Raw genomic sequence first — 115,343 nt, forward strand, 5'->3', positions numbered from 1 at the left:
ATCGGATAAAAGCTTCCGTGCCGCTTGGATGCAAGCTCCTTGGCACAGCGGAATGCTTCTTTGGGATTTTCCTCATGCAAAAGTTCCCCGTCGGTAGGTTTCTCTCCTGCATAAAAACGCCAGCGGAGTTTTCTGGTATCAATTCTCTTGGAATTTTCCCCTTTTTCAGCAGCTTCCAGGAATTCCTGCTTCCCCGCGCCTACTTCCGGCCCTTTATAAAGATACATTCTGGCAAGGACCGCCCAGGAATCGGCATCTCCTGCTTCAGCAGCTTTCTTGTATAATTCTTCTGCCTTTTTAAGCTGCGCAATGTAAATATTCCAAAGTTCCTTATCTTCTTTATTTCTATGTGCCTGTCCGGAAAGACGGGAAACAGAACGCATGACAGGCATCGCCTGCATGGTATAGTAGGAAATCAGGTCCTTCCTGCACTCTTCGCTCCCGGCTTCAGCGCCTTTTCTTAAATAATACAGACGCTTTTCCTGATCCCCGTCTACATAGGATGTCTCCGCCAGAACACGGTATGCTTCGAGGCATCCAAGCGATCCGGCTTCTTCCAGATACTCCACGGCGCGCTCTTTCCCTTTTTTGCTTCTTGCAGAGCGGAGTGATGATACTCCCGCATGGAGATAGACCTGTGCGGCCTCTGCTTTTCCTCTTTCAATGCCTCTCCGATATGCTTCCATGTACCAGTATACAGACTGCTTCATATCCCTGTAAACACCCATGCCTAAATCATACAGGTGCCCCAGGCGCATGCACGCCGTCGCTCTTCCATGATCAGCCGCCTGCCGGAAGAGGATAGCTGCCCTCTTTACATTAATTTCCGTACCAAATCCATGAAGGAAAGCAAGACCCGCTCTTTCCATGCATTCCCCGTCGCCACGCATGGCCCCCTGCAGATAATATGACAGTGCCTTCTTGTCATCACGAAGGCTCGTAACAGCAAATCTGTCATAGGCCCCTACACTGTAAAGCTGTCCTAATTTGGCGTAGGACTGGTACAGATTTCCCTCTGCAGCCGCCATGAACCAGTTGACAGCTATATCCCTGACCTCTTCGGAGCGCAGTGCATCCGGCATCATCAATTTGCCTGCCTTGTAAGCACCGCGCGGAAGCCCCAGCCGGTAAGCTTCTGCATAATAGCCAAAAGCCGCCTGGATATCCTTCCGTCCCGTATCCCCGTATTCACTGATCTTTCCCAGATAAATACAGCTTTCTGCATGGCCGCGGCCGGCCAGCAGTTGGAAAGCCTGCTCCGCCTTCCTATACTCTTTTTCATCAAAAAAGTGGACGCCCAGTTTGTAGAGAAGGCTCACTGCAGCGCGGTCTCCCTGAATGACTGCCTTTGTCAGATGCTCCAAAGCCTTGTCATATGATCGTATCTTAAGATACTGTTTTCCCAGTCGTAAATCTTCGGTGCTCTTCATTGCTTTCGCTCTCCTTGTGTTGGTTTACTTGCAAGCCAATACCTTGAAACGGCACCACTTTGCAGAATTCTGCTCTTTTTATTTATTGTACCACGGAAAAATTGCAATTAAACGAAGGTTAGTATTGCAGTCTTTTTCCAAAATGGCCTCAGGCAATAAAAAAAGCTATGATCGGATAATTCCAATCACAGCTTTTTGGTTTTCTATTACTTGGAGTTCTTTTCGATGAACTCTTTGAGCTGCGGATAACCTACCGTGCCGTATCCAATAATGCGGTCCTTCGGCTGTCCGTCATGGAAGTAAATCAGGGTCGGGATGGTTTCCACTTCATAACGTTTTGTGATTTCTTCATCGACATCGCAGTTGAGGCCGTAAATCGGCTGGCTGATTTCTTCAGAAAGCTTTTCAACCATCGGGCGCAGGCGGCGGCAGTATCCGCACCACGGTGCGCTGAAACCGAGAATGACATCGCCCTTTGCGATAACCTGATCAATGTTTTCTGTTCCTGTAATTGGCTGTATCATAATTTTCTCCTTCTTCCCGAAAGGGAACTTGCATTTGTATTGTGAGTTCATTATATCTTACATATTGATTTTTGTCAATGTTCAGATGTAATAATCTTCTTTGCAACAAAAAAGCGGATCATCACGATCCGCTATGGCTTTTGGTGGAGATGAGGGGAGTCGAACCCCTGTCCAAAAAGCCTGTCCCATAAATTTCTCCGAGTGCAGTTACTGTTTTAGAGTTTAAGCAAAGTATCGTACAGGAACAAACTACCTTTGCCGATTCCAGAATTAGTTTTCCGCAGAAGTCCCGGACTTCCTTCATTGGTATCCTATTGGTTGATGTCAGCCTGAGGTCATAGGAAAACGCCAGGGGACATTAGCAGATTAAGCTGCTAAAGCAAAATCACGTTTTGCGTTTAAGTTTTTTCACCGTTTAACGGGGTAGATGAAATCCCGACTCGCTGTTTATGAACCAGAATCTCCTGTCGAAACCGGTACATCCCCAAAAGTTAGGTACTTAGCTATTGTACGAGATAATTCTTCAATTGTCAAAGATTATATTTAATTTCTTCTATTATTTGATGATATCACGGTAAGCAGGTCTTCCGCCCATGCCTTCTGCGGATGCGGCCGCATCAAGCACTGCCAGGCGTACAGCTTCCTCCGCCAGATACCCTACTGTATCGATGGTTGTCTTTACTTCTCCGGACGCCATGGTAAAGAGTGTATCTCCGTCCATGGATGTATGGACAGGACGGATCGAGCGGGCCAGCCCGTCGTGAGCCATGGTAGAAACCATCCGGCATTCCGTCTTTGTCAGATCTGCATTCGTGATGATGCATCCAATGGAAGTATTTCCACCCATATTTCTTTCATATCCTTCAAGCATCAGCCTGTGCGAGGAAATAATGGTACGATCATCATCTGCCAGAGCTCCTGCCAGGATCTTATCCTGATCATAGATTTCTCCGCATGCATTGACTGCCATATAGGCGCCTACCGCGAGTCCGTCCGCAAGGATAATTTCAGCATATCCTGCTCCGCTTTTCATGGCATGTTCAAATCCGGTAAGTTTTCCGACAGATGCCCCCGTTCCTGCGCCATAGCAGCCGACGGGGAAATCCGTCCCGGCTGCGGATGCCGCCTTGATTCCCATTTCAAGATCCGGGAATGCATGCGGATCACCTATGGAAAGATCAAAAAGAACCGCTCCGCAGACAATCGGGACAGCCGAATCACCGACTGGAAATCCGATTCCCTGTTCTGCCAGGTATCTCATGACGCCTGAATCGGCTTCAAGGCCGAAGGCTGATCCGCCGGATAATACGACAGCATGAATTTTCTGCACGGTTTTTTCCGGACTCAAAAGATCTGTTTCCCTCGTTCCCGGAGCGCATCCCCTTACGTCAAGGCCGGCAGCGGCACCATCTTCAGGTGCCAGAAAAACGGTCACGCCTGTAAGGCCTTCCCTGTCTTCTGCTGTGCCGATTTTAAACCCCGGCACATGTGTTGTTCTGATATCCATCAAAGCTCATCCTTTCCAGCAATCTCAAGACAGCGCAGCATATCTTCAGGCACCGGTGCTTCAAAATGCATGGCTTCTCCCGTTACCGGATGATGAAGATCAAGGAAACGGGAATGGAGCGCCTGTCCCTCAATCGGGAACGCATCCTTCTTCCATCCATATAAGGGGTCATTCACAACCGGGTGTCCTATGTGCGCCATATGAACACGAATCTGATGCGTCCTGCCTGTCTCAAGGCGGCATTCAATCCAGGAATAATGAGGCATGAATTCAAGGACGCGGAAATGCGTCACTGCAGGTTTCCCGGTCTTTGGCCGCACGTCCCACTTCATGCGGTCCTTTGTGCTTCTTCCAAGAGGGAAACGGATGACGCCTGCATTTCCTTCCATTTGTCCATGGACGAGCGCCACGTAGATTCTCTGCGCTTCATGCGTAGCAATTTCCTCCTTGAGGACAGGAAATGCCCTGGCAGACTTGGCCACGACCATGACACCGGACGTATCCTTGTCCAGACGGTGAACGATGCCCGGACGAAGCGGATCCTCGCATGCTTCAAAAAGTTTCGGCCCGCAGTGGTACAAAAGTGCATTGACAAGCGTATGATCCGGATTGCCTGAACCGGGATGGATGACCATGCCGCGAGCCTTGTTGATGACCATCATGTCATCATCCTCATATAAAATGTCGATCGGAATATCCTGAGGGATGATTTCCAGTTCTTTCTTCTCTTCCCAGGTAAAGAAAATCTCATCTCCTGTACGGACATGGTAGTTCGGCCGGATCATCTTATCCGGAGAGAGAATGGCACCGCCTTCTTTGATCCATTTCTGCACTTCTGCGCGGGACAGGCCGGATCTGTCCTTCAAAAAGTTATCAAGCCTCAGTCCATTTTCACTTTCACTTACTGTATATACGTTTTTACCCATTAGTCTTTTCTCCAAAAATATAAAACGATCAAAGCCACGCCTACGCAAATGGCAATATCAGCCACATTGAATATCGGCCATATCCTGAAATCAAAAAAGTCAACGACTCCGCCAATCCTGACACGATCGATGGCATTCCCCAGGGCACCGCCTAAAAGGAGACCAACCCCTGCCGGAAAATAAACCGGTTTGGCAGGTATCCGGCTTCTAAATATGAAGAATGCCGCATAGAGTACAACAACAATGCCAAGGAAGAACCATTCCTGATGCGGAAATATGCCAAAGGCGGCTCCCGGATTGATGATGTATGTCAAATGGAAGACATTCCTGATGAGAGGAATGGTCTCTCCCAGTTCCATATTTCCTTGAACGATCAGTTTCACAATCTGATCCAAGACGGCCGTCAGGCCTGCAATAACCAATGTCAGCATAAAACCCTCCTGTTTTGTTTCATTATATCATATGCGGCCCTTCCATATTTTCACAGGCATAATAAAACAGCACCGGATATTTCCGATGCTGTCCCATTTTAAAATGAATCAATAGAATCAATAGTTGACGAATACTTCCACGTCTCTTCTGCCAAAGCTGTAGCATTCCTGGAATGTGTCCATGCAGAGGTCGATGCGGTTTCCTACGATGGCTCCGCCTGTATCAGCAGCGACTGCTTCCCCGTAATTAGGAATAAATACCTTGGAACCAAGAGGAATGACGCTTGGATCAACGGCAACGGTGCCATGTCCGGCTTTCGTTCCGGTTGCTGTTATGCCATAGCCGTCTCCGTCACTTGGATGATAAGCGCTGGCATGCATGGTTGTCACCCAGCCCACAGCACCTTCAGGATTTCCCGTTTTAGCCATGCCGGGTGTTCCCCTGCTGATGACATTTGAACGGATGATGTTCGTTTTGATTACTTTGCCGCCAGAAAGAATTTCTTCTACTTCGACTTCTCTCTTTCCCGGTGTTCCTTCCTGAACAACGACTGTTGCATCAGAAGAAAGGCCGCCGTCGTACCATTTTCTATATGTGACGGGCATCGTTTCCGTACGCTTTAACCTTTTCACTGTATATGGCACAACATGGATCTGCATGCCGCTCTTAACCTTCGTCATGCCGTCTTCCATCGGCATCATCTTCTTCCAGTTATAGCCTGCATCGTCCACTACGCCCTGGACCGTCTGCTGCGTCGTATAAACGACTTTGGATTTACCATCTTCGATGATGGTTACAGGAACCGCTCTTTCAACAACAACCATAGAACCGTTGCTGACTTCATCTGTACTGGTCCAGTACTTGTCATAAGAATTGAGAGAAACATCAAGATCGCTGAGCACTCTCTTGAAACTGGTAGCATTCGTCGTAATGACTTGTTTTCCTTTTTCATCGTAAACGGTAACGACCTTCGCTTCGTCAGTGTTTCCGAATCCGAAAGCTGCCAGAGCCATATCTGTCTGACTGAAAGCAGCAATCAAAAGGAGAGAACCTGCTATTGTTCTTTTTGCCTTAATGAGTGTTGAAGTTTTCATAAATCTATCTCCTATGGCGTTAATTCTATCATAGGTAGACTTTTTGTCAAATTACAGACAGTTGACAATATTATAAGTTGCGTTTTATATAGATTTTATCTAATTTTATTATGAAATTATCACCAGATAAAAATGTATCTATTTTCGCTAGTATTCTATATAAAATTTTATGTTTTATCAGTATTTACCGAGTATTTTAGCATCATTTAATTGTCAATTATGTCTATTGTAAAAAGACATTTGAGAAATATTAGAAAAACCCTTACTTAAAATCAGTAGATTTTATCGTATTTTCTTCCCTGTCAGCTGCAATTAGCACCACTAATTGTTAACCACTTCCTTCCGCCTCCTGATTTTCGAGATAGCCCTTTTTTGTCCCATTTTTTAACAAATCGCGATTTTTCTATGTCTATTTTTGGTGCCCAAGTGGGAAATTTTATCAAAAAATTCGATTTTGATATAGTCTCATTCCCAAAATGGAATGTTTTTAAAAATAAAAGTGGAAAATTTAAACTTTTCCACTCAGAAAGGACATGTCCACATCCCGTGGAAAACCCATAATTTCACATAAAAATGACCCTGACGATATCTATCAGGGTCACATTTATGAACTTATCTTAAATTCTGCATCAATCCTTGGAAGATCCGAAAACAGGAACGTAAGGTTCCATTTTCTGAGCCAGTGTCATTTCTGCTTCCTGGTCTCTCTCTTCTGCTATTTTCTGGAATTCAGCCTGTGCACCCACTTTGTTTTCCGGTGCCACTTCCTTGATCCACATACCATCAGACTGCATGATATGTGCCTTCTGGTTATCATTGAGTTCAAGCGTTACCATCTTCTTGAGTCTTTCGCAAAGTTCAGCATCCTTGACCGGAATCATAAGTTCTACGCGGTCATTCAGGTTTCTTGGCATCCAGTCGGCGCTGCCGATATAGAATTCTTCGCGGCCACCGTTTTCAAACCAGAATACACGGCTGTGCTCGAGGAATCTTCCGACAAGGCTCCTGACCGTAATGTTATCGCTGATGCCGGGGATGCCTGGTATCAGGACGCAGATGCCGCGGACAATGAGTTCGATCTTGACACCTGCTCTGGAAGCTTCATAAAGCTTGGCGATGATTTCCTTATCAAGAAGAGAATTCATCTTTGCAACGATTCGTGCATTTTCCCCCTGCAGGGCAAAGGATATTTCACGATCGATGAGTTCCACGCAGCGTTCCCTAAGATTAATCGGCGCTACGATAAAGGAATCCCAGATCGGCGGATCCGAGTAACCGGACAGCAGGTTGAAGAATGCGGATGCATCACTTCCGAAGTGATCATTGCAGGTGAAGATGCCAAGGTCCGTATACAGCTTGGCTGTCGATGCATTGTAGTTGCCCGTCGCTACATGGACATAGCGGCGGATGCCGTCTTTTTCGCGGCGGATGACAAGTGTACACTTGGAATGTGTCTTGAGGCCGACAAGGCCGTAAATAACGTGAGCCCCGGCTTTTTCAAGACGTCTCGCCATAAGGATGTTGTTGGCTTCATCAAAGCGGGCCTTGACTTCCATAAGAACTGTGACCTGCTTGCCATTCTGTGCTGCTTTTTCAAGCGCCTGAATAATTGGGCTTGATGAGCTGACGCGGTACAGTGTCTGCTTGATAGCCAGCACGTCCTTATCTGCGGCAGCTTCTGCTACGAAATTGACGACAGAATCATCAAAGGATTCATACGGCAGATGGACCATGAGGTCTTTCTGGCGGATCATGTCGAATATATTGGTCTTTCCTTCTTTTTCAAGCTGGATCATCGACCATGGATGATGCGGATGAGCTTCCGGATAACGGAGATGATCATACCCCTTGATACCGCAGAAGGAGAAGAATACTGTCATGTCCAGAGGACCGTCAATCTCATACATGTCTTCCTTCTCAAGATTCATTTCAGAAGTCATGAAGCGGCGCATAAAGCGGCTCGTCCCTTTTTCGAACTCGATTCTGACAGCTTCGCCCCTCTGTCTTTTCTTCAGCTGGCGTTCTACTTCGACAACGAGATCCTGTGCATCTTCTTCGTCTATATAAAGATCGGCATCTCGGGTAAGTCTGAAGGGTCTTGCTTCCAGAAGGTCATAGCCGATGAAGAATCGTGTCGCATAATAACGGATGACCTGTTCCAGGAAAATGAAATCATGTCTTCCCGGGATGTCCTTGTTATCCGGAAGGCGGATAATGCGCGGCAGCACGGAAGGAACAGGAACGATGGCAGTCTTGATATCAATATCATTCTCTTCATCCTGCGTCATGTCCCTTTCATTTCTTTCCAGCAGCAAGGCAAGGTTCAGACTCTTGGAGGCGAGGAACGGGAATGGATGGGAAGAGTCGACAGCCATAGGTGTCACTACCGGGAATATCTCGCGTTCGAAATATTCTTCCAGCCATCTTTTCTGTTCAGGAGAAGCTTCATCTGGATGAATGAAGTACAGCCCTTCACTTTCAAGTTCCTGCAGAAGGACTTTCAAATATCTGTACTGGCGGGCAACGAGCTTCTGGCATACGTCAGAAATTCCTTCCAGCTGTTCTTCCGGCGTCATGTTGGCAATATCTCTTTTTTTGACGCCATTTTCCTTCTGGTGCCTCAATCCGGCTACACGGATCATGAAAAATTCATCCAGGTTCGAACTGGTAATCGCAAGAAATTTTAATTTTTCTAGAAGAGGGTTATTCGCATCGACTGCTTCCTGCAGCACTCTTCTGTTGAATTGCAGCCACGACAGCTCCCGGTTCAGATAATACCGGTGGTCTCTAACATCTACGTCCATAGCTACCTCCGTTCAAATTTGGCTTCCATGCCAAACACGTTTTCGAAAAGTTCTTTTTCTTTATCAAATATCCATGTTTCCAGAGCTGTGTCCTCATCGCTCTCATATTCAATAAGAAGCGAATCACCTGTAATCCTTGCCGTGACATCCCTGAGCTTCTGCTTTCTGGACATGTCCATGGCACGGACCAGACGGAAAATGGAAATAAGCTTCATGGCTGTCATCTTGGAATCATCCGGAAGCACGCGGAAGGGTTCATCCTCATCCGTCGGCTCGCCTTTATGGTCGTAATAGACAATGCATGCCACAATATCCTTTTCCTTGTCGGAGATGCCGAATATATCTGTTCCGCGGATAATATTCCATGCCGAGGAAGAGGATCCGAGCAGATTGACATACTTGCCGATCTGGTAAAGGATGATGGCCATCCTCAGCAGAAATTCATCTCTTTCATTGAGGCCGTTGTACCTGTCAAAGGCTCTGATGATTACATAGCTGTAAAGTTCCATCGCCTTGGCATGAGCCGGTTCATAGTAATACGATTCTGCAATCGATCTGGTGAGTTCAAGATTCTGCGCTCTCATATATAGAAGCGCCGGATCCTTCACCTTCTGCGCGCCGTAGAACATGCAGCAGGCCTGAAGGAATGTCATGCCCATCATGACCGCATTTGTAGCGGGAATATTATCTAATATTTCCTTATATATATGGACTGTCGGACTGATGACAGCCGCGGTGGATTCACTGATGTGGTTCTTCTGCATCAGCATGGAAGTGGAGAGCCTTCCCGACTCTTCATAATATTTGTAGAAGGTTTCCGGTTTCACTTCCGCAATGCTCTGGCTGTCCAGCTCAAGATTCAGCTGCTTCCCTACGATCCTTGCTTCACGGCCTGAGAAAATAACTGTATCAATCTGATGATTTCTGACAAACATCCAGAGCGGTTCCATGATTGCATGGATGTATTCCCCGAGTGCTTCAGGGAAATACCTGGAATCCCTCTGATTCGTCTTGAATGTTTCCAGAAGGCGGAGAGTACCGATATGGACATTGTGCTGGAAGCAAAGCGCTCCATGTTCCCATACAGTAAGGCCTACGCAGCCCGAAGTAATATCCACGAACAGGAAATTCCTTCCCAGGCGCCCCTCCTGTTCCTTGTTGAATCTTCTCAATAAGTACTGCAGTGCGAAATGCTTGAAATATATTTCCTGCGGCATGTCGACAACCTGCACATTAAAACCCGTATTGACCCGGATCAGGTCAAGAATGGATCTTGCATTATCCGCCTCGCGGATGACTGCAGTCGCATAAACTGCATACACCTTCACCTGGTAATCCGATAAAAGCTGTTTCAAACCATTCAGCATACGGCATAATTTGCGTATTGAATCAAAAGAAAGTTTCTTATGATTGAAAACTTCCTCACCGAAACTGGTGTCCTTGCGGACTGATTCAATGATGCGCATTTCATCCATGCTGGCATATTCCACAATTTTCATCGATACATTTGATGATCCAATGTGGATGATCCCGTAAACCAGCGTCTTTCGATCTGCCATAGAGATCCCCCGTTCCTTCAAATTAACTGACGTCAGCAGTACACATACAGCCTACACCATGCATGTAAAACATACGTAAAAATATACATATTTTCCAGGATATAAAGCATTCTTATCCTCTTCTGCCCTCCAGCAGATTCTTCATGATAAAATGCTTTTTCTGCTTCTTATACTATAAACAAATAGCCCGGATGCTTTTTAAGAAGGCAGGCGCAAAACATTTTGTTCATCTGCTCCTCCGCATCGGTTTATACTGCATTAAATCATTTATAATATATTATTTATTATTATATCCATTCTATAGTCAACTGTCGATGAGTGCACTGCCTTATTTTTCTACGATTTTGCGTCTTATCAGTAGCGGGCCTATTGTATTTATCAAGAAAGTATAAAATCCCCCTCCCCCTTCATGATAAATGGTCTTACCATGCCTCTCGTGATCCTTTTGTAAAAATCTTGTATATGGCAAGGCACATTCTTTGATTCAAGGCATATCTGTTGTAAAATAAATAAGAATGCAAGAAGTACGCGGCATGTATTCAGCCGCTTCGCTATAAAAGGAGATTTTATGGACCGTATAGCTATTATTGATCTGGGTTCCAACTCTATCCGCTTCATCGTCATGCAGATTGGAGAGCAGGGATCCTATAAACTCATTTATCAGGAAAAGAAATCCATCCGCCTTGCGGAAGGCATGACACAGGAGACGCGTCTCCTGACGGAAGAAGCACAGGAGCGTGCGCTGAAATGCCTGACTGTATATGCGCATATTATTGAAGTCCAGAAGGTAAAGAAGGTTCTGGCTGTCGCCACTGCTGCAGTAAGGAATGCTGTAAACGGTGCTTCCTTCCTGAAGCGTGTCCACATGACTACAGGCATTTCCATGACGATCATCAGCGGGCGCGCAGAAGCCGCCCTCGGTTTTTCCGGTGTCATCCACACGATCGACCGCAAGGATTTCCTCCTCTTCGATCTGGGCGGAGCCAGCGTGGAAATTTCTCTTGTCAAAAATAAAAAGCGCCTTCACTCCGTCAGCATTCCCTACGGTGCTGTTACATTAACGGAAATGTTCCAGTCCTCCGGGACGGTCTCCCAGTCAAAGCTTACTGAAATGAAAAAATTCATTCAGGCCAAGCTCGATAAAATCACCTGGTTCCCTGACACGCCGCTTCCAGTCATAGGAGTCGGAGGAACTGTCAGAAACCTTGCGAAAGTCCACCAGAGAAGCACAGGGTATCCGCTTCCAAAACTGCATAATTACAACCTGCCTTCCGAAGATCTTTTTGAAATGGTAAAGGATATTACCTCCAAGACCTTCGAAGAGCGCCAGCGCATCAGCGGTCTTTCTTCCGAGCGCGCTGATATCATCATTGCAGGCGCCCTGACTGTTCAGGAAATCATCAGGAAAGCCAAGTCGTCTTATCTTACGATCTCCGGCTGCGGCCTTCGTGAAGGGCTCTTCTTCCATTACTATGATCCGATTTATGACAAGGACGGGGATAAGCGCCAGCATATGCTGATCAATTCTGTCAAGAATTATCTCCATACGGTTACCGGGGAGTACGCATTCCATTCCCGTTATGTCACTGCCCTTGCCCTTTCCATGTTCGATCAGTGGAAGCATGTCCACGGACTCAGCTCCCGTATGCGTACACTCCTGATGGCTGCAGGCTTCCTTCATGATGCGGGTTCCATGATCAACTATTACAACCATGCACGCCACAGCGCATACATTGCGGCCAATGCACACATTTTCGGCTGGTCCCAGAAGGAACAGGTCATGTGCTCTCTCCTCTGTGCTTTCCACCATGGATTCTCAGGGAAATACACAAAAAATAATGAGGCTTCGAAGATCCTTTCTGAAGAGGAAATGCTCGACGTCAGAAAGGCAGCCCTCTTCCTGGCACTTGCCGAGGGACTCGATGAAAGTCAGGAACAGTGCATTACCCAGGTCATCTGCACATCTGCTAAGGATGCCATGGATCTCCGTATTTACACAAGCAGGAATAACTTCGACGTACCGGCCCATGCAACAGGCCATCTTCTCCGCGAATTTGAAAAGGTCTTCCGCGTGCCCCTCCGTGTCCAGTGGTTCCCTGGAAGCAGGAATGCCAATAAGCTTGTCCAGACTGCGAGAAAACTGTAATTTTTACATTCCGGATGAATTATGGTATACTTAGCAAATATAGAAATTTATTTATTTGAGGTGAACAATGAGCCAGAGAGATGATTTAGACAAGCTCAACCAGCTTGGAAATAAAAACACGAAGTATTCCTATGACTATGACCCGAGCCTTCTCGAGAAGATAGAGAACAAGCATCAGGACAACGATTATTTCATCAAATTCAACTGTCCTGAATTTACGAGCCTCTGCCCGAAGACAGGCCAGCCGGATTTCGCTACGATTTACATTTCCTATATTCCTGATAAATACATGGTGGAAAGCAAATCACTGAAGCTCTATCTTTTCAGCTACAGAAACCATGGCGACTTCCATGAAGACTGTGTCAATCAGATCATGATCGACCTGATCCGCCTGCTTCGCCCGCGTTATATCGAGGTATGGGGCAAGTTCCTGCCAAGAGGCGGCCTCTCCATCGATCCATTCTGCAACTATGGCATTCTCGGAACGGAATGGAAGGACTTCGCACGTTACCGCCTGCTGCACCATGATCTGAATCCGGAACGCATCGACAACCGTTAAAAAGGCAAAAAAGGGCATCCCGATGGGATGCCTTTTTAGTGTTTATAACCTTTTTTATGCGCCGAGTTTCAGCCTTGCATATATCACGCCGGCAGTAATGAGGACGATGAGGATCATCATAAGATAGTCTGTTCCTTTGGGCGCCACACTTTCCATGAAGGTTCTGTTCGATCCGCCGAATCCGCGAAGTTCCAGCGAAAGCGCCATGGTCTCGCTTCTTCCGAGGGAGCGGAGCATCAAAGGACGGATAATGGACATGTATCTTTTAATCTGCTTGAAGAAATTTCCTTTGACAGAAATCCCGCGGCATGCCTGCGCTTCTGCAACGGCCCTGTTTTCATCCACAAAGTCAGGAATGAAACGAAGTCCGGCCGTAAACATGAACGCATATTCATAAGGCACCTTCATCTGCTGCACCATGGCCGCCGTCAGATCCTGCAGGCGGACAGTGCCAAGAAGGTAAATGAAGATAATCGTCATGCCCAGCATCCGCAAGGCAGCTACGACAGATTCCACATTGGAACCGCCCCCGATTTTCTCGATGAGTCCAAGAAATGCGGCAAATACCGTAAGCATAACGAGAGCTTTGATGCTTCTGAAGAGTTCTCCTGAGACAAGAAGAATCAGGATTTCAAAAAGGCAGAGAAGAAGAAGGCTTTCAGGCTTCTGGAGAACGATCGCCCAGACGGCTGTTCCCAGTGTCAGTATTATTTTCGTCAGCGGAACAAGATTTCTCATAAAGCTCCCTCTCCTTTCAAAGCGATAAATGTCCTGCAGAAGCTGTCCATATCACGGCAGTAAGGTGCACCTGGCAGTTTCCTTCCCAAAAGGACGGATGCCGGGTAAAGAAGCCCCCAGTCTTCCGGACGGTTCTTTGCGGAGAATAGTTCTTCCGGCCTGCCGTCAAAGGCAACTTTATGGGATGCGATAACGATGACTCTCGTGCAGTCGCGGGCTACGATATCCATATCATGCGTGACAAGGATGATTGTAATTCCCCTCTGCTGCAGGCTCTCCATTAGACGCATCAGCATTTTCTTTTCATGCCCGTCCTGCCCGCTTGTCGGTTCATCGAGGATCAGATACTCAGTATCCATGGCCAGGGCAGATGCGATGGCGACACGCTGCTGATCGCCGCGGGAAAGGGTCCTCGGATATGCTTCCGCAAGAGCTGTCGTGTCCGTTTCCATCATGGCTTTTTCAACCATGCGGTTGAGCTCCTCGCCCCGTTTCCCCTGATGATACGGTCCCAATGCAATTTCCTCGCGGACAGTCGGCATGAACATCTGCCTGTCCGGCTGCTGGAATACATAACCGATGAATCGGCTTCTTTCTGATGCCTCTTCCTTTGTTATATCTTTTCCTTCGTAAAGCACTCGTCCTTCCGTCGGTTTTTCAAGCCCGGTCAGAAGGCGGGTGATTGTCGTCTTGCCGCTTCCGTTCCTGCCCGTGATGGCAATGAATTCGCCTTTCCCGAATTTCAGGGATGTGTCTGAAAGAACGACCGGCATATTCTTCGCATATCTGAATGTTACATGATCAAATTCAAGCATTGTCCCGGCCTCCTTCAAACGAATGGATGATAGATTCCTTGGCTGCCTCTACATTCAGAAAAGGATTCTTGAATGTGAAGCCATGTTCTTCAAGTTCGAGCTGCGCTCTGTACATATCCGGAATCGCCTCTTCATAGACATGGCTCTTTCTCATGAAGCGCATGACTTTTTCCGGATCCCCGGAGCTGATGATTTCGCCCTGATCCATCAGAACGAACTCTGTTGCGTAAGGAAGAGCCGCTTCGAGATGATGCTCAGCGACAATAACGGTCAAGCCTTCTTTCTGGTTCAGTTCTCCGACCATTTCATAGAACTCGCGGATTCCTTCCGGATCCAAGGCCGATGTCGGTTCGTCGAATACAAGAACCTGCGGTTCTTCTGCAAGGACAGCTGCTGCCACGAGTCTCTGGCACTGTCCGCCAGAAAGTGTGGCTACCTTTCTGTCTTCAAGTCCTGTCAGATGGACTTTTGCCAGGGCCTCTTCTGAACGGCGGCGGATTTCCTCAGGCGGGAAGCCATGGTTTTCCAGCGTAAATGCCATTTCCTCCCCGACAGTCAAAGTAACGATCTGCGCTTTGTAATCGGCAAGAATGACGCCGATGGAAGAAGCAAGGTCGGCAATCGTGTGCTGTGTGACGGCCTTGCCGTCTGTATAAACCATTCCCTGCATCGTTCCGCCGTAGTAATGAGGAATGGCGCCTGCCATGGACATGAGAAGTGTCGTCTTCCCTGCTCCGTTAGGTCCTGTAACTACAATGAAATCTCCCTTCTGTACTGTCATGGATACATCCTTCAGTGCCGGCTCTTTTGAGAAAGGATATGTGTAAGTCAGATGCTCTACACTGATGACGCCTTCATTTTCCTGCTTCAGGATTATTTTGCTGTGATCGCTGTCTTCTACATCCGATTCCGCCATATAGTGCATCGTCTTGAAAAGGCGGAGCGCCGGGAAGTAAAGGAATGGTGTAATGATTCCGTTGCCTACGCCGACCAGAAGCACCATCGGAAGCATACCGTATACATATACGCTCATAGGAAGCCCCATGACAAGTGTCAGAATCGATACGAAGACGAAGCCCGAAACCAGTGTCGTCACAAAGCCTGCAAGTGCCGGGCGGAGTGAAAACTTTCCAATGCGGATCGGAGGCACGGAGTGGGCAAAGAATCCTGCCACATAAGCGCCAAAGAATTCAGAAGCAAAATCTCCGTACGGAAAAGCGGATTTACTGGTAAATACCTCCATCAGAGCTGCCACCATACAAATCCCCAGACATTTTTTGTAATCCGGTTTCGTCAGAAGAATCGCAACGACATAGGTCGCAATCATCCAGTTTGGCGTAAAGCCGGCTACAGATGGGGAAACCAAGTGCAGCAGCATACCGATTGCCAGCATCAGCGTAGAGATCGTCAGCCAGCGGAAACGTCCCCCTCTCGCCTTGGTAAAGACAAGCTTGGATACATCCTTCATCGCTTCCATAATATTTTCTCCCTCCGCTGTAATCAATAAAAAAACCTTTCTTCCAATTGCCGAAACGGCAAAGGGACGAAAGGAAATAATTCCGCGGTACCACCCTTGTTGGCCAAAAGGCCCAACTCAGTGCATATGCATCTTCTGTAACGGAGAAATCCGGCGGCGCCTACCCCAATCATGGCTCAGACCGCACCTCACAGGCCCATTCGTATGACTTCGCGTACCGGACTTGCACTCGACGCCGGCTCCCTGAAACGATTCCATCATAGTACTCTTCCTGATCACAGGTTCTTTCTATTAAACGAATTATAGCATTCACAATTCGCACTGTCAAAGAAATTTTCCAAACACTTTGGGACAGAAATCAGCAATTCGACTCTTTCCATTAAAAGGAGCCCTGCTGCCGCAGGACTCCTTTCCCATTATTTGATTTCGTGAATTTTTGACGGATCGAATCTGTCGTGCGCTTTAGGCTCTCTTGCAGGGTACCCATAGGCAAAAATAGCAAACGGCCGGACTGAATCGGGAAGATTCAGGATTTCACTCACTGCATCCATCCTGTCTTTGAACGGAGAGACGCCAAGCCATACGCCGCCCAAGCCAACATCTCCCGCTGCCAGCCACATATTCCCCATAGCAAGGCTCACATCGTAATCGGAAACCTGCGGCCATTCGCACTCATTCCGGACAGCAGCTGCAATCGCTATAGGTGCCCTTGCGGCAGGCCCTGCATAAGGGCTGATCTTGGAGAGTTTTTCCAGGATATCCCGGTTCGTGATGACGTAGAATTCCCATGGCTGCTGATTGCCTGCCGACGGCGCCTGCATGGCAGCTTTCAGGAGATACTCTGTTTTCTCTGCCTCAACCGGCTGATCCAGATAACGCCTGATACTGGTCCTTTTAAAAATCTGATCCATTTTTTACCCCTTCCATAAAAATTTATTCAAAACACAGATTTTGTAATTTCTAATCTTATATAAGTATAGCAAACTATGATTTTTACGACAAATACTTCGTTTTATTCATTATGTCTTGCGCTTTCCTCAACTTCTAAACCAATGATTAATTGGAGCAAAAATTTCAATAAAAATAATATCATGCAGTATAAAAATTACCAATTTTACTTTTATATTTTCTTGTGTTCTAATTAAGTTAGAAGAGGGGAAATACGGCATAGTCCGCAGTGTGAGTCAAATCATTTTCATTATATTTTGTAAGAGTAGGTGATTGATATGGAATTCAAAAAAATCCTTATTCCGGTTGATGGTTCCGATCCATCCATGAACGCATTCCATTGTGCACTGGATCTGGCAAAAGCACACAAGACAGAAATGATTCTGCTCTATGTCATCGATGCCAATGAAATGTTCTATGCAACCAATCAGGTCATGCTGTCTGGCGAATTCTTCGAAACCATGAAGGGTGTAGGCACCAAACTGATTGAAAAACTGGTGAGCGAGATTCCTGAAGATGTTCCCCACAAATCCATCTGTGTCGTAGGCATTCCTGGTGAAACAGCATCGGATATTGCCAAGTCAGAAGAAGTGGACCTCATCGTCATGGGCAACAGCGGCAAGGGCGCATTCAATGCTTTCGTCACAGGCAGTGTCAGCCAGTACGTCATCCACCACGTAGAATGCCCGGTTCTGATTGTCAAGTAATCAGAGTTTACAAAAGAATCCGCATGTTTCTTCCTGAGAAGTGAATTATCGTGCATGCGGTCTGTCTTTTCCCTGATTTGAATTCATAAGGAGAATGATCAAAATGGAATTCAAAAAAATTCTCGTTCCGGTCGATGGCTCGGAAGCCGCCGGAAACGCTCTGCACTATGCTGTAAACATGGCAAGAAATCATGGTTCTTCCATTACCCTGATCAGCGTTGTTGATGCCAATGATCTTCTGAGAGAAACCAATGACGTCATGCTGACCGATGAATTCATGGAAACCCTCAAAGTCGAAGGCAAGGAAATCGTTGCCCAGGCTGCCAAGGACATTCCGGAAGAGATTCCCCATGATGAAGTCACTGTCCTGGGCACACCAGGCTATCTCATTGCCAAACACGCTGAAGAAGAAGGCGTAGACCTCATTGTTATGGGCAACAGCGGCAAAGGTGCATTTTCTTCCTTTGTTACCGGCAGTGTCAGCCAGTATGTCATTCACCACGTAAAATGCCCTGTACTGATTGTTAAATAAATAATGAGCCCGGATATCCATCTTCCGGGCTCATTTTGCATTTCGAAGGATATAAAATTAATTCATTTTACTTTTCCAGCCGATTGTGCTGTAATAAAGACAGGAAAGCTGGTATTTCTATTCATTTTCATTATCCGGAGGGTGTGTGATCATTATGGAAATCAAGACAATTCTAATCCCGGTCGATGGCTCTGAACCTGCCGAGAATGCATTCCGTTACGGCGTAGGGCTGGCAGAAGAGAATGGAGCCACTATCGTTCTTCTCCACGTTCTGGATGCCAATGAAACATACTATGCAACAAACCGTGTGATGCTGGCTGGCGGTATGCTCGACGAAAGAAAGGAAACAGCACAGAGAGTCATGGATCAGATGAAATCTCAGGTTCCGGAAGGAATCACCTGCAAAACAGTCATTGCAGCCGGCGTCCCAGGTGAAACAGCGTGCCGCACTGCAAAAGAAGAAAATGCTGATTTGATTGTAGTAGGCAACAGCGGCAAGGGCGCCATTTCCTCCTTCGTTATGGGAAGCGTCAGCCGTTACATCATTCATCATGTACACTGCCCTGTCCTTGTCGTCAAATAAACAGAATTTCCAAAGACCGCTTTTGCGGTCTTTTTTTTTATTCCTCTCCCCCCTATTTTCTTCTGTACTTCATTGAAATACCTATGCACCACTATAAAAATAAACAATTTTACTTTTTGATATCTATATGTTGTAATTAAGATAAGAGCGGTGTTTCCAAAATCCTTTTGGATTTATTAATTTAATCAAGACAAGAAGGTGTCCCCCATGGAAACAAAAAAAATTCTAGTTCCAGTCGACGGATCAGAACCTGCAAACCGTGCTTTCCACATTGCACTCGATCTGGCTGCCAAAGACAAAGCAGAAGTCACGCTTATTGATGTCGTCGATGCCAATGACATGCTCTATGCAACAAGCAAGGTCATGATCTCCCCTGAGTTCTATACGACCATCAAGAGAAAAGGGAAAGAACTCATTACAAAACTGGAAAAGGAAATTCCTGAATCCATCCCCCACTCCACTGAAATTCATGTCGGCCTTCCGGGCCAGATGATTGCCAGTGTCGCAAAAGAAGGGCATTTTGATCTGATCATCATGGGCAACAGCGGCAAGGGAGCTCTTGATGCTTTCGTCACAGGAAGCGTCAGCCAGTATGTCATTCATCATGCCAACTGCCCGGTCATGATTGTTAAATAAGGAAGCGAGATAGAATCCATGGAAATGAAGAAAATCCTTGTCCCGATCGACGGGTCCGAACCATCCAAAAATGCATTCAAGCTGGCTCTTGCGCTGGCTTCAAAAATGGACAGCGAAGTCATCCTTCTCAATGTTGCTGATGTCAATGAAATGACATATCCGGTCGAACAATTTGATATCCTGACCGATTCTTATTTCGGCAAGAAGGATATGCCTGCCGGCGAGTACAAAGATTACCGTGCAGACGTATTCAAGGCAGCCAACGAAAAAGGCAATGAATTGACAAGGGAACTCGTTGAACAGATCCCGGAGGGCATTACCTATACCGTTACAACGAAGATCGGCACCCCGGGCCCAACCATTGTCAGAGCTGTCAAGGAACTGGAAGCAGACATAGTCGTCATGGGAAACAGCGGCAAAGGCGCCCTTTCCTCCTTCGTCACCGGCAGCGTCAGCCAGTACGTCATGCATCATGTAGAATGCCCGGTAACAATTGTTAAATAATCACCCAGTAAAAAAGACTGCGAACACGAATGTATTCACAGTCTTTTTATTGCATATCAGTCTTTTGCCTGATGGACGACGACCTGCGGGAACGGGATATCGATTCCTGCATCATCAAGTTTCTTCTTGATGGCTATATACAGTTCATTCTGCGCCGTGAAGTAATCTTCACTCAGAACCGTTGCACGGATGTAGATATTAATGGAAGAATCCCCGAGTCCATTGACATAAATGGCGATATCATCCTTGTTCATGACATACTTATTCTCATGGAACACTTCTTTCAGAAGCTCAATACAGTGAGCAAGGTCCGTACCATAGCCTACACCGATATTGAACTGCAGGTTTCTCGTATTGAACGAAGAATAGTTCATGATGACACTATTTGTGAGTGAGGAATTCGGTATGACGATCATCTGATTTCCCATTGTGGAAATCTCCGTGTACATAATCCGGATATCAACAACCGTTCCCTGATTCGTTCCTACTGCAATATAATCTCCCACGCTGAACGGGCGGAAAATCAAAATGAAAATGCCCGAAGCAACGTTTCCGATGTTGTCTTTAAGACCGAGGCCGATAGCAAGTCCGATACCGCCAAATGCAGCTGCGAGCGTTCCTGCTGCCACGCCGGCTGTGCTCAGTGCGATAATGGTAACGATGGCCAGGCAGAAGAAAAATGCAATCTCACTGACGAAAGTTCTGGCCGATGGATCTACCTTCCCTTTTTCAAGAATCTTGATGATTCCCTGACGGATATACCGGCAGATCACATACCCGACAATAAATATGATAATTGCTTCAAGAAGATCGATTCCCCTGTTGAAAGCAAAATTTTCTAATCCGTTTATTACTTTGGCCGTGATTCCGACTTCGTCAGTAACCACTTTTGTAACTACGTTTGGTTCCACAGTCTCTTCCTTTCTTAATACTTATATCAAATCATTCCCGAATTGCAATAATAAGTTGAACACCCGGCGAACCTTTATGCAGTAAGTGCTGCAAGCATTTCTTCCCTAAAGCACTCCTCGGGTGTCTTATAGCCGAGTATTTTTCTTGGCAGGGTGTTGGCCCAGCACTCTACTCTGGAAATGTGTTCCACTGGGTAATCCTGGATTTTCTTCCCTTTGGGAAGAAATCGACGGAATAAGCCGTTGTGATTCTCATTCGTACCTTTGTCGCTGGAGCAGTACGGATGCGCATAATAGATCCGTGTGTGACTTAGTTTCTCTAGCTCCGACAGGCTAGAAAACTCACTGCCATTGTCTGTCGTAATGCTGAGGAACACTCGGCTGAAACAGCCGCGGAACATTCCATCCTTCAATTTTCTGAAGGCTGCTATTACAGAGGCACTTTCCTTGTTGGGCAGTTTTCTGATGAGGGAACAGCGTGTCTTGCGCTCAACCAGAGTCAGCAGTACTTCGTCCTTTGAGCGAGATCCCAGTACAAGGTCACACTCCCAATGCCCGAAATCCTGACGCTCATCCACAGAAGGATCGCGCTCATCTATACTGCGGCCGAACTTCTTCTTACGCTCACGAACCCGCTTCCTGGCGTTTTTTCGCTTGACGCGCAAGGGCAGGTCAATACTCTTGATTTTTCCTAGGAGCCCCAGCGTGACATAGTTGTACAGGGTTTTCGTACAGACCATCTCGCCACGTTGAAATTCTCCCGTAACCAGTGCCCTGCCAAAGCAGGCATCGAGCGACCAGTGATGTTCCTGAAGTCTCTTCTGCACATAGTCGAGGAATGCTCCCTTTGCTATGGCGTCGCATTTGCGACCACAGTTTTCGCGATGCGCCTCATAGGTGCTTTGCCCGTCTGCTGCGCGATAGCGTTCCACCTTGCCGTTATAGCAAAGAACCTTGCCACGCTTCACCTCGTTGCGTACCGTATTGACACAGCACCCAATCTCACGGGCTATGCTCCGATACGATTGCTTGTCGCGGAGACGCGTTTGGATAATGACTCGTTCCTCAAAAGTTAAATGAGCCCCTTTTTTGCGTAACGTATCCGTGGTAAAATGATTTTGATCCATAGCGATTCTCCTTTGTGGTTGTGTTTTTTGTGCAACTACATTTTACCACAAGGGTTCGCTATGGATTTTTAAGTGTTCAACTTAATTATACAATCCGCCTTCCTCTTTATTCTAACATATGAGAAAGGAGCAGGCAGGGAATTCATGAAATTTTATAAATCCATAGAAAAAGAGCCGCAGATTTTGCGGCTCTTTCGTGTCCTTTAATCGCGGATGAATTTCTCTCCGGCTTTGATAATATTCTCGATGACCATGGCTGTCGTTACGCTTCCTACGCCTCCTGGAACCGGAGTGATGCATCCGGCTTTCTCAGAGACATTGTCGTAATCGACATCGCCAACGGTCTTTCCGTTTACACGGTTGATGCCCACATCAATGACGACGGCGCCTTCTTTGACCATATCTGCTGTCACGTATCCAGGTCTTCCAACAGCAGCGACAAGAACATCAGCCTCGCGTGTCAAACTTGTCAGATCCTTTGTATGAGAGTGGCAGATCGTTACTGTTGCATTCTCCTTCAGGAGCATAATGGAAACCGGTTTCCCGATGACATTGCTGCGCCCTATGACGACGACGCGCTTTCCATTCATTTCAATCTTATAATGCTTCAGGATTGCCATGACGGCGCGCGGTGTATTTCCGAAGAGTCCGTCTTTCCCGGCAAAAAGTCTTCCTGCATTCATGTCCGTCAGCCCGTCTACATCCTTATCCGGATCAATGAGTGCAATCATCTTTTCAGGATCGATCTGCTCCGGAAGCGGCATCATCATAAGAATGCCTGTTATTTCATCATCATTGCTGAGATCGGTGATTAATTTCCCAAGCTCATCTTCGCTGACATCTTCTGCTTCCTTGAATATGCCTGAATTGATGCCATAACTTTTAGCAGCTTTCTGCATGAAGGATGCATACATGGCAGAGGGCTTGCTGTCTCCCGCCAGAATGATGGCAAGCTTTGGTTCATACCTCTTCGCCTTCAGTTTTGCCAGGCGTTCTGCCAGTTCCTTTTCAAGAGCTGCTGCTACTTCTTTTCCATCTAAAATCATTGCTGCCATATCAGAAGAGCCCCGTAATATTTCCTTCGTCATCCACATCGATACGTTCAGCAGCCGGACGGCGCGGAAGTCCCGGCATCGTCATGATCTTGCCAGTCAGAGCGACGACAAAGCCTGCGCCGGCAGATACTTTGACTTCTCTGACATGGAGTGTAAATCCTGAAGGTGCTCCCAGCTTGGACGGATCATCACTGAAGGATACCGGTGTCTTTGCAATGCAGACAGGCATCTTTCCGTATCCCATTTCTTCAATGTGCGCCAGTTCTTTTGCAGCGGCACCGTCAAATGCCACGCCGTCAGCGCCATAAATTTCTTTTGCAATGGTTTCAATCTTTTCCTTAAGGGAAAGGTCCAGATCATAAAGCGGCTTGTAATTGGATCCCTGATCAATGGCTGCCAGTACTTTTTCACCCAGATCAAGTCCGCCTTCACCGCCGTCAGCAAAGACAGTGGATTCAGCAACAGGTACGCCGGCTTCCTTGCATGCTTCGAAAGCGACTTTCTTTTCTTCTTCTGTATCGGATGGGAACATGTTCAAAGCAACTACGATCGGCAGGCCATACTTCTTCAGGTTGTGCATATGGCGAAGCAGATTCGGAAGGCCTCTCTTTACAGCTTCCGGATCGGATTCTGTCAGTTCGTTCTTTGCCTTTCCGCCGTTCATCTTTAGTGCGCGGATGGTAGCGACGAGGACTGCAGCATCTGGTTTGAGACCTGCGAAACGGCACTTGATGTCCAGGAATTTTTCTGCGCCAAGGTCAGCACCGAATCCTGCTTCCGTAACGACGTAATCAGCAAGATGCAGAGCTGTTCTTGTTGCCAGGACAGAGTTGCATCCGTGAGCGATATTGGCAAACGGGCCGCCGTGAATGAAGGCCGGGACATGTTCGAGTGTCTGTACCAGGTTTGGCTTCAGTGCATCCTTCATCAGTGCGGTCATAGCGCCCTGTGCATGAATGTCGCCTGCAGTAACCGGTTTATTGTCATAGGTATAGCCGACAATGATTCTTGCAAATCTTTCTTTCATGTCATGGATCGAATCTGCCAGGCAGAGGATAGCCATAACTTCGGAAGCGACGGTAATATCGAAGCCGCCTTCTCTTGGCACTCCGTTTGCATGGCCGCCGAGACCTACAACGATATGACGGAGAACACGGTCATTCATATCCATGACGCGATTCCATACAACGCGTCTGGGATCAATGTTGAGTTCATTTCCCTGCTGGATGTGATTGTCGACCATAGCTGCCAGAAGGTTATGCGCAGCTGTGATTGCATGGAGGTCTCCGGTGAAATGAAGGTTGATGTCTTCCATCGGTACGACCTGGGAATAGCCGCCGCCGGCAGCACCGCCTTTTATGCCCATGCATGGTCCAAGGGATGGTTCACGCAGGCAGATCATCGTCTTTTTGCCCAGTTTGGACAGAGCCTGTCCGAGGCCGACGGTCGTCGTTGTCTTGCCTTCTCCGGCAGGTGTTGGTGAAATAGCTGTCACAAGAATCAGCTTTCCCTGTGGTTTTGACAGCACCTCATTCGTGAATTTCAAGGATACTTTGGCTTTGTACGGTCCGTAATTTTCCAGATTTTCAGGAGCAATACCGACTTTCTCACCAATTTCAACAATCGGTTTCATCTCCGCTTTCTGTGCGATTTCAATGTCACTCAGCATCTCTTTTTTCCCCTTTCCTGGCAACGGTGAAATAAAGGTAAATCTTTATTTATTATAGCATGCAAGACACTATGCCGCATAAAAACGTACAGGAAATATGGTCATTTTATGTTTTGGAAAACCGCCAGCAAAAAACTCTCCCCGAAGGAAGAGTCTTTTATTACTGCCGGAAATATACGTGGACGCTTGAGCCTCTCTTTACAGTTGCCCCTATTCCGGGATCCTGCTTGTAGGCATAGCCGCTTCCTTCAGGCTGGAAACCGAGTCCTGCGCGGGTCAGCCATTCTCCCGTGTCGCGGATCGTCCATCCTGTAAAGCTTGGAAGCCTGAATTCTTTCACATCCTCTGATGGAATTGCCGGCTTGTACGTTTCAATATCCTTTGCTTTCGGCTTTGCATGCGTTGCTTCATCTTCCAGTGTCGGTACTGAAAGGTAATGCATGATATGCGTCATGGCTTCCTTGAAAACAGGAGCTGCTACCTGGCCGCCATAGTATACGCCTTTTGGTGTATCCAGTACGACAAGGCATATAGCCCTTGGATCTTCCGTAGGGCCGAAGCCGCAGAAGGATGCGATGTACTGGTTTTTAAGATACCCGCCGTTGACTGCATCGATTTTCTGTGCCGTACCGGTTTTCCCTGCCATATGGTAGCCATCAACCTGCGCATTTGTGCCGCCGCCGGATGCGACTTCCTTTTCCATCATGTCCTTGACTTCATCAGCCACTTCCTTGGATACAGGATTTCCGCTGATTTCCGTCTGATTGACCTTGTAATCGCTTCCATCCGGATTCTTGATTTCCTTGATGATATGCGGCTTGACCATTTGTCCGCCGTTTGCCAGGGCGCTGTATGCCTGCACCATCTGGAGCGGTGTTACCGCAATGCCCTGCCCGATGGACATGGTCGCCACATCGATAGCACGCATTTCCTTCGGATTGAAGAGAACGCCCGATCCCTCGCCAGGAAGATCGATTCCGGTCGGTTTCCCAAAGCCGAATTTCTTTGCATATTCCGTCAGTATATCTCCGCCGGTCAGAAGCCCTATATGGGCAAAGCCGGTATTGATGGAGAATTTCAGGATATCAACGAGACGGACATCGCCATAGGATTCATCATCCCAGTTCCTGATGGCATGGCCGGATGCCCAGACTGCCCCGGGATCGTGCCAGACACGCTGCGTGTCATATGTTTTGGCTGCCAGAGCAGCCGCTGCAACGACAGGCTTGAATGTCGATCCTGGTTCGTAAATATCGACAACGGCACGGTTCTTGAATTCTGCTTCTGTCGCCTTGTCAAAGTGGTTCGGGTCATAGGAAGGCCTGTTTCCAAGCGCAAGGATAGCCCCTGTCTTAGGATCCATGACGATAATGATGCCGCCGGATGCTTTGGTGCTTGTCATAGCGCGGTCGAGCGCTCTTTCTGCATAGAACTGGATATTCTGATCGATTGTCAGATACACGGATCGTTCATTTTCAGCCTTGTACGGAGCAAGAGCCGACTCCAGAATCGGATTTCCCCGGGCATCGGTCAGAAGCATCTGCTTGCTCTTGCCTCCGCGGATCAGGTCATCCAGCGACATTTCAAGCCCGTCGAGCCCCTTGTCATCGAGACCTACAAAGCCCAGCACATTCGCTGCCATAGGGCCATTGGGATAGAATCTGCGGCTTTCATCGAAGAAGCCGAAGCCTTTCCACCCTTTTTCCTTGATCAGAGCCTGCACTTTATCGGAATCTTCCGGATCCATCAAACGCTCCAGCCATACGAAGCGTGTTTTCCTCGACATGGCCTTCGCCAGGTCTGATTCATTTTTCTTCAGAATCGGAGCGAGGTCTTTCGCTGCTTCTGCTGCGCTGACGTTCATTGTCCCGGGGTCTGCATACAAGGATTTGACCATGATGGAAAAAGCAAGTTCCTTGCCGTTCGTATCGTAGATCGTTCCTCTTGGTGAATAGAGTGTCTGCACGCCTTCGGTCTGGTTCATCGCCATTTCCTCATACTGGCTTCCGCGGGCAATCTGGATCCAACCAAGTCTTCCGGCAAGCAAAAATCCGACGATGCATAGGATGCCCGCCATCTTCCTGCTTCTGGATTTCATGATTTTTTCAGGACCTGATTTACTCATGCGATCTTCTCCTCATATAACGGACTGCTGCATCGTAGATGGCCGCAGGTTCATTTTCAAGGCTTCCGCTCTGCACGCGGATAAGAAGGTTCTTCATTCCTTCAGGCGTCTTCTCTCCTAAAAGGAGGGGAACACGCTTGTCATAATGAAGTTCCTTTGTTGAAACAGGGATTTCCAGCGCAAGCCGGGACATGTATTCTCCGATTTCCTGATGTCCCCTTGTATCGGCGTCCGGATTTCCGCATCCTATAATGTCTGCGATGGAAAGATCTGTCATCTGCAGCATGGCTTCCGATACATCGGCCGACGTCGGGAATGCTTTTTCTCTGGCAATCTGCCTTATCCACTTGTCGGGATGTGATTTCGGATCGTTGGCAATGGTATGGAATCTCATATGATTTTCTACCAGCCAGGTTACACGGTTGACAAAGGCTTTCGGACGTTTCCAGTGCTTCAGGAGCGCTCTGGTCATTTCAGCCCCTTTCTTATCATGGCCGTAATCAGTAAGCCGTCCCTTGTGAATGCCCCTGACACCAGGCATTCCTTTGCCTACGTCATGAAGAAGAGCCGCCCAGCGGTTGATGAGTAATGGTTTTGATGCATCAAGAACGGCCAGTGTGTGATACCAGCCGTCGAACTTATGAAATTCTTTCTGCTGCGGAAGTCCCACCAGGTGAGAGAGTTCCGGAAGAATGGCAATTTCCGTTTCTTTGCCGTATTCCGTTGCATGGCAGAAACATTCATTAAGCCCTGTACGCACAAGAAGGTCAAAGCCGCGCGCTGCATGCGGCGTCACAATCAGCCGGTCTATTTCACTTTCCACTCTCTCAAGCGAAAGTCCCTTCACCCGTTCAAAGGCGGAAGGCATGCCGTCAATCAGTGAACGATCCGCCATGAAATCCAGCTGTCCCAGAAAACGGCAGGCACGGAAAAGGCGGAGCGCATCCTCTGAAAAGCGCTTGGATGACTCACCGACCGTACGGAGCCTTTTCCGGTCCAGATCAGAAACGCCATCAAAGTAATCATAAATCACGCCGTCTGCATCGACAGCCATGGCATTGACAGTGAAGTCGCGGCGCATCAGGTCTTCCTTCAGATCGGATGCAAAATGCACTTCACTTGGACGATGTGCATCCTGCCCGTACGTTTCGCTCCGGAAAGTCGTCACTTCATAGCTCATGCCATCAATGACGATGATAACTGTTCCAAAGCGGCGTCCCTCTCCTCCAATGGCTTTCCATCCGCGGCTTTCTGCCACGCGGATCGTTTCATCCGGAAGAGCAGACGTTGTAATATCCCAGTCATGAGGCTCAAGCTTCATCATCAGATCCCTGACGCAGCCGCCCACGATAAATGCTTCAAATCCATCTTCATGAAATGCACGCAAAATACGCATTGCACCCTTGTCTATGAGTCCGATCCTTTCGTCAGAAGACAGATTTTCAAATCCTTTTTTATGAAAGTAAGAAGAAACCGCCCCCAAGAATCCCATGGTTCTCCCTCCTGTATGAATGTATATCTATTATTATATACTGAATTGGAATGGCGGGCAAAAACAGTTATGCGAAATATTTCGATTTTATAATTCAAATATTTGATAAAAATCCCGTTTGAGCAAAAAAAGACCCATATCCTGAAATGGACATGAGTCTTTTTATTATCGTATAAAATTACATTCAACGATTAGTTACATTCAACGATTAGTCTTTGTACTGAGCTGGAAGTTCAGTTGCTCTTGCTACGCCTGTCTTGATAGCAGCTTCTGCTACAGCCTTTGCGACGACATGAGGAACTCTCTTGTCGAATACGTCAACGACAACATGCTTCGGATCCAGTGTGCACTGTGTAGCCAGATCAGCCAGAGCATGAGCAGCAGCCAGTTTCATTTCTTCATTGATCTGGCGTGCGCGTACGTCGAGAGCGCCGCGGAACAGGCCCGGGAATACGGAAGAGTTGTTTACCTGGTTCGGCATATCGCTTCTGCCGGAGCCATAGATGTAAACGCCTTTTTCTTCAGCTTCTTCATACATGATTTCCGGAACCGGGTTTGCCATAGCGAAGACAATGCTCTTGTCTGCCATGGTCTTCAGAGCGTCATTGTTGAATACGCCAGGAGCGGAGCAGCCGATGAGTACGTCTGCGCCTTTGACAGCATCAGCAAATGTTCCCTGCTTGTTTTCCGGGTTTGTTTTCTTGATCAGTTCCATCTGGACTCTGTCGCGTTTTCCATTGTCAAAGAGAATGCCTTTGGAATTCAGGATGGTCATGTTTTCAGCCTTTACGCCGTCTTCCAGAAGCAGTTTTGCAATAGCTGTGCCTGCAGCGCCTGCGCCGTTGATAACGACTTTGATGTCTTCGATCTTCTTGTTAACGACTTTCAGAGCACCGAGCAGTGCTGCGAGAGCTGCAATAGCTGTGCCGTGCTGGTCATCATGGAATACCGGAATATTCATGATTTTCTTCAGTTCGTCTTCAATGTCATAGCATTTCGGGGAAGAGATATCTTCGAGGTTGATGCCTGCGAAGTTCTTTTCCAGAAGCTTTACTGTATGAATGAATTCATCTTTGTCTTTGGTGTCAAGAACGATCGGAATCGCATCAATGTTGCCAAATTTCTTGTACAGAGCAGATTTGCCTTCCATAACCGGCATGGAAGCAGCAGCTCCGATATCGCCAAGGCCCAGTACGCGGGTGCCGTCGGAAATAACTGCTACGACATTGCCTCTCCAGGTCATGGTCAGGGACAGATCTTCGTCGTCCTTAATAGCAAGGCACGGAGCGGAAACGCCCGGTGTATATACGATAGCCAGATCGTGGCCGTCGTTCAGTTCAGCATTCAGTTCAGTCTTGATCATCTGATGCTTTTCTTTTCTAAGCTCAATGGCTTCCTGTCTAAGTTTCTCGGTATCCATAAAAAACCTCCTGAATAATAAAATTAATCTTTTATAGCCGGCATATTCCTGCCGTTAAAGATTTCATACATTTCCTGCTTGAGCAGGCGGCGGATTCTCTTTACTTCCTTCTTGTCGAGTTCCTTTTCCGTCGTGTCAAACAAATAGTTGTCCAGCTTGAAATCATGAATCAGCATCTTTGTGTGGAAAATATTTTCCTGATAGACGTTGACGTCAATCATATCATAGCGGTGGCGGAGATCCGGCGACATATAATTCTGGATGGAATTAATTCTGTGGTCGATATAGATCTTCTTGCCATTGACATCCCTGGTGAATCCCCTGACACGATAGTCAGTGATTACGATGTCTGCATCAAATGACTTCAGCAAATAGTTGAGCGCCTTCAAAGGAGAGATTTTCCCGCAGGTCGATACATCGATGTCTGCGCGGAATGTGCAGATCCCATCCTGAGGATGCATTTCGGGATATGTGTGAACAGTGATATGGCTCTTGTCCAGATGCATGACCACATCCTGCTTTTCCACTTCTTCCTCTGCAATCAGCATCGTCACGCTGGCGCCCTGCGGATCATAATCCTGCTGGGCCGTATTCAGCACGATGGCACCGATCGTATCAGCAACCTTATTCAAAATCTGGGTCAGTCTTTCTGCACTGTACTGCTCATCAATATAAGCAATGTACTTTTTTCTTTCCTGTTCTGTACTGGCATAACAAATGTCGTACATATTGAAGCTGAGCGTCTTCGTCAAATTGTTGAAGCCGAACAGTTTAAGCTTACCTCTTTTCATGAAGTAAACTGACACCCCCATCCTTATTCTTACCCGGAATGGAACATTCCAATTATAACATAGAGTCAAATAGATTGAAAACGATTTATATCTTGTATACTTATTCTGTATAGATATCGATTAAGACTATAATTTTTTTAGCTCATTGAGCAGCGCCTGGATGGCTTTTCCGCGATGGCTGATCTTGTTTTTCTCCTCCATGGAGATTTCTGCCATCGTCTTGCCATACTGCGGCAGGTAGAACAGCGGATCATATCCAAAGCCGCCGTTTCCTTTGTAGAAATCACGGATGATGCCCTCGCAGGTACCTTCTGCTGTGATTTCCTTTCCATCCGGCCATACAAGTGCAATGACGCATACATAATGGCCCTTGCGGTCATCTCCGGTATACGGTTTCAGGTCTTCCACAAGTTTTCTGTTGTTGGCCTCATCATCGCCATGCTTTCCTGCATAACGGGCGGAATAAACACCCGGGCGGTCGCCTAAAACATCTGCAATGATGCCGGAGTCATCTGACAGCACGGGAAGATTTGTGACTTTGGCGTAATAATGCGCTTTCTGCAGTGCATTTTCTTTGAAAGTTTTTCCAGTCTCCTCCGGATCTGGTGCATCAGAGACATCAGCAACAGGAACAGCTTCCCAGCCTATTTCAGAGAATACTTTCTGAAATTCCCTGATTTTTCCTTTATTATGAGTTGCAAGAACCAGCTTCATTAATTTACCCTGCCTTTCATTTATGACCACTCGATTTATGCCTGACCATGTCCCATCATCAGGGCGACGGAATCTCTCTTAGCATTTCTCCAGGCTTCTTCTGCCTTTGCCAGCGATTCAGCTGTCTTGCAGCAGAGCGCATCTGCTTCGCGGATAACCATATCATCCGCCTTGGGAAGCGGCAGCCTGAGAATCCGTTCCGTTATTAAATGGTATGAATACCCTGCTTTCATCGTATTAAGGAAAAGCTGGCCGACCGGGCCGTCCAAGTACAGTTTCAAGTACCAGGAAGTGTACCTGCCTGAAGGGCGGAATGCCAAGATGCCAGGTGCAAGAACGCAGGATGTCCCTTCCGGAATGACGGCGGTCTTCACACTTCCATCCCTGACTGTAATGACAAGATCGCCGCTTCTGACAGCAATCCCTTCATCGCCTTCTTCTGCCGGCGCTGAGGAAATAAGGTCTTTCCTGATTCCTGAATCAGAAATGCCTTCTGCAGAAAGGCCGTCATAATATCCGGCGGAAAGTCTTCCAGGCATGAGACCTTCGAACACTTTTCCGATGGAATGATCGAGATCCAGAATATTTCCTGCAAGGATCGACTGAAGCGCAGGAGATCCATTGTATGCGTAGATATCGATATTCCAGTCGTCAGCTGCTGCAAAATCTTCAGAAGAAAGCTTAAGCGTATCATACCCATGGAAAGCGCCGGCTTCAAATCCGGATTCGCCAAATGATACGGCAGGCGACTTTTCTCCTGCAAACCGGAGGAATGCGTACTCCTTGCCGCCTAAATCTGTATCATAATAAGAAACGAGTTTTCCTTCAGCGGCCAGAGCCTTTCGTGCGTCTTCTGCTTCCTCACTGTTTTCAAGAAGAAGCGCATATGGAATCAAAACATCCATCGTGCCCTTCTCTGAAAGTCTTCTGGTGATCGAGGCAGCATGCGCAATGCTGCTTGTTTCCCAGTTGAATATGTAATTATATGCTTCCGTGTCAGCATCAAGTTCTTCCTCCATCATCATCCGCCCTCGAGGGAAGACCATATGGAGCTTTTCTTTCCATTCCGGCGAATTCATGGCAAGAGCTATTCTCTTCGTCGTCAGATCCTTGAAAAGATCATCCAAAACAGGAAGGTAGTTTTCTGCGCCGGAGAAAAGGATTGTCTGTCCTGCTTCTTCTGCCTTCTTTCCTGCTTCCTTGAGAAGAGCTCTGACTTCCTGACGCGCTGTGCCTGCTCCCGGTGCAAAGGCCATCGGATCCACGCGTAGCGCGAGTGTATACACTCTGGCATACGTATCGGCATCCCCTTCATAAAGGCCCAGGCGGTCAGCCGTCTTCTTCATATTTTCATACAGATCTTCAATGGAAATGCCATACTGGGCATTCGACGGATTGCTGAAAAGGAAATAGTCCAGATACCTTGCACGCATGACTTCCTGGAAGATATTTTCTTCCGGTACGCCATAGCGTCCAAATGTATTCGTTGCATCAATAATATCCTGTGGAGTCATATCCAATCTTCCTTTCGTTTTTGACTTCAATTGTTATCATTATACTTCACAGAGCCATTGATGCGCTACCTTGCGCAAATACGGCTGTCTTAACCGAAAAAAACGCACATGGAATTCCATGTGCGTTTTTGCCGTAATCCAACGATTAACGCTTGGAGAACTGGCTTGCTTTTCTTGCTTTCTTGAGACCGTATTTCTTACGTTCTTTCATTCTCGGGTCACGGGTCAGAAGACCTGCGCTCTTCAGCAGTTTTCTGTAGTCAGCGTCTACGTCGAGCAGTGCGCGGCTGATGCCATGACGGATAGCACCTGCCTGGCCTGTACGTCCGCCGCCTTTAACGTTAGCAATAACGTCATATGCGGAGGTTGTGCCTGTCAGTTCAAGTGGCTGTTTAATGATCAGTTCGAGAGTTGCAAGATCGAAATAATCTTTCAGTTCACGACCGTTGATTGTAATGTTTCCCTGTCCCGGTACCAGACGGACTCTGGCAACGGATGTTTTTCTGCGGCCAGTGCCGTAGTATGTAGCTTCTGCCATTTCTTATATTTCCTTCCCTTCTGGTTAACGGATATTGAGCTTCAGTTCTTCAGGTTTCTGAGCTGCGTGCGGATGTTCTGCACCAGCATAAACATGAAGCTTACGATACATCTGAGCGCCAAGTTTGTTCTTCGGAAGCATGCCGCGAATAGCATGTTCAACAACCCAAGCTGGTTTTTCACGAAGAGCGTCCCCGGCTTTCTGGTATCTATCTCCGCCGATGTAACCGGTGTAGTGGAAGTATACCTTCTTCAGTTCTTTCTTGCCTGTCAGAACGACTTTATCTGCGTTGATGACGATAACGTTGTCGCCTGTATCAACATGCGGTGTGTAAGTAGGTTTATTTTTGCCTGTGAGGACTTTAGCTACACTAGCTGCCAGACGGCCAAGTGTCAGTCCTTCTGCATCAACAATATACCATTTACGGGTGATGTTTCCCGCATTGGCCATAAATGTGCTTTTCATTATAAATGATTCCTCCTGAATACTAAACAGAACCGCAAGATATTGTCTTTCCTCCGGGGCTAGTGGTTTCCGGACAAATCTCACAAGAGGTATTATACCTTTTACGGAGAGTTCATGTCAAGTAAAAATAAAGACTTTTTTCTTCATTTCCTTTAGATTTCATAGGAAATTCTTTTTATATTTTACTATACATTATATATCAAGGAAATGAACAAATCTTGGATGATAGATATGTGCTGTTCCTCAAATGATTTCAATCCGCCAATTAAGGCTACATCTTAAGATAGACTCATCCTCAACGTGTATATTTATTACTAAATGGCATATGTTTTTGCTATTGACGTATAGGTTGGTGTGTTGTATTCTAATATTCGTAAAGTGCAACGGATGAGAACATTAAATCATGTTTCCGATAAAGGCTCATCCAACATTTAATTACGAAACACAGGAAAGAAGGTGTCACGCTGCCGGATGCGGATCGAAACTCCGTTTCCATGATTTGAGATGAAGTATGCCGCTTGTGCCGATAGCCGCAAGGCTTTCTGCGGTTCTGGGCAGAAGCGCCGGATTCATCAGGAGTGTATTCATTATTTTTTTATTTGGGGAGGTATTTCCTTTGATAACCTTTTTACTTGCGCTGGCCGCTTTAATCACAGGCTACTTTATCTACGGCCGCATCGTTGATCACTTCTTTGGTCCTGACGACCGTCAGACGCCTGCCACGATCCACAACGACGGCGTTGACTACATTCCGCTTCCTACATGGAAAGTTTTCCTGATCCAGCTGCTCAACATCGCTGGTCTGGGACCGATCTTCGGCGCTCTTGGCGGCGCTCTCTGGGGTCCATCCGTTTACTTATGGATTGTCCTCGGTACCATTTTCGCCGGCGGCGTACATGACTACCTCTCCGGCATGATGTCCATCCGTGAAGACGGACACAGTATTTCTGAAATCGTTGGCCACCAGATGGGCAGCACCATGCTGAACATCATGCGTGTCTTCTCTGTCATTCTTCTTATCCTCGTCGGCACCGTATTCATGACAGGCCCGGCAATGCTCCTAGCAAAACTGACCAGCTGGGAAGTTCTCCCATGGCTCATCGTCGTTCTTGCCTACTACTTCCTGGCTACCATGCTCCCGATCGATAAGATCATTGCACGTTTCTATCCGATTTTCGGTATCTGCCTCATCATCATGGCTGTCGGCATCGCAGGCGGCATGCTCTTCGGCGTAGGCGGACACACAATGCCTGAAATGGTTTTCGCTAACCTGTATCCGGGAGAAAACCAGCTCCCAATCTGGCCGTTAATGTTCATCACCGTTGCTTGCGGCGCTATTTCCGGCTTCCATTCCACCCAGTCCCCTCTCATGGCCCGCTGCCTGAAAGATGAACGTCTCGGACGTCCAGTATTCTACGGCGCCATGGTTGCAGAAGGTGTCATTTGCCTGATCTGGGCAGCTGCAGGCGTTACATTCTTCGACGGCACAAGCGGCCTTCAGGCAGCTCTGAAAGCCGGCGGCCCTGGCGGTGCAGTTTATGATATCTGCGTCGGCTACATGGGTACCGGCATCGGCGCAATCCTCGCTATGCTCGGCGTCGTTGCATGCCCGATCACCTCTGGTGATACTGCATTCCGCGCAGCTCGTCTGACCCTTGCTGACTGGTTCAAGATCGATCAGGTCGGCCTTGTAAAACGTCTTGCATTCGCAGTTCCGCTTCTCGGCATCGGTGCCGTTCTTTCTCAGATGAACTTCAACATTATCTGGCGTTACTTCTCCTGGACAAACCAGACACTCGCTATGATCGTTCTCTGGACCGGCGCAGTTTACCTCTATCGTCACTGTGAAGGCAAAGCATGGCTCATGGCATGCATTCCGGCAACATTCATGTCCGTTGTCACCTCCACTTACATCCTTCAGGCTAAGGAAGGCCTCGAACTGGCTACTTCCATCACTTACCCGGCAGGCATCGTATTCGGTGCAGTCTGCCTGGCACTCTACCTGAAAGCGACTGTTTTCAAGAAGAACTCTTCTTCCAATGAAGAGCTGGAAGCAGCTCCTGTTGAAAACAACTGATCCATAATAAAAACACTCCGCGAGGGAAGGCGCGGGGTGCTTTTTTATTGCTCTTTTATCTATTGCAAATTCATTAGTATCCCAAATCCTCATTGATCAGGATGACTTCCATTTCAATATTCCTCATCTTCTTATAGTAAATGGCAAGGACATTGCAGATTCTGTCAGGCGCACCGCAGTCATAGCAGCGGTCTCCTCCCTGAAGCGAGCATCCGCACTTGTATCCGTGGCGGAGAACATTTTTCGGCGCGGCCACGTTCCTTGCACGGTAAATGGCCTCTTCCAGAGTCGGCATGATTTTATTGACCCCCAGGACAAAGTACACTTTTTTATGCCCGAAGAGCGAGCCTGCCACTCTGTTTCCTGTGCCGTCCACGTTGACCATGACGCCAGTTTCCGATACACCGTTCACCGATGTCAGGAAAACGTCAGTCACCATGGCCTTTCTCGCCAAATCAAGAAAGGCTTCGTTGCTCTTTTCAAACCCGTCTCTTTCCCTGTTGATCTGGTGCACATCAAATACGGTGTTATGGCGGCTCAGTTTCTCATACATGCCATTGCCTGAAGTGTCAATGAATCCCCGAACCCCACCGTCTCTCCGTCAATCTTCCCGTCAAGATACTCTGCCGCTTCTCCTGCCGTTTCAAAGACGCTGCACTCGAAGCGGTTGCGCTTGAACGCTCTTCTCACTTTTTCAAGGTCCATAATGATTTCCCTTTTTACAATAAAAAAGGGAAGCCTGAACAAGGCTCCCCTGCAATTTATACTTCTTCAGAAGGCAGTACTGATTCAGGATGTCTTCTGTGATAATACTTCAGATAAAAGCGGACGAAATTCGCACCGATAAATTTAACAATGATAATGAGCACGATAACCACGCCCACGGGCAGTATAGAGATAGGAAGAAGTGCCGCCCCGGAAGCGATGGTGTTATTGATGACGGCGGAGCCTGCATACTGATACGCAGCAAAAATCGTTCTTTCGTCATCATTCATCATGCCTTCTTCAAAAAGGTTCTTTGTCATGAAAGCGCCGATATCGGAGCTGGTAAAACTGGATATGAAGGCAAGTCCGGCTACGCCAGGAATTCCCAAGAGGAAACGGAGGAATGGCTGGAAAAGCTTGCCGGCAGCCTTCAAGGCTCCTAAATGCTCGCATGTTTCAATCAATCCCTGCGCGAGCATGGTAACCGGCACCATTGTCAATGCAAAGGCAAAACCTTCCCTTGCACCAAATCCGCCTGTTCCCTGCATTGCAATCTTCGCACCATCGGCATGGCCAAACTGCCCCATCAGGTTCATCAGGTCGAATGCTTTCAGGAAATTATCCTGATGCGCTACAAGCCCTGAAAAGGAGATGGTCAGGAAAGCGAGGGACACCCATCCTTTCCATGTCACCTTGTATTCATTTTCCTTCTGCAGCGCTTCCTGTTTATTTTCTTTTGATTCACTCATTGGCTGTTCCTCCTCAGTATCCCATTAAAACAAGCACGAGACGCGTCAGGAACATGACAATAACAGCGTCAATGATCGGCGTTGCAAACATGACCGGATAATAAAGAGCGCGCACTTTGCATACTAAAACGATTCTGGCAAAATGCCCGATCAGCGTTCCCATCGTAATGCATGCCGGAAACAGGATTGTTGCTTCTACCGCGGTCAGATTTCCGCTCATATACATGCCGGCAGCCGTAGCACAGCCTGCAGCTTTTGCGAAGAACGCCGCCAGAAGGACGACGGAAGCTTCACCCGGAAGTCCAAAAATTCCCATGACCGGGGCCAGCAATTTTCCAATCAGCGGCATAATCCCTGACAGGTTCAAGAAGGTAATCAGCGTATACGCCATGACCATTGCCGGAGCAATCAGTTCAACGGTAATGTAAAACCCTTTCTTGGCTCCCCTCATAAAATATTCCGGAAGTGACAAATCCTCTTCTTTTTTTACTTCTGCTTTTGCTGCTGCCATACTGCTATTCTCCTTTAAACTTCATTCATTTTTAAAATAACGGCGCCAAGAAGCTTTGCTCTTTCAAACAGGCTGTCCTTAAGCGCATATTCATCTCTTGTATGATTGAACCGGCCCTTGACACCCATGGCGCAGACGGTCGGAACGCCGGCATACACAACGTAGCCCGAATCACTGCCGCCGCCTACAAGCTTTCCTTCTGATACCGGGATTCCATTTTCTTCTCCGGTCTTCTTTACAAATTCGAACAGCTTCCTGTTTTCTTCTGTCATTTTCATGGGAAGCATGCCCTCATGGTATAAAAGGAGTTCTGTCTTCATTCCTTCCATATAGGTATGATTCAAGACCTTGAAAAGTTCTTCCTTGACGAATGGTGAAATATCCGGATCCTGGAAACGGATATCTCCTTCTACTTCACAGTAGTCCGGAATCGCGTTTGATACGGTGCCGCCTTTAATGGTACCGACATTGAACGTAATTCCCTTATCCCAGTCCGTCATATTCTGGATATCATCAATCTTCTTTGCCATTTCCCAAATGGCACTTCTGCCCTGGCGCGGATTATTTCCTGCGTGAGCCGCAATGCCATGCACAGCGGCCTTGAATACGACGCCGCCTTTTCTGCCAATGACAAGTGAATTATCTTCGTACCCTGTCTCGCAATTAAAGCAGGCTGCGCATCCCCTGGCTTCACGCTGCAGCATAACAGTCGCTTTCGATCCGTTATGGGCGATTTCTTCATCAGAAACAAGAATCACCTTTAATGGACGTCCGGAAAATCCAGCACTGTGAAGAGCCTTCAATGCAGAAAGCATAACAGCAACGCCGCCTTTCATATCCAGTGCGCCGGGTCCGGTAACACGACTGCCTTCTACGGTAAACGGCCTTCTGGCTGCCTCGCCGACAGGAAATACGGTATCCATATGCCCCAAAAGGAGGACGGGCGCACGGGAATCTCCAGGAATTTCAGCAATCAGTGCTTTTCCTTCCTCATCCCATCTGGTACTTGCGCCTGCTTCTTCCAGTTCTTTGAATACCCTTTTGGCGACAAGGTCTACGCCTTCCCGATAAGAGGCAGGACTGTCCTGATTGACGAGATCCTGCCAGAGATCCATCATCTGGGCTTTATGGTCATCTATATAAGCAAAAACATCCTCTTTCATATGATTCCCCCGATTCTTTTCGGATTAGAGCTCAGACAAAAGAGCCATCAGCAGTTTTGTTCTTTCAAAGAGAGATTCTTCCTCTGCCCATTCTCTTTCGGTATGGTTGAACTGTCCTCTGACGCCCAGTGCGCAAAGAGTCGGGATGCCGCAGGCAGTCAGGTGAGCGGAATCGCTGCCGCCGCCGACAGCAATTGCCTTTGCTTTCGGGAATCCATATTTTTCCGCAATGGCTTCCGCTCTTTCAAACAGTTTCTCAGAACTCTCCAGTCTTTCCATCGGCGGGAATACGACGAGCTTCTTGCAGCAGGTCGTTGTCGATTCGACGTACTGCTTCTTGGCAATCTTCTGGAAAGCTTTCTCAATGCGTTCCATTCCGGCTGTTGTCTTGAAGCGGACGTCAACCTTTACCCAGGCATGTTCCGGTACAGCATTGGCTACGGTGCCTCCGGCAATAACGCCGCAGTTGACCGTCGTGCCTTCCTGCCAGTCTGTTTCAGCCTGGATATCAAGGATCTTATGAGCCAGTTCTTCTACAGCACTTCTTCCGTCTTCCGGATTATTGCCTGCATGGGCGCCTACGCCGTCCACTTCGAAGAGGTACTGGGCAACGCCCTTTCTCTCGATAACAACGCTGTTGTCCACACAACCTGTTTCCAGATTGAATCCCATGACAGCGCCCTTTGCTTCTTTTTCATAATCAGCAGATGCTGTGGAATTTCCATGAGCGACTTCTTCATCGCCTGCCAGGATAATCTTGATGCGGTAGCGGTTATAACCGGCTTCCAGAAGGAAACGTACTGCATAAAGAAGGATCGTTACGCCGCCCTTCATATCAAGAACGCCCGGGCCTGTTACCTTTCCGTCTTTAATGGTAAACGGTCTTGCTGCCGCTGTCCCATCACCGAATACCGTGTCCATATGACCTGTCAGGACAATGAACGGCTTACTTGCATCACCGTATTCAGCAACAAGCATATTGCCTGCCTTTTCGTATTCATGGAACCAGACTTTGAATCCGCATTTTTCCAGGAAATCTTTTACATCGCGGCCTACACCGTCGACGCCTGCCTTGTTTCCTGATCCGCAGTCTCTGTCTACCAGAAGCTTCCAGGTATCCACCATAGCTTCACGATTCTGATCTACCTTATCAAATAACTGAACAACATCTTCCATACTTCCCAGCCTCCTTGTGCTTATCCGCTTAGCGGCCTAAACTTTTATTCAAATTGATATGGCAGTTGCCTGGGTATGTAACCCGCAGCCACTATATCTATGATTATATGTCATCCTACTCTTTTTAAAAAGTGAAAATTGTAATAAGAGCCGACATTGTAAATAAATTTCATTTTATGATTTTTTCACATTCGCCCATGAAAAAAGCAGCCATAACGGCTGCGCTGATGTATTATTTCTTTGATCTTGGCTGACTCCGGGCTCTTGCAAGAAGCTGAGACCTGTTTTCCACATGAAAATGATGCATCAATTCCTCGACATGGTAGCGGACCGTGCGCGGACTGATGTCGAGCGTTTCTCCGATTTCCTTATACGTTTTCCCATCGCAAAGTTCGGAAAGAATCTGCTTCTGGCGGCGCGTCAGATCGACATCTGTCTTGAATCTTTCCATCGCAAGAAGCGTCCTGGCATATTCGTAATTGGCCCGGCCGGCAGTAATGGCAAATTTTTCATCTTTGCCGACAGCAAACCAGGGATTGGACGCATGAATATGCGTGATGAAAATATGCTCCCCGTCTCTTCTCATCAGCATGGTCACTCTCTGCACTTCACTGATGACCAGTTTGTACTCCTGAGGCACATAGACATGGCATTCGCAAAGAACAAGGCACGCGTTTTCCCCAATCATCTGCGTGTCATAACGGTCGCCGTCCGCCTTCATCATCGGAATTTCCTTACGAGCCTGCTTCCTGATGTAGTAATCCCGTGCTTCTGCCTCTGTGCGGTTGAATCCGGGCGCCATATATCCGATCCAGCTGAATCCCTGCGGATCTGCCAGATCAAGCAGCTCTTTTATGGTGGCTGACTTGTCATACCATTTATGAATAAAGTTTTTTGCAACGTCCGCGGACTTCTCCCGAAAGTCTTTATTATCCATTGGTTACTCCCCACAATCCAATATGTAACATAACGTACATTTTGCATTAATTTGCTTTATTTCTCTCTATTGTATCGAATTTGCACCAATAAGAACACTGTCATTTATGACAGTGAGGATAATTTTGACCCTTAATCTTTTTTATAAGCCATTATGCATTATAAAAAGCTCTGACCAGGATTTGACCGAATCAGAGCTTTTATACTTATTTCAGGCAAATGAGCCCTTTTTAATCTTTCGCGATTCTTTTTATGAATTCACTGACAGCCGCAAGCCCGTTTTTCAGGGTTTCCCTGTCTGCAGCGTAGCCGATTCTCATGGAATGCGGTTCTTCGAAGCAGTCGCCTGGTGTAACGAATGCGCCTGTTTCATGATACATATCACGGCAGAAGTCATAGGAGTCCATAGGAAGATCGTAGTAGACAAGAGAAGTCGTACCTGCCTTCGGACGTACGTAGGAAACATGCGGTTCACTCTTGACCCACGCATCAAGGACGGAAAGGTTTTCACGGATCAGAGTCCTGTTGCGTGAAAGGATCTCATCTTTGTGGCTGAGAGCCAGAGCGGCAATCGTTTCATCAATCATGCCGCAGCTGATCAGATCATAGTCCCTGTGGCTCCTGCATGCAGCAAGAACAGATGGATCCTTTGTAGCAATCCAGCCAAGGCGTACACCGGCAAGGGAGAATACTTTGGACATGGAGCTGACGGAAATGCCTTTTTCATAAAGATCCGCAGCAGAAGGAGACCAAACATCTTCCTGTGTGAGGTGGCGGTAAACTTCATCGACCATCAGGTGAGCGCCGCATTCCCTGGCGATTTCCACGATTTCCTTAAGAAGGGCTTCATCCATCAATGCACCGGTCGGGTTGTTAGGGTTATTGAGACAGATCATCTTGGTTCCCTTGACGGCAAGACGTCTGAGTTCATCAAGGTCAGGCAGGTAGTTCTTATCTTTTTCCAGATGCATGACTTTGACATCTGCGCCAAGCGATACAGGAATGGAATACAGCTGCTGGTAGGTCGGCATGACGGAAATGACGCGGTCGCCCGGTTCCACGATTGAATAGAACAGATGGTGGTTTGCCCCGGCTGCGCCATGGCAGGTCACGATTTCATCTGTATTCACGGTCTTGTAAAGAGAAGCGATTCCTTTCAAAAGTTCCGGCTTGCTGTAGATATCCCCGTATGTCAGTCTTCTGGCACAGATATCATCCAGGAATTCCCTCTTGTCTGTATGAGTCAGTTCAAAAAGTTCATCCAGTGAAATGGAATCCACGCAGGTTTCCGCTATATTATATTTCGCACCGACTTCATACTCATTCATCCATTCTTCCACGGCAAATGGAGCAATTTTCATAACAATCCATCCTTTCATCAATGACCATCACTCAGAAAAAAAGGTGCTCCAAAATCTTCCTTGTAACGCCGAAGCGCCGTACCTACGGAAAATCTCGAAACACCTTTTTACGCCCCCATCCGGTGACAGGGACAGTGTGGATATACATTTATGGAATTAAGTTACCATATCCTGCATTTCTTTGCAAGTTCTTACATCATAAATCCTATTTCAGACGCTGCGGACCGGTTTTTGCTTCTCTTTTTGAAAGCCATTCGCTCCACTTCATACGGTATCCCGTCTTGTGGTTCTGCTGTACATACTCATAGAAAGCTTTGATCATTCTGGCTTTCTCTTTGTAGTATGGATTCTTCCACTGGTTTGTGCCGTTGCCTTCGTAATTGACGATATTTCCGCCAATGGCATGCTGTCGTTCAAGAATTGTTTCCATCGGAAGCTGCGGGTTCCGCATCATGTCATACATGGCCATGAAGGCAGTCGTCCTTCCCTTTCCTGCTTCGCAGTGGAAATGAAGCCAGCTGTCTTTGGGCAGGCGTCTGTAGAGCGCAATCATCTGATCAATCGTATCCGGATCGGGCCAGATATGATCCGTGGCTGGAATGCGGACATAGCGGATGCCTAATTCGCGCGTCAGTTCTTTTTCCGTCGAAGCCTCAGAAACGGTCAGCGGCTGAAGGCGGTCTTCGCGCACTCTTGCCCCTGGCGGGCTGATCAGGATTGTCTTCCCCGGAAGGAAAGCAAATGTCCGGTTTTCTTCTGCCAGAATCTGATCGAGGCTCTTCCCGACATTACCCCAGTTCCTCTTGCCATACCGGCTCACAGCCTCGCCATTGGCAAAGCCATGCGTTTCCTGCTTGAGATCTATATCATAGATCGGACCGTTCGTATGCTTCCTGATTTCCTTGATCAATCCGCGGAATCCATCGGCGGAAGGCTGAGCGCTTCCTGAAATATGAAGAGCTTCAAGTCCCTGATACATCTTTTCCCCGGCATGTTTCTTGACAAAAGGATCAGAAGTGCTGCGGAAATTCACTGGAAATTTCTCTCCTACCGGCGCATCGAGCCTCCAGACTTTTGCTTCATAGGGAGTTCTAGCTGCATTGGCGTAACGGATATTGGGATTCAGAATGACCTGTGGTGCTGCCAGAACCATTTCCTGCTCAGCCGTCACGACTTCATGCGGTGCTCCTGCCAGATCAGCGGCATCTGCTGCGCCCCATCCCATAGAAAGGCAAAGGGAAACTGCGGCTCCCAAGTAAAGTAAACGTTTTGCTGCCCGGTTCATATACATCCCCCATTCCAAATTCCTGACTCTTACCAATCAATGCGATATTCTTACTACCAGTATACACTTTCGCCGCGAGGAAATCAGCAGGATTCATTGATGAAGGCCACAGCAGATTCCCGTATTAAACGCTTCAGCCTGAAGTGTTACAATAAAGACAGCCCGACGGAGCCTTTATTCTTATGGCTCCCATGAAAGTTATTTCTGTCATTTTTTGTTCAGGAGGGATGCATCATGAAAAGCGGTATTTACACAGTCAGCCACGGCGCTCACATTTATTATGAAAGAGAAGGAAAAGGCCGCCCCATTGTTCTGATTCACGGCTGGGGATGCTCAGGCCGTTTCTACAAGAAAAATGTAGAAGGATTAAAAGACAGGTATGAAGTCATTACCATGGATATGAGGGGACATGGCCGGTCTTCCAAGATGCTTGACGGATACTCCATCGACCGCATGGCAAAGGACATCCATGAAGTCATTGAATACCTGGGACTGAAGGATGTCCTGCTCATGGGCTGGTCCATGGGCGGCCCGACCATGCTCTCCTACTGGAAGCAGTTCGGAAAAGACCGCGGCCATCTGGCTGGTCTTGGACTTATTGATATGACGCCATTCCCGTTCAGCCCGGGTGAATGGAATTCACACAGCCTCAGAAATTACAATACGGAAGGTTTCAACCAGTTTGCAAAATCTATCCAGACCGACCATGCTGCTTTTATCAAAGCATTCTCTCAGAATATTTTCCAGGGAGGAAAAATTCCGGAAGGATTTGACTGGATGAAGGATGAAATGATGAAACTTCCGGTTCCGATAGGAATTGCACTCTACTGTGATTACTGCTACAGCGATTACACTGACGTCCTTGGTACGATCACCGTTCCAACCATCGTTCTTTCCTCTAACAGCGGTATTTTCCCGCGGAGCATAGAACAGGGGACCTGGATTGCTTCCCAGGTTCCGCATGGGGAATTCGTTCCTTTCGAAAAAGGCGGACACCTCCTCTTCTGGATTGAATCCGAAAAATTCAACAAGGCAGTTTCCTCCTTCTTTGATAAAATCTAAACTTTCATAAGAAAAAGGATGCGAGATAATCATTCGTCTCACATCCTTTTTTGAATGCTTAAATGGCTGTTTACAACTCTTCCTTTTCCGGCCTTAAGAACAAAAGGATCAAAAGAACCGGCAGCCCCCATACGTAAGCAAAGGAATAACGGAAGGCATATCCCGCAGGCGTTGCGGCAAGAAGCGTCGCGGTATTCAGTAAAAGCGGAAGTGCTGCAAGGATGCACCAGCTCCTGCGATCCGCATAGAATGCAGCCGACAGAAGAATCGTCAGCCAGAAGGCAAAGCCGGCTCCCAGAAACTGGCTTCCTGCATACTGGAAATTGGCAAGGAATGATTTTAATCGGGAAGGCATGGGAAAATTTCCTACGGCCATCCTGTCATTGTCCGCCGGAAGCATATGTTTCGTATTCTCATCGGTCAGAGCCCAGCCAAATCTGGACTGCACATCATAAGCGCCTGGAATCAAGGACCAAAGGCCATAGGTCTGTGTCATCCAGCCCTCCAAATATAAGCGCGGATTTTTCAATCCCGTATCTGCCCATGCAAGGAGGAATTCTTTCTTATGGTCATTCAGCCAGCCGCGTCTGAAATCATCATTCCACTTGACGTAATCAACCGTATATGGCTGGTAATCATTTTTCCAGTTTTCTTCAGGAAGGAGATGGTCCATCAGAAGAACCGTGCTCTCACTCCGGCTGCCGTCAAGCGCAAGCACTCTTCCCATCTGCTGCAGAGGGATTCCCATGCTTTCCTGAAAAAGAGGCTCCTCATTCATTTCATGAAGAATCATGCGGCCGGGGACAATTGAAATGACCAGGCAGCAAAGAATGACGGCCAGAATCTTTTTCCATGACGGGTTATGGTACATGAGAAAGGCCGCCATAAGAACAGCGGCAGCGGCGCCATTGCTTCGAAGAAGCATCAGACCAAGCGCGGCGGCTGTCAGAAGAATATACCTGCCTCTCTCCCATTTCTCTTTTCTTTTCGTGATAAAAAGCCACATCCATACTAAAAGGGCGGCAGAAAAAAGCCCGTCCCTGACAGCTGCGATAGCATAATTTCCAGACATCGGAAAGAGAAGAAAGTATAGGTAAAGAATGTACCCTGCATTTTCATCCACGTGCTCCTTCACCCAGAAGGAAAATCTTGTAAGCACGGCTGAGATGACAGCAAGCTGCAGACAGGAAAGGATAAAGATGGATACTTCCCGCGTGCCGAATAGCTTCCTTGCTGCTTCCGCTCCATACCCGTAAATGAGGGAATAGAGCCACGGAAACTGGACGCCCGCATATTTCGGATTATCCATCATGAATACCGTATCATTCATCCCGGGTGCCGGGTAGAATGCGAGAAGGAAAATCAAATCATAAAGAAACATGGTGCCAGCAAGAACAGGGAACCATTTCCGCCCCAGGCTTTTATGCGGCAGTATCCTTACGCAAAGGAGAAGCTGCACGAGACTCTGCATCAATGCAAAGCCAATGAAAGCAAAGAGAACGAGGAACGGGATATCTGACAGCGCCAGCACCGGATCAAGAGCAGAGCGCAGCAGTTCCTGATCATCCATCCGGAAAATCTTAATCGTATACCAGATGGCAATCCCTAGCGGAATCCCGCCAAAGAGGCTGGCCCTTCCCAGTCTTCCATGAATTGTCAGATAAGGCATGGCCGCCTCCTTTCAAATAATCTGTTATACCTTCAGGTTAAAATGTAATCCGCCGTTTCTCTGATACAGGTCTTAATCTTTCCAGTGCGTATACCCATCACCGCTTCTGTCCCTCGGCTCGGGAAATACTGCTTTCTCATCATGAATGGTATTTCGCATTGGTTCCATCGGAATGGTTTCCGTGTCTGCCCTCCAGTGCATCCTGCTGTAGCGGCCTTCAGGAAGGAACGGCAGCAAGAGGAAAAGCGGCATGCAAAGCGGGAAGAAATATACATAACGGAAAACAAAGGCGGCCGGCGCAGCAATCATCAGCGTCCCCCAGAGAAGACAGGACGGAAGAAGCACAAGGAATCTCGTGTACTGTCGTCTTCTGAAAAGAAGAAGTCCTATGCAAAGAGTAATCCACAGGCAGGTGCCCGCTCCAAGATAGCGGCTGTGATCCCACAAGTACGTGCCCAGGTTTTCCTGCGTCTTCGGATCAAAGAATTTCAGGATGGTTGCTGTATGATAGGCATTATTATGCTGCGGCGCAAGGCCGTTCTTCAGATCATTTTCCGAAAAGGCCCATCCGAATCTCGACTGCGTCATTTCGTCAGGTGCGGGGAATGCCCAGTATCCGTATGTGGCAAAAAGCCATGCTTCTACATATGTTTCTTTATTTCTCTCTCCTAATGATTTCCAAGCTTTCCAGAATTCATCCGGGTGGTTATTGAAGTAATAAAAATCGAAATTACTGTTCCATTTGATCAGATCTGCCGTAAACGGATCGTACCAGGTCTTGATCTGTTCAGGCATCATCATACGGATCGTGTAGTTTTCCTCCGCTTTTGTCAAAGGCGCCCCCACTGCCACGGTCCTTGAATACTGCTGAAGCGGAATCCCCACTCTTTCCTGAAAGAGCTGCGGAAGATCCAGCGTCTCTTTAATGACTATATCCGGCGTAATGGAAATAACAATCATGACAAGAGATGTAAGAAGGACTTTCATTCGGACATGCTTGATCAGGATGATAATACTCAGCATCATGGGAATAAAGACGAAAATGCCATTATTCCGGAGCATCATCATCCCAATGCCGGCAAGCGCATAAAGATATTTGTTCGATTCCCACGCATTTTCCTTGTATCCGGATACAAAAGATGTCATAAGCGGAACCCAGAGGAGAATCACTGCGGAAAAAGGGACATCCTTCACGTTGGAAAACGACATATTGACAATCATAGGAAGGAATCCGTAATAAAGTGCCAGTCCCCAGGAAAGCCACATGCGGCCGGTCTTTCTGTATACCCAGGAAAGGGTATAAGAAATAGCGCAGGCAAAAAGGAACATCTGCACAACGGATATGAACGCAAGTCCGTAAGACGCACTTCCCGTCAGTTCTTTGGAAAGCTCCGTCGGCCCGTAAACGGCCATGCAGTAAATAAATGTATGCTGCCCGGCCGCCCAAATGCCTGCTCTCATGATATCCGTCGTATCATTCATTCCTGTTCCCGGATAAAACACGAGAAAGAAGGGCATCCATGCCAGAAAAAGAAATGCTGCAATCAGCGCAAAAGGCGCATCGAGAGGACTGCCTCCAGGTCCTTCCTTTTCCGGAATCGGAGGAATTTTCTCAAGCAGCCAGAGAAGCAGCGTAAGTACGATGAAAGTGGCAGCGCCTGCCGCCAAAACCATAGGTATATCTTCAACATGAAGCAGCCTTGCCCTGTTCCACGGATTGGAAAAAGGGTGCCAGCCGATTCTGTATGTGTAAAACTCACAAAAGCCCATGAGCAGCGCAATAAATCCAGTCAGTGCCGTCAGCCATGGTCTTCCCTGATGAGTCATGTCATCACCTCTTGCCTTTAAATGTAACCTATATTATACAAAATTTTATAAGGAGTGTCGAAAACAAAGGCGATCATCCATAAACGCTTTATGAAATCAGTCCATTCCTATGGTATAATAAATAAATAGAGAAATTTCGGTATTTGGAAATCGGATTTCTGAAAGGAGTATATGATGAATAGAGAAGAAAGAGTAAGAGCCGCTCTGGCTTCCAAAGATGTAGACCGTGTTCCGGTCGCTACCTGGATGCATCTTTCCCAGTTTGATCAGGACCCGATCTCTCTGGCAGAAGCAGAAGTTGAGCTGACAGAAAAATATGATTTCGATTACATCAAAATGATGCCTTTTGGATTGTACAGCACACAGGACTTTGGCAATCAGCTGACGATCTACTGTGATCCTTATGAAGAACCAATCGTTAAAAGATTCGCCATCCAGAGCCCTGCTGACTATGATGCATTAAGAGCGATTCCTGCCATTCAGGGTACATATGGCAAGCAGATTGAATTTGCAAGGGAACTGATCCGCCGCCGTACACCGGGCACCCCCTGCATCCAGACAATCTTCAGCCCATTCTCTACCTTGAAGAAAATGGCGGGCGACCGTCTGCTGAAAGATATGATTTCCTATCCTGAAGCCGTTCATCATGCACTGGCTGCCATCACTGCAACCACACTGGATTTTGTCAGCTACAATATCGATGCCGGTGTCGATGGCTTCTTCTTTGCCACACAGAATGCCGTCCGCACGATGATGTCACCTGACCAGTTCCAGGAATTCGGCGCATTCTATGACCTGCAGGTCATCAAATCCTATGCGAAGAAAACCTGGTTCAATGCTGTTCATATCCATGGCGAAGACATTTACTTCAATGAAGTCGCCTCATATCCGGTCAATGCCATCAACTGGCATGACCGCCACACCTGGCCGACACTGAAAGAAGCCAGAAATCTGACTGACAAATGCCTCATGGCAGGCATTAAATCTGCTCCTTACTTCGTAGACGGAGTTCTCCAGTATGACGATATCGTCCTCGATGGAACCCCGGAAGAAATCACTGCGCATGTCAAGGATGCCATCGAACAGGTGGATGGCAAAGGCCTGATCTTAGGGCCAGGCTGCGTCGTCAATCCGAAAGCTTCCGAAGAAAACCTCCGCGCTCTCCGCAAAGCAACTGAACTTTAATAAAAAAATAAATGAAGGGGCTGTGACAAAATGTGTAACCATTTCGCCACAGCCCCTTTTTCTATTAGAAAATTTCGGCTTATAGGACATTTCGTGTTGGTTTTAATGCCGATGAAACCCGTATTTATCGGGCTCCATCGGCATTTTAAGATTTTCAGTGATTCTTAAAGGGTGGACAAAACGTGTTGGTAAAAAGTCTCAGACACCTTGTAAATACGGGCTAAAATGGTATTTTATCTTTCCCAGGAAATGAATTATTTTCTAGGAGGTTATTTTATGAAAGAAGTTAGATGTCGTTATTGTGGTTTTACCTGCTACAAATATGGAAAAACACGGGCAGGAACACAACGCTGGAAGTGCCGAGAATGTGGGAATGTATTTACTCTTCCTATTAATCGTGATGCGAAGGATTTCAGTATGTTTCTTGATTGGTTATTCAGCAAGGATACACAGAAGGATATGACAGGTGAAGGGCGTAATTTCCGAAGAAAAACAGCAAAATTTTGGGATATCTGGGCCATGCCGCCGAAGATTGAAGAGCCGAGGGAAACTGTATATGTTGATGGCATTTATCTTGCCAGAAAAGCCTGCATTCTGATCTGTTGTGATGAGCATCATGTATTAGGATGGTATTTATGTAGATATGAACGTGCTTTTGCCTGGGAAGCCCTAATGAGTCGTATTGCTGAACCACGTATAGTCGTTTCTGACGGTGGTCCGGGTTTCCAAAAGGCATTAAAAAAAGTCTGGCCAAATGCCAGACTGCAGCGCTGCATATTTCATGTATTTTGCCAGATACGACGTTACACAACGACTCGTCCAAGAACCCTTGCCGGTGCCCAGCTGTATATGCTTGCCAGGGATTTGTTGGAGATAAAAACTCTTAAAAAAGCAGAAAAATGGGTAAGCCGATTTGAATCTTGGACAATGAAGCATAAGGAATTTCTAAAAGAAATGACAATGGACGATAGAGGCGTAATGCGACACACCCACGAACGCCTTATAAAGGCAAAAACATCGCTCATTAGTCTGATAAAATCCGGGAATCTTTTCACCTATCTGAAAGAGGCTGATGAATTCCCAAGTCCTTATCCGGCGACAAATAATCTCATAGAGGGCGGTGTAAATGCACAGCTTCGAGCGATGCTCAGAAACCATCGTGGATTATCCGTTGAAAGACGAATAAAAGCGGTTTTCTGGTGGTGTTACATGCACTCACCGAAACCGCTTTCACTCTCAGAAATACTCAAGGTTATGCCGACCGATAAAAGCATTTCTACTATCTATAATAGCATAAGCTCACAACAAAGACTGGCAGATTCAATCCCAGCTTGGGGTGATGCCATAATGTGGGACGAATTACATAATTCTGGATTTAATCCCAGCCATGGCTGGGATTAATTACCAACACGTTTTGTCCTATAACCCAAAATTTCATTATAGGATTATCCAGCATCGATGTGTATTGATTTTATATGAACACCTAAAAACCTCGCTTCGCTCGAAGAGATGAACCTCCTCAGGCGACTCCGTCGCCAGCTCCCCCTACGGGGCGAGCTCAAACACCCTTAAACCGAACTTCGTTCGAGAAAAGGGAAAATAGCGTTTTATCGGATTTTGTCACATCCCCTTTTTCCATGGTCAAATTGCACAGAAAAAAGAGGAGATTTCTCCCCTCTCTTTTTATTTTTCTATTATGCTTCTACAGCAGCGGCCGGTTCGAGTTTCCCTTCCAGATCATGGTCGGTCATAGCGCATACGCAGGAATCAGACCATACGTTTTCTGCGGTTTCAATCATGTCAATGATTGTATAGATTGGAAGAATGATACCCATGAGTCCTATTGGTGCACCGATACCGCTCATAAGAGACAGTGTCAGGAAATAGCATCCCATCGGAACGCCCGCATTGCCGATGGCTGCAATGACAGCAACGACGAGCCATGTCAGCATAGTCGGCATATCCAGCGAATATCCTGCATTCTGCATAACGAACAGGGAAGTAACGAGAATGAAAGCTGCACAGCCGTTCATGTTGATAGTCGTGCAGATTGGAAGGACAAAGCGGGAAACAGCCGGATCTGCTTTCAGATTCGTTTCAGCAGAAGCCAGTGTGACAGGCAGTGTGCCGGCCGAACTCTTTGTGAAAAGAGCAACAGCTATCGCCGGTGACATTTTACGGAATACAGAAATTGGATTCAGTCCGCGAAGCAGAAGGAATACCGGCAGTACAAGGAAGAACTGGATGCAGTTGCTTCCAATAATAACCAACGTGTATTTTCCAAGAGCTCCGACAATGACGCCTGCTTCAATCTGTGCAGAAAGCTGAGCGGCAAATGCCAGAATGCCGACCGGAAGAATATACAGCAGTGCTTTGATCAGTGTGAAGAGCAGTTCCTGGAAACCGAGGATTCCCTTCAGCAGCGTTTCCCTGTTTTCTGTCTTTGGCATGAAAGCAAGTCCAAGACCAAAGGAAGCGGCAATCAGCATAACAGCAAGGACATTCCCGGAAAGGAACGGCTGAATCATATTATTCGGAATAACTCCCAGAATATGATCATAGTAGGAAAGCTGTTCCAGATTCTGCGGGACACTGGCTGCACCTGCACCAACTACATCAGCAGGAAGATTTCCCGGTGCAATCCAGAGGAACATGGCAAGTCCGATGCCGGCTGCACAGAATGTAGTGAGGAGCGTATAAGTAACAGCATGAGCAAAAATACGTCCCGTATTCTTATTGCCGCCCAATGCAGCAAGTGTAGTAATCACTGCCAGTGCAATCGTCGGTACGGCGATAAACTGGAACAGTCTGGTAAATACTGTTGCAATAAATGTGAAAAGTTCATTCAGCGGTTTGATGCCAAGCCATCCAAGTGCGGCACCAACGACAAGCGCCAAGATCCATAACATAAACTGCCGTCCCTGACGTTGCGTCTTGTTGGCTTTCAAGACCTTATCCGCTATGTCCTGAACTCCTTCTTTCTTCTCCATAGTAAGACCTCCTGAAAAAATTTCTCGGGCAGGGCTTTTTGCAATAAAAAAGCCCTCACCCCAACCATGGGACGAGAGACTCGTGATTCACACCCAATTTCGCATATGTGTCACCACACATGCCTCGATAAGTCCTTTTTCCTAAGGACTCAAGCCCTGTATCGGGAGCTCCCGGAAAAGCTTACTCTGTTTCGGCTCTTCACGCTCAAAAATGCACTTCCGTATTCCTTCCATATCCGCTTTCACCGTCCGGACTCTCTATGATGGATTCAGAAAACGTACTCTCTTTCTTCCCTGCGTTTGATTGCATCTACTATAGCATTCCATCTATGACCTGTCAACACAGGCCGTATTTTTTACCTGTGCTGACAATTTAAAATACAAATCTGAAGATTTAAAAGGCTCAGGCAAAGCGCTTCCTCCACACACCCTGATGCCAGCGCCAGAAGAAGACAAGTCCTCTCGTGCATTCATCCGCTGCCATAGCAATCCAGATTCCTGCCAGGCCCCATCCCCAATGGACGCCCAGGAGCCAGGATCCGAATGTAGCTACAGACCACATGAAAATAATACCTATGGTTACAGGCGCCCTGACATCACCAGCCGCATTAAGTGCCATAACCATGCTCATATTGACTGCACGGCCGATTTCCAGGAATATTTCAATGAAAAGAATTGTTTTCCCCAGAGCATGGACTGCCGGATCGTCCGTGAAAATAGAAAGAACCGCATCCGCATTGAGGTATAGCAGCGTCGATATTGTCCCGGAGAGAAGCATGGCTACTGAAATTGTAAATTTGACACGTTTATCAACTTCATCATTATCCCCTGCCCCTTTGAAATAGCCGACCAGAATCTGCGTCGCCATCGCAAGCGACTGGGAATACACATAACTGACCATCGCTATGATATAGCAGTAAACTTTTGTCGTAATAACAACGACGCCAAAAAGATTGACAAACTTCATAATCATAGCCTGAGAAAACTGATAAGAAAACGTTTCTCCAGCTGACGGTACGCCCAGATAAAGAATCTTGTGGAATGTTTTCCATGGGAACGGTCTTAAATAAGACATCGAAAATCTGGCAGGCGTGTACTTGTGGAATAAGTAAAGGATCAAAAAGAAACCGATAAATTTAGAAATATTTGTCGATATGCAGACACCGGCCACGCCCAGGGACGGAATCGGTCCCCAGCCATGGATCAGAAGCATATTGCCGCCGATATTGAATACATTCATGACCAGGGAGCAGAGCATCGTCAGTTTAAGCTGGGAAAATCCCCTGAGAAAGGAAATAAAAGCCATGTACATGCTCTGGATGAAAATAAATATGCCAATCCATCGTAAATAAAGAGAAGCATCCGCACGTATTTCATCCGGCATTCCTAAAACATTCAAAAAGAAATCATCAAAGATGAAAAGCGCGGCACTGATCACAAGCCCCAGTACCAGATTGACAGTCAATGAAACCGTACATACTTCACTGACCTTGGAAAGATTCCCGGCGCCCCTGTAATGTGCAATTAAAATCGTCGCAGCCTGCGAAAGGACTGCGAGTGTCAGTATAACTAAATTAAATATGACATTATCATTGCCTACGGCTGCCACGGAATCCTGAGAATAATGACTCAGCATGAACTGATCCACGTTGGGCACCATCATTTGAAGCGTTGTTTCTACAAAAATAGGAACCGACATGGAAAATACCGTCCAGCGGCTCTTATACATTTCACTACCTGGCATCATACTGCCCCTTTCTTTAGTGTTCAGATGCTAATCTTAGCACGATGTCACAAAGGGCGCAAGAAAATGCATTGTCTTCTTATGTATTTGAAATAAAAAGTATATACACAAGCATTCTTATGCTCACCTGAAATAGCTGTATATACTGAATTTTATGAGAATTCCTGATTAGGGCTTGCATTTTTCTCATAAATGAGGCATAATAAACATCAGATACACGGGCGATTAGCTCAGCTGGGAGAGCGTCTGCCTTACAAGCAGAATGTCGGCAGTTCGATCCTGTCATCGCCCACCAAGATAAGAAGACATCACGTGATTGATCTCCGTGATGCCTTTTTCTTTTGCTTTTTTGTGGGCGGACGCAGGCTTACCAGCTATCCCACTTGTCATTTAACCTCACTGCATCGAGGTTCACTCCTTTTTGCGCGTCGCTTTGCTCCTTCAAAAAGGGTTCACTTTCGAACCGTTTCGATCCTGTTATCGCCCACCAAATCGAAAGACACCATGTGACGGAAACTCCATGGTGCCTTTTTCTTGCTCTAATTGGTGGGTGAAATGCATACTGACTGATTGCTTTTCCTAGGTATTAAACTTCTGCAGCGAATCTTGTTTCAATGCATCAATATTATATTCCGGTTATCTCATACAATGAGATTTCTGCTAATGTAAATTTTTCATTATCTTTTAATCATAAGATTGAAAAAAGGTGTTGCAAAATTTAAGTCCGTTTGTTATTATATTGAAGTACCTTTCGTACGGATTCCTGAATAGCTCAGCCGGTAGAGCGCGTGACTGTTAATCACGATGTCGCAGGTTCGAACCCTGCTTCAGGAGCCAATGGCCTGTTCGTCAAGTGGTTAAGACACCGCCCTTTCACGGCGGGTTCGCGAGTTCGAATCTCGCACAGGTCACCATGGGCGATTAGCTCAGCTGGGAGAGCGTCTGCCTTACAAGCAGAATGTCGGCAGTTCGATCCTGTCATCGCCCACCAGAAGAAGATATCACGTGATTTATCTCCGTGGTATCTTTTTTATTGCCTTTTTACAGGGCGCCAGGCATTCTTAGGCTTATAGGACATTTCGTGTTGTTTTTATAGTCGATGAGCCCCGCGTTTATCGGGCTCCATCGGCATTTTAAGATTTTCAGTAATTCTTAAAGGGTGGACAAAACGTGTTGGTAAAAAGCCTCAAACCCCTGATAAATACAGGCTAAAATGGGATTTTATCTTTTCAGTGTGACTAATCTTCTGGAAAGATTATCGTTATGAAAAATAGATGCCCTTATTGTGTCTTTATCTGCTGCTGATGCGGAAAAGTGCGCATTTGAACACAAACCTGGAAGTGCTGAGAATATGGGCGCTTTTACGCTTCCAGCTAATTGTGATGAGATGGATTACAGTGCAGCTCGGGCGTATTTCAGTATGCACCGTATTCTGCCCTTAATACAAGCATAATATAAATTTTTACCAACACGTTTTGTCCTATAACCCCATTCTTACCGATTGCTTCACTTAATATTTAACCTCACTGCATCGAAGCTCACACGTTTTTGCGTGTCGCTTTGCTCCTTCAAAACCGGTTCGTTTTCGAACCATTTCGATCCTGTTATCGCCCACCGGAAGAAGACATCACGAGACTTAGACTCCGTGGTGTCTTTTTTGTTGCCTTGTCGGGCTCTAAGCATTCTTACCTACTATCTCACTTTGTATTTAACCCCCTGCATCGAGGTTCACACGTTTTTGTGCGTCGCTTTACTCTTCCCAAATAAGTTTATTCCTTAAGCAGTTTGATTCTATAATTATCAAGTAACGAAAATAGGGGATGTGACAAAATTCATCCCAACAAAAAGGGCTCTGCCCCGGATCATTTGGTCCGGGGCAGAGCCTTTCGTGTTATAATTTTTTACAATGAAAAATAACAACACTAGCAATCATTTTACCGCAGAACAAGGCATTTTGCCAATGTTTCCCTCTGAGATTCTCAATGTCGATGATCCTGTTTTAATGTATGACAGATTTATGGAGGAAATCGATCTTAAAAAGTACCTTCGTTACATACCGACGCGTGGCGCTGGCAGACCCAGGTATAATCCCGTCAACATGCTGAAAACGATCATCTATGGTTTCGCAGAAGAAGGATATTGCTCTTTTAGAAAACTTGAAGATAATTGCAGGGTTAATATCAGATATATGTACCTGATGAATTATGAAGCCCCATCCTATCGGACATTCTGTCATTTCGTGAAGGGCTTTCTTAAGTATTCTCTCAAGGATATCTTTTATTCAATTACGAAAGAACTCTGCGGCAAACTCAACGTGGATTTGCAGCATATATATATTGACGGTTCCAAGTTTGAAGCGAACGCAAATAAATACAGCTGGGTATGGAAGAAATCCGCTGAAAAATCCCGCTACAAGCTTTTTGCCAAGATTACCAGCCTTTTTGAGTTACTCAATGATGATCTTAAGTATGACCATATGAGTGTAAACATCAATACAGAATACGCTCCGGACTATCTGCGTCTGGTATTGGATAAATTAAAAGAAATCTGGCAGATTGATGAGACGGCCTTTGTTCATGGAAGCGGGCATCGCAAGTCCGATCATCAACGCAAGTATGAGCAGCTTAAGGCATATACATCAAAACTTGAAGAATATGTTGAGAAGATACAGATATGCGGTACTTCCAGAAACAGTTATTCGAAGACCGATACGGATGCAACATTCATGCGAATCAAGTCGGACTACATGGGAAATGATCAGCTTCTGCCTGCATACAATGTCCAAATAGGTGTTGCCGATGAATTTATTGCCGTAATTGATGTTAACCAGTATCGTTCAGATATGGATTGCTTCGTACCGCTGATGGAGGAATTCCACGAAGTCTATGGGGCTTATCCTAAGTATCCTGTGGCAGATGCAGGATATGGATCTTTCAACAATTACATCTATTGCGAGCAGCACGGTATGGAAAAGTATATGAAATTCCCCATGTACAAGAAAGAAACGAAAGACAAGAAATACCATACCAATCCGTTTCGGCCAATAAACTTTAGAGTTGATGAGAATGGAACCATCCGTTGTCCAAATGACAGGGCTTTCAAATTTATCTATAGACATCTGGTCAGAGGGAACTTATACGGCAGGCAGGAGGAAGTATTTGAATGCGAAGACTGCCAAGGATGCCCGCTGGCAGAGCAATGTAAAAAGACCCCGAAGAACAAAAGAATCTCATTGAGCAGAGAACGGAATAACATGTACCAGGAGGTTCAGGATAATCTGGAAAGCATCCATGGAGCCCTGCTAAGAATGAACCGGTCAATCCAGGCTGAAGGAACTTTTGGAATCATGAAACATGACAGATGGTACAAAAGAATCGTCAGAAAAGGGATAGATTCTGTAAAAGCCGAGTTATACCTGGTAGCACTTGGCTATAATTTAAGGAAATACATCACAAAAATAATGCGTATAAGGATTGCCGCCTAAGACAATATAATTAAAAGTCTTATGGGGGTAAGGGGGCTTACGCGCATTTTTACGTAAAAGGCTTACAGCAGAGCTAAAAATGATGAAATAAAGACGCAAAAAAGAGGCTGCAACAAAATGATTAACCATTTTGTCACAGCCCCTATTTTCGTTATTGTTTTCTTCTTTTATATTGATTACCAGCTAAAAGCAGAATACCTATCAATGTCAGAGCCGCCCCTGCTGTCAGCCCTGGAATATGGTATGTCATTTGAATGTGATTTTCTCCTTCCTCAAGAGGAATGTTCATCAAACATCCTGCAAAGATATCAGGAGTAATCTCTTTGCCATTTCTCATGACTGTCCATCCATTTTCATAAGGAACCGATAAGAAAAGTATATCTCCTTCTCTTCCTTCTACCGTACCACTGATTTCTCCATCTCGAATCATAAGATTTTTAGCAGCTCTTTGATTGATTTCGCGAGAGATTTCTTTCAATGCTGAAAGATCCGTTTCATAGAAAAGTGCTTGTTTCATCCGGATATCATCCGAAAGGTCTACATCAATCGCACGAGTCTGACTGCCCGTCGCAGGAATATAGAACATCCCTGAATCATATAAAATTTGACTGCTTTCTCCATTTATCGACACCTGTCTGTAAGGTCCATCCCATATAAGAAATGCATAAATAGGGTCCACCCCATTATTGATTTCATAGATCTCATGTCTATTTTCACATATTTCTGTAAATGATACGGGATGATAAATTGTTACAGCATGTCCAATTAGTTTGCTGTATAGTGCATTTGTATAAGTAAACGGATTATCAGATTCTCCGGGGATTATCTGATCATTCTCTCGATATATGAACGCCATAGGCAGAGCATATGGATTTTTGTATACTTTTTTCCCATTACTTATTCCAAATGGCAAATCTGACTCAAGTCCTTTTATTGGCTCTGTCAACAACAAATATTTTACTCCCAAGAGAGAATCTGCAGGAAGAATAGAAGTATAAAATCTGTTAGCCCTTTCAGTAAAATCATAATATCCTATATTAGACGATAATCTGAACTGAGATTTTTTTAACAATGAAGTATATTCTTGTATTCCCCAATAATTAAAATTCATACTTTCATTAAGATTAAATCCCTTATTTTTTTCTTGTTCATCTTTCGCGCGAATATCTCCCCTATTCATTACCTGATTGATACGGTAGATTCCTCCATCATATGCTTTGATTTCCTGAATCTGTGTTCTTTGCTGATCATCATAAGATTGATAAGTATAAAGACTCCCCGCTCCTCGCATAGATAAAAATATACATGCAGACATGCTCATTTCCCAAATGAGCATGCATGCTAATAACCCCATCATAAAATTTTTCTTTACATTTATCCTGTATGACCTGTCAATTTCATAGAGAATACAGGGGACGATCACTAGAAATGCAATATTGAACAAAAAGAAATTCTGGTATAATGCCGGCCGCAAACGTTCAATCAGTATCTGGGATACAGGGAACAGCAAACAAATAATAAGCTGCCGAATACCAAACCCCCATTTTTTCCAGTCGGAGAAATAACAGCCTGAAAGAAAAATGAGAATAAAAGATCCCAGATAGGAGTACCTTGGCATGAATCCCATCGGCTTTTTCATAAGTGAAAACATAAAAAATAATATTTTCCAATGAAACATCAGAAAAGAAAAAACAATCAGCAAAAAAGCAAATGCTTTATATTTCCATTTGATATCTTTTACGGCAAATAGTGCCAAAGCCCCGGAAACTGCCAAGCTCCCGCAGAAAAGAGACATATAATCTAAACTGGGTATTTCCTTAGGATGAATTCCCATGTAATAAGCGCCTAGAGATGCCAGTATATCTCCCTGAAAGCCCAGAGAAATTTGATTCCAGTCAAAAGAACCTCCAATCCCTTCGCGAAGCTGTAATATTGTAGGGAGGAAAAGAATAGAGCTGATCAAAATCCCCGTTACCATACCAAAGACATATCTTACTGTATCACTAAAAAATTCTTTCTTTGCTCCGCCCCTCTGGAAATGCAGCAACGTCTCTTCTGCCAGAAACCAGAAACCACTGAAGAGACAATTGATACCGCCAGTATACCAATTAAGCAGAATTGAAAGTGCAGTACTGACGGAAAGCATGCCAATAGACCCAAAATGCACAGCTCTATATACGCCGAGCATCATGAGCGGCAGCATGTATACGCCATCCAGCCACATAGCACTCCAGATTTGGTATAAATTGTAGTGCATCAGGCCATAGCCGATGGAAAGTCCCATAAGAGGGAGCATGGAGATCTTGTTATTGAATCGGTCCTGCAAGAACCATGTCATCGTCAATGATGCCATTCCCATTTTAAGGACAGCTGCCAAATTATATGAAACAGGCACTTGGTCTTTTGAAAAGAATAACTGCAGCAATTCTGTGGGCGATGCTAAATAATAAGAAAATATGCCAATGGCTGACCCACCGAGGCCTTTTGTCATGGTATAAGTTAAAGACTGATTCCCGGATAATACATCCTTAAAAAATGCCATGAGATCCATGTATTGAATAAACGCATCACTGGCTGCGAGCGTTTTATCTCCAAATGGTGCTTCTCTGAAAAAGGCAAAAACTCCCAAGCATATAAGAGTGGTTAGAGCAAAAGAAATCATACGAAATATCCATAAGGAATTTCTCTTTTCTCTCTTTATTACTTTCATCGTATTCTGATTTATCATGGTTAATCCTATTCCCCAACAGTTTCCTATAGAAATTGAGTATATGTTTATTATAATCTAAAATTCTTCTTACGTACTATTTTTTAGCTTTATTATTACTCATATTCCTACTTTGCTCACAAAAAAGAGGCAGGCTCGGCGCCTGCCTCTTTTTATTCACTATCAGTTTTTAGTCTTCCATAGGAAGTGTGGATCCGCCAATCGGTACGACGTAGACGCTGCAGTCTTTGCCCATGCGGTTCAGTGCTGCATCGACAGCTTCCTGCAGATCGTGGAATGGTGTCATATTGGCTTTTGTTACCATAGCATCATCCATGTCAGTCACCATGTAAATATCGCATTTCTTCTGTACCAGGGCAAGAGCCGCGGATTTGTGGCCGCCGAGTTCGAAGTGTTCGTGAATGGCTGCGATTCTTTCGTCCGGTGTATCATACTGCTGGATCCAGCGTCCGAATACGTCGCTGCCGTATCCTTCTTTGCAGGAAGCGGCGAGAACCATGATGCCGCCTTCGCGGACTGCGTGCTTGACGTTGTCGATGGATTTCTGGGCCTGATACAGGTTGATATCCTTCGGGTAGCCGCCGGTGGAAACGATGACGACATCAGCCGGCTTATCGATTTTGATCTTGTAGATGCTGTCGAGGAATTTGCATGCTTCGCGGTGTGCTGTAACATGATGGCCTGCAGCTGCAAAGGCGATTTTCTTATGATCATCAAGGGCTACGTTTACGATGAAATCAACTGGGCAGAAGTCATAGACTTCTTCGATATCATCACGGACCGGATTTCCCTCGAGATGCCCTGCATAGGAATCCGGGCTGATCATGTTCTTGTGGTTTGCCTGAATGGCAGCTCTGGAGGATACGCCTGGCATGATAGCTTTCATGCCACCGCTGTAGCCCGCAAAGTAATGGTATTCGACATTGCCAAGAAGGATGCGGCGGTCTGCATCAGCGACTGTCCTGAAGATATCGACCGGAGTTCCGTTCTTGCAGTATCCCATGTGTTCCACATCATCGGGATCACTGTCAATGCATTTGACGCGGTTGTACACATCTTCGCCAACAAGGCGTTTCATTTCTTCCTCGGTCTGCTTTCTGTGAGAGCCAAGTCCGAAAACAACAGTGACATCCTTGTCTTCGACGCCTGCTTTTTCCAGTTCGTCCAGGACGCATGGCACGACGACCCAGGACGGCATCGGGCGTGTTACGTCGCTTGTCACGATGACAATCTTTTCACCCGGATGAACAATTTCACGAAGCTTCGGAGAGTCAATCGGATTTTCCAATGCTCTTCTGACTTCAGCTTCCTCGGACTCTACACCCGGACATTCTCTTGGATTCAATTCGATGGGATGATGTTCATCACCCACATGAAATGGTACGTAATCCTTGAAGTATTTAATTTTAAATTCCATTTTTCGATCTCCCTTCGAGAGACTCATACACAAAAGCTTCTATATTTACATTATACTATATTTCGGCGAAAATTCCCTGGAAAAGGATTCCGTAAAATATAATAATTCCATTGTTTCATGATATAATGATGAAAATGTAGTTTATTTGCGAGAGCGGCCCAATTCAATCATTTCTTTTTTAGAGAAAGGAGGCTGCAGACCGATTTCCCATCTGCAATCCGGTCTGCCCCACTTATGAAGAAAAAACTTTGGATTCCCCTGCTGGTATCCGCTTTGACACTCATGTCTCTCACGGCCAATGCGGATTATGCAAAATGGACTGACCCCACACATTCCTTCAAAGCTGATCATACGATATACACCTCTGTCGTCAATACCGATGTTCTGTCCAAAAAGATGGCACTGGAAGGCCGTTCCTTCCAGGTCATTTTCAACCAGAAAGCTGCAGAAGTCAAAGGGCTGAAAATCATTACAGCGCCTCTTCAGGGAGCCATAGCGGTTCTCCCGGGAAACAGCACGGATGATGCATCTGCTGCAGCGCCTTCTGATGAAGTTTCCACTTCAGCTGTCCGCATCCCTCAGGCAGCCGTTGACGCCAAAGCGGCTCTCTATGCCGTTCCGACGGTCACCCGCTGTGAGAAGCTCGTCAGCGTGGTTCCTGCCCATACGGAATGGACGACCAAGGAAATCCACGAAACAGTCTGTGACAAGAATGGTTACAAGGATGTCGTTCATAAGATTCCTTTCCCGGAACAGATTCCGGAGAAACAATACGTGACGATGTACCTGACCGTCCGCTTCGATGTTTACAGCATGAAGACCGGCGCTCTTGTTTTCACCAGCGAAGATGCCCGTGACAGATTAGACGACAGCAATTTCAACGGACTTTTCACCCGGATCGTTGAACGTTTCTTCAAGAACCTGAAGAGCGAAATCAATTGACAGGAGTATATTTTAAAGACGGCACCGGCCGTCTTTTTTTTGTAAGCTTATCCGTATTTTCTCCTGAATCAGCATATATCTCTTAAAGCAGATGTATCATTTTTTCTTATTTGATGGCTTGACAAACGATCAAATGACGGTCTATAATCCAGTCATAAGAAACAAGCGATGATGAAGAAGGGATAATAAAACCTTTTCAGAGAGACGGTGGCTGGTGTGAACCGTTAAAGCATTATTATCTTTCCGCTTCGGAGGTGAAGACGATGAGTCTTCCGGGACATGCCCGTTACAGCTGACTAAAGATGGCCGTAAGGCAATTTGGGTGGTATCGCGGGTGCTCTCGTCCCTTAAGTGGATGAAGAGCGTTTTTTTATGGATACAACAGATTGGCAGCGGCTAAATTGGGTGGCACCGCGAGAAAAAGAGAAGCTCGTCCCATGGGACGTCTTCTCTTTTTGTGTTTTCAGGAGGATACAAATGAAACGTGTATTTAACTTTAACGCAGGCCCTTCCCCCATGCCGATCGAAGTGCTCGAAGAAATGAAAAATGATCTGACCGATTTCCGCGGAACCGGAATGGGCATCACGGAAATCAGCCACCGCTCCCCCGTTTTCCAGGATATGCTCGATGAAACGAAAGCATACCTTCGCCAGATGATGAAACTGGATGATGATTATGAAATCGTCTTCATGCAGGGCGGCGGCACGATGCAGTTCCTGATGACAGGCTGCAATTTCCTTCACACAAGAGGCGCCTATGCCGATACCGGCGTCTGGGCGCACAAGGCAAGAAACACGGCCGCTTTCTTCGGTGAAACGTACGATGCCAATACAGCCAAGGACAGAAATTACGCCTATATCCCGGACACCTACGATATCCGTCCCGATACGAATTACCTTTACATCTGCGCCAACAATACGATTTACGGCACGGAATACAAGGACTTCCCAAAGGTCGATGTTCCCCTCATCTGCGATATGTCCTCTGACATTCTTTCCAGAGAAATCGATTTCAACCAGTTCGACATGATTTGGGCCGGGATCCAGAAGAATTTGGGCGCAGCCGGAGCCGCATTTGCAGTAATCAGAAAAGGCCTTCTTGAAAAAGCAAGGACGGATATTCCTGAATACCTCCAGTACCAGACTTTCGTCAAGAATGATTCCACATACAACACGCCGCCTGTCTTCTGCATTTACACGCTGAACCGGATGCTTCACTGGATCTGGAATATGGGCGGGCTCAAAGCGATTGAAGAAAGAAATAAGGTAAAAGCCGGACTTATTTATGACACCATCGACCAGAGCGGCGGTTTCTACAAAGGCCACGCTGATGTGAAGGACAGAAGCATGATGAACGTTACCTTCAACCTCGCGACGCCAGAACTGGAAAAGGATTTCGTCGAGAAAGCCAAGAAGAATGACTTCATCGGCGTCAAAGGCCACCGTCTTGTAGGAGGCCTCCGCATCTCCCTCTACAACGCAGTCACGCCGGAAGCCGCAAAAGCGCTTGCCGATTTCATGAAAGAATACAAAAGAACCAACGGTTAATCATCATACCTGAAACCATTACCCCCAAGGAGGAATCATCATGTACAGAATTTTCATCACCGCCGACGTTGCCAAAGAAGCCAAGGAAATCCTTGAAAAGGAATTTATTGTAGATATCCAGCCGAATATGGAAGAAGATGAGCTCTGCAAAGTCATTGCTGACTATGATGCCATCATTACAAGAAGCCAGACACGCGTCACCAAGAAGGTCATTGATGCGGCTGTGAACCTGAAGGTTATCGGCAGAGCCGGTGTCGGTATCGACGGCATCGATATTCCCGAAGCTACCAAGAAAGGCATCACTGTCGTCAATACGCCTGAATCCAATACGATTGCAGCCTGCGAGCACACAATTGCTCTGATGCTCTCCATGACGCGCCACATTCCGCAGGCACACCAGTCCATCATGGAAGGCCGCTGGGACAGAAAGAGCTTCACAGGCATCCAGCTTCTGAACAAGACCGTCGGCATCATCGGCGTCGGCCGCGTAGGTTCCAATGTGGCTAAACGTCTGCAGGCTTTCAACATGAAGACCATCGGCTATGATCCTTATATCCCGCTGGAAAGAGGCCAGCAGCTCGGCGTGGAACTGACCGATCTGGATACACTTCTCCGTGAATCTGACTACATCACCCTCCACACACCGCTTACAGATGAGACACGCGGTATGATTGATAAAGAAGCCATTGCAAAGATGAAAGACGGCGTCCGCATCGTCAATGCATCCCGCGGTGCAGTCGTCGATATCGAAGCGCTCGCCGAGGCACTGAAGAATGGAAAAGTCGCCGGAGCCGGTATTGACGTATGGCCGCACGAACCGCTGAAGCCGGAAGAAAACCCGTTCCTCGGTCTGACCAATGTCGCTCTCACCCCTCACCTTGGCGCATCCACAAAAGAAGCGCAGGCAGGCGTTGCCACTGATGTTGCCATCGGTGTAGCGCAGGCTCTCCATGGTGAACCGGTTGCAACCGCTGTCAATGCTTCCCCGATTACAAAAGCAACACTCAATGTCATCCAGCCATACTTCGACCTCTGCGAAAGAATGGGCAACATCGGCATCGACCTGGCCGGCGGCAGGATTTCCGGCGTCAATGTCGAATATACCGGCGAACTGGCTGAAACAGAAACAGCACCTCTTACGACCGCTGTCTTAAAGGGTCTCCTTGCTCCGGTCCTCCAGCAGACGGTCAACTTCGTCAATGCAAGAGGCATTGCAGAAGAGCGCCACATGGAAGTCCGCGAAGTCAAAGCCAGAAAGGGCCATTACTTCACCAACACGATTTCCCTCACCATCGACACAGACAAAGGAACCCACAGAATCACCGGCTCCCTCTTTGACAGAAAAGAAGCCAAGATTGTTTCCCTCGATCATTTCAGAGTCGACTTCGAGCCAAAAGGCTGCATCATCATCGCTCCGCATGAAGACAAGCCGGGCATGATCGGTCAGGTAGCTGGCGTTCTCGGCGCTGCCGGCATCAACATCAACGGCATGCAGGTCGGAGCTTCCAATGACAAGGGCATCAACGTCATGGCAGTCGCTGTCGACAAGGATATCCCAACCGCTGTCCTCCCGTCCCTCATGAATATCGAAGGGATCAAGGACGTCAAAGTCATCCACTGCGAACATTAATCCAGAAATTAAGAAAAAGGAGCCATCATGGTACGAATTATTCTGATCCGCCACGGGGAAACCACATGGAATACGGAAGGCCGCTATCAGGGCCAGGAAGATACCCCGCTTTCCGAAAAAGGCATCCGTCAGGGCATGGCTTGCGCAGAAGGACTGAAGGACATCCACATCGACCGTGCTATTTCCAGTCCCCTCTCCCGTTCCTATGAAACATGCCGGATGGCGGCTGAGAAGCATGGCCTTGTCGTAGAAAAGGACGAAAGGCTGACAGAAATCAGTCACGGTCTTTGGGAAGGCATCCATGCCGATGAGATCGAAGCCAGGTATCCGGAATCCTTCTATCTCTGGCATACCCATCCGGAAAAAGTACAGATGCCGGAAGGCGAATGCCTGGAAGATGTCAGGAAACGTGTCCGCGCTGCTTTTGACGAATATGCAGAAAAGTATGACGGGGAAACCGTCCTCGTCGCAGCGCACGATGCAGTAAATAAGGTCATCATCTGCGACCTCTTCGGCATGGGCATCGGCCGCTTCTGGCAGATCAAGCAGGACAATGCCTGCATCAACGTCCTCGAATATGACAAGGGCATCTGGAGGCTTGTCACGATGAATTCCACACCGCACCTGGGCTACCTCATCAGCGGAATGGAGCAAAAAGGATTATAAGGAAATGAAAAGGAGCTGTGACAAAATATCCAATCATTTTGCTACAGCTCCTTTTGTGCTGATATATTCAATTAGAAGATTATCCAACACATTTATATATTTGTGTTATCTGAAGACCTCAAAACCTCGTTGCACTCGAAGGAAAGGGGGTGCGGATATTTTTTTGGACCATTCTGGTAGTACTTACATTATCCCTAAGCTTTCTCTGTATTCTACTGGACTCATGCCGCCCAAGGTAATTTTAATTCGGTCTTCATTATACCAATGAAGATAATCGTCTAGGTAAGCTATGAATTCTTTAATGGATACACCTATCCAGCTTCTATTATAGAACATTTCGTTTTTTACTCTTCCAAAGACACCTTCACAAGCAGCATTATCCGGCGAGCACCCTTTTTTCGACATGGATCTTGTCCAGCCGAATTTCTTCATCAAGGCGATCCATCCAGGCCATTGGTAATGTATACCGCGGTCTGAATGAACGATAGGATGCTTGTCATCGCCCAGGGCCTCTCTCGCTTTTACCAGCATGGTATTGACCAGTTTGGCATTCGGCGACGTGCCGATCGTCCATGCGACAATCTTGCCGTCAAAGACGTCAGTTATAGCTGACAGGTATACTTTCCCTGCAGATATGTGGAATTCCGTAATATCTGTGAGAAGCAGCTTTCCTAATTCGTCGGCATGAAAATTCCTGTTAACGAGATTAGGGGCAGGTGAAATTTCTCCTTTGTAGGAGCTATACTTTTTAGCTTTTTTGCGGTATGGAACCAGATGATCCTCTTTCATAAAGCGGCGGACGAGCTTCTCAGAAAGAATTTTCCCATCTTTTCTGAGCGCTAACCAGATTCTCCGGTAACCATAAACCGACCGGTTCTTCTTAAATTTGTCTTTGATGGTTTCGCGTATTTCCGCATATTTATCTCCCGCCTTCATAGCGGATTTCTGGTAGAAATATGAGGCTTTAGCCATATTTAGCACCGTCAGCAGTTTCTTCAGGGGATACTTGCTGCGGCTCAGAAGGGCATCAATCACGATGGCTTTTTCCCGATTGGTCAGTGTTTTTAGACTGATGCCCTCTTCTTTTTTTATTGTTTCTGCAGCTATCTCGAGGGCTTCGTACTCGATCCGTTTAATAAGAGTCTGCTCGCCAAGCTCCTTATACTCTTTCGCAAGTGTCTGGCACTTTTCATCAAGAGACTTCGTCTTCTCTCCCAGTGACTGATTGGCTTTCAGCAATGCTTTATTCTCTTTGCGGAGGTTTTCCATATTTCTAAGCAGTACTTGCATTTCTTCTTTTAAAGATTCAATCGTTACTTCCGAGTCCTTTTTAGACATTGTTGCCAGCCTCCTTTGGAACAATTCCTCGAGGAAGCCTAAGTCCTTGTAGATAGCGTTAGAGGCTATCTCAATTTCTTCGAATGGATTCTCCTGAATCAGTGGACTGCTTCCCGTCTGTCGATCTTGCCCCCATTTTACAGGGTTCTGGTCAGCTTGCCAATGATCGTTTTCGTTAAGGTTGTATTTCTCAACCCATATTTTCAATCTCTGCGTGCTGCTGGGATAGCCTATTTCCCTGATGGTGCGCCGCAGATCGCCGCAATTTACGAAGTATTTGACGGCTAATGTTTTTTGTTTGAGAGAATATCCGTCATCAAATCCGTCTACTTCGTGAATCTCTCTGGAGAACTTGAATTCCCGGCACCATTGACGCAACACTTTTATGTCGTGAGGATAGCCGAGCGTTCTCATAATGCCTTTGAGCCCCATGCCCGAATCGACGTGCAGTTTGACTGCCTTTAAGCGCTCTTCATGCGAATACATAAATTGACCTCCTGACACCTCTGTCAATTGGTCCAACTTTTTGTCCGCGTCCCCAAATGATGTTTCAGTCGCCTCCGGCGCCAGCTCCCCCTACGGGGCAAGCTCAAACACCCTTAAACCGAACTTCGTTCAAGAAAAGAAATACAGTGTTTTGGTGGATTTTGTCACATCCCCTTTTTGCACTTTTATCAATGATTCATTGATGCCTGCGGAGTGCGGTCCGGTGCTGTATCACCGGATAAGTTGGAAGGAATATCGGTCGGAACGCGGCGGTACGGGAATGTTTTGTAAATATCCCTCATCATTTCATCGAGGATATAAACATTTCTGACAAAGCTTTCATCTTCTGTCTTCCAGTAGGAAGCCTTATCATCCCTGACAATGCCGTCTGCTTTCTTATAGGAGTAGATATCGATCCTGGCTGCTGTCTCAATGAATGCATCTCCATCCGAGAAAAGCATGGGGTGCATGATGATCTGCTGCCAGCGGGAGATGACCGGCATGACGACGATATCTGCTCCTGTCTGTTCAGCAAGAGCAGGAAGCTCTGAAGGCGAATACGCTTTGCCAGTATATCCCTCCGTATCCAGTTTCCTGTAGTAAGGATAGCGGAATATCGTATTCATCTCGCGGTTCACATACGAGGCCGCATAGTCGCCGTCACCAAAGAGAGCCGGCAGGAAAAGCACTGTCCTCGTATTGTCAAAATAGCCCAGCTTGCGGTTCATGACCTGCTCATCAGCTGCCATGGACACCGTGCCTGCACCCAAAATGAGGAGAAGAGCAAGAAACCATCCAAAGATTTTTTTCATAGGAAATCCTCCCTTCGATTCATGTCCTTTTCTGTATTGTAGCACGTTCAGGAAAGGGACGTCATGGGCCCGTCCCCCTCCGGACATCAAAAAAGCAGACCGCTTTGCATAGGCAGTCTGCTTTTATTCTTATCATTTACACACCGAAGTACTTGCGGATGTAGTCGACGAAAATCCTGACAGGCGTCGACTGAAGCATCGGTTCTTTGTAGATGAGGTGACTCGGTCTTAAGATCGGTTTCTTCTGTCTGTCGTAAATCATCTCACGATTGACACTCGGAGCGCATTTCGGAAGAAGATCGGCCGGAATCAAGGAATGACCAAGACCCTGGTTGACGATTTCCACGCAGGTCAGGCAGTCAGACACTGTCAGCATGAAATGCGGGGAATCGGAGAAGTTATGTCTCCACCAGCGGGTACGGAGTTCATCAAGGGACGGATCACTCCTGTAACGGATGGATGGCTGTCCCGGAAGTGTATTGTAATCGATTTCCTTGGCAGAAATCAGGTAGAGAGGCGCATCTTCAAGCAGGATGTCGGAATCCGGCCATTCCTGATTGCCTCTTACGATGGCAAGATGGATGTCTTCCTTCTTCACCAGCTTGACCAGGCGGTCGCTCGTATCCGTCGTCAGGGAAATTTCAATATCACTGTATTCGTCTACAAATCCCTTCAGGATAGCCGGCATATGGGACTGCGCAAAAGACTGGCTCGCGCCAATGCGGAGAACGCCGGAAATGGAATTCGGTTCATGCGTGACATAGTTCTTCATATCCTGATACTGCTGCAGCTCTTTTTCCGCGAAGGAGAAGAGCCTGTTGCCCGCATCTGTGAAATGCACACCTTTATTGGTACGGATGAAAAGTGGACATCCTATTTCCTTTTCCATCTGGCTCAGCCTGTACGTCAAAGAAGGCTGTGTCATGAACAGCCGCTTTGCTACCTTATTGATACTCCGCTCTTCGCGCAAATAGATGAGGATTTTCCAATCCGTGTTATTCATTCGATTACCTCACGAAACCTTTACCACTACCATAAAAAGATTTTGGTATAGAATTATTTTATTAGATTATACCATAAGTTGGCAACAGACAGAAAGACTATATTCGATATTTTTGAGAAAATTGCAAAAAAATTCAATAAGCCACGCATTTTATAATGACCGCGCGGCAGATTCCTGGCAATTTCACCACTTTAAATGAATTCCCTCGGACTCCGAGATAATATTTTCTGGCGTTCCTTGTAATCAGGTACCCAATGCGCCATCAGGTCATGAAACCTCCGCGTATGTCCCTTTTCGAGAAGATGATTGAGTTCATGGACGACGACACCCTCGATGCAGGCGCCATCTTTTGTGATCAGATCGAGAGCGAAGCATAATTCGCCTGTCTTCACATTGCAGCTCCCCCATCTTCCCTTCATTTTCCGGATTGTTATATCGCCTGGAAATACACCCATCGTTTCAGCCCATTTTTTGATATACATCACGACGATCCGCCTCAGCATATCGCGCGACCATTCCTCATAAATTTTTCTGACGCTCGTTCTTGAAGAACGGACAGTTATCATGACATCCCGCCCGTTAAGGGTGCAGGCATTCGATGCGCCGCCTGCCACATGGAGCGTCACTTTCTTTCCCAGAAGAATATGCTCTTCCCCATCGGTATATTCATATTCCACTGCTTCCGGCGTCTTCTCAAGAGTCGCCAGGATCCAGTCTTTTTTCTCCGTCAGGAAACGGCGGATCAGATCTTCACTGCAGGTGCGGGGAGCCGTCACGAAAACATGCCTGCCGCGTCCGACATGGATATACATGCGGCTGATGCGCTTTCTGATGACTTCCACTTCTCCCACGCCTTCTATATACATGTGCCCTCCATAAAAAAGAGGCTGTGACAAAATGCATGCATCTTGTCACAGCTCCCATGTGATTTTTTATAACTGTCCTGTTCTTTCCATGGCTGCTTTGAGCTTTGCTGCAATGCCATGCATTTTCTTCTTGCTGACTGCACAGACGGCGATTCTTACGCCGGCAGCGAGCGGAACAAGGTAAATGTGGTCGTCATAGAGCGCCTTGCAGGCAGCTTTGGAGTCCTTTGCAGGGACGGAAATGAAGAACCCGGATTTGTAAGGAAGAATCGGAAGCCCAACTTCTTTCGCCTCTTCGACGAAAATAGCCGCTCTTTCCTGAATCAGCTTATAATATTCTTCCTTTTCCGTTTCCCATTCATTTCGGAGCTTCTCATCTTCCCAGATACGGCAGAGCGTTTCCTGTGCACCCCGTACTGTATTGGACCATGTTGCGCGGCTTGTGAAGGAATTGATATCACTGAATTCGGTGATGACATCCTGACTGGAGGAAATCGCAATCAGTGCGCCGCTTCTGAGACCGTACATCGTGAAGCCCTTGGACATGCTGTATTCCACAAGGACAAGGATATTCTCATGCAGTTTGCTGAACTTGGAGAAGAAATCTCTGGCATCCGGTCCTGCATAATCCAGGTAAGCCACGTCTGCAAAAAGAATCATGTGCTTTCCTTTTTCAGCAAGCTCAGTAAAGAGGGAAATGACGAAATCCCAGTCTTCACTCGTCAGCGCATGGCCGGTCGGATTGTGTGCCGGCGAATTGATGATGGCCATGACATTTTCCTGATTTTCAGCCATGTGCAGGATATTTCCTTCAAAGGAAGCCCTGTTGAACTGGGGATCCTCGTCAAAAAGCTTGTAAGTGCGCAGCTTCCTGTTATTGTCTTCGCAGATTGTCTTGTATGCGCCCCAGTACCAGTCGGACGTCAGGACTTCATCGCCGGGGGATGTGTAGTTATGGACAGCATGATGGATGCCGCCGGTTCCGCCAGTTGTCGAAATGGCTGCCGTATAGGCATCCGGACGATGGCTGCCAAAGCAGACGGCCTGTGCATCTTCCAGGTACTTGGGAGTGCCTGCGATCGGTGCATAGGAAATAATATCTGCCATCGGCAGGGATTTGAAAACTCTTTCCACAACAGGCAGGCAGACGATTTTTTCATCGTCATCCAGAATCGTGCCGATCGTCGCATTGACGACATGCTCAGCCCCGATTTTCTGAATATCCGCTTTCGCTGCAGCGGATGTGCCGAAAATCACATCATTGGATTTCTTCCCCTTCGCATGGGGTGCTGCCAGACTTACCATAAAAATGCGCCTCTTTTTCAGATCAATAAAAGTATGAAAACTCTTTGGAAATCAAGTGCAGGCCGGATCTGCCCGGTTATACCTTTGTGCTTTCTCCGGAAGCATGATCGGTTGTTTCAAAAAGGGCCTTTGCAAAGTCCTTCGCATTGAAGCGTTCAAGATCGTCTTCTCTTTCTCCCAGGCCGATCCATTTGACCGGGACATGGAGCTCTTCATAAATGGAAAGGACGACGCCGCCCTTGGCTGTTCCGTCAAGCTTTGTCAGGACGACGCCTGTCAGCGGAACGATTTCACCAAAATTTTTTGCCTGGCTGACAGCATTCTGCCCTGTCGTTGCATCAAGGACAAGAAGCGTCTGATGCGGAGCATCCGGAATGACCTTCTTGACGACACGGCTGATCTTTGCCAGTTCTTCCATCAGGTTGACCTTTGTCTGAAGACGGCCGGCCGTATCTATCAGGACTACATCTGCGCCTCTTGCCTTAGCGGCAGAGACAGCATCAAAAGCAACGGCCGCAGGATCTGCGCCTTCCGCATGCTTGACAATGTCAGCGCCGGTGCGTTCTGCCCAGATTGTCAGCTGTTCGGATGCCGCTGCACGGAATGTATCGGCAGCCGCCAGAAGGACTTTCTTTCCTTCCTTGTGATAGCGGGCCGACATCTTGCCGATTGTCGTCGTCTTGCCCACACCGTTGACGCCTACGACCAGAATGACCTCTGGATGATGCACTTCCTTCAGATCCTTCTCGTCATCCTTCAGAAGTTCTTCCACTGTCTTTTCCATGAAAGGCATGACTTCGTTCGTATTGTGGATCGTGCCTTCGGTAACACCGCGGCGGATCTGCCTCATCAGGAAATCCGTCGTGCGGACACCGATATCCCCGGAAAGAAGTACCATTTCCAGGTCTTCCAGGAAGTCCTCGTCAATCGTTGCATAGCCGATGACAACGCTCTCTATATTCTTGATCAAAGACTCTTTTGTCTTTGTCAGCCCTTTGCGAATTTTATCAAAAAATCCCATTGTACCCTCCTTTAGTCCTTACCCTTATATGGCTATTGTATCATTTACGTGAAAATTACGCCCGAACATTTCATCATTCCACGTAATCTTTCATTTTGACCGTCACAAGCGAAGAGACGCCTTTTTCTCCCATGGTGACGCCCTGCAGTGTATCAGCAAATTCCATCGTTCTCTTCCTGTGGGAAATGACGATGAACTGTGTCTTTTTCTTGTATTCGGCAATCATGCGGCTGTACCGGTCCACGTTGGAATCATCGAGCGCCGCATCGATTTCATCGACAAAGCAGAAGGGAGCAGGCCTGTATGCCATGAAGGAAATCAGGAGCGCAATGACCGTCAGCGCTCTTTCGCCGCCGGACATCAGCGTCAGCGGCTGGCGCTTTTTGCCGGGAAGCTGCAGGTACATTTCCACGCCGCATTCCAGAGGATGCTCCGGATCGGTCAGTTCAAGCTTCGCGCTGCCGCCCTGGAACATGATCTGCATGATGCGCCCGAATTCCTGATTGACTTTGGTGAAGGCTTCGTCAAACTGCGATGCCATCTTCTCATCGATATCCTTGATGACCGTCCGGAGCTCTTCTTCAGCGCCCCTCATGTCGTTGATCTGTTCTTCGTAGAAGTTTCTCTTTTTCAGATGCTCTTCATACTCTTCCTCGCCGGCCGGATTGACCGTGCCAAGATCGGCAATCTTTCCCGCGAGCACCTTGTCACGGTTCTTCATTTCATTCAGGGTTCCCGGAAGCTTCAGCGTTTCCACTTCTTCACGGGTCATCCCCTCTTCACTGATTTTTTGCAGCTCTTCAGCCTCTTCTTCCTTGAACCGTTCCAAACGCGCTTTCTTATCCGCCAGATCCTTTTCAACAGATGAGGACTTCTCCTGCGCCTTTCTCCAGGCTGCCTGGCTGTCGCGTTCAAGCGCTGCATACCTGTCAGTCTCGCCCTGCAGGGATTCCTGCTTCGTGCGGATGGACTCCCATTTTCCGTTTGCCTCTTCGAAATCCTGATTCAGTTTTTCCAGTGTTTCAGCAAGATTTTTCTTTGCTTCTTCATTGGCTTTCTTTTTATTTTCGAGGTCTTCCCTGTCTTTCTTCTGGTCTTCCTGCGCCTTTTTGGCGTCGTTCATCATGCGCTTTGCAAAGGATGCACGGCTTTCTGCCTTCGTCAGTCCTTCTCGGATGGCAATGAGTTCGCCTGCCTTATCATCGATCTGTTTGCGGATAGCAAGGCTCTTCTCATCTTTTCCTGGTTCAGGAATATCCTCATACGTTTTGAGAAGCTCCCGGCCTTCCGTCATCTGCTGAACGGATTTTTCCAGAGACTCGCTGATGGAAGCAAGGGCATCTTTTCCTTCTTTCAGGCGGGTTTCCTGATCCGTCTTGGTCTTTTCAAGGCCATCCTTCTGCCCTTTGAAGGAAGCAAGCGCCAGATCCATCTGATGCCAGGATTCGCGTTCTCCTGCCACCTTTTCAGAAAGGCTGTCCCTTGCCGTTTCCTTTTCCTGTTTCCTTTTCCTTAAATCAGCAAGGTCCTTTTCGCGCTTCTTTTCTTCTGCGTAAAGTTCCTTGATTTCTTCTTTTCTTCCGAAGTAGGTATTTTCCTTCTTCTTCATGGATCCGCCGGTCATGGAGCCTCCGGCATTGACGATCTGACCGTCCAGCGTGACAATGCGCAGGCGGTAGCCGTACTTCTTGGAGACTCTTCTTGCCGCATCAAGATCTTTGGCAATCAGAGTCCTTCCCAGAAGGGAGTGGAGAAGATCCTGATACAGGGAGTCCGTCTCGAAGAGGTCAGCGGCAATGCCAAGGATTCCCTCTTCCCGGGAAGCTTCCTGTTCTCTTCCGGAATAAGAGGACGGCTTCATGGATTCAAGCGGATAGAATGTCGCACGGCCAAGGTTCTTTTCCTTCAGCCAGCGGATGATGTCCCCGGCTGATTTTGTCGTATCTGTGACAATGTTTGAAATCTGGCTTCCCAGAGCCACTTCTGCAGCAGCTGTATATTCTGACGGGACATGGATCAATTCGCCAAGAGCGCCATGAACGGCGTCTCCGAAGATGGCCCTGTTTTCCATGACTGTCTTCGTTGTTCTGGAAAAGCTTGCATATTCCTTATCTGCCTTTTCCAGGTACTCGCGGTGGGAATGGATGGTACGGAAAGAGGATTCCGCTTCATTCAATTCATTTCCAATGGAGAAGCATTCATTTCTTGCCTTATCGAGTGCTTTTCTGTCGCGGATACCCTCTTCCTTCAGTTGTTCCTGACGGGCCATGGCCTCTTTTTCTTCTGCGAGCAGGCTTGCGAGCGCCTCATTCGTTTTTTGGAGTTCGCCCTCGATGCTCTTTGCTGCCTCTTCCCTTCTGGATGATTCTCCCTTAAGACGGCGGACCTCATTATCCAGGTACGCCAGTCCCTGCTCAAGCTTCTGCTTTTCTGCCATTTTCTGCCGGCTGAAATTCAGGATTTCGGAATACGCCTTTTCAGATGCTTCCAACTCTCCGGCCAGTTTTTCCTTCTCGGCTTCTGCCTGATTCTGCTTTGCAAGCCAGTCTGCCTTTTCGGCTTCGGCTGCCTTCATTTCCTCTTCATCATTCTGGATTTCTTCGATCAGTTCTTCTTCGGCTTCTTTCTGATCTTCTTCATCCTCTTTGAGCTCTTCTGTTCTTTTTTTCTCCTGTTCGAGTGCTTCTTCCTTGATCTTGTAGTCTACGCGGATACCATCGAGTTTCTCCTTAGCTTCTGCGAAATCCGTGCCTGCCTTCTTCACCTTTTCCTGATGGAGAAGCGTTTCCTGTTCGAGCTTGGCAAGAGCAGCCGCTGCTTTTGTAAGCTCTGCCTTCCACTTCACACTATCCTGCTCAAGAGTTTCCGTTTCCGCCTTGTGCTTTTCGAGGGATTCTTTGATGGAATCAAGCTTTAAGGCAGACATCGTCGCCTGCACGGCTCTTTTTTCCGCTGCAAGCGCCTTGTATGCTTTTGCTTTTTCTGCCTTTTCCTTCATCGGCCCGGTCTGTTCATCAAGCATCGCCATCATATCCTTGACACGGTCCATGTTTTCCGCCGTTTTGACAAGCTTCTGCAGGCCTTCATTCTTTCTCATGCGGTACAGGCTGATGCCCGCCACATCTTCAAAAATGGCTCTTCTTTCTTCCGGTTTTGCCGTCAGTACTTCATCGACCCTGTTCTGCCCGATAATGGCAAGGGAACCCTTCCCGAGCCCTGTGTTGGCCAGAAGCTCATGAATATCCTTCAGGCGGCAGTTCCTTTTATTGATCTGGAAATCACTGTCCCCATTGCGAAGAATTCTTCTTGTGATGGAAACTTCTGCTGTATCGAGCGGCAGCTCCCTGTTGGAATTGTCCAGTACCAGCGTGACTTCCGCGCCGTTCTTCCTCGTCCTTGATTCGGAACCTGCGAAAATGATATCCTCGCTTTTCTGTCCGCGCAGATTGCGGACATTCTGTTCCCCGAGCACCCAGCGCACAGCGTCGGAAATATTGCTTTTCCCGCAGCCGTTCGGGCCTACGATGACAGTCATTCCATCGGCGAATTCTATGGTTGTCTTATCCGCAAAGGATTTGAATCCCTGCAGAATCAAACGGAGTAATTTCATAATCTCTCCCTTTCAGGCATATATTTTCTATATTATACAGGAACAGGACGAAAAATGGGAATACAGCGCCTTCCGTCAAAAAACGCCGGAAGTTCGTGCCTCCGGCGTTTCCTTATTTCTTTGTAATGAAGGGGCTTCCTTCCAGTGTGAATCTCCAGGGGAAGCTCTTCCCGTACCTGGCGTAATCGATGTTGATGCGTTTGCTGCGCTTGACGGGATACGGCCCGTCATTCCTGCTTTCGATCCAAAGGGTATCTCCCGTAAGGTCTGTCCCGTAGAAGGATTTATTAAGGCCCATTGCCTGCGTCAGGCGCCCGGGACCGGAGGCCAGAAGCTTCATCTTGTCTGTATGGCGTCTTTCCTTCATAAGATCGATTCCATCCAGCGGTTCAAGTGCTCTTAAAAGTACGCTCGTCCCTTCTCCCTCATGGCCGCACACCACATTGAGGCAGGTGTACATCCCATAGATGAGGTAGAGGTAGGCATGTCCGCCTTCTCCGAAGATAACTCGGGTTCTTGGCGTCAAACCTTTGAAGGCATGGGCACCGTCATCTTCATGGCCCCGCCAGATACCGCCGTATGCTTCGCATTCCACGATGCGCCCAGCGGTAATCCCATCCGGCGAACGATGGACAAGGACGGCTCCTATGAGCTTCTTTGCCGTTTCAACGGAATCTCCCAGGAAGTCTTCTCTTACCCATTTCATTTCACATCGACCTGCATGCCCATTTCAATGCCCTTCGGAGGATCGGTAATAACGCGGTCTCCTTCAGACAAACCATCCATGATCATCGCATAGCCGCCCTGACGGCTTGCAATGGAAACGTCCTTGATATCGACGAGGTTTCCATCATTGACGATGGCAACCGTATTGTCTCCGATAATCGCAGAGTCCGGAATCATGATGCAGGAAACATTCTGCCCGCTTTCCACACGGATATCATACTCATTTCCGATTGTGATTTCATTCTGCGGATTATCTACCTGAATCTTATAGGTGGTATATTTTTCACCATTCTGATTTGGCTGCTGCTTGAGCTCGCCGTACCATACACCCTTGCCATCGCTCATAGACACGGTCAGTGTCTTTTCATCCTTTGCCTTTTCCATCACGGAATCAAGACGGACAGGAAGCTCGATCGTTGCGACGACTGGTGAATCCTGACGGATGACGAGTGCTGGTTTCCCTGCCATTGCCATGTGCGTATCTCCAAGATAAACCTGGGAGACGACGCCGCTGATCGGCGCGCGGACAGTGCAGGAAGCAATCGTTTTCTGAAGCGTCTGGAGTGATGCAATCAGTCCGGGATCAGGAGCTCCGCCGCCAGAAACAGCACCGCCGGACGGCATGCTTCTTCCCTTGATTTTTTCATATTCAGCTCTTGTGATGATTCCCTGCTTCAAAAGGGAAGCCTCAAGGCTGTTATCTACGGAAGGACCGTTGTAGACAGGCGCTGCCTGGGCAGAAGATTCTGCGATTTTCTGCTGCAGGGCCGATGCCTGCGCTTCATACTGTGATGCGTCGATCTTGAAGAGGACATCGCCTGCCTTGACTGTCGCTCCGATATCCGGCGGGTTTGAAATCAGGCCGCCTGATACGGAAGGAATGACAGGCGCCGTATGAAGGGCTTCCGGAGCCGCTTTTGTTTCCAATGTAAAAGGTTCTGTACTGATGGCCGCTTTTGTCACATGAACGGAAGGCGTATTTCCGCATCCAGACAGCACCATGACAGCCGCGGCGCAAGTCGCAGCCAGAGCCATCATCCATTTTTTCATTCTTTAACCTTCTTTTCTGTTATTTTTCCTTAAGTATGTCTTCTGCAATGATATCTGCCAGTTTTTCAATATCTGCATCATCATCATGCATGGAGGAGACGATATGAACCGGATCCCCCAGCAATTCGCAGTTCTTCCACTTCGATACGACATCCTTCATCAGCTGGCCGCTGACATTCGGTGTCCAGCTGCTGTTCCCGATGATGGAAACCTTTCTGTTCGTGACATTCATTTCCGTGCAGATGGCAAGGAATGCGCTCATCAGGGGATTGACTGTCATATTCATTGTCGAAGCGGCAAGAACGATGTGGCTTCTGCGGAGAATTTCTGTAAATGAATCAGCAAGGGAGACCGTGCAGACGTCCACCATCTTCAGGTTCCTGATGCCGCGCTTGGCAAGCTTGGCCGCAAGGACTTCAGCCGCCATAGCCGTATTGCCATAAGCAGAAGCGATGAAAATGTTGACTGACTGGTAATCCGGCGTCCAGGAAGCCCATTTCTTGTATTCCCCGATCAGGAAATCTATGTCTTCCTTCCTGCGGATGACCGGGCCATGGAGCGAGCAGATATAACGGACATCAAGCGCATCCACTTTCTTCAGGGCTGAGAGGACCTGCGGGCCGAAGCGGGCAACAATATTGGCATAATACTTGCGGCATTCGCCCAGGTATTCTTCTTTGTAATCCACGTCGTCAGCGAAAATGGAACCATTCAGGATACCGAATGTGCCGAATCCATCTGCGGTGAAAAGGACCTCCTCTGTTTCATCATACGTGAAGGTGACTTCCGGCCAGTGAACCATCGGAGCCTTGAGGAAACGCAGCTTGTGCATGCCAAGATCGATGACGAGCTTTTCGTCGGATGTAATGTATCTTTCAGGCATGGATACCTGGAAGTACTGTCCAAGCATCTTGAGTGCCTGCGCCGAAGCCACGATCTTTGCTTCTGGGTATGCCATGGCAAGCGCCAGAAGGGACCCGCTGTGATCGGGTTCCATATGGTTGACCACGATGTAATCCAGCTTGCGGCCGTGAAGCAGATGGCTGACATTGCCGATGAAAAGATCACGGATTACGGTATCTGTCGTATCGATGACAGCTGTCTTTTCGTCGTCGATGAAATAACTGTTATATGTCACCCCGGATTTCAGAGGAATCAGATTTTCAAATCTGGGGGAATTGAAGTCGTTGCCGCCCACCCAGTAAATATGAGGGGTCACTTGTTGTTCGTTATGCATTTTCAGGCTCCCTTGTTATTGACAGAAACATAAATATCTTATGTAAATTGCTATCGCCACACTCATTAGTATATCACGAAAAGCCCCTTTCGTGAGACGTGAAATCCCATCAAAACGGGCATAAGAATACAAAAAACTTCGATAAGATGAAGCGGCAGATTTCCTATGGTTTCCTACGCCCTCTTCCTTTCAAGACGGGCAAGCAGGCGGCCGGTCGTCACGGTCAGAATGAGGTAAATCAGGCCTGTCGTGATGAAGGTCTCCCAGACGCGGTAGTATTCCGCATTGGCTGCATTGGCCCAGTACATGAGCTCGGGCGCGGCAATGACGGAAGCCAGTGAAGAGTCCTTGATGAGACTGACAAAGGAATTTCCAAGCGCCGGAAGGACGGAACGAACAGCCTGCGGAAGAACGACATAGCGAAGGCACTGCCAGTGCGAAAGCCCCAGCGCCCTTGCCGCTTCCTCCTGCCCTTCATCGACAGCGAGGATGCCGCCCCGGATTGTCTCAGCGATATAAGCCCCCGCATTGATGGAAAGCGCCAGCATTGCCGCCAGCGTCCCGTCCGGTTTCCTCATGAGCAGAGGAATAATTCCGAAGTATACGACAAGAAGCTGCAGCAGAAGAGGCGTGCCGCGAATGCACTCCATGAAACAGGCCTCGGGAAGGGAGAGGAATTTCCTCCCCGATACCCGGAGGACTGCCAGGAAGAGACCGAGGAAGAATCCCGCCAGTGATGCGGTGACGGAGAGTTCGATCGTCAGCTTTGTCCCTGATATGAAGAAAGGAACATATGCTTCAAGGATGTTCCAATTGAAATCAAACATCATACCGCTTCCTTACTTCTTCAAACTTGCCAGGACCTTCTCGTCCGGCTTTGTCTTGAACCATTCCTCATAGAGGCGCGAGTACGTTCCGTCTTCCACCATGGAAGAAATGGCCTTGTCCAGCTTTTCCTTAAGCGCCGTATTGTCCTTAGCATAAAGAATGCCAAAGTATTCCGGCTTGAACGCCTGATCATCATAAACAATCACAAGGTGCTGGTCCGGATACTGCGCCTGGATGGATTTCAGGGATGTTTCATCCCCTACTATGGCATCTGCCTGCCCTCCGATCAGCATCTGGATGGACATGGGTGTCTTTTTAATGACAGGAGCATTCTTGCCGAGAAGTTTCTCAAGAGCTTCCTGTCCTGTCGATCCATTCTGGACAGCAATGGCTTCTATGTCAGAGCGCTTCAAATCCTCAGCACTTCGGATATCCTTGTCCGGCCTTGTTAGGATGGCCTGACGGGAAATGAAGTAAGGCTTCGAGAAAAGATACGATGCCTCCCTTTCCTTTGTAATCGTGATTCCGGAAATGGCAAGATCTGCCTGATGGGAACGGATCTGCTCAAAAAGAGCTTCCCATCCTGCATCGCCAAGCTCTGCCGAAAGGCCTGCACGTTTGGCTGCTTCTTCGAGAAACACCGCATCAAAGCCTGTAATCTTCCCATCCTTCATATATTCGAACGGCTTCCAGTTCGCATGCGTCACTGCATGAATCTTGCCCGTTTCCCTGCCGCTGTCATTCCCGCAGCCTGACAAGGTAAGTCCGGCGGCAAGCAGCAGGGCTGCCGCTCCTATCCAGTATTTCTTCATATCTATCCCATCCTCTATACAGAAAAATTTCACTTTCCTCTATTATAGAAGGATTTTAGATATAATACAACTTGTTCACTATCTAATTATTTGTCTTATATCTTGTACAGTTTTCAGATTCTATCACTAAACTCACGTTTTTAGAGCTCCGTATGATTCAAGGCAAAGGGCATGCAAAAAGGGGATGTGACAAAATTCATCCCAACAAAAAGGGCTCTGCCCCGGATCATTTGGTCCGGGGCAGAGCCTTTCGTGTTATAATTTTTTACAATGAAAAATAACAACACTAGCAATCATTTTACCGCAGAACAAGGCATTTTGCCAATGTTTCCCTCTGAGATTCTCAATGTCGATGATCCTGTTTTAATGTATGACAGATTTATGGAGGAAATCGATCTTAAAAAGTACCTTCGTTACATACCGACGCGTGGCGCTGGCAGACCCAGGTATAATCCCGTCAACATGCTGAAAACGATCATCTATGGTTTCGCAGAAGAAGGATATTGCTCTTTTAGAAAACTTGAAGATAATTGCAGGGTTAATATCAGATATATGTACCTGATGAATTATGAAGCCCCATCCTATCGGACATTCTGTCATTTCGTGAAGGGCTTTCTTAAGTATTCTCTCAAGGATATCTTTTATTCAATTACGAAAGAACTCTGCGGCAAACTCAACGTGGATTTGCAGCATATATATATTGACGGTTCCAAGTTTGAAGCGAACGCAAATAAATACAGCTGGGTATGGAAGAAATCCGCTGAAAAATCCCGCTACAAGCTTTTTGCCAAGATTACCAGCCTTTTTGAGTTACTCAATGATGATCTTAAGTATGACCATATGAGTGTAAACATCAATACAGAATACGCTCCGGACTATCTGCGTCTGGTATTGGATAAATTAAAAGAAATCTGGCAGATTGATGAGACGGCCTTTGTTCATGGAAGCGGGCATCGCAAGTCCGATCATCAACGCAAGTATGAGCAGCTTAAGGCATATACATCAAAACTTGAAGAATATGTTGAGAAGATACAGATATGCGGTACTTCCAGAAACAGTTATTCGAAGACCGATACGGATGCAACATTCATGCGAATCAAGTCGGACTACATGGGAAATGATCAGCTTCTGCCTGCATACAATGTCCAAATAGGTGTTGCCGATGAATTTATTGCCGTAATTGATGTTAACCAGTATCGTTCAGATATGGATTGCTTCGTACCGCTGATGGAGGAATTCCACGAAGTCTATGGGGCTTATCCTAAGTATCCTGTGGCAGATGCAGGATATGGATCTTTCAACAATTACATCTATTGCGAGCAGCACGGTATGGAAAAGTATATGAAATTCCCCATGTACAAGAAAGAAACGAAAGACAAGAAATACCATACCAATCCGTTTCGGCCAATAAACTTTAGAGTTGATGAGAATGGAACCATCCGTTGTCCAAATGACAGGGCTTTCAAATTTATCTATAGACATCTGGTCAGAGGGAACTTATACGGCAGGCAGGAGGAAGTATTTGAATGCGAAGACTGCCAAGGATGCCCGCTGGCAGAGCAATGTAAAAAGACCCCGAAGAACAAAAGAATCTCATTGAGCAGAGAACGGAATAACATGTACCAGGAGGTTCAGGATAATCTGGAAAGCATCCATGGAGCCCTGCTAAGAATGAACCGGTCAATCCAGGCTGAAGGAACTTTTGGAATCATGAAACATGACAGATGGTACAAAAGAATCGTCAGAAAAGGGATAGATTCTGTAAAAGCCGAGTTATACCTGGTAGCACTTGGCTATAATTTAAGGAAATACATCACAAAAATAATGCGTATAAGGATTGCCGCCTAAGACAATATAATTAAAAGTCTTATGGGGGTAAGGGGGCTTACGCGCATTTTTACGTAAAAGGCTTACAGCAGAGCTAAAAATGATGAAATAAAGACGCAAAAAAGAGGCTGCAACAAAATGATTAACCATTTTGTCACAGCCCCCTGTGTCATTCAGGCTGACGAGGATGTGTTTCCAGTATCCGCCTCTTATAGATAACCCTAAGGCACGTAGGCCCTCGTCGCATGGCCTAGTATGGATAAATGAAGATCCGTCAGAAGAGCCTTTCTGATCGGAAGGACCCTCCGTGTTTCAGTAAAGATATCTACTTCTGCTTCCTTGACGTTCTGGATGAGAACGGAAAGTTTCTCTTCCATTTCCGTCATAAAAGCGATTAATTTTTCTGCCTGTTTTATGTTCATTTCAACAACAGCGCGGATAGAATGATCTTCCCCGGAAAAAGCGGCTGCATAAGCAGGCATGCCGGAAGCTGCTGTCTTGAGTTTGAAAAATGCCAGGATATTGTCGATGACCGGTACGGGTCTTCCGTCCATGACTCTTTCGACATAGAACAGTCTGAGAACCATGAGGAGCGCCGAGCATCCTACGCCGAAATCAAGGCCGAGCCAGTAAGAAGCTGCGCCAAGATCCGTCACGCTGTCCAGAAGGATGCTCATTGGGAAGCATCCGCCCCAGTAAGCGGCAACCATGAGGACGAAGGATACGCGTGTATCTTTCAATCCGCGAAGAATTCCCTGAATCGGAGTGGAAATCGCGTCGAAGAGCTGCCATCCGGCGCTGTAGATCAGGAACTGTGCTGCAATGGCTGCGACAGCTGCATCATCCGTGTATACCATTCCGATGGAATGACGGAAGAAGAGCGTAAAGGAAACGGTCATAAGAGCGCCAGCCATCGCTGTGATGAAACCGGCTTTTTTATAACGGCGTGCCAGGGAAATATCCCCTGCACCTGCTGCTGTTGCAATCAGGATTGTCAGCGCCATGGAGCAGCTGACTGGAAGCATGTACACGAGACTTGCGAAGTTGTCCGCAATCTGGTAAGCCGCCAGCGTATCCGTGCCGTACCTGGCAAGGAACACGATGATCAGGCTGAAAAGGCTCATTTCCATGAAAATGGACATGCCGCTTGGAACACCGACGACCAGGTATTCCTTCAGGTCTGCTCTGCGGATCTTAAAGGAAGAGAAAATATTCTTTCCCATAAATTCCTTCGTGGTAAGAATCACTGCAAGGAAGAGTGCGAGAAGGCATCCGTACGTAATCATCGTAGCAACGCCTGCGCCGATACCGCCAAGTCTCGGGAATCCGAAGTGTCCGTAAATGAAGAGATAATCAAGCACCGCATTCACTGGCGGAGCAATGAGGAAGAGCTTCATGGAAACAGACGTGGATCCTGCCGTGTCTGTCAGGCAGCGAAGTGGAATGATCAATGTCACGAAAGTCACGACACCCACCATAGAAAGCAGGTAGCCGCGGGCAATATGTTCAACGGCCGGTTCAAGAGCAAGGTATTCCATCAGGTTGTCGACGAAAAGGAAGTAGCCTGCTGCAAAGACGGCGGAAATGAAAAGTCCGATCATAAGGCCTGTACGGACTATCAGAGGAAGATCTTCCTTCTTCTTCTGTCCGAGAAGCTGTGCCATCATAGGCGTGCCAGCCATCAGAAGGCCGATAATGGAAGCCAGGATCGGATAGAAAAGACCGGCTCCGACAGAAACTCCGGCCAGATCATCCGCACCTGCGTGACCTGCCATCGTTGTATTGATAAAGGTAATGCCTGCCGTAGATACCTGAGCGACCAGGATCGGTATCATCACTGACAATAATTTTTTTATATCGTTTTTCACGAAAAACATGTTCTCACTCTCCAGAAAATTCCATCAAAAAAGACGCCTCGCAGCGTCTGATTCATCAGATATTTTATGGATGATTTAAACATAAGCCTTTCTTTTACTGGTCGACAAAAGAAAGCGCTTAGATCCACTCGCCGCGCGGAGTTCCCTTCCACGCGAAATCATGAAAGGAAACCGGGCACCGTAAAAAGCCGGATGCCCCGTCATTCAGTTGTTCCCGTTTTCCTTCAAGTCCGGAGGACCTGAGGGCCATAGCAGCCCATCCCCCTGCGCCGATGAATCCTTTAAAGAAGGATGTGAAAGGCGAAAGAACTCTTTTGAAGTTGAAGTTCACTCTGGACGGTACCAGAAGATTGGCTCCTTCTACATAGAAAGAAGCCATGGCAAAAAGGATATACATGCTTCCGTACATCTCAAGATCCATCAAGTCTTCAATTCTCATCGTCTTTCCCTCCTTCCTGTTATATGCAGATCTTCCTGCAAAAATTTATTTATTGTTTTTTTTAATACCTGTATATAGTATATCGCTATACCAAGAAAAAAGCAAATTTTTCTATATGTCGTTCTGTAAATCTTCTGTAAGTCTTTTAGATACTTCTCGTCAATTCAAAAAATCCCGTATGAAGCCATATGGGATAGGATGAAGGAGTATGCGCCCAAAATAAAAAAGATGGCTTTGCTTTGCAGTATACTTAAAAAGGGTGGTCTTGAGGCCTTTCTCCGCCTCCTGGAGGCCCTGCTGAGGCAGGCACTTCTCCATAGTGGAATGATCTCCATTCTATATAAGCATATCCTCATCATTCATTTATGGACTCCTTTGGCAGTATCCAAAGAAGTATTTTTCTATGACAGTTTATAACTCAATAATATATCTGCTGCAGATGACAGAGGGAAAGTACGATGCTATTCGCCCAGTCTTAATAGAAGAATTGCATAAGTTCCACTTTTTTTGTAAAGGCTTGTTATTTTTTGAACTATTATCAAAAGGTGTTTTCCATTGATTCATACCTCTTATGATATAATACAGTCAAATAAATCTATTTTAATCGAAAATGATTCAGCAATGGATTCACTCCAGTCTGTATCTATTCTTTTGATTTGCACGATATTTGCTGATTGATCCGGATTGGGACCTGTTTTCAGGACGCAGAACCGGTAAATCTAAAATCATACGAGGTTCAAGATGAAAATAAACTTTACCTCTCTTATGTATTTTCAGAAAGTGGCTGAACTGGAACATCTGACAAAAGCTGCCGAAGCTCTCCATATCGCTCAGCCGGCGCTGTCCAGAACAATCCGCAGCATGGAAGAAGAACTGGATGTCTCGCTTTTTACCCATCAGGGCCGCAACATTCATCTGACGCGAGACGGACACATCCTGCTTAAATACACTAATAAGATTTTGCGATCACTCGACGACCTCCGTCAGGAACTGCAGGATTCCAGAGATCTTCAGCAGCTCACTGTAAAGCTTGCTATCATGTCATCAAGCAGGTTAATTCCGGCTTTTCTAATGAAATTCAAGGAAGAGTATCCCGAAACCATTTTAGAAATTGTCCCGCAAAACAGTGATTCGGCCAATGCTTCGAGAACTGACCTGACTTTATTCTCAAGCCTGAAACATATTGATAATGACCATACAATCACTTTGTTCCGTGAGAACCTTGTTATGGTTTTCCCAACAGGAACTCCTTATGCCCATCTTCCTTATGTGAATCTCCATGATCTTTCTGATATGGATTTTATTATGCCTCCTAAGGGATTTCTCCTTAGGAAAACGGTTGAGGCCTATTGCAAGAAAGCTGGATTTACCCCAAAGGTCATTCTCGAAAGTGACAACCCTGATACAGTTGGTGAATTTATCAGGGCAGGTCTAGGCAGTGCGCTTGTCCCGCAAATGACATGGCATAATGCACAAATTCATAATGTCGCACTCCCGGTTGGTGATCAGGAATGTCACCGTGATCTGAACATCTCCTGGAAAACGGACTCCAAGCTATCACTGAGTGCCGTTCTCCTGCGTGAATACATCGTCGATCACTTCTGGGAATTTGTCAGGGATAATGCCAATAAAACATTCCCCATGCAAAAGGGGATGTGACAAAATTCATCCCAACAAAAAGGGCTCTGCCCCGGATCATTTGGTCCGGGGCAGAGCCTTTCGTGTTATAATTTTTTACAATGAAAAATAACAACACTAGCAATCATTTTACCGCAGAACAAGGCATTTTGCCAATGTTTCCCTCTGAGATTCTCAATGTCGATGATCCTGTTTTAATGTATGACAGATTTATGGAGGAAATCGATCTTAAAAAGTACCTTCGTTACATACCGACGCGTGGCGCTGGCAGACCCAGGTATAATCCCGTCAACATGCTGAAAACGATCATCTATGGTTTCGCAGAAGAAGGATATTGCTCTTTTAGAAAACTTGAAGATAATTGCAGGGTTAATATCAGATATATGTACCTGATGAATTATGAAGCCCCATCCTATCGGACATTCTGTCATTTCGTGAAGGGCTTTCTTAAGTATTCTCTCAAGGATATCTTTTATTCAATTACGAAAGAACTCTGCGGCAAACTCAACGTGGATTTGCAGCATATATATATTGACGGTTCCAAGTTTGAAGCGAACGCAAATAAATACAGCTGGGTATGGAAGAAATCCGCTGAAAAATCCCGCTACAAGCTTTTTGCCAAGATTACCAGCCTTTTTGAGTTACTCAATGATGATCTTAAGTATGACCATATGAGTGTAAACATCAATACAGAATACGCTCCGGACTATCTGCGTCTGGTATTGGATAAATTAAAAGAAATCTGGCAGATTGATGAGACGGCCTTTGTTCATGGAAGCGGGCATCGCAAGTCCGATCATCAACGCAAGTATGAGCAGCTTAAGGCATATACATCAAAACTTGAAGAATATGTTGAGAAGATACAGATATGCGGTACTTCCAGAAACAGTTATTCGAAGACCGATACGGATGCAACATTCATGCGAATCAAGTCGGACTACATGGGAAATGATCAGCTTCTGCCTGCATACAATGTCCAAATAGGTGTTGCCGATGAATTTATTGCCGTAATTGATGTTAACCAGTATCGTTCAGATATGGATTGCTTCGTACCGCTGATGGAGGAATTCCACGAAGTCTATGGGGCTTATCCTAAGTATCCTGTGGCAGATGCAGGATATGGATCTTTCAACAATTACATCTATTGCGAGCAGCACGGTATGGAAAAGTATATGAAATTCCCCATGTACAAGAAAGAAACGAAAGACAAGAAATACCATACCAATCCGTTTCGGCCAATAAACTTTAGAGTTGATGAGAATGGAACCATCCGTTGTCCAAATGACAGGGCTTTCAAATTTATCTATAGACATCTGGTCAGAGGGAACTTATACGGCAGGCAGGAGGAAGTATTTGAATGCGAAGACTGCCAAGGATGCCCGCTGGCAGAGCAATGTAAAAAGACCCCGAAGAACAAAAGAATCTCATTGAGCAGAGAACGGAATAACATGTACCAGGAGGTTCAGGATAATCTGGAAAGCATCCATGGAGCCCTGCTAAGAATGAACCGGTCAATCCAGGCTGAAGGAACTTTTGGAATCATGAAACATGACAGATGGTACAAAAGAATCGTCAGAAAAGGGATAGATTCTGTAAAAGCCGAGTTATACCTGGTAGCACTTGGCTATAATTTAAGGAAATACATCACAAAAATAATGCGTATAAGGATTGCCGCCTAAGACAATATAATTAAAAGTCTTATGGGGGTAAGGGGGCTTACGCGCATTTTTACGTAAAAGGCTTACAGCAGAGCTAAAAATGATGAAATAAAGACGCAAAAAAGAGGCTGCAACAAAATGATTAACCATTTTGTCACAGCCCCTTTTATTGCTCTGACAAGGATGACGGATCCTATATAAATTTTGTTCTCAACAGCTCTTCAATACATATTGAAGGGCTGTTTTTGTGTTCAGATCTGTATTTGTCCTTGGTAAAAATTCTTTCCCTGAATTCTATAACGTTTCAGTAATGACTTATAGCGCATATTGATAAGTTTTTGATTCTTAACGTAGTATTAACAAGATTTTATGCATTTCATTACAGAATTATCTCCGATATCCACCATTATATCCTACACTTCCCGCATTTATGTCCATGATTTCTTCTCTTCGCCTTGCATCTACAATTTCCCGTTTTCTTCGTGTTTATCGATAATCCAAGGGTTTATCTATATTATCTGCTCTATATCCTGAGTATTTCACCCACGATTGGTATCTATTTGTATATAGGTTTACCACATCATTACATCTTATAACATTTTTATTATGCTATACATTTTCATGTATTTTATTAACCATATTGTGATAGTTACCCATTTTTATCTAATCGGTTTCTAAAATGGTATTGGAATCAATTCCCATTTATAACTATCATAAGGCCAGATGAAGCATTAATCATCATATGAGGACGCTGCCATGACGTGCACACATGGCTCATGCATCCAAATTCACATTCAGAGGGAGGTTTCCATGTTGAACCAGTTAAAAATCGCTTATACAAAGAAAGCTCTGGAAATTTTCGGTTCCATCAAAGGCCGTGACATTGTTGATGTCAATCATACTGATTTCACCGACATTGCATCTGTCGTTATGACGGATGCTGAAGAAGATCGTTTTGTCTTCGATAAAGAGATGCTCTTTTCTTTCAATATCCCTGTCTTCTTCATCAAAACGAAGGCTGGCCTTGTAGATGATTCTGTCATCGGAAAGGTATACCGCGTCATCGATCTCAATGATACGGATCATGCTTTCTATGACCGTCAGATAGAAAGCGCTGCTTCTCATTACGAAGACGCTATTCTTCCTCCTTTCTTCAAGGATCTCAAGAAGTATGTTGAAAACGGTTATTCCCAGTTCGACTGCCCAGGCCATCAGGGCGGCGCTTTCTTTAGGAAGCATCCGGCCGGACGCGCTTTCTATGATTTCTTCGGTGAGAATACCTTCAGGGCTGATCTTTGCAACGCCGACGTTGCCATGGGCGATCTCCTCATCCATGAAGGCCCGGCTCTCGCTGCACAGAAGCATGCGGCACGCGTCTACAACGCTGACAAGACATACTTCGTTTTGAATGGCACTTCCACTTCCAACAAGGTTGTACTGAATGCTGTCCTCACTCCGGGCGACATCGTTCTCTTCGACAGGAACAATCATAAGTCTGTCGATCACGGCGCTCTTGTCATTGCCGGCGCAACGCCTGTTTATCTGGAAACGGCAAGAAATGCCTTCGGCTCCATCGGCGGCATCCTTGACCACTGCTTCAATGAGGATTACATCAGAAAGCTCGTCGCGGAGAAGGATCCTGTCAAGGCAAAGGCTAAGCGCCCGATCCGCCTGGCTGTCATCCAGCTTGGCACGTATGACGGATGCATTTACAACGCACGCCAGGTTGTTGACCGCATCGGCCATCTCTGCGATTACATCTTCTTCGACTCTGCCTGGGTCGGTTATGAGGAATTCATTCCGATGATGAAGGACTGCAGTCCGCTTCTTCTCGACCTTGGTCCGGAAGACCCCGGCATTTTCGTCAGCCAGTCTGTCCATAAGCAGCAGGCCGGTTTCTCCATGACGTCCATGGTCCATAAGAAGGATGCCCACATCAAGGGACAGGACCGCTACGTCCCACATAAGCGCGTCAACAATGCTTTCATGATGCATGCTTCCACTTCCCCGCTCTACCAGCTCTTCGCAGCTCTTGATGTCAATGCCAAGATGCATGAAGGCGAAGCAGGCAAAAAGCTCTGGGCAGATGCTGTGAAGCTTGTCATCAATACGCGCAAGCAGGTCCTCCGCAACTGCCATTACATCCGTCCGCTCGTTCCGCCTGTTGTCTATGGCAAGAAGTGGGAAGACGGCGATACCGACAAGATGGCAAACGATATGAACTACTGGGCTTTCGAACCGGGTGCCAAATGGCATGGTTTCGAAGGCTATGCCAAGGGCCAGTACTTCATCGATCCGATGAAGCTGCAGTTCGTTACGGCCGGCATTGATGTGGAACATGGCGGATACGAGAAGTTCGGCATCCCGGGCAATATTCTTGCCAACTATCTGCGTGAAAACGGCATCATTCCTGAAAAGTGCGACCTGAATGATATCCTCTTCCTCATGACTCCGGCTGAAACAGCGACCAAGATGGATGACCTCGTCGCCAAACTTGTCCGCTTTGAAAAGCTCATCGATGAGGATGCTCCGATGTCTGAAGTGCTTCCGAGCATTTACAAGGCTTACCAGGATAAGTACAAGGGATACACCATCCGCCGTCTCTGCCAGGAAATGCATGATTTCTACAAGGACCGCGAAGTGTCCACGCTGCAGAAGGAACTTTTCCTGAAGGACTACTTCCCGAAGTATGTCATGAATCCTCAGGAAGCACAGTATGAATTCATGAGAGGTCATGGCGAACTCGTAGATCTTGCCGAGGCTGAAGGAAGAACAGCCCTGGAAGGCGCTCTCCCCTATCCGCCAGGAGTCATCTGCGTACACGCCGGCGAAGCATGGACCAAGACGGCTGTTGCCTACTTCTTGGACCTCGTGGAAGGAATCAACCAGCTCCCGGGCTTTGCTCCTGAAATCCAGGGTGTCTATGTCCAGGAAGGTGAAGACGGCCTGAAGCACGCTTACGGATATGTCCTCAAAAAGGAATTTGAAAAATAATACAGCAAGGGTGGAAATGGGCTTCCACGACGGAAGCCCGGATCCCTCCCAATCAAGGAGGTAATCATGAGTAACAGCTCAAATAAAATGAGCGTATTCCAGCTGACCATTTTAACAGCGGTCAATATGATGGGCTCCGGCATCATCATGCTGCCATCCAAGCTGGCACAGGTCGGCGCGCTCTCTATCGTTTCCTGGCTCGTAACTGCAGTAGGTTCCATGTGTCTGGCATACGTTTTCGCAAAATGCGGCATGTATGCTAAAAAAGGCGGCGGCATGGGCGGTTATGCCGAATACTCTTTCGGGAAAGCCGGCAACTTTATGGCAAACTATACTTACGGCGTTTCACTGATTTTTGCAAATACTGCTATCGCTATTTCTGCCGTAGGTTATGCGCTCGGGTTCCTGAATAAATCCCTCGATCCTATTATGACCTGCGCCGCTACCATCTTCACACTCTGGCTGGCTACCGTCCTGAACTTTGGCGGCGCTAAATACACTGGTCGCGTTTCCTCCATTACTGTATGGGGCGTCATCATTCCATGTATCGGTCTTGCACTGATTGGCTGGTTCTGGTTCTCTCCTTCCTTGTATATCGCTAACTGGAACGTACATGACATGAGCTTTGGCAGCGCTGCTATCAATGCTATTACCATGACCCTGTGGGCATTCCTCGGAATGGAATCTGCATGCGCCAATGCAGATGCCGTTGATAATCCGGAAACGAACGTACCGAAGGCCGTTCTCGGCGGAACACTGATTGCCGCAGCCTGCTACATCGTTTCCACCAACATCATCTTCGGCATTATTCCTTCTGAAGATCTTGTCAGCAGTTCTGCTCCATTCGGACTTGTATTTGCTCACATGTTCGGACCGACCGTCGGCCGCATTATCATGGGCCTCATGGTTCTCTCCTGCTTCGGTTCCCTGCTTGGCTGGCAGTTCACCATTGCCAACGTATTCAAGGCAGGCAGTGATGTAGGATATTTCCCGGCATTCATGAAGAAAATCACATCTACTGAAACTCCATTGATCGGCATGGTAACCATTACCGTTATTCAGTCCCTCTTCTCGCTGATGACCATCAGCCCGACACTGAATGATCAGTTTGAAACACTCGTCAATCTGGCCGTCATTACGAATATCGTTCCGTACCTGCTCTGTATGGCAGCTATCGTCGTCATCATGAAAGCAGTCAACCACTTGGGCTCTGAACTGAAAACGACTAAATTCATTGCATTCGTTGCTTCCATTTATAGCTTGTATGCCTGCTATGCTTCCGGGTTCGAAGCAATGACATACGGCTCTATCGTTACCTTCTTCGGCTGGACACTTTATGGTCTGGTTTCCGATAAATTCGATCTTGATAAAGCCGAAGCCGACAACAAGGCCATTGAAGAAGCCGCTGCAGAAGCAGCAAAACAGTAAGCAATAGTAACTTCAACTAATCAATTACCATCATCTCCATCCTTTATAAAGCATCGCCCTCTCGATAGGGCGATGCTTCTTTTTTGTCCGATTGATTCTTCGGATTGATTACAGGATCCTGACAAACTAAAAAGACGGCATCACCTGAATGATGATGCCGCCCTGCTGGTGTTATTTATATAGTTTTTCGTATTCCCTTGTTAGGACATAGGCATAGGGTGTTATCTTTCCATCAGGATCTTTTTCCCTGTAAACGCCCTGCAGTTCCGGTTCAAATCCGGGAAAGACATTCGCAACTTCCGCAAAATCGAGGAAATAATCCAGCGCAGTTCTTGTCCATCGTTCACCTGCCTGAACGCATGTAACTCCAGGCGGATACGGAACAGCCGCCTGAAGGACTACACGTCCTTCCACTTCACGAAGAGGAATCAATTCTCCCTGCCCTTTGACCAGTGCCCAGTTTGCCTGCTGAGGGCTCATGAAATATTCAGGAAAATAGGCTTTCTGGAACATTCTCTTCTGCAGGATGTTGATCTTTCTGTCTTTATAGAAATCATGCATTTCCTGGCAAAGTCTCCGGATCGTGTATCCTCTGTATTTCTCTTCATACTTTCTATATATAGATGGAATGACTTTTTCCATGGGGGAATCCTGGTCGATATGCTTTTCAAAACGAACGAGCTTTGCAATCAGGTCTTTAAGCTTTGTCGGTGTTTCTGCCGGCGTCATCAGGAAAAGGATATCATTCAAATCGCATTTCTCCGGGATGACATCGTTATCCCTAAGATAATCTGCCAATATGATCCCGGGAATACCAAAATCTTCATACTCCCCGTTTTCCATATTGATTCCCGGAGTCATCAGCTGCAGTTTCATAGGATCAATGAAATACTGACTCTTCGTATATCCCTGGAAAGAATGCCACTTTCCTCCCGGCTCAAAGGCAAAGTAGGAAATATCATTGGCCATATCCTCCGTGTCGCCATCTTCCCACTTGCTGCCATGAACAACAGGAGGCACAATCGGGCGAAGATATTTACAATGACGGATGACAGATTTTCTTGCTTCAATGGCGTTGACTATACATTCATGCCAAAGCAGCTTTCCGCTCTCCCCTTCCTGCATCTTTGCATTCATATCAAGTGATGCAAAGATCTGGTAATTCGGTGAAGTCGAAGAATTGACCATGAAAGAGTTATTCAGGATCTTATGCGGCAGGTAGCGCTTCTGGCCTTTGATATGAGAATCTTTCTTCAGTATCTGCGAGGCCTGCGAGAATCCGGCCTGCTGTTTATGAACAGACTGCACGACAATAATTCCCGGATCTTCAGGTCCCAGATTCAGGAGAAGAGGACTGCAGTCTTTCATCATGGGAATAAACTGCTCGTATCCGACCCAGGCCGAATCAAAGAAGATATAATCACAAAGATGCCCGATTTTATCCACGACCTGACGGGCATTATATATGCAGCCGTCATAATTGCCAAGCTGGATAACGGCTGCCCTGAGCGGCCTGTCCATCATGGCACGCTTGGGGTCTCTTTCCGCAATCAGCATGCGTATATACTCTTCATTGAAGCAATGATCCAGCACACCGCCAATAAGGCCGAACGGATTCCTTGCTGTTTCCAGATAAATCGGAATAGCTCCCGCCTGTATCAGTGCACCATAGCCTATCGATTTATGGTTGTTTCTTTCATAAAGAACCAGATCTCCTGGTGCTAAAAGCGCATTTAAAACAACCTTGTTCGCTCCGGATGTCCCGTTCAGCACAAAATACGCTTTATCCGCATGGAAGACCTTCGCTGCATGTTTTTGGGCGGCGAGTGCCGGTCCCTCATGAATAAGAAGATCTCCCATAGCGACGTCTGCATTGCAAAGATCAGCGCGGAATGTGTTTTCTCCATAAAAATCATAGAAGATTTTACCGCCCGGATGTTTTCTGAAATAAGCTCCGCCCTGATGTCCAGGGCAGTCAAATTCAGAATTTCCGCGTTCTACGTACTTCAGCAGACTCCCGAAAAATGGTGGAAGAATCTCTTCTTCATATTTTTCAGCTGCATTTACAATCTGGCGTTCATAGAAACCATGCTCTCCATGCTGGAGGTCGATGATTCCTGAAGCACACTCTATGAGTTTCTCAACATTGCTCTCGCCTGTCAAAATCAGAAATACAGGAACACCAAAAGCACGGATCTTTTCATTTTCGGCAAATTCCGAATCCAGATCTGTAATGATGAGTGCCGACGTATCTGTAAAATCAGTTTGTGCCGCCTTAATGGAATCCCTTCCATTAACTGTTCCGAATATTTCAAATGCCCTCTCGGTATAGGCAATCTTTAACCGTCTCGGCATATAGATTCCCTCCATTTTTCCCTTGGCAAAGCTTTGAAAAAAGAGCTCGTTCAAGCTTCATGCCATTATTTTCCATTACTTTAAGTATATCAAATTTTAACCGTTAAGGCACGGAAATTGTCGAAGAAATCAATGGTTCTCGGCATTTTTAATTACACAGGCAAACCTATTCACTTGCGAAATATTTCCATAAAATACTGCGTAGAATCATGCCCGGTCAAGCAGGCTGAAACATGCGCCGGTTAAGGTAAAATTCAGCTTGCTTTCCTGTCCTTTATGCTATAATGACTTAGATAGTTTCACTAACTACCAACACTAAAGATCTGAATGACAGAAGACAGGATTTCTTTCCATATGGCTGCCCTTTTCCAAGGGTCTTTTTCATGTCAAAGTACTGCTTTCCATCCAAATTCACATTCAGAGGGAGGTTTCCATGTTGAACCAGTTAAAAATCGCTTATACAAAGAAAGCTCTGGAAATTTTCGGTTCCATCAAAGGCCGTGACATTGTTGATGTCAATCATACTGATTTCACCGACATTGCATCTGTCGTTATGACGGATGCTGAAGAAGATCGTTTTGTCTTCGATAAAGAGATGCTCTTTTCTTTCAATATCCCTGTCTTCTTCATCAAAACGAAGGCTGGCCTTGTAGATGATTCTGTCATCGGAAAGGTATACCGCGTCATCGATCTCAATGATACGGATCATGCTTTCTATGACCGTCAGATAGAAAGCGCTGCTTCTCATTACGAAGACGCTATTCTTCCTCCTTTCTTCAAGGATCTCAAGAAGTATGTTGAAAACGGTTATTCCCAGTTCGACTGCCCAGGCCATCAGGGCGGCGCTTTCTTCAGGAAGCATCCGGCCGGACGCGCTTTCTATGATTTCTTCGGTGAGAATACCTTCAGGGCTGATCTTTGCAACGCCGACGTTGCCATGGGCGATCTCCTCATCCATGAAGGCCCGGCTCTCGCTGCACAGAAGCATGCGGCACGCGTCTACAACGCTGACAAGACATACTTCGTTTTGAATGGCACTTCCACTTCCAACAAGGTTGTACTGAATGCTGTCCTCACTCCGGGCGACATCGTTCTCTTCGACAGGAACAATCATAAGTCTGTCGATCACGGCGCTCTTGTCATTGCCGGCGCAACGCCTGTTTATCTGGAAACGGCAAGAAATGCCTTCGGCTCCATCGGCGGCATCCTTGACCACTGCTTCAATGAGGATTACATCAGAAAGCTCGTCGCGGAGAAGGATCCTGTCAAGGCAAAGGCTAAGCGCCCGATCCGCCTGGCTGTCATCCAGCTTGGCACGTATGACGGATGCATTTACAACGCACGCCAGGTTGTTGACCGCATCGGCCATCTCTGCGATTACATCTTCTTCGACTCTGCCTGGGTCGGTTATGAGGAATTCATTCCGATGATGAAGGACTGCAGTCCGCTTCTTCTCGACCTTGGTCCGGAAGACCCCGGCATTTTCGTCAGCCAGTCTGTCCATAAGCAGCAGGCCGGTTTCTCCATGACGTCCATGGTCCATAAGAAGGATGCCCACATCAAAGGACAGGACCGCTACGTCCCACATAAGCGCGTCAACAATGCTTTCATGATGCATGCTTCCACTTCCCCGCTCTACCAGCTCTTCGCAGCTCTTGATGTCAATGCCAAGATGCATGAAGGCGAAGCAGGCAAAAAGCTCTGGGCAGATGCTGTGAAGCTTGTCATCAATACGCGCAAGCAGGTCCTCCGCAACTGCCATTACATCCGTCCGCTCGTTCCGCCTGTTGTCTATGGCAAGAAGTGGGAAGACGGCGATACCGACAAGATGGCAAACGATATGAACTACTGGGCTTTCGAACCGGGTGCCAAATGGCATGGTTTCGAAGGCTATGCCAAGGGCCAGTACTTCATTGATCCGATGAAGCTGCAGTTCGTTACGGCCGGCATTGATGTGGAACATGGCGGATACGAGAAGTTCGGCATCCCGGGCAATATCCTTGCCAACTATCTGCGTGAAAACGGCATCATTCCTGAAAAGTGCGACCTGAATGATATCCTCTTCCTCATGACTCCGGCTGAAACAGCGACCAAGATGGATGACCTCGTCGCCAAACTTGTCCGCTTTGAAAAGCTCATCGATGAGGATGCTCCGATGTCTGAAGTGCTTCCGAGCATTTACAAGGCTTACCAGGATAAGTACAAGGGATACACCATCCGCCGTCTCTGCCAGGAAATGCATGATTTCTACAAGGACCGCGAAGTGTCCACGCTGCAGAAGGAACTCTTCCTGAAGGATTACTTCCCGAAGTATGTCATGAATCCGCAGGAAGCACAGTATGAATTCATGAGAGGCCATGGCGAACTCGTAGACCTTGCCGAGGCTGAAGGAAGAACGGCTCTGGAAGGCGCTCTCCCCTATCCGCCAGGAGTCATCTGCGTACACGCCGGTGAAGCATGGACCAAGACGGCTGTTGAATACTTCCTGGATCTTGTGGAAGGAATCAACCAGCTCCCGGGCTTTGCTCCTGAAATCCAGGGTGTCTATGTCCAGGAAGGCGAAGACGGCCTGAAACACGCTTACGGATATGTCCTCAAGAAGGAATTTGAAAAATAACAGCAAAAGCACCGTTTCCCAATGCGGAAGCGGTACTTTTTGCGTGTAATGATTCAGTTCAAGTGGTGCCTGAAAAGATAGGCGGCCACGGAGAGTGTTACGGCGGAAATAACACTAAGCGGAATGAAGTTCCAGAAGAGCTGTCCGAAGGTAAGGCCCTCAAGGTAAATGCGTCGGATGAGTTCCAGTGCAAAGCGGAGCGGATCCGCATACGTAATGATCTGGAGGAACCGCGGCATATTATTGATCGGCGTGACGACGCCGGAGAGAAGAGCCATCGGCACCATCAGGACTACGACATAGACAAGCACCTGCTGCATGTTCTTGGAAATGGAGGAAACGATGAGGCCGCAGCCTGTCGAGCTCAGCACGTAGAAGAAAATAGCCGTGTAGAACATGCCGAAGTTTCCTGCAAACGGCACATTGAACCAGAAGTAGCTGATACAGAAGAGAATCGTACACTGAATGAATCCAACGATCATTGGCGGCATGGCTTTGCCGATCAGTATAACTGACGGGCTGACAGGAGCAACAAGAAGCTGCTCGAAGGTGCCTTCTTCTCTTTCTCTTGCCACCGAAAGCCCCGCCAGAACAAAGACCTGCGCAAAGCTCAAAAGCCCGATGATTCCCGGCATGAAGAACCAGCGCGTGATCTGGTTCGGATTGTACCATGTCCTTGTAATGACCGTCACAGGTGCCGAGACGCCTGTCCTTTCCTGATTGAAGCTGTTTACGATACGGCCTGCGTAGCCGGTAACAAGGCCGGCGACCATCGTATTTCTTCCGTCGGATATGATCTGGACGGGAGCCTTTTCTCCCTGATCAAGCCTATCCTGGAAATCCTGCGGAATGGAAATCGCCATGACAGCTTTTTCCTGCTCTATGTACGGCGCGATTTCATTGGCATTCGACACGGTCGCCACGCGGTGGAAAAGCGATGTCCCGTCAAAGCGGGAAAGAAGGTCTGCCGAAGCCCCGCTCCTGCTCTGGTCAAGGACGACATACGGCGCATTTTCCAGATTGTAGTTGGCCGCATAGCCGAAGAGGAACCCCATCAGGATACAGGGAATGACGACAATCCTTCTTGTCGCGGGATCTTGCCAGATGGAGAGGATTTCCTTCTTGCAGATGACGGCAAGCTGCTGCAGAAAAAGCTGGAAGGTGCTCATCATTCCACCTTCTTTCTCGTGATGCCAAAAGCGATGCTCACGAAGCATACAGCATAAAGGATGAGAATGCCGCCCTGCGTCAGAAGGATCGTCCAGTTATTGCCGGATAAGAAGAGCGAACGGATGCAGACGAGATAGTGGCTGAAGGGAAGGATTTCCCCTACAGCGCGCACGACGATCGGTGTCGATCGTAAATCGAAAATGAACCCTGACAAAATAAAGCAGGGAAGGAAACTGATCAATAGCGAAAGCTGGCAGGCCAGGAACTGGTTCTTCGTGACGGCTGAAATCATCAGCCCGATGCCAAGCGCAACCAACAGGTAAATCATGGATATGCCAAGAATGGCGGAAAGTGAACCGACCATGGGGACGCTGAAGAGGAACCTTGAGAGAACAAGGCAGATGCCTGTACCAAGGAGTGCGATGAAGAAGTACGGCACCATCTTGGCAAGGACAAGCTCCATCGGCTTTACCGGCGTGACGAAGAGGGATTCGAATGTCCCCCTCTCCCATTCACGGGCCATGACGACCGAGGTCAGCATGACGCCGATAATCGTCATGATCAGCATGACGAGGCCCGGGATGAAGAACCATGTACTGGAATTGGCATTGTTATACCACATGCGCGGTTCGACTGTCACTGTCCCGAAGGATGCAGCGCCGGACATATGGCGTGCTTCCCAGGAGGCGATAGAGGTATCGACGTAGGTCTGCACGCTCATGGCCGTCGCTGTTTCCACGCCGTCAAGAACAAGGAGCATCTTTGCATTCCCTTCGTGGAGGCGCGCTGCGAAATCCGAAGGCACATCGATGATGGCATTCACCTTCCTGTCTGTCATCATCTGCTCGGCTTCCTTGAAACTTGTGACATAGGTTGGCGAGAAATATTCCGACCCGTCCATGAAGGAAAGGACATCCTGGGAGGCCGGCGAAGGGTCTTCCAGGACAACGGCGATCGGCACGTTCTTGACGTCAAGAGATATGCCGTATCCGATGATCAGGATCAAAATGATTGGAAGAGCAATCCCCAGAAGAAGGGAACTGGAGTCTCTGGAAAGCTGGAGAAACTCTTTGCGGATGAGCGCTTTCATGCGCCGAAAGAATCCGGAACTCATGATTTCTCCCCTTCCTTTCTCGACCGCTCGACGATTTCAATGAAAATCCTGTCCATGTCAGCGCCCGGCTGCCCAAGTTCCTCGCGGATTTCCGAAGGACTTCCGATGGCCAGAAGGATGCCGTTGTCCTGGATCATGAAACGGTCGCAGTACTCGGCTTCTTCCATGAAATGCGTCGTGATGATTATTGTCGTGCCCCTCGCGGCAAGGGTCGTGATTCTTCTCCAGAAATTTCTTCTGGCCAGCGGGTCGATGCCCGAGGTCGGTTCATCGAGGAAAAGAATCTGCGGCTCATGAAGAAGCGCCGCTGCCATGGAAAGACGCTGCTTGTACCCGCCCGGCAGGTCTTCCGCCAGACGGTCAAGGACATCTTCCAGATCGAACTCCTGGCAGAGCTCCCTGATCCTTTCAGAAAGTCTCCCCTTCGGTACGCCATAGATGCCGCCGAAGAATTTCAGATTATCCAGGACGGACATATGGCTGTAGAGGGAAAACTTCTGCGCCACATACCCGATATTCGCACGCGCCTGCGTCCTTGCCTTTCTAAGGTCGACGCCTGCGACGGAAAGAAAGCCGCTTGTTTCAGGAAGAAGGCCGCAGAGCATTTTGAACGTCGTCGTCTTGCCTGCACCGTTCGGCCCTAAAAGACCGAAGATTTCTCCCTTATGCACTTCAAAGGATGTATTGGAAACAGCCGTAAAGTCCCCGAACTTCTTGACGAGGTTCTTTACGACGATATTGACTTCACTGGACGGTCTTCCGCCCCGGTCCAGCACGTCTTCTGCTTCTTCTGGTGGTGCTTCATGGCCTTCCGCTTTCCGAAGGAGCGTCATGAAACCGTCTTCCAGTTTGGCCGGAACGGGCGTGGGCTCAAGGTGATGCCTCTTGAGGTATGGTATTTCATCGACGCCCTTTTCCATGATGAAATGGACGGTGCCGCCTCTTGGCACTGCATCGACGATCAGTTTCGTCTCATCGATCAGATGCGCCTGCAGGATGCGTGTGGGGACGCCTTCTTCCGGAAGGACATTATAACAGCGGCCGTCTGCGATCCGGCAAAGATCCTCCGGCGTGCCATCCGCCAGAAGATTCCCCTTATGGAGGACGAAGACATGGCTGCACATTTCTGCTTCATTCATGTATGCCGTACTGACAAAGATGGAAAGGTGTTCTTCCTTGACGAATGTCTTCAGTATTTTCCACAGCTCGCGCCGGGAAAGCGGATCGACGCCGACCGTCGGTTCATCAAGAAGGAGAAGATCCGGCGAGCGGACGAGCGTGCAGGCAAGGCCCAGCTTCTGCTTCATGCCGCCGGAAAGCTTTCCTGCAAACCGGCCAGTAAAAGGCGCCAGCCCCATCATGTCCAGCAGTTTCCCGAACCTTTCAGGCCTCTTTTCCTGAGGAACGCCGTGAAGATCAGCATAAAGATCGAGATTTTCCTGCACTGTCAGATCCTCATAAAGGCCGAACTTCTGCGGCATGTAGGAAATTCGGCTCTGGATTTCTTCCGCATCCTTCACGCTGTCCATGCCAAGGACGGTAAGGCTGCCGGATGTGGGATTCATGAGGCCTGCAATCAGGCGCATCAGCGTCGTTTTCCCCGCACCGTCAGGCCCGATCACTGCCGTGAGCTCGCCTTTTTTGACAGAAAGAGAGAGTCCGTTCAGCGCCGTCAGCGGTTTCTTCCCCTTTATGGAAAAGACCTTATTCAGTTTCTCTGCGCGGATCACATCTTCTTCCACACCCATCATCCTTTACAATTTGATTTTCACGGTCGCAGGCATGCCCATGCGGAGGACATTGTCCTTGTCGTCGACATAGACGCGGACTTCATAAAGAAGAGCAGTACGGAGCTCATTCGTCTGCACGCTCTTTGGCGTAAATTCTGCTGTCGAGGAAATATATCCGATCGTGCCATTGACCGGCTTGTCCGGATAGCTGTCGATATAGACGTCAGCGGCTTCTCCTTCATGAATTTTTCCAAGGTCCGGTTCAGCCACATAGACGCGGACCCATTTCTTCGTATCAAGGGAAATGCGGAAAACCGGTCTCTGCGGGGAGGCCATGTCTCCGACTTCCAGAAGCCTTGAACGGATGACACCGTCCTGCGGTGCAATGAGTTCTGACTGGGACAGTGTATATTCCTGCCCGGCAAGGGTATCCTGAAGCCCCTTGAGCTGTGCTTCGGCAGCAGCTACATCTTCTGCGCGCGGACCTGCCTTGGCAAGGTTATTTGCCTGTTCGGCTTCTGTCAGTTTGGAGGAAGCGACGTCAAGCTTTGCCTTTGCATCATCAATGGCCTGCCTGCTGATGGCTTTTCCACCGGAAGTATTATAGGAATCCATCTTCCTGTTGTAGTCGGCGGTCAGGAAATCCTTCTCTGCCTTTGCCGCATTGACCTTGGCAGCCGCCTGCGCCAGGTCTTCCGGGCGCGTGCCGTTGTGCATCTTGTCGACAACAGCCTGCTGGGCAGCAATCTGGGATTTCGTCACGTCGATCCTGTAATTCAGATCCTGCGTATCAAGCTTGGCAAGGACCTGTCCCTTCTTCACTGTATCCCCTTCATCGACGAGGATTTCCGTGATGCGGTCGCTGTTTCTGAAGGCAAGGGAAACTTCCCTGAGATCGACATTGCCGTTCAGTTCAAGCTGGCTGGCAGCAAGCTCAGCCTGCTTCTTTTCGTGATATTCGTAAAAAGAGAAAATGAGGAGAACGGCAAGAATGATGGCGCCGATTCCAAATTCCCTCTTATGGTTCTGTATGGTTTCCATCATTTCCCTTCACCTCCTGCATTTTCCTCATTCTGATCATTTTTTGCGCCTTTTATCGTTTCCTCATCCAGCGGCTTCCAACCGCCTCCGAGCGCTTTGAACAGGGAAACAAGGTCTGTCATCTGTTTTCCCTTTGCCACAGCACAGGACTGGTTTAGGGAAAGATAGTGACGCTCGGCATCAAGCACGCCCATGTAATCGAAAAGGCCGTGCTGGTACTGATTTTCTGCAAGGTCCAAAGCTTCCTTCGCCTTATCCCTCCCCGTTTCCAGGGAATCCTGCCTGACCTTATCCTGGCTGACAGCCGTCATCGCCGTGCGGACTTCTCCGGCCGCCTTCAATACCGTATTCTCATACTTTGCCTTTGCTTCTTTTTCCTTCTCGGACTGCACGTTCACGTTTCTCCTGAGCGCCCCGCCATTGAAGAGCGGGAATGTGACCTGCGGCATGATGCCAAAAGCACGGCTTCCTGCCGAGAACAGTCCTCCTGTTCCAAGCGTTGCGAGCCCCAGTACGCCCAGGATGGAAATTTTCGGCTTCATCTCAGCCTTTGCCTCATCAGTCTTTGCAATCTGCGCGGCCCATGCGCTTTCAGCGGCATAGACATCAGGCCGCTGCCTCAGCACGTCGGCAGGAATTGCATTATACAGTGTCGGATCGATGTCAGGAAGCGGCTTTAGTGTCATGAGCATGGCATCGAGTGCGCCCGGCGTCGTTCCTGTAAGGATGGCAATCTTTGACATAGTGCCTGCAATGGACGACTTGAGCTCAGGAATCTGGGCTTCCGTTTCCTTCAGCGTATATGTCAGCTGATCGACCGGCACGGAGGAAACAAGGCCGCTTTCCTGATTCACCTGCATGAGTGACAGATTCTCCTTCATGTTGGCAATGGACTTTTCTGTCACATCCAGTTCCGCCTGAAGCGTCCTCAGCGTGATATAGTTCATGGCCACTTCTGCAGAAAGGGATACCCATGTGGAATAGAGCATGCCTCTCTGCGCTTCAAGCGCTCCCCTTGCCTCCCGGACCTTGGCACTCTTCTTTCCGAAGAGATCGAGCTCCCAGGACGCATCAAGGCCTGCATACGTTGCACTGTTGCTTCCTTCGATGCCAAGCGGCATGTTCTGGAGCTGGGCTGGAAGTATGCCGCGCGTGATATCATCCGGCATTTCTCCGCGGACCCATCCTCCGGCAGCATTCACCCATGGAAGCTTCTCAGCCTTCGTGATGCCTACCTGCTCTCTTGCCTGCAGGAGCCTTGAGCGGGCCTCTTCCATATCGCGACTCCCGTCAAGCGCCTTTTCGATCAGCTCATTTAACGTATCGTCATGGAATACAGTCCACCAGGATGAAAGTGTTTCCGCAGAAAGGGATGCATCCGGATTTCCTGTAAAATATGGATTTTCATACTGGACGGCCGCACGGGTCCACAATGGCATGGCAGCTTTTTCCCCTGCAGCCGCCTCCTTGGCCGAGACTCCTGCTCCGCAGCAGAGGAGAGAACACAGGATAAAGCCCCATACCGCTCTTTTTCTCTGATTCATAACTACCTCCCGGATTTATGAAGGCACAGCTTTATCAGCATTGCTTGAATTTAAACTCTTTGCTTATAGTATAACAGAAAAATAAGGCGGATTGTATAATTAAGTTGAACACTTAAAAATCCATAGCGAACCCTTGTGGTAAAATGTAGTTGCACAAAAAACACAACCACAAAGGAGAATCGCTATGGATCAAAATCATTTTACTACGGATACGTTACGCAAAAAAGGGGCTCATTTAACTTTTGAGGAACGAGTCATTATCCAAACGCGTCTCCGCGACAAGCAATCGTATCGGAGCATAGCCCGTGAGATTGGGTGCTGTGTCAATACGGTATGCAACGAGGTGAAGCGTGGCAAGGTTCTTTGCTATAACGGCAAGGTGGAACGCTATCGCGCAGCAGACGGGCAAAGCACCTATGAGGCGCATCGCGAAAACTGTGGTCGCAAATGCGACGCCATAGCAAAGGGAGCATTCCTCGACTATGTGCAGAAGAGACTTCAGGAACATCACTGGTCGCTCGATGCCTGCTTTGGCAGGGCACTGGTTACGGGAGAATTTCAACGTGGCGAGATGGTCTGTACGAAAACCCTGTACAACTATGTCACGCTGGGGCTCCTAGGAAAAATCAAGAGTATTGACCTGCCCTTGCGCGTCAAGCGAAAAAACGCCAGGAAGCGGGTTCGTGAGCATAAGAAGAAGTTCGGCCGCAGTATAGATGAGCGCGATCCTTCTGTGGATGAGCGTCAGGATTTCGGGCATTGGGAGTGTGACCTTGTACTGGGATCTCGCTCAAAGGACGAAGTACTGCTGACTCTGGTTGAGCGCAAGACACGCTGTTCCCTCATCAGAAAACTGCCCAACAAGGAAAGTGCCTCTGTAATAGCAGCCTTCAGAAAATTGAAGGATGGAATGTTCCGCGGCTGTTTCAGCCGAGTGTTCCTCAGCATTACGACAGACAATGGCAGTGAGTTTTCTAGCCTGTCGGAGCTAGAGAAACTAAGTCACACACGGATCTATTATGCGCATCCGTACTGCTCCAGCGACAAAGGTACGAATGAGAATCACAACGGCTTATTCCGTCGATTTCTTCCCAAAGGGAAGAAAATCCAGGATTACCCAGTGGAACACATTTCCAGAGTAGAGTGCTGGGCCAACACCCTGCCAAGAAAAATACTCGGCTATAAGACACCCGAGGAGTGCTTTAGGGAAGAAATGCTTGCAGCACTTACTGCATAAAGGTTCGCCGGGTGTTCAACTTATTATTGCAATTCGGGAACAGAAAAATAACAAGCTGCTCTTAGGAATTTCAACCGCCAGTCCTTTCCCGCATAAAAAAAGACGATGCAGAAAATCATTCCTGCATCCCCTCTTTTTAATAGTTCCGGTTTATTCTTTTTTGAGTACCTTCACGATTTCTCCCATGAAAACGCTGTGGTTGTTGCCGGCCTGTCTGCCTTCATTCCAGCGCTGGTATGTTTCCTTGTCCGTGTAGAATTCAGAAGACATTTCATGCGAGTAAATCTTCTTGCATACAAGGATGAGATCGGCTTCTTCTACAGCGGCAGCTTCGTCACCGATGAAGCATGGGGTGAGGCCGCTTCCTTCGAACTTGTCTCCGTCGCGTCCGGAATGGGATCCCATGTAGCTTTCCTTCGGCTTGTAGGAAACCGGGAGGACGGAAAGCGTGTAATAGTCCTGGCTGTCCAGGATCGTCTTGGTGAAACGGCTCTGCCGGATATAGATCGTCGCAGTCGGTTTTCTCCACATGACGCCGAAGGACCCCCAGGTGACAAGCATCGGATTGCATTTTTCCTTATTGCCTGCTGTAACGATGCAGTACTTCGACAAATCGGCAAACGGATTGATTCCGCATTCTTCTACAGGTATTTCTTTGAAAGACATCGCATATTCTCCTTTATTAAATAATAGGAACATTAATAAATGATGTGACTATTCTTATATTATACCATATAAATCGGTTATTTTCGAAATAAGGAAATCACATTTCTTCATTCAGACTGCGGACGAGGTCTTCTGCTTCGGAGAGCCGGCAGGAGAAGGAGCCCTGCACCATTTCGCTCCTTCCGCCGCCTCTTCCATGAAGCGCCTTGTTCCATTCTCTGATGAGCGGACGGAGATCTTCCCTGGCGCTTCCGATGGCATAGTTCAGGGAGTCCTGATCCTTCTTTGACAGGACGAAGTAGATGTCATCCTTCCCTGTTTCCGTCAAATATTCGCAGAATTTGCGGATTTCCCCGGCGTTCAGCTCTTCTTCGTACAAAAGGACGGCGCGCTTTCCCTCTGTGAGTACGCCCGCTTTAAGAGCGAAATAGCAGCGGTTGGCATCAGCAAGCCTTGCCATAAGTTCTGCCTTCTCTTCAGCCTGTTTTTCGACTGCTTCCTTCGTTTCAAAAGGCTTGACAGAGAAACGGACGGCAATGTCCTCATTGAGGTCGTAAATCTTATCCATCATTTCCATGGCTCTTCTTCCGCAGACAAGCTCGATGCGGACGCCGCCTTTATGTCTGGCAAGGGAGAGGACTTTGACGATGCCTACCTCCCCTGCGCGCGATACATGCGTGCCGCAGCAGGCGCAGGTGTCGCCTTCAGGAAATTCCACGATGCGGACAGTACCATCAAGCTCGATCTTGCTTCTGTAATCCATGGAGGAAAGCTCTTCCTTTGACAAGAAGGAAATCTTCGTCTCTTCATCCTTCCAGATGATTTCATTAGCTTCTCTTTCGATGTCCAGTACATCCTGCCATGTCATCATGCCATTGAAATCGACCGTCACGATATCATGCAGGTGGAATCCCACATTGTCATAGCCGAATTTCTTATGGACAAGGCCGGAGAAGATATGCTCGCCGGAATGGTTCTGCATATGGTCGAAGCGGCGGATCCAGTCGATGACACCATGGACCTTCGTTCCTTCTGCTAAAGGCTTGTCAGTATAATGGATGATCACTCCGTCTTTCTTCCGTACGGATGTGACTTTGGCATCATTCAGGGTGCCGGTATCCCATGGCTGTCCGCCGCCTTCAGGATAAAATGCCGTATCATCCAGGACGACTTCGAAGCCGTTCTTCCCTTCGTGGCAGGATGTGACGACTGCGTCAAATTCCTTCAGATAGACATCTTTATAAAAGAGTTCATTCATCTCCATCTTTGTTCTCCTTGTACGTGGTAAAAAGAAAAGACGGCAGCGCGGGCTGCCGTCTTTGGCTTTGAAGTATCTTCCGGATCAGAGGGAATAGAGAGGATTTTCTCCATCACCCGGTACTGGCGGAAGCGGGGAGTCTTCACTCGCTGGAGCCGGCTGTTCATCCGGAGAATAAATGGAATGATACTTGAAGAGGTTTTCAACCTGATGATGATTGATGGTTTCGACTTCCATCAGAGCCTTTGCCATAGCATGAAGGACTTCAATGTTGTCGGTCAGCATCTGCATCGTATCATTTAAAGCTTCGTTCAGGTACTTATGCATTTCCTCGTCAATGATCGTTGCTACGGTTTCGCCGTAGTTTCTTTCAGAGCCAAGCTGCTTGCCGAGGAAGATCTGTTCCTGATGTTCACCGAAAATCATCGGTCCGAGGCGGTCGCTCATGCCCCATTCCATGATCATCTTGCGAAGGATGCCGGTGACCTGCTGAAGATCTCCGGAAGCTCCGCTGGAGATTTCATCAAAAATGATCTTTTCAGCGCAGCGGCCGCCAAGAGCGACGCGCAGCTGTGCGAGGAGGTGGGATTTTGTAATGAAGGATCTTTCTTCACGCGGAAGCATCATGGTGTACCCACCAGCCTGTCCACGTGGGATGATGGTGACTTTGTGCACCGGATCAGCATCCGGAAGAAGGGTAGCCATGATGGCATGGCCGGATTCATGGTAAGCGGTGAGTTTTCTTTCTTCATCGCTGACCTTGTGGCTCTTTCTTTCAGGACCGTAGCTGACTTTTTCACTGGCTTCTTCAAGATCGGCCATGGAAATGGTCTTGCGGTTCTGACGGGCAGCCAGAAGTGCAGCTTCATTCAGAAGGTTGGCAATATCTGCGCCTGTAAAGCCAGGAATCTTCTTGGCAATCGTATTGAGATCGACATCGGCTTCCAGCGGCTTGTTTCTTGCATGGACACGGAGGATTGCCAGACGTCCGCGAAGGTCAGGACGGCCTACGACGACGCGGCGGTCAAAACGGCCCGGACGCAGGAGCGCCGGATCAAGGATATCCGGACGGTTCGTAGCGGCGATCGTGATGATGCCTTCATTGGAACCGAAACCATCCATTTCGACGAGCAGCTGGTTCAGCGTCTGTTCGCGTTCATCATGTCCGCCACCCAGTCCGCTTCCGCGCTGACGGCCGACGGCATCGATTTCATCGATGAATACGATACATGGTGCATTCTTCTTAGCCTGGGCAAAGAGATCGCGTACGCGGGATGCGCCGACGCCGACGAACATTTCTACGAAATCGGAACCGGAGATGGAGAAGAACGGAACGCGCGCCTCTCCTGCTACAGCTCTGGCAAGAAGGGTCTTGCCTGTACCTGGAGGTCCGACGAGAAGAACGCCCTTCGGAATCTTGGCGCCGATAGCCGTATAACGTCCCGGATTTTTCAGGAAATCGACGACTTCGGAAAGTTCTTCCTTCGCTTCGTCCTCACCTGCGACATCATCAAAGTTGACATGGACCTGGCCTTCGCCTGTCATCTTCGCTCTGGACTTGCCAAAGCTCATGACGCGTCCGCCGCCGCCCTGTGTCTGGTTCATGATCCAGAACCATACGATGACAAGGATGACGATCGGAAGAAGTGAAGACAAGAGGCTCATCCACCAGGACGGCTGTTCCGGCGGCTTAGCCGTGATCGTTACGTTATTATCCGTCAGTTTGGGCAGGAGCGTCGTATCATGTGCCGGTGCATAGGTGGCAAATTCAGTACCATCCTTCAGCTTGCCGCTGATGGACTGATCGACCATGGTTACGGAAGATACATTCTTCTTATCTACCTGAGAGATAAAATCACTGTATGTGATTTCGGAATGTTTTTCCTGTGGATGGACGAAGGTATTGAATATGGATACCGCTATGACGATAAGCAGCACATATAGCGCAACATTCTTTAGAAACTTATTCAATCTATTCCTCCTTTTATGTGCACTGATTCAAACAACTGCAGCGGGATCGATAGGGAAATTCATTCCGCGCTTTCCGTTCATGCGGCATCCCCCGTGCCTTCCGGACAGGCACCCGGCCTGTGCGCGTCTCTAAACAAAACCTTTATAGAAACTTTTAAATCAGTAATTAATTTTATCATATTTTACCACATACCTGCAACGTCTATTTTACAATTGAGGCATGCCGCAAGTATATAAATGTGAACAAAAAGGAACCGCCCGGTCCGATGGCCGATCGGCTCCCGCTTGTTATTTCGCCTGCGCGAAGACCTTATTGTCCAGTTCACAGATTTCCGGAAGGTTTCTATACTTCTGTGCATAGTCGCATCCGTATCCGACGATGAATTTGTCAGGGATTTCATAGCCGATGTACTTGACATTGACTTCCTTCTCACGTCTTTCCCTCTTGTCGAGGAAAATAGCGAGTTCTACGGAAGCAGCGCCTCTCTTTTCAAGAATCGGAGTGAGAGCTGCCATCGTGATGCCGGTGTCAATGATGTCTTCTACAACGATGACATGGCGTCCGCGGATATCGCTGTCCAGATCTTTCTTGATCTTGACCAGGCCGGAAGATGTGGTTGCATCTCCATAGCTGGAAACGACCATGGTATCCAGAATGACCGGAAGGTCGATTTCACGCATCAGGTCACAGAGGAAAGGCATGGCACCTTTCAGAATCCCAACGAGGACGATTTCCTTGCCTGCATAATCTTTGGTGATCTGCTGGCCCATTTCGCGAACCCTCTTTGCGATCTGTTCTCTTGTAATCAATACGGTTTTGATATCATGTTTCAAATTTTCCATTTCAGCACTTAGTCTCCTTCTATCCAGCTTAGTGTTAATAATAAAAATTTCTTTGTATCGGGCGACGGTCTTCCGTAGCGGCTTCCCCGCAGGAATCCTGCCCAGTACACGTGATCTTCATCAGCGGCCAGCGGCCACAGATTTCTTGCTTCCTTCGGCACTTTCTTCGCCTGGAGAAGCTTTCCGATATCCTTTGTCCCTTCCATTCCGGAAGGTGCGATGCGGTCGCCCTTTTGCGGGAATCTGAGGCGGATGGTACCGACCTTGTCCGCATCGAGCAGATACTGGTATTTTTCAAGATGCAGAGGCGCCTTGTCGAGCAGTCTGGTTTCCATAAACCAGCGGCCCAGCTTCTGGCAGTTTTCTGTATCGTTGTTTCCTATTATATCAGTCTTGTGAATATTATCTACCCATTTAGGGCATATCGTTTTATAAATTATTTGTAACAGATTCCATGCATCCGGTTTATCTTCATGCCTTGTATCCCCAGCATAAACAAGAAATCCATTTGATGAAAGCTCAACGGTCACGCCTGCTTCATCCGTTTTTGCGCCTGTTTTTCCGGAGAGGAGAAGATTTCTTACCCTTTCAAGTCCTTCAAAATCAGGCTCTTTGGCACCGGCCCTGATCATCAGTCCGGCAGTCGTCCTTCTTGCAATGGCAGTGGGAAGGCTCCTGTAAATCTCCCTGTCGCAGTAAAGGCAGTTTCCTTCCTCCCCTTTGACAATCCTTTTTTCCGCTTTTTTGGCCTCTTCCTCAAGGAAATGATCTTCCTCGCGAAGAATGCCGGAGGTGCGTGAAAGTGTTTCCACCAGATTCGGATTGTAGGAAAGAAGTTCGGGGATCAGAAGAAGCCTGAGCTTGTTCCTTGTGACGTCGGGAATGTCATTCGTCGGATCATGGCAAGGCTCATAAGGGAAATCTTTGAGGAAATCCTCGATTTCCTTTTTCCTTGCGCAGAGGAACGGACGGATGAGGTCATCCCTTTTGGGGCTGATGCCTGAAAGTCCCTTGGCGCCGCTTCCACGAAGGAAATGGAAAAGGACGGTTTCTGCCTGGTCATCTGCGTGATGAGCCGTCGCAATGACATCGTAATGTTCCTTTTCTTTTACATCTCGGAGCGCCTTGTACCTCAAATCCCTTGCGATTGTCTCGATGGATTCGCCGCCCTTCTGCGCGCCTTTGACGTCGACATCTCTCCTGTAGAAGGGAATCTTCCTTTCAAGGCAGATCTTTCCGACGTAGTCCGCTTCCTCTCCTGATTCTTTGCGGAGATGGTGATCTACGCAGCAGCATCCTACCTCTATGCCTTCCTCTTCACGGATGGAATCGAGAAAAAGAAGAAGCCCCAGAGAGTCCGGACCGCCTGATACAGCGGCCAGGATACGGCTTCCCCTTCTCCAGAGCTTTTCCTTATGGGCATAGGAGAGCATGCGCCCCATCCACTGCCTGTCCATCATTTCGGTTCATTCGGAACAAGGACGTCGGCATCCAGAAGCCCTTCCGACAAATCCCTGTCGCTTACAGTAATCTCAGACAGCGCAAGGTATTCCATGAGGCTGTCCAGAATAGCAATCCCTGCCACGATGATATCCGCTCTTTCGGGCATCAGGCCCTTTGTGCGGCAGCGTTCGTCATAGGACATGGCGCTGAGCTTCTTCAGGGCTTCCGTCACATTTTCCTGACGAATGACGAAATCCTGTACTTTTTCAGAATCATACACATCGAGCTTCTGGATCATGGCTGCCAGCGAAGTCACTGTGCCGCCTACACCGATCCAGCGTTTGACGTTTCTGATGTATTCCATGAGGTCCGTTGTGCGGAAGAGTTCGAAGCAGTGCTTCTTCAGCATGCTGAGGCCTCTTGCCGTCGTCGTGTCGAACTGCTTGGAGCAGCGCACGCATCCGAGCTGGAAGCTGTGGCACATGCCGACGTCCGTGCCGAATCCCATGCAGATCTCCGTGGATCCGCCGCCGATATCAACGACTGCCGTCAGCACGCCGGGCGTGCCGGCTGCGCCGATATAGCTGTAGTAGGCTTCTTCGGTGCCTGACAGGATGCGGACTTTGACGCCTGTCGTCTCTTCGACAAGCTTTGCGAAATCCGGTCCGTTTCCGGCATCTCTCATGATGGAAGTGCCGTAGGCGAAGATTTCATCAGCGCCTGCTTCTTTCGCTTCCTTTACAAATCCCTCCACGGCCTGGAGGGTTCTTTCTCTTGCGCCCTGTCCGATACAGGCTGTATCAGTCATCCCTTCCCCGAGACGGCTGCTTCTCAGATCCTTTTTCAAAACCTTCCATTCGTCTTTGTCATCTTTCTCTGCCAGCAAAAGACGAACCGAATTGGTTCCGATATCGATAATCGCACGCATGGTTTCCTCCCCTAAAAGAACAAGGGAGCAATAGCTGCTCCCCTATTTCCATCTGTCAGTCGGAACGGCGCGCGCCGCGTCCGCCCCTCTTAGATTCCACATTACGTTTCAAATCAAGAAGTCTTTCATCACTGTCTTTCAGGAAGCGGCTGAGCTTGTCCTCAAAAGAAGCGGGAGCTTCCTGTCTTGCCGACTGGCGGTATCCGCCGGAGAAGGAACGCCTTTCCTGATTCCTGGGTGCCGGAGCAGATGCTTCGCGATCACCGGAATTTTCTCTTCTGGTGAAATGGTGGAATTTTCTGCCGTTGCCGTGTTCATGATCGCGGTGAAAATGATTCTGCCGCTTTTCCTGCGGGGCAGCAGGCTGTGCCTGCTTAATGGATAAAGCAATTTTGCCTTTGTCATCGATCGTGATGACCTTAACTTTGATCTTATCCTGTACTTTCAGATAATCATTGACATCATTCACATATTCGCTGGCTACTTCTGAAATGTGAACCAGGCCTACACTCTTGTCTGGCAGTTCAACAAATACGCCAAACTTCGCGATCCCTGTAACTGTACCTTCTACGATATTGCCGACTTCTAAAGCCATGAAAAAAAAGACATCCTCCCTAAGGTAAAGCTCCCTGGAGCCCTCCTTAAATAAAATAAACATAAATATAAATTGATTATACGAGATTTCACAGGGAATATCAATATCCCGCCAGAATATTCCGCGCCCTTGCAAAAGAGTGCGAAAAAGACGGACTGCATTCTGAAAACCTCATTTTCCGTCATACAGGAAGAACCCTGCCCCCTTATACAGGGAGAAGGGCTCCTCGAAGCTGTCCTTTTATTAATGATAATATACTAATGTATATTTTGCGTAATATGTGCGTAACATCCTACTTGACGTACGGCATTTCCCCTGGCTTTACAAGGCCGAGTTCGTCGCGGGCCTTCTGCTCCAGCTTCTTGGGATCCTGCAGATCCTGCTTCTTCTGCTCGAGCTCTTCCTTTTCATCCGTCAGCCGGTCCATGTCCTGCTGTATCTCATGCTCCTGCATTTTCAGCTGAGCAAAGTGATAACTCTGGATGCCTAGTACAACGATGCATAAGAATACTGAAACGCAGAAAACGCATCTCAGCATCACGCTGTCCGGAAAAAGGCGCTTCAGAAAAGGCCTTTTCCTCTTACTATGCATGCGGCGCTCTTTACGCACGAGCTTCCCTCCCCAGTACTTGGTTCACAAACTTGTATACCTTAGGTTCTGCTGCCATTTCCGCATCATACTTCTCTCTTGCCTTGGCTGCGCGGAATCCATAATCCAGCCATGCTTTCGTATCATTCCAGCGGTTCGGATCATTGTAGAGTGTCACAATGACAAGGCGGCCGTCACGTTCTGCCGAGGCAACAAGACAGTCTCCGGCAGCTTCGGTCATGCCTGTCTTGATGCCGTTGGCACCGGGATAACCGCTGCTAAGGAATTCATTCCTGTTTTCCACATTGCGGTAAATGCCGTTCCTGTACGTCATCGGGTATGTCTTTCTCTTGACGACATCACGGAAATCCGGATTCTTCATGGCATACGCAGAAATGAGAGCCATATCTTCTGCCGTCGTGTAATGATCCGGATTGGTCAGTCCGTTTGGATTGGCAAAGTGGGAATGCACAGCACCGATCGCTTTTGCCTTTTCATTCATCATTTCAACAAAACGCCCGTAGGAGCCTCCGACGGTTTCAGCCGTCACGACAGCTGCATCATTTCCTGAAATAAGCATCATGCCGTAGAGCAGCTGATGCAGGCTGATCGGCATATCCGGACGGACGCCGATATTCGTTCCATCCTGGCCCATGGCAAGAGGCGTGACAACGACATTCTGGTCGAGCT

Annotated in this window: 92 protein-coding genes, 4 tRNA genes, 1 other RNA gene and 2 other annotated features (2 of these 99 running past the window's edge); of the genes, 27 read left to right on the forward strand and 70 right to left on the reverse strand. The window is 47.5% G+C overall.

What is annotated here, in order from left to right; translation table 11 throughout:
* The 9 genes from Dia5BBH33_RS06215 to Dia5BBH33_RS06255 all read right to left on the reverse strand — a co-directional run.
* On the reverse strand, positions 1–1,430 hold the 5' portion of the coding sequence (locus Dia5BBH33_RS06215; RefSeq protein WP_108850842.1) for a tetratricopeptide repeat protein. It extends 85 nt beyond the left edge of the window; the window shows 1,430 of its 1,515 coding nt (coding positions 1–1,430); the start codon lies at positions 1,428–1,430; the stop codon falls past the left edge of the window.
* Positions 1,431–1,636: 206 nt separating this feature from the next.
* The gene (locus tag Dia5BBH33_RS06220) at positions 1,637–1,954 is read right to left on the reverse strand and encodes a thioredoxin family protein (protein WP_022381830.1); all 318 of its coding nucleotides are present in this window, start codon (positions 1,952–1,954) and stop codon (positions 1,637–1,639) included.
* 141 nt (positions 1,955–2,095) lie between these two features.
* Positions 2,096–2,440, reverse strand: a transfer-messenger RNA (tmRNA) gene (gene ssrA / locus Dia5BBH33_RS06225).
* A gap of 70 nt (positions 2,441–2,510) precedes the next feature.
* The gene (locus Dia5BBH33_RS06230) at positions 2,511–3,461 is read right to left on the reverse strand and encodes a P1 family peptidase (protein WP_022381831.1); all 951 of its coding nucleotides are present in this window, start codon (positions 3,459–3,461) and stop codon (positions 2,511–2,513) included.
* Entirely contained in the window at positions 3,461–4,387 is a 927-nt protein-coding gene (locus Dia5BBH33_RS06235) for an RluA family pseudouridine synthase (RefSeq protein ID WP_143332587.1), read from the reverse strand. The genes Dia5BBH33_RS06230 and Dia5BBH33_RS06235 overlap by 1 nt, the downstream gene beginning before the upstream one ends.
* Entirely contained in the window at positions 4,387–4,818 is a 432-nt protein-coding gene (lspA, locus tag Dia5BBH33_RS06240) for a signal peptidase II (protein WP_022381833.1), read from the reverse strand. Before lspA ends, Dia5BBH33_RS06235 begins: the two co-directional genes overlap by 1 nt.
* Positions 4,819–4,935: 117 nt before the next feature.
* Positions 4,936–5,913: a G5 and 3D domain-containing protein gene (locus tag Dia5BBH33_RS06245; protein ID WP_162849336.1), complete on the reverse strand. Its 978-nt coding sequence runs from the start codon at positions 5,911–5,913 to the stop codon at positions 4,936–4,938.
* A gap of 629 nt (positions 5,914–6,542) precedes the next feature.
* On the reverse strand, positions 6,543–8,717 hold the full coding sequence (ppk1, locus tag Dia5BBH33_RS06250; protein ID WP_143332588.1) for a polyphosphate kinase 1: 2,175 nt from the start codon (positions 8,715–8,717) through the stop codon (positions 6,543–6,545).
* 2 nt (positions 8,718–8,719) lie between these two features.
* Positions 8,720–10,276 (reverse strand): Ppx/GppA phosphatase family protein, encoded by a 1,557-nt coding sequence (locus Dia5BBH33_RS06255; protein ID WP_022381836.1) that lies wholly within the window; start codon positions 10,274–10,276, stop codon positions 8,720–8,722.
* 568 nt (positions 10,277–10,844) lie between these two features.
* Between Dia5BBH33_RS06255 and Dia5BBH33_RS06260 the strand changes: the two genes are divergently transcribed.
* Together Dia5BBH33_RS06260 and queF are read left to right on the forward strand one after the other, a co-directional pair.
* A complete protein-coding gene (locus Dia5BBH33_RS06260; protein ID WP_143332589.1) occupies positions 10,845–12,422 on the forward strand; it encodes a Ppx/GppA phosphatase family protein in 1,578 nt (525 codons plus the stop codon).
* Between the two features lie 67 nt (positions 12,423–12,489).
* Positions 12,490–12,981: a preQ(1) synthase gene (gene queF, locus Dia5BBH33_RS06265; RefSeq protein ID WP_022381838.1), complete on the forward strand. Its 492-nt coding sequence runs from the start codon at positions 12,490–12,492 to the stop codon at positions 12,979–12,981.
* A gap of 54 nt (positions 12,982–13,035) precedes the next feature.
* Here the strand turns inward: queF and Dia5BBH33_RS06270 are convergent, their stop codons facing one another.
* From Dia5BBH33_RS06270 to Dia5BBH33_RS06285, 4 genes are all read right to left on the reverse strand, one after another.
* Positions 13,036–13,719 carry an energy-coupling factor transporter transmembrane component T family protein gene (locus tag Dia5BBH33_RS06270; protein ID WP_022381839.1) on the reverse strand — a complete coding sequence of 228 codons (684 nt, stop codon included), beginning with the start codon at positions 13,717–13,719 and terminating at the stop codon, positions 13,036–13,038.
* The gene (locus tag Dia5BBH33_RS06275) at positions 13,716–14,534 is read right to left on the reverse strand and encodes an energy-coupling factor ABC transporter ATP-binding protein (RefSeq protein ID WP_022381840.1); all 819 of its coding nucleotides are present in this window, start codon (positions 14,532–14,534) and stop codon (positions 13,716–13,718) included. The genes Dia5BBH33_RS06270 and Dia5BBH33_RS06275 overlap by 4 nt, the downstream gene beginning before the upstream one ends.
* Positions 14,527–16,011, reverse strand: coding sequence for a tryptophan transporter (locus Dia5BBH33_RS06280; protein ID WP_022381841.1), 1,485 nt, complete (start codon positions 16,009–16,011; stop codon positions 14,527–14,529). The genes Dia5BBH33_RS06275 and Dia5BBH33_RS06280 overlap by 8 nt, the downstream gene beginning before the upstream one ends.
* A 59-nt stretch (positions 16,012–16,070) precedes the next feature.
* Positions 16,071–16,299, reverse strand: a binding site (T-box leader).
* Positions 16,300–16,427: 128 nt separating this feature from the next.
* Positions 16,428–16,922 carry a nitroreductase family protein gene (locus Dia5BBH33_RS06285; protein WP_022381842.1) on the reverse strand — a complete coding sequence of 165 codons (495 nt, stop codon included), beginning with the start codon at positions 16,920–16,922 and terminating at the stop codon, positions 16,428–16,430.
* A 315-nt stretch (positions 16,923–17,237) separates the two neighbouring features.
* Between Dia5BBH33_RS06285 and Dia5BBH33_RS06290 the strand changes: the two genes are divergently transcribed.
* The 5 genes from Dia5BBH33_RS06290 (at position 17,238) to Dia5BBH33_RS06310 (ending at position 19,921) form a co-directional block, all read left to right on the forward strand.
* Positions 17,238–17,666 carry a universal stress protein gene (locus Dia5BBH33_RS06290; protein ID WP_143332590.1) on the forward strand — a complete coding sequence of 143 codons (429 nt, stop codon included), beginning with the start codon at positions 17,238–17,240 and terminating at the stop codon, positions 17,664–17,666.
* 103 nt (positions 17,667–17,769) lie between these two features.
* Positions 17,770–18,198 (forward strand): universal stress protein, encoded by a 429-nt coding sequence (locus Dia5BBH33_RS06295; protein ID WP_022381844.1) that lies wholly within the window; start codon positions 17,770–17,772, stop codon positions 18,196–18,198.
* A gap of 154 nt (positions 18,199–18,352) precedes the next feature.
* Entirely contained in the window at positions 18,353–18,781 is a 429-nt protein-coding gene (locus tag Dia5BBH33_RS06300) for a universal stress protein (protein WP_232518121.1), read from the forward strand.
* Between the two features lie 207 nt (positions 18,782–18,988).
* Positions 18,989–19,417, forward strand: coding sequence for a universal stress protein (locus Dia5BBH33_RS06305; RefSeq protein WP_022381846.1), 429 nt, complete (start codon positions 18,989–18,991; stop codon positions 19,415–19,417).
* Positions 19,418–19,435: 18 nt separating this feature from the next.
* Positions 19,436–19,921: a universal stress protein gene (locus Dia5BBH33_RS06310; RefSeq protein ID WP_108850834.1), complete on the forward strand. Its 486-nt coding sequence runs from the start codon at positions 19,436–19,438 to the stop codon at positions 19,919–19,921.
* 56 nt (positions 19,922–19,977) lie between these two features.
* Here Dia5BBH33_RS06310 and Dia5BBH33_RS06315 read toward each other — a convergent pair whose 3' ends face one another.
* From Dia5BBH33_RS06315 to Dia5BBH33_RS11375, 13 genes are all read right to left on the reverse strand, one after another.
* Positions 19,978–20,832: a mechanosensitive ion channel family protein gene (locus Dia5BBH33_RS06315; RefSeq protein ID WP_143332592.1), complete on the reverse strand. Its 855-nt coding sequence runs from the start codon at positions 20,830–20,832 to the stop codon at positions 19,978–19,980.
* 74 nt (positions 20,833–20,906) lie between these two features.
* The gene (locus Dia5BBH33_RS06320; protein WP_108849707.1) at positions 20,907–21,959 is read right to left on the reverse strand and encodes an IS30 family transposase; all 1,053 of its coding nucleotides are present in this window, start codon (positions 21,957–21,959) and stop codon (positions 20,907–20,909) included.
* Between the two features lie 203 nt (positions 21,960–22,162).
* Positions 22,163–23,005, reverse strand: a complete 843-nt coding sequence (locus tag Dia5BBH33_RS06325; protein ID WP_144269416.1) for a bifunctional 5,10-methylenetetrahydrofolate dehydrogenase/5,10-methenyltetrahydrofolate cyclohydrolase — start codon at positions 23,003–23,005, stop codon at positions 22,163–22,165.
* Positions 23,006–23,015: 10 nt separating this feature from the next.
* Positions 23,016–24,683 carry a formate--tetrahydrofolate ligase gene (locus Dia5BBH33_RS06330; RefSeq protein WP_143332593.1) on the reverse strand — a complete coding sequence of 556 codons (1,668 nt, stop codon included), beginning with the start codon at positions 24,681–24,683 and terminating at the stop codon, positions 23,016–23,018.
* A gap of 160 nt (positions 24,684–24,843) precedes the next feature.
* The gene (locus Dia5BBH33_RS06335) at positions 24,844–26,808 is read right to left on the reverse strand and encodes a penicillin-binding protein (protein ID WP_143332594.1); all 1,965 of its coding nucleotides are present in this window, start codon (positions 26,806–26,808) and stop codon (positions 24,844–24,846) included.
* Entirely contained in the window at positions 26,801–28,300 is a 1,500-nt protein-coding gene (locus Dia5BBH33_RS06340; protein ID WP_307987197.1) for a CCA tRNA nucleotidyltransferase, read from the reverse strand. The genes Dia5BBH33_RS06335 and Dia5BBH33_RS06340 overlap by 8 nt, the downstream gene beginning before the upstream one ends.
* A gap of 208 nt (positions 28,301–28,508) precedes the next feature.
* On the reverse strand, positions 28,509–29,720 hold the full coding sequence (locus Dia5BBH33_RS06345) for an NAD(P)-dependent malic enzyme (RefSeq protein ID WP_022381853.1): 1,212 nt from the start codon (positions 29,718–29,720) through the stop codon (positions 28,509–28,511).
* Positions 29,721–29,743: 23 nt separating this feature from the next.
* Positions 29,744–30,511 carry an adenosylmethionine decarboxylase gene (gene speD, locus Dia5BBH33_RS06350; RefSeq protein WP_143332595.1) on the reverse strand — a complete coding sequence of 256 codons (768 nt, stop codon included), beginning with the start codon at positions 30,509–30,511 and terminating at the stop codon, positions 29,744–29,746.
* Positions 30,512–30,637: 126 nt separating this feature from the next.
* The gene (locus Dia5BBH33_RS06355) at positions 30,638–31,225 is read right to left on the reverse strand and encodes an XTP/dITP diphosphatase (RefSeq protein WP_022381855.1); all 588 of its coding nucleotides are present in this window, start codon (positions 31,223–31,225) and stop codon (positions 30,638–30,640) included.
* Between the two features lie 35 nt (positions 31,226–31,260).
* A complete protein-coding gene (locus tag Dia5BBH33_RS06360; protein ID WP_143332596.1) occupies positions 31,261–32,739 on the reverse strand; it encodes a restriction endonuclease subunit S domain-containing protein in 1,479 nt (492 codons plus the stop codon).
* 145 nt (positions 32,740–32,884) lie between these two features.
* A complete protein-coding gene (rpsI, locus tag Dia5BBH33_RS06365; RefSeq protein ID WP_022381857.1) occupies positions 32,885–33,277 on the reverse strand; it encodes a 30S ribosomal protein S9 in 393 nt (130 codons plus the stop codon).
* Positions 33,278–33,301: 24 nt separating this feature from the next.
* On the reverse strand, positions 33,302–33,742 hold the full coding sequence (gene rplM, locus Dia5BBH33_RS06370; protein WP_022381858.1) for a 50S ribosomal protein L13: 441 nt from the start codon (positions 33,740–33,742) through the stop codon (positions 33,302–33,304).
* 459 nt (positions 33,743–34,201) lie between these two features.
* Complete coding sequence (locus Dia5BBH33_RS11375) at positions 34,202–34,330, reverse strand: hypothetical protein (RefSeq protein ID WP_269776988.1); 129 nt, start codon at positions 34,328–34,330, stop codon at positions 34,202–34,204.
* A 28-nt stretch (positions 34,331–34,358) separates the two neighbouring features.
* Here Dia5BBH33_RS11375 and Dia5BBH33_RS06375 point away from each other — a divergent pair, with 28 nt between their 5' ends.
* Positions 34,359–35,819 carry a carbon starvation CstA family protein gene (locus Dia5BBH33_RS06375; RefSeq protein ID WP_143332597.1) on the forward strand — a complete coding sequence of 487 codons (1,461 nt, stop codon included), beginning with the start codon at positions 34,359–34,361 and terminating at the stop codon, positions 35,817–35,819.
* A 73-nt stretch (positions 35,820–35,892) separates the two neighbouring features.
* Here the strand turns inward: Dia5BBH33_RS06375 and Dia5BBH33_RS06380 are convergent, their stop codons facing one another.
* From Dia5BBH33_RS06380 to Dia5BBH33_RS06415, 9 genes are all read right to left on the reverse strand, one after another.
* Positions 35,893–36,372 (reverse strand): LUD domain-containing protein, encoded by a 480-nt coding sequence (locus Dia5BBH33_RS06380; RefSeq protein ID WP_232518023.1) that lies wholly within the window; start codon positions 36,370–36,372, stop codon positions 35,893–35,895.
* The gene (locus Dia5BBH33_RS11290; protein ID WP_022381861.1) at positions 36,357–36,524 is read right to left on the reverse strand and encodes a hypothetical protein; all 168 of its coding nucleotides are present in this window, start codon (positions 36,522–36,524) and stop codon (positions 36,357–36,359) included. The genes Dia5BBH33_RS06380 and Dia5BBH33_RS11290 overlap by 16 nt, the downstream gene beginning before the upstream one ends.
* A gap of 56 nt (positions 36,525–36,580) precedes the next feature.
* Positions 36,581–37,273 carry a nucleoside recognition domain-containing protein gene (locus Dia5BBH33_RS06385; protein ID WP_022381862.1) on the reverse strand — a complete coding sequence of 231 codons (693 nt, stop codon included), beginning with the start codon at positions 37,271–37,273 and terminating at the stop codon, positions 36,581–36,583.
* 13 nt (positions 37,274–37,286) lie between these two features.
* A complete protein-coding gene (locus Dia5BBH33_RS06390) occupies positions 37,287–37,784 on the reverse strand; it encodes a nucleoside recognition domain-containing protein (RefSeq protein WP_108850822.1) in 498 nt (165 codons plus the stop codon).
* A gap of 14 nt (positions 37,785–37,798) precedes the next feature.
* Positions 37,799–38,947 (reverse strand): M20 family metallopeptidase, encoded by a 1,149-nt coding sequence (locus Dia5BBH33_RS06395; protein WP_143332598.1) that lies wholly within the window; start codon positions 38,945–38,947, stop codon positions 37,799–37,801.
* 24 nt (positions 38,948–38,971) lie between these two features.
* Positions 38,972–40,123, reverse strand: coding sequence for a M20 family metallopeptidase (locus tag Dia5BBH33_RS06400; RefSeq protein WP_143332599.1), 1,152 nt, complete (start codon positions 40,121–40,123; stop codon positions 38,972–38,974).
* A gap of 232 nt (positions 40,124–40,355) precedes the next feature.
* Positions 40,356–41,060, reverse strand: coding sequence for a helix-turn-helix transcriptional regulator (locus Dia5BBH33_RS06405; protein ID WP_143332600.1), 705 nt, complete (start codon positions 41,058–41,060; stop codon positions 40,356–40,358).
* Between the two features lie 229 nt (positions 41,061–41,289).
* A complete protein-coding gene (locus Dia5BBH33_RS06410; RefSeq protein WP_143332601.1) occupies positions 41,290–42,420 on the reverse strand; it encodes an aminotransferase in 1,131 nt (376 codons plus the stop codon).
* 205 nt (positions 42,421–42,625) lie between these two features.
* Positions 42,626–43,705 carry a phosphatase domain-containing putative toxin gene (locus Dia5BBH33_RS06415; protein WP_022381868.1) on the reverse strand — a complete coding sequence of 360 codons (1,080 nt, stop codon included), beginning with the start codon at positions 43,703–43,705 and terminating at the stop codon, positions 42,626–42,628.
* A gap of 234 nt (positions 43,706–43,939) precedes the next feature.
* Between Dia5BBH33_RS06415 and Dia5BBH33_RS06420 the strand changes: the two genes are divergently transcribed.
* Complete coding sequence (locus Dia5BBH33_RS06420; RefSeq protein ID WP_108850817.1) at positions 43,940–44,767, forward strand: alpha/beta fold hydrolase; 828 nt, start codon at positions 43,940–43,942, stop codon at positions 44,765–44,767.
* Between the two features lie 70 nt (positions 44,768–44,837).
* Here the strand turns inward: Dia5BBH33_RS06420 and Dia5BBH33_RS06425 are convergent, their stop codons facing one another.
* Positions 44,838–46,436 carry a DUF6020 family protein gene (locus Dia5BBH33_RS06425; RefSeq protein ID WP_108850816.1) on the reverse strand — a complete coding sequence of 533 codons (1,599 nt, stop codon included), beginning with the start codon at positions 46,434–46,436 and terminating at the stop codon, positions 44,838–44,840.
* A 72-nt stretch (positions 46,437–46,508) separates the two neighbouring features.
* Positions 46,509–48,263: a DUF6020 family protein gene (locus tag Dia5BBH33_RS06430; protein ID WP_143332602.1), complete on the reverse strand. Its 1,755-nt coding sequence runs from the start codon at positions 48,261–48,263 to the stop codon at positions 46,509–46,511.
* A gap of 171 nt (positions 48,264–48,434) precedes the next feature.
* On the opposite strand from Dia5BBH33_RS06430, the gene Dia5BBH33_RS06435 reads away from it, so the two are divergent.
* Complete coding sequence (locus tag Dia5BBH33_RS06435; RefSeq protein ID WP_232518024.1) at positions 48,435–49,448, forward strand: uroporphyrinogen decarboxylase family protein; 1,014 nt, start codon at positions 48,435–48,437, stop codon at positions 49,446–49,448.
* Between the two features lie 276 nt (positions 49,449–49,724).
* Positions 49,725–50,849, forward strand: a complete 1,125-nt coding sequence (locus tag Dia5BBH33_RS06440) for an IS1249 family transposase (protein ID WP_143332484.1) — start codon at positions 49,725–49,727, stop codon at positions 50,847–50,849.
* 293 nt (positions 50,850–51,142) lie between these two features.
* Here the strand turns inward: Dia5BBH33_RS06440 and Dia5BBH33_RS06445 are convergent, their stop codons facing one another.
* Together Dia5BBH33_RS06445 and Dia5BBH33_RS06450 are read right to left on the reverse strand one after the other, a co-directional pair.
* A complete protein-coding gene (locus Dia5BBH33_RS06445) occupies positions 51,143–52,438 on the reverse strand; it encodes a dicarboxylate/amino acid:cation symporter (RefSeq protein WP_143332603.1) in 1,296 nt (431 codons plus the stop codon).
* 64 nt (positions 52,439–52,502) lie between these two features.
* Positions 52,503–52,742, reverse strand: a binding site (T-box leader).
* A 99-nt stretch (positions 52,743–52,841) separates the two neighbouring features.
* Positions 52,842–54,185 (reverse strand): MATE family efflux transporter, encoded by a 1,344-nt coding sequence (locus Dia5BBH33_RS06450; protein WP_231939296.1) that lies wholly within the window; start codon positions 54,183–54,185, stop codon positions 52,842–52,844.
* A 216-nt stretch (positions 54,186–54,401) separates the two neighbouring features.
* Here Dia5BBH33_RS06450 and Dia5BBH33_RS06455 point away from each other — a divergent pair.
* The 5 genes from Dia5BBH33_RS06455 (at position 54,402) to Dia5BBH33_RS06475 (ending at position 57,666) form a co-directional block, all read left to right on the forward strand.
* Positions 54,402–54,477, forward strand: a tRNA-Val gene (locus Dia5BBH33_RS06455).
* Between the two features lie 466 nt (positions 54,478–54,943).
* Positions 54,944–55,019: transfer RNA gene (locus Dia5BBH33_RS06460), tRNA-Asn, on the forward strand.
* Between the two features lie 2 nt (positions 55,020–55,021).
* Positions 55,022–55,096, forward strand: a tRNA-Glu gene (locus tag Dia5BBH33_RS06465).
* A 1-nt stretch (position 55,097) separates the two neighbouring features.
* Positions 55,098–55,173 (forward strand) — tRNA-Val (locus Dia5BBH33_RS06470).
* 915 nt (positions 55,174–56,088) lie between these two features.
* Entirely contained in the window at positions 56,089–57,666 is a 1,578-nt protein-coding gene (locus tag Dia5BBH33_RS06475) for an IS1182 family transposase (RefSeq protein WP_143332102.1), read from the forward strand.
* Between the two features lie 151 nt (positions 57,667–57,817).
* On the opposite strand, the gene Dia5BBH33_RS06480 is transcribed toward Dia5BBH33_RS06475, so the two are convergent.
* Both Dia5BBH33_RS06480 and Dia5BBH33_RS06485 read right to left on the reverse strand, forming a co-directional pair.
* On the reverse strand, positions 57,818–60,376 hold the full coding sequence (locus Dia5BBH33_RS06480; RefSeq protein WP_162501769.1) for a YfhO family protein: 2,559 nt from the start codon (positions 60,374–60,376) through the stop codon (positions 57,818–57,820).
* A 187-nt stretch (positions 60,377–60,563) separates the two neighbouring features.
* The gene (locus Dia5BBH33_RS06485) at positions 60,564–61,811 is read right to left on the reverse strand and encodes a nickel-dependent lactate racemase family protein (RefSeq protein ID WP_143332604.1); all 1,248 of its coding nucleotides are present in this window, start codon (positions 61,809–61,811) and stop codon (positions 60,564–60,566) included.
* A gap of 234 nt (positions 61,812–62,045) precedes the next feature.
* Here Dia5BBH33_RS06485 and Dia5BBH33_RS06490 point away from each other — a divergent pair, with 234 nt between their 5' ends.
* The 4 genes from Dia5BBH33_RS06490 (at position 62,046) to Dia5BBH33_RS06505 (ending at position 66,597) form a co-directional block, all read left to right on the forward strand.
* Positions 62,046–62,753 (forward strand): hypothetical protein, encoded by a 708-nt coding sequence (locus Dia5BBH33_RS06490; protein WP_143332605.1) that lies wholly within the window; start codon positions 62,046–62,048, stop codon positions 62,751–62,753.
* Positions 62,754–63,230: 477 nt separating this feature from the next.
* Complete coding sequence (serC, locus tag Dia5BBH33_RS06495; RefSeq protein ID WP_022381709.1) at positions 63,231–64,301, forward strand: 3-phosphoserine/phosphohydroxythreonine transaminase; 1,071 nt, start codon at positions 63,231–63,233, stop codon at positions 64,299–64,301.
* Positions 64,302–64,341: 40 nt separating this feature from the next.
* On the forward strand, positions 64,342–65,931 hold the full coding sequence (gene serA / locus Dia5BBH33_RS06500) for a phosphoglycerate dehydrogenase (RefSeq protein ID WP_022381708.1): 1,590 nt from the start codon (positions 64,342–64,344) through the stop codon (positions 65,929–65,931).
* 27 nt (positions 65,932–65,958) lie between these two features.
* Positions 65,959–66,597, forward strand: a complete 639-nt coding sequence (locus Dia5BBH33_RS06505; RefSeq protein WP_143332606.1) for a histidine phosphatase family protein — start codon at positions 65,959–65,961, stop codon at positions 66,595–66,597.
* A gap of 183 nt (positions 66,598–66,780) precedes the next feature.
* Here Dia5BBH33_RS06505 and Dia5BBH33_RS06510 read toward each other — a convergent pair whose 3' ends face one another.
* From Dia5BBH33_RS06510 to Dia5BBH33_RS06565, 12 genes are all read right to left on the reverse strand, one after another.
* A complete protein-coding gene (locus Dia5BBH33_RS06510; protein ID WP_108850122.1) occupies positions 66,781–68,421 on the reverse strand; it encodes an IS3 family transposase in 1,641 nt (546 codons plus the stop codon).
* Positions 68,422–68,609: 188 nt separating this feature from the next.
* Positions 68,610–69,233: a hypothetical protein gene (locus tag Dia5BBH33_RS06515; RefSeq protein ID WP_143332607.1), complete on the reverse strand. Its 624-nt coding sequence runs from the start codon at positions 69,231–69,233 to the stop codon at positions 68,610–68,612.
* 136 nt (positions 69,234–69,369) lie between these two features.
* Entirely contained in the window at positions 69,370–70,236 is an 867-nt protein-coding gene (locus tag Dia5BBH33_RS06520) for a LysR family transcriptional regulator (RefSeq protein ID WP_022381541.1), read from the reverse strand.
* Between the two features lie 191 nt (positions 70,237–70,427).
* Positions 70,428–71,102, reverse strand: a complete 675-nt coding sequence (locus Dia5BBH33_RS06525) for a M48 family metallopeptidase (RefSeq protein ID WP_022381540.1) — start codon at positions 71,100–71,102, stop codon at positions 70,428–70,430.
* A 66-nt stretch (positions 71,103–71,168) separates the two neighbouring features.
* On the reverse strand, positions 71,169–72,407 hold the full coding sequence (locus Dia5BBH33_RS06530) for an aminotransferase class I/II-fold pyridoxal phosphate-dependent enzyme (protein ID WP_143332608.1): 1,239 nt from the start codon (positions 72,405–72,407) through the stop codon (positions 71,169–71,171).
* A 76-nt stretch (positions 72,408–72,483) separates the two neighbouring features.
* A complete protein-coding gene (gene ftsY / locus Dia5BBH33_RS06535; protein WP_022381538.1) occupies positions 72,484–73,428 on the reverse strand; it encodes a signal recognition particle-docking protein FtsY in 945 nt (314 codons plus the stop codon).
* Between the two features lie 73 nt (positions 73,429–73,501).
* On the reverse strand, positions 73,502–77,038 hold the full coding sequence (smc, locus tag Dia5BBH33_RS06540; RefSeq protein WP_143332609.1) for a chromosome segregation protein SMC: 3,537 nt from the start codon (positions 77,036–77,038) through the stop codon (positions 73,502–73,504).
* A 112-nt stretch (positions 77,039–77,150) separates the two neighbouring features.
* Positions 77,151–77,744 (reverse strand): DNA-3-methyladenine glycosylase, encoded by a 594-nt coding sequence (locus Dia5BBH33_RS06545; protein WP_108850804.1) that lies wholly within the window; start codon positions 77,742–77,744, stop codon positions 77,151–77,153.
* On the reverse strand, positions 77,741–78,814 hold the full coding sequence (locus tag Dia5BBH33_RS06550; protein WP_022381535.1) for an efflux RND transporter periplasmic adaptor subunit: 1,074 nt from the start codon (positions 78,812–78,814) through the stop codon (positions 77,741–77,743). The genes Dia5BBH33_RS06545 and Dia5BBH33_RS06550 overlap by 4 nt, the downstream gene beginning before the upstream one ends.
* A gap of 19 nt (positions 78,815–78,833) precedes the next feature.
* A complete protein-coding gene (locus Dia5BBH33_RS06555) occupies positions 78,834–80,051 on the reverse strand; it encodes an FprA family A-type flavoprotein (protein WP_108850803.1) in 1,218 nt (405 codons plus the stop codon).
* Positions 80,052–80,224: 173 nt separating this feature from the next.
* Entirely contained in the window at positions 80,225–80,878 is a 654-nt protein-coding gene (locus Dia5BBH33_RS06560) for an amino acid ABC transporter permease (RefSeq protein WP_143332610.1), read from the reverse strand.
* Positions 80,879–80,890: 12 nt separating this feature from the next.
* A complete protein-coding gene (locus Dia5BBH33_RS06565; RefSeq protein WP_022381532.1) occupies positions 80,891–81,691 on the reverse strand; it encodes a transporter substrate-binding domain-containing protein in 801 nt (266 codons plus the stop codon).
* A 270-nt stretch (positions 81,692–81,961) separates the two neighbouring features.
* Here Dia5BBH33_RS06565 and Dia5BBH33_RS06570 point away from each other — a divergent pair, with 270 nt between their 5' ends.
* Entirely contained in the window at positions 81,962–83,539 is a 1,578-nt protein-coding gene (locus Dia5BBH33_RS06570) for an IS1182 family transposase (RefSeq protein WP_143332102.1), read from the forward strand.
* A 200-nt stretch (positions 83,540–83,739) separates the two neighbouring features.
* On the opposite strand, the gene Dia5BBH33_RS06575 is transcribed toward Dia5BBH33_RS06570, so the two are convergent.
* Positions 83,740–85,395 (reverse strand): MATE family efflux transporter, encoded by a 1,656-nt coding sequence (locus Dia5BBH33_RS06575; protein WP_022381531.1) that lies wholly within the window; start codon positions 85,393–85,395, stop codon positions 83,740–83,742.
* Positions 85,396–85,513: 118 nt separating this feature from the next.
* A complete protein-coding gene (locus Dia5BBH33_RS06580; protein WP_022381530.1) occupies positions 85,514–85,834 on the reverse strand; it encodes a hypothetical protein in 321 nt (106 codons plus the stop codon).
* 741 nt (positions 85,835–86,575) lie between these two features.
* Between Dia5BBH33_RS06580 and Dia5BBH33_RS06585 the strand changes: the two genes are divergently transcribed.
* The 4 genes from Dia5BBH33_RS06585 to potE all read left to right on the forward strand — a co-directional run bounded on the left by Dia5BBH33_RS06585 (position 86,576) and on the right by potE (position 93,552).
* On the forward strand, positions 86,576–87,493 hold the full coding sequence (locus Dia5BBH33_RS06585; RefSeq protein ID WP_143332611.1) for a LysR family transcriptional regulator: 918 nt from the start codon (positions 86,576–86,578) through the stop codon (positions 87,491–87,493).
* A gap of 80 nt (positions 87,494–87,573) precedes the next feature.
* Positions 87,574–89,151 (forward strand): IS1182 family transposase, encoded by a 1,578-nt coding sequence (locus Dia5BBH33_RS06590; protein ID WP_143332102.1) that lies wholly within the window; start codon positions 87,574–87,576, stop codon positions 89,149–89,151.
* A 792-nt stretch (positions 89,152–89,943) separates the two neighbouring features.
* Positions 89,944–92,124: an ornithine decarboxylase gene (speC, locus tag Dia5BBH33_RS06595; protein WP_144269419.1), complete on the forward strand. Its 2,181-nt coding sequence runs from the start codon at positions 89,944–89,946 to the stop codon at positions 92,122–92,124.
* Between the two features lie 66 nt (positions 92,125–92,190).
* Positions 92,191–93,552 carry a putrescine-ornithine antiporter gene (gene potE, locus Dia5BBH33_RS06600; protein ID WP_143332612.1) on the forward strand — a complete coding sequence of 454 codons (1,362 nt, stop codon included), beginning with the start codon at positions 92,191–92,193 and terminating at the stop codon, positions 93,550–93,552.
* Positions 93,553–93,723: 171 nt separating this feature from the next.
* On the opposite strand, the gene speC (Dia5BBH33_RS06605) is transcribed toward potE, so the two are convergent.
* Positions 93,724–95,907 (reverse strand): ornithine decarboxylase, encoded by a 2,184-nt coding sequence (gene speC, locus Dia5BBH33_RS06605; RefSeq protein WP_108850800.1) that lies wholly within the window; start codon positions 95,905–95,907, stop codon positions 93,724–93,726.
* Positions 95,908–96,343: 436 nt separating this feature from the next.
* On the opposite strand from speC (Dia5BBH33_RS06605), the gene speF reads away from it, so the two are divergent.
* Entirely contained in the window at positions 96,344–98,524 is a 2,181-nt protein-coding gene (gene speF / locus Dia5BBH33_RS06610; RefSeq protein ID WP_144269420.1) for an ornithine decarboxylase SpeF, read from the forward strand.
* Positions 98,525–98,577: 53 nt separating this feature from the next.
* On the opposite strand, the gene Dia5BBH33_RS06615 is transcribed toward speF, so the two are convergent.
* The 5 genes from Dia5BBH33_RS06615 to Dia5BBH33_RS06635 are packed head-to-tail and all read right to left on the reverse strand — an operon-like array spanning position 98,578 to position 105,123.
* Positions 98,578–99,696 carry an ABC transporter permease gene (locus tag Dia5BBH33_RS06615; protein WP_022383008.1) on the reverse strand — a complete coding sequence of 373 codons (1,119 nt, stop codon included), beginning with the start codon at positions 99,694–99,696 and terminating at the stop codon, positions 98,578–98,580.
* Positions 99,693–100,808: an ABC transporter permease gene (locus tag Dia5BBH33_RS06620; protein WP_022383009.1), complete on the reverse strand. Its 1,116-nt coding sequence runs from the start codon at positions 100,806–100,808 to the stop codon at positions 99,693–99,695. The genes Dia5BBH33_RS06615 and Dia5BBH33_RS06620 overlap by 4 nt, the downstream gene beginning before the upstream one ends.
* On the reverse strand, positions 100,805–102,556 hold the full coding sequence (locus Dia5BBH33_RS06625) for an ATP-binding cassette domain-containing protein (RefSeq protein ID WP_174182961.1): 1,752 nt from the start codon (positions 102,554–102,556) through the stop codon (positions 100,805–100,807). The genes Dia5BBH33_RS06620 and Dia5BBH33_RS06625 overlap by 4 nt, the downstream gene beginning before the upstream one ends.
* A gap of 6 nt (positions 102,557–102,562) precedes the next feature.
* Positions 102,563–103,582, reverse strand: a complete 1,020-nt coding sequence (locus Dia5BBH33_RS06630) for an efflux RND transporter periplasmic adaptor subunit (RefSeq protein ID WP_022383011.1) — start codon at positions 103,580–103,582, stop codon at positions 102,563–102,565.
* Positions 103,579–105,123, reverse strand: coding sequence for an efflux transporter outer membrane subunit (locus Dia5BBH33_RS06635; RefSeq protein ID WP_108850797.1), 1,545 nt, complete (start codon positions 105,121–105,123; stop codon positions 103,579–103,581). The genes Dia5BBH33_RS06630 and Dia5BBH33_RS06635 overlap by 4 nt, the downstream gene beginning before the upstream one ends.
* A 184-nt stretch (positions 105,124–105,307) precedes the next feature.
* Between Dia5BBH33_RS06635 and Dia5BBH33_RS06640 the strand changes: the two genes are divergently transcribed.
* Positions 105,308–106,360 carry an IS30 family transposase gene (locus Dia5BBH33_RS06640; protein WP_143332613.1) on the forward strand — a complete coding sequence of 351 codons (1,053 nt, stop codon included), beginning with the start codon at positions 105,308–105,310 and terminating at the stop codon, positions 106,358–106,360.
* A 150-nt stretch (positions 106,361–106,510) separates the two neighbouring features.
* Here Dia5BBH33_RS06640 and Dia5BBH33_RS06645 read toward each other — a convergent pair whose 3' ends face one another.
* From Dia5BBH33_RS06645 to Dia5BBH33_RS06685, 9 genes are all read right to left on the reverse strand, one after another.
* The gene (locus Dia5BBH33_RS06645; RefSeq protein WP_143332614.1) at positions 106,511–107,026 is read right to left on the reverse strand and encodes a flavin reductase; all 516 of its coding nucleotides are present in this window, start codon (positions 107,024–107,026) and stop codon (positions 106,511–106,513) included.
* Positions 107,027–107,123: 97 nt separating this feature from the next.
* Positions 107,124–108,290, reverse strand: a complete 1,167-nt coding sequence (locus Dia5BBH33_RS06650; protein WP_143332615.1) for an alanyl-tRNA editing protein — start codon at positions 108,288–108,290, stop codon at positions 107,124–107,126.
* A gap of 78 nt (positions 108,291–108,368) precedes the next feature.
* A complete protein-coding gene (ftsH, locus tag Dia5BBH33_RS06655) occupies positions 108,369–110,255 on the reverse strand; it encodes an ATP-dependent zinc metalloprotease FtsH (protein ID WP_143332616.1) in 1,887 nt (628 codons plus the stop codon).
* A 288-nt stretch (positions 110,256–110,543) separates the two neighbouring features.
* Complete coding sequence (hpt, locus tag Dia5BBH33_RS06660; RefSeq protein WP_198419638.1) at positions 110,544–111,089, reverse strand: hypoxanthine phosphoribosyltransferase; 546 nt, start codon at positions 111,087–111,089, stop codon at positions 110,544–110,546.
* 17 nt (positions 111,090–111,106) lie between these two features.
* A complete protein-coding gene (gene tilS / locus Dia5BBH33_RS06665; RefSeq protein WP_143332618.1) occupies positions 111,107–112,558 on the reverse strand; it encodes a tRNA lysidine(34) synthetase TilS in 1,452 nt (483 codons plus the stop codon).
* Positions 112,555–113,469 (reverse strand): Ppx/GppA phosphatase family protein, encoded by a 915-nt coding sequence (locus tag Dia5BBH33_RS06670; protein WP_108850793.1) that lies wholly within the window; start codon positions 113,467–113,469, stop codon positions 112,555–112,557. Before Dia5BBH33_RS06670 ends, tilS begins: the two co-directional genes overlap by 4 nt.
* 55 nt (positions 113,470–113,524) lie before the next feature.
* On the reverse strand, positions 113,525–114,064 hold the full coding sequence (locus Dia5BBH33_RS06675) for a S1 RNA-binding domain-containing protein (protein ID WP_143332619.1): 540 nt from the start codon (positions 114,062–114,064) through the stop codon (positions 113,525–113,527).
* 292 nt (positions 114,065–114,356) lie between these two features.
* Entirely contained in the window at positions 114,357–114,602 is a 246-nt protein-coding gene (locus tag Dia5BBH33_RS06680) for an FtsB family cell division protein (protein ID WP_231939295.1), read from the reverse strand.
* 64 nt (positions 114,603–114,666) lie between these two features.
* A protein-coding gene (locus Dia5BBH33_RS06685; protein ID WP_108850792.1) for a D-alanyl-D-alanine carboxypeptidase family protein crosses the window boundary here: on the reverse strand, positions 114,667–115,343 show its 3' portion. The gene runs 259 nt beyond the window's last position; the window shows 677 of its 936 coding nt (coding positions 260–936); its start codon lies beyond the right edge, outside the window; its stop codon occupies positions 114,667–114,669.

The organism is Dialister hominis (genome assembly GCF_007164725.1).
GTDB classification, from domain to species: domain Bacteria; phylum Bacillota; class Negativicutes; order Veillonellales; family Dialisteraceae; genus Dialister; species Dialister hominis.

Coding starts and splice junctions, on each gene's coding strand:
- Dia5BBH33_RS06400 (WP_143332599.1), bottom strand. CDS start 40,123: ATGGAAGATGTTGTTCAGTTATTTGATAAGGTAGATCAGAATCGTGAA.
- rplM (WP_022381858.1), bottom strand. CDS start 33,742: ATGAAAAGCACATTTATGGCCAATGCGGGAAACATCACCCGTAAATGG.
- Dia5BBH33_RS06510 (WP_108850122.1), bottom strand. CDS start 68,421: ATGTATTCGCATGAAGAGCGCTTAAAGGCAGTCAAACTGCACGTCGAT.
- Dia5BBH33_RS06560 (WP_143332610.1), bottom strand. CDS start 80,878: ATGTTTGATTTCAATTGGAACATCCTTGAAGCATATGTTCCTTTCTTC.
- Dia5BBH33_RS06545 (WP_108850804.1), bottom strand. CDS start 77,744: ATGAAATGGGTAAGAGAAGACTTCCTGGGAGATTCCGTTGAAACGGCA.
- Dia5BBH33_RS06530 (WP_143332608.1), bottom strand. CDS start 72,407: ATGGTAAGTCTGGCAGCACCCCATGCGAAGGGGAAGAAATCCAATGAT.
- Dia5BBH33_RS06625 (WP_174182961.1), bottom strand. CDS start 102,556: ATGGGTGTGGAAGAAGATGTGATCCGCGCAGAGAAACTGAATAAGGTC.
- Dia5BBH33_RS06525 (WP_022381540.1), bottom strand. CDS start 71,102: ATGTATATAGAAGGCGTGGGAGAAGTGGAAGTCATCAGAAAGCGCATC.
- Dia5BBH33_RS06450 (WP_231939296.1), bottom strand. CDS start 54,185: ATGATGCCAGGTAGTGAAATGTATAAGAGCCGCTGGACGGTATTTTCC.
- Dia5BBH33_RS06435 (WP_232518024.1), top strand. CDS start 48,435: ATGATGAATAGAGAAGAAAGAGTAAGAGCCGCTCTGGCTTCCAAAGAT.
- Dia5BBH33_RS06580 (WP_022381530.1), bottom strand. CDS start 85,834: ATGAGAATTGAAGACTTGATGGATCTTGAGATGTACGGAAGCATGTAT.
- Dia5BBH33_RS06575 (WP_022381531.1), bottom strand. CDS start 85,395: ATGTTTTTCGTGAAAAACGATATAAAAAAATTATTGTCAGTGATGATA.
- Dia5BBH33_RS06385 (WP_022381862.1), bottom strand. CDS start 37,273: ATGAGTGAATCAAAAGAAAATAAACAGGAAGCGCTGCAGAAGGAAAAT.
- queF (WP_022381838.1), top strand. CDS start 12,490: ATGAGCCAGAGAGATGATTTAGACAAGCTCAACCAGCTTGGAAATAAA.
- Dia5BBH33_RS06325 (WP_144269416.1), bottom strand. CDS start 23,005: ATGATTTTAGATGGAAAAGAAGTAGCAGCAGCTCTTGAAAAGGAACTG.
- Dia5BBH33_RS06290 (WP_143332590.1), top strand. CDS start 17,238: ATGGAATTCAAAAAAATCCTTATTCCGGTTGATGGTTCCGATCCATCC.
- Dia5BBH33_RS06570 (WP_143332102.1), top strand. CDS start 81,962: ATGAAAAATAACAACACTAGCAATCATTTTACCGCAGAACAAGGCATT.
- Dia5BBH33_RS06345 (WP_022381853.1), bottom strand. CDS start 29,720: ATGGATACCGAGAAACTTAGACAGGAAGCCATTGAGCTTAGAAAAGAA.
- Dia5BBH33_RS06630 (WP_022383011.1), bottom strand. CDS start 103,582: ATGATGGAAACCATACAGAACCATAAGAGGGAATTTGGAATCGGCGCC.
- Dia5BBH33_RS06295 (WP_022381844.1), top strand. CDS start 17,770: ATGGAATTCAAAAAAATTCTCGTTCCGGTCGATGGCTCGGAAGCCGCC.
- Dia5BBH33_RS06420 (WP_108850817.1), top strand. CDS start 43,940: ATGAAAAGCGGTATTTACACAGTCAGCCACGGCGCTCACATTTATTAT.
- Dia5BBH33_RS06635 (WP_108850797.1), bottom strand. CDS start 105,123: ATGAATCAGAGAAAAAGAGCGGTATGGGGCTTTATCCTGTGTTCTCTC.
- Dia5BBH33_RS06445 (WP_143332603.1), bottom strand. CDS start 52,438: ATGGAGAAGAAAGAAGGAGTTCAGGACATAGCGGATAAGGTCTTGAAA.
- Dia5BBH33_RS06305 (WP_022381846.1), top strand. CDS start 18,989: ATGGAAACAAAAAAAATTCTAGTTCCAGTCGACGGATCAGAACCTGCA.
- Dia5BBH33_RS06355 (WP_022381855.1), bottom strand. CDS start 31,225: ATGAAGCTGGTTCTTGCAACTCATAATAAAGGAAAAATCAGGGAATTT.
- rpsI (WP_022381857.1), bottom strand. CDS start 33,277: ATGGCAGAAGCTACATACTACGGCACTGGCCGCAGAAAAACATCCGTT.
- serA (WP_022381708.1), top strand. CDS start 64,342: ATGTACAGAATTTTCATCACCGCCGACGTTGCCAAAGAAGCCAAGGAA.
- Dia5BBH33_RS06235 (WP_143332587.1), bottom strand. CDS start 4,387: ATGGGTAAAAACGTATATACAGTAAGTGAAAGTGAAAATGGACTGAGG.
- tilS (WP_143332618.1), bottom strand. CDS start 112,558: ATGATGGACAGGCAGTGGATGGGGCGCATGCTCTCCTATGCCCATAAG.
- Dia5BBH33_RS11375 (WP_269776988.1), bottom strand. CDS start 34,330: ATGAATACACTCCTGATGAATCCGGCGCTTCTGCCCAGAACCGCAGAA.
- Dia5BBH33_RS06505 (WP_143332606.1), top strand. CDS start 65,959: ATGGTACGAATTATTCTGATCCGCCACGGGGAAACCACATGGAATACG.
- speD (WP_143332595.1), bottom strand. CDS start 30,511: ATGAAAAGAGGTAAGCTTAAACTGTTCGGCTTCAACAATTTGACGAAG.
- speC (WP_108850800.1), bottom strand. CDS start 95,907: ATGCCGAGACGGTTAAAGATTGCCTATACCGAGAGGGCATTTGAAATA.
- Dia5BBH33_RS06300 (WP_232518121.1), top strand. CDS start 18,353: ATGGAAATCAAGACAATTCTAATCCCGGTCGATGGCTCTGAACCTGCC.
- serC (WP_022381709.1), top strand. CDS start 63,231: ATGAAACGTGTATTTAACTTTAACGCAGGCCCTTCCCCCATGCCGATC.
- Dia5BBH33_RS11290 (WP_022381861.1), bottom strand. CDS start 36,524: ATGGACCTTGAAAAAGTGAGAAGAGCGTTCAAGCGCAACCGCTTCGAG.
- Dia5BBH33_RS06275 (WP_022381840.1), bottom strand. CDS start 14,534: ATGCTTGAATTTGATCATGTAACATTCAGATATGCGAAGAATATGCCG.
- ppk1 (WP_143332588.1), bottom strand. CDS start 8,717: ATGGACGTAGATGTTAGAGACCACCGGTATTATCTGAACCGGGAGCTG.
- Dia5BBH33_RS06430 (WP_143332602.1), bottom strand. CDS start 48,263: ATGACTCATCAGGGAAGACCATGGCTGACGGCACTGACTGGATTTATT.
- Dia5BBH33_RS06490 (WP_143332605.1), top strand. CDS start 62,046: ATGAAGAAAAAACTTTGGATTCCCCTGCTGGTATCCGCTTTGACACTC.
- Dia5BBH33_RS06255 (WP_022381836.1), bottom strand. CDS start 10,276: ATGGCAGATCGAAAGACGCTGGTTTACGGGATCATCCACATTGGATCA.
- Dia5BBH33_RS06280 (WP_022381841.1), bottom strand. CDS start 16,011: ATGGAAGCGATGAAGGATGTATCCAAGCTTGTCTTTACCAAGGCGAGA.
- Dia5BBH33_RS06440 (WP_143332484.1), top strand. CDS start 49,725: ATGAAAGAAGTTAGATGTCGTTATTGTGGTTTTACCTGCTACAAATAT.
- Dia5BBH33_RS06260 (WP_143332589.1), top strand. CDS start 10,845: ATGGACCGTATAGCTATTATTGATCTGGGTTCCAACTCTATCCGCTTC.
- Dia5BBH33_RS06320 (WP_108849707.1), bottom strand. CDS start 21,959: ATGGATCAAAATCATTTTACCACGGATACGTTACGCAAAAAAGGGGCT.
- Dia5BBH33_RS06475 (WP_143332102.1), top strand. CDS start 56,089: ATGAAAAATAACAACACTAGCAATCATTTTACCGCAGAACAAGGCATT.
- Dia5BBH33_RS06650 (WP_143332615.1), bottom strand. CDS start 108,290: ATGGAGATGAATGAACTCTTTTATAAAGATGTCTATCTGAAGGAATTT.
- smc (WP_143332609.1), bottom strand. CDS start 77,038: ATGAAATTACTCCGTTTGATTCTGCAGGGATTCAAATCCTTTGCGGAT.
- Dia5BBH33_RS06680 (WP_231939295.1), bottom strand. CDS start 114,602: ATGCTGAGATGCGTTTTCTGCGTTTCAGTATTCTTATGCATCGTTGTA.
- Dia5BBH33_RS06390 (WP_108850822.1), bottom strand. CDS start 37,784: ATGGCAGCAGCAAAAGCAGAAGTAAAAAAAGAAGAGGATTTGTCACTT.
- Dia5BBH33_RS06425 (WP_108850816.1), bottom strand. CDS start 46,436: ATGCCTTATCTGACAATTCATGGAAGACTGGGAAGGGCCAGCCTCTTT.
- potE (WP_143332612.1), top strand. CDS start 92,191: ATGAGTAACAGCTCAAATAAAATGAGCGTATTCCAGCTGACCATTTTA.
- Dia5BBH33_RS06310 (WP_108850834.1), top strand. CDS start 19,436: ATGGAAATGAAGAAAATCCTTGTCCCGATCGACGGGTCCGAACCATCC.
- Dia5BBH33_RS06245 (WP_162849336.1), bottom strand. CDS start 5,913: ATGAAAACTTCAACACTCATTAAGGCAAAAAGAACAATAGCAGGTTCT.
- lspA (WP_022381833.1), bottom strand. CDS start 4,818: ATGCTGACATTGGTTATTGCAGGCCTGACGGCCGTCTTGGATCAGATT.
- Dia5BBH33_RS06555 (WP_108850803.1), bottom strand. CDS start 80,051: ATGCATAACGAACAACAAGTGACCCCTCATATTTACTGGGTGGGCGGC.
- Dia5BBH33_RS06670 (WP_108850793.1), bottom strand. CDS start 113,469: ATGCGTGCGATTATCGATATCGGAACCAATTCGGTTCGTCTTTTGCTG.
- Dia5BBH33_RS06360 (WP_143332596.1), bottom strand. CDS start 32,739: ATGACTCCACAGGATATTATTGATGCAACGAATACATTTGGACGCTAT.
- Dia5BBH33_RS06615 (WP_022383008.1), bottom strand. CDS start 99,696: ATGATGAGCACCTTCCAGCTTTTTCTGCAGCAGCTTGCCGTCATCTGC.
- Dia5BBH33_RS06415 (WP_022381868.1), bottom strand. CDS start 43,705: ATGAACCGGGCAGCAAAACGTTTACTTTACTTGGGAGCCGCAGTTTCC.
- Dia5BBH33_RS06485 (WP_143332604.1), bottom strand. CDS start 61,811: ATGGAATTTAAAATTAAATACTTCAAGGATTACGTACCATTTCATGTG.
- Dia5BBH33_RS06480 (WP_162501769.1), bottom strand. CDS start 60,376: ATGAAAGTAATAAAGAGAGAAAAGAGAAATTCCTTATGGATATTTCGT.
- Dia5BBH33_RS06410 (WP_143332601.1), bottom strand. CDS start 42,420: ATGAAAATTGCTCCATTTGCCGTGGAAGAATGGATGAATGAGTATGAA.
- Dia5BBH33_RS06330 (WP_143332593.1), bottom strand. CDS start 24,683: ATGCTGAGTGACATTGAAATCGCACAGAAAGCGGAGATGAAACCGATT.
- Dia5BBH33_RS06395 (WP_143332598.1), bottom strand. CDS start 38,947: ATGAAAGAGGATGTTTTTGCTTATATAGATGACCATAAAGCCCAGATG.
- Dia5BBH33_RS06285 (WP_022381842.1), bottom strand. CDS start 16,922: ATGGATCAGATTTTTAAAAGGACCAGTATCAGGCGTTATCTGGATCAG.
- Dia5BBH33_RS06640 (WP_143332613.1), top strand. CDS start 105,308: ATGGATCAAAATCATTTTACTACGGATACGTTACGCAAAAAAGGGGCT.
- Dia5BBH33_RS06520 (WP_022381541.1), bottom strand. CDS start 70,236: ATGAATAACACGGATTGGAAAATCCTCATCTATTTGCGCGAAGAGCGG.
- Dia5BBH33_RS06230 (WP_022381831.1), bottom strand. CDS start 3,461: ATGGATATCAGAACAACACATGTGCCGGGGTTTAAAATCGGCACAGCA.
- Dia5BBH33_RS06590 (WP_143332102.1), top strand. CDS start 87,574: ATGAAAAATAACAACACTAGCAATCATTTTACCGCAGAACAAGGCATT.
- Dia5BBH33_RS06340 (WP_307987197.1), bottom strand. CDS start 28,300: ATGGGATTCTTGGGGGCGGTTTCTTCTTACTTTCATAAAAAAGGATTT.
- Dia5BBH33_RS06675 (WP_143332619.1), bottom strand. CDS start 114,064: ATGGCTTTAGAAGTCGGCAATATCGTAGAAGGTACAGTTACAGGGATC.
- Dia5BBH33_RS06620 (WP_022383009.1), bottom strand. CDS start 100,808: ATGAGTTCCGGATTCTTTCGGCGCATGAAAGCGCTCATCCGCAAAGAG.
- Dia5BBH33_RS06405 (WP_143332600.1), bottom strand. CDS start 41,060: ATGGATAATAAAGACTTTCGGGAGAAGTCCGCGGACGTTGCAAAAAAC.
- Dia5BBH33_RS06515 (WP_143332607.1), bottom strand. CDS start 69,233: ATGAAAAAAATCTTTGGATGGTTTCTTGCTCTTCTCCTCATTTTGGGT.
- Dia5BBH33_RS06335 (WP_143332594.1), bottom strand. CDS start 26,808: ATGAGTAAATCAGGTCCTGAAAAAATCATGAAATCCAGAAGCAGGAAG.
- Dia5BBH33_RS06565 (WP_022381532.1), bottom strand. CDS start 81,691: ATGAAGAAATACTGGATAGGAGCGGCAGCCCTGCTGCTTGCCGCCGGA.
- Dia5BBH33_RS06645 (WP_143332614.1), bottom strand. CDS start 107,026: ATGTCTTTCAAAGAAATACCTGTAGAAGAATGCGGAATCAATCCGTTT.
- ftsY (WP_022381538.1), bottom strand. CDS start 73,428: ATGGGATTTTTTGATAAAATTCGCAAAGGGCTGACAAAGACAAAAGAG.
- Dia5BBH33_RS06550 (WP_022381535.1), bottom strand. CDS start 78,814: ATGAAAAAATGGATGATGGCTCTGGCTGCGACTTGCGCCGCGGCTGTC.
- Dia5BBH33_RS06270 (WP_022381839.1), bottom strand. CDS start 13,719: ATGAGAAATCTTGTTCCGCTGACGAAAATAATACTGACACTGGGAACA.
- Dia5BBH33_RS06220 (WP_022381830.1), bottom strand. CDS start 1,954: ATGATACAGCCAATTACAGGAACAGAAAACATTGATCAGGTTATCGCA.
- Dia5BBH33_RS06585 (WP_143332611.1), top strand. CDS start 86,576: ATGAAAATAAACTTTACCTCTCTTATGTATTTTCAGAAAGTGGCTGAA.
- Dia5BBH33_RS06380 (WP_232518023.1), bottom strand. CDS start 36,372: ATGTATGAGAAACTGAGCCGCCATAACACCGTATTTGATGTGCACCAG.